Source organism: Sphaerisporangium krabiense, assembly GCF_014200435.1.
In the GTDB taxonomy this organism is placed as follows: Bacteria; Actinomycetota; Actinomycetes; order Streptosporangiales; family Streptosporangiaceae; genus Sphaerisporangium; species Sphaerisporangium krabiense.
On record NZ_JACHBR010000001.1, the window covers coordinates 1,838,789 to 1,950,393 of the forward strand.

Annotated in this window: 114 protein-coding genes (2 of these 114 running past the window's edge); 68 read left to right on the top strand and 46 right to left on the bottom strand. The window is 71.7% G+C overall.

Features of this window, described 5'->3' with window-relative positions; genetic code table 11:
* Together BJ981_RS07925 and BJ981_RS07930 are read left to right on the top strand one after the other, a co-directional pair.
* Positions 1–667: the end of a branched-chain amino acid ABC transporter ATP-binding protein/permease gene (locus tag BJ981_RS07925; RefSeq protein ID WP_184609412.1), read on the top strand. 1,187 nt of this gene lie to the left of the window's left edge; only the last 667 of its 1,854 coding nucleotides appear in the window; the start codon falls outside the window, past its left edge; its stop codon occupies positions 665–667.
* Positions 660–1,385 (top strand): ABC transporter ATP-binding protein, encoded by a 726-nt coding sequence (locus BJ981_RS07930; protein WP_184609414.1) that lies wholly within the window; start codon positions 660–662, stop codon positions 1,383–1,385. Before BJ981_RS07925 ends, BJ981_RS07930 begins: the two co-directional genes overlap by 8 nt.
* A gap of 108 nt (positions 1,386–1,493) precedes the next feature.
* On the opposite strand, the gene BJ981_RS07935 is transcribed toward BJ981_RS07930, so the two are convergent.
* Positions 1,494–2,291, bottom strand: coding sequence for a carboxymuconolactone decarboxylase family protein (locus BJ981_RS07935; RefSeq protein WP_184609416.1), 798 nt, complete (start codon positions 2,289–2,291; stop codon positions 1,494–1,496).
* Between the two features lie 98 nt (positions 2,292–2,389).
* Between BJ981_RS07935 and BJ981_RS07940 the strand changes: the two genes are divergently transcribed.
* Positions 2,390–3,205, top strand: coding sequence for an SDR family NAD(P)-dependent oxidoreductase (locus tag BJ981_RS07940; RefSeq protein WP_184609417.1), 816 nt, complete (start codon positions 2,390–2,392; stop codon positions 3,203–3,205).
* Positions 3,202–4,038 carry an LLM class F420-dependent oxidoreductase gene (locus BJ981_RS07945; RefSeq protein ID WP_184609419.1) on the top strand — a complete coding sequence of 279 codons (837 nt, stop codon included), beginning with the start codon at positions 3,202–3,204 and terminating at the stop codon, positions 4,036–4,038. The genes BJ981_RS07940 and BJ981_RS07945 overlap by 4 nt, the downstream gene beginning before the upstream one ends.
* A 128-nt stretch (positions 4,039–4,166) precedes the next feature.
* Here the strand turns inward: BJ981_RS07945 and BJ981_RS07950 are convergent, their stop codons facing one another.
* Positions 4,167–5,339, bottom strand: coding sequence for an acyl-CoA dehydrogenase family protein (locus BJ981_RS07950; protein WP_184609422.1), 1,173 nt, complete (start codon positions 5,337–5,339; stop codon positions 4,167–4,169).
* Between the two features lie 122 nt (positions 5,340–5,461).
* On the opposite strand from BJ981_RS07950, the gene BJ981_RS07955 reads away from it, so the two are divergent.
* Entirely contained in the window at positions 5,462–6,076 is a 615-nt protein-coding gene (locus tag BJ981_RS07955; protein ID WP_184609425.1) for a TetR/AcrR family transcriptional regulator, read from the top strand.
* Positions 6,077–6,099: 23 nt separating this feature from the next.
* On the opposite strand, the gene BJ981_RS07960 is transcribed toward BJ981_RS07955, so the two are convergent.
* Genes BJ981_RS07960 through BJ981_RS07970 form a run of 3 tightly spaced genes read right to left on the bottom strand, consistent with a single transcriptional unit; the run spans position 6,100 to position 7,573 of the window.
* Positions 6,100–6,720, bottom strand: coding sequence for a dihydrofolate reductase family protein (locus BJ981_RS07960; RefSeq protein WP_184609427.1), 621 nt, complete (start codon positions 6,718–6,720; stop codon positions 6,100–6,102).
* The gene (locus BJ981_RS07965; protein ID WP_184609429.1) at positions 6,720–7,226 is read right to left on the bottom strand and encodes an SRPBCC family protein; all 507 of its coding nucleotides are present in this window, start codon (positions 7,224–7,226) and stop codon (positions 6,720–6,722) included. The genes BJ981_RS07960 and BJ981_RS07965 overlap by 1 nt, the downstream gene beginning before the upstream one ends.
* Complete coding sequence (locus BJ981_RS07970) at positions 7,223–7,573, bottom strand: ArsR/SmtB family transcription factor (RefSeq protein WP_184609431.1); 351 nt, start codon at positions 7,571–7,573, stop codon at positions 7,223–7,225. Before BJ981_RS07970 ends, BJ981_RS07965 begins: the two co-directional genes overlap by 4 nt.
* Positions 7,574–7,724: 151 nt before the next feature.
* Between BJ981_RS07970 and BJ981_RS07975 the strand changes: the two genes are divergently transcribed.
* Together BJ981_RS07975 and BJ981_RS07980 are read left to right on the top strand one after the other, a co-directional pair.
* On the top strand, positions 7,725–8,603 hold the full coding sequence (locus tag BJ981_RS07975; RefSeq protein WP_184609433.1) for an SDR family oxidoreductase: 879 nt from the start codon (positions 7,725–7,727) through the stop codon (positions 8,601–8,603).
* A gap of 19 nt (positions 8,604–8,622) precedes the next feature.
* Positions 8,623–9,105 (top strand): MarR family transcriptional regulator, encoded by a 483-nt coding sequence (locus tag BJ981_RS07980; protein WP_184609435.1) that lies wholly within the window; start codon positions 8,623–8,625, stop codon positions 9,103–9,105.
* A 77-nt stretch (positions 9,106–9,182) separates the two neighbouring features.
* On the opposite strand, the gene BJ981_RS07985 is transcribed toward BJ981_RS07980, so the two are convergent.
* Both BJ981_RS07985 and BJ981_RS07990 read right to left on the bottom strand, forming a co-directional pair.
* Positions 9,183–10,061, bottom strand: a complete 879-nt coding sequence (locus BJ981_RS07985) for a DMT family transporter (RefSeq protein ID WP_184609437.1) — start codon at positions 10,059–10,061, stop codon at positions 9,183–9,185.
* Positions 10,062–10,354: 293 nt separating this feature from the next.
* Complete coding sequence (locus BJ981_RS07990; protein WP_239139531.1) at positions 10,355–11,788, bottom strand: SulP family inorganic anion transporter; 1,434 nt, start codon at positions 11,786–11,788, stop codon at positions 10,355–10,357.
* A 489-nt stretch (positions 11,789–12,277) separates the two neighbouring features.
* On the opposite strand from BJ981_RS07990, the gene BJ981_RS07995 reads away from it, so the two are divergent.
* The 7 genes from BJ981_RS07995 (at position 12,278) to BJ981_RS08025 (ending at position 19,066) form a co-directional block, all read left to right on the top strand.
* Positions 12,278–12,742, top strand: coding sequence for a MerR family transcriptional regulator (locus BJ981_RS07995; protein ID WP_184609441.1), 465 nt, complete (start codon positions 12,278–12,280; stop codon positions 12,740–12,742).
* Between the two features lie 362 nt (positions 12,743–13,104).
* Positions 13,105–14,208, top strand: a complete 1,104-nt coding sequence (locus tag BJ981_RS08000; RefSeq protein ID WP_184609442.1) for a serine hydrolase domain-containing protein — start codon at positions 13,105–13,107, stop codon at positions 14,206–14,208.
* 97 nt (positions 14,209–14,305) lie between these two features.
* Positions 14,306–14,809 (top strand): NUDIX domain-containing protein, encoded by a 504-nt coding sequence (locus tag BJ981_RS08005; RefSeq protein WP_184609444.1) that lies wholly within the window; start codon positions 14,306–14,308, stop codon positions 14,807–14,809.
* Between the two features lie 422 nt (positions 14,810–15,231).
* Positions 15,232–16,692 (top strand): WD40 repeat domain-containing protein, encoded by a 1,461-nt coding sequence (locus BJ981_RS08010; RefSeq protein ID WP_184609446.1) that lies wholly within the window; start codon positions 15,232–15,234, stop codon positions 16,690–16,692.
* A 199-nt stretch (positions 16,693–16,891) separates the two neighbouring features.
* A complete protein-coding gene (locus tag BJ981_RS08015; protein WP_184609447.1) occupies positions 16,892–17,512 on the top strand; it encodes an LGFP repeat-containing protein in 621 nt (206 codons plus the stop codon).
* Between the two features lie 124 nt (positions 17,513–17,636).
* Positions 17,637–18,485, top strand: coding sequence for a hypothetical protein (locus BJ981_RS08020; RefSeq protein WP_184609449.1), 849 nt, complete (start codon positions 17,637–17,639; stop codon positions 18,483–18,485).
* Positions 18,486–18,676: 191 nt separating this feature from the next.
* A complete protein-coding gene (locus tag BJ981_RS08025) occupies positions 18,677–19,066 on the top strand; it encodes a nuclear transport factor 2 family protein (RefSeq protein ID WP_184609451.1) in 390 nt (129 codons plus the stop codon).
* A gap of 13 nt (positions 19,067–19,079) precedes the next feature.
* Here BJ981_RS08025 and BJ981_RS08030 read toward each other — a convergent pair whose 3' ends face one another.
* Positions 19,080–20,030: an AraC-like ligand-binding domain-containing protein gene (locus BJ981_RS08030; RefSeq protein WP_184609453.1), complete on the bottom strand. Its 951-nt coding sequence runs from the start codon at positions 20,028–20,030 to the stop codon at positions 19,080–19,082.
* A 517-nt stretch (positions 20,031–20,547) separates the two neighbouring features.
* Here BJ981_RS08030 and BJ981_RS08035 point away from each other — a divergent pair.
* Together BJ981_RS08035 and BJ981_RS08040 are read left to right on the top strand one after the other, a co-directional pair.
* Entirely contained in the window at positions 20,548–21,990 is a 1,443-nt protein-coding gene (locus tag BJ981_RS08035; RefSeq protein ID WP_184609454.1) for an aldehyde dehydrogenase family protein, read from the top strand.
* Between the two features lie 170 nt (positions 21,991–22,160).
* Positions 22,161–22,631, top strand: coding sequence for a cupin domain-containing protein (locus BJ981_RS08040; protein ID WP_184609456.1), 471 nt, complete (start codon positions 22,161–22,163; stop codon positions 22,629–22,631).
* 167 nt (positions 22,632–22,798) lie between these two features.
* Here BJ981_RS08040 and BJ981_RS08045 read toward each other — a convergent pair whose 3' ends face one another.
* Positions 22,799–24,277, bottom strand: coding sequence for an ABC transporter substrate-binding protein (locus BJ981_RS08045; RefSeq protein ID WP_184609457.1), 1,479 nt, complete (start codon positions 24,275–24,277; stop codon positions 22,799–22,801).
* A 457-nt stretch (positions 24,278–24,734) separates the two neighbouring features.
* Between BJ981_RS08045 and BJ981_RS08050 the strand changes: the two genes are divergently transcribed.
* The 6 genes from BJ981_RS08050 to BJ981_RS08075 all read left to right on the top strand — a co-directional run bounded on the left by BJ981_RS08050 (position 24,735) and on the right by BJ981_RS08075 (position 30,615).
* A complete protein-coding gene (locus BJ981_RS08050) occupies positions 24,735–25,655 on the top strand; it encodes an ABC transporter permease (protein ID WP_221314671.1) in 921 nt (306 codons plus the stop codon).
* On the top strand, positions 25,652–26,557 hold the full coding sequence (locus tag BJ981_RS08055) for an ABC transporter permease (protein ID WP_239139532.1): 906 nt from the start codon (positions 25,652–25,654) through the stop codon (positions 26,555–26,557). Before BJ981_RS08050 ends, BJ981_RS08055 begins: the two co-directional genes overlap by 4 nt.
* Positions 26,558–28,324 carry a dipeptide ABC transporter ATP-binding protein gene (locus tag BJ981_RS08060; protein WP_184609461.1) on the top strand — a complete coding sequence of 589 codons (1,767 nt, stop codon included), beginning with the start codon at positions 26,558–26,560 and terminating at the stop codon, positions 28,322–28,324.
* 57 nt (positions 28,325–28,381) lie between these two features.
* Positions 28,382–29,269, top strand: coding sequence for a helix-turn-helix domain-containing protein (locus BJ981_RS08065; RefSeq protein ID WP_184609462.1), 888 nt, complete (start codon positions 28,382–28,384; stop codon positions 29,267–29,269).
* 118 nt (positions 29,270–29,387) lie between these two features.
* A complete protein-coding gene (locus BJ981_RS08070) occupies positions 29,388–29,837 on the top strand; it encodes a cupin domain-containing protein (protein ID WP_184609464.1) in 450 nt (149 codons plus the stop codon).
* A 127-nt stretch (positions 29,838–29,964) separates the two neighbouring features.
* Positions 29,965–30,615, top strand: coding sequence for a GntR family transcriptional regulator (locus BJ981_RS08075; RefSeq protein WP_184609466.1), 651 nt, complete (start codon positions 29,965–29,967; stop codon positions 30,613–30,615).
* Between the two features lie 61 nt (positions 30,616–30,676).
* On the opposite strand, the gene BJ981_RS08080 is transcribed toward BJ981_RS08075, so the two are convergent.
* The 5 genes from BJ981_RS08080 to BJ981_RS08100 all read right to left on the bottom strand — a co-directional run bounded on the left by BJ981_RS08080 (position 30,677) and on the right by BJ981_RS08100 (position 35,601).
* Positions 30,677–31,786 (bottom strand): hypothetical protein, encoded by a 1,110-nt coding sequence (locus BJ981_RS08080; protein WP_184609467.1) that lies wholly within the window; start codon positions 31,784–31,786, stop codon positions 30,677–30,679.
* A complete protein-coding gene (locus BJ981_RS08085; protein WP_184609469.1) occupies positions 31,783–32,301 on the bottom strand; it encodes a SigE family RNA polymerase sigma factor in 519 nt (172 codons plus the stop codon). The genes BJ981_RS08080 and BJ981_RS08085 overlap by 4 nt, the downstream gene beginning before the upstream one ends.
* Before the next feature lie 89 nt (positions 32,302–32,390).
* The gene (locus BJ981_RS08090; RefSeq protein WP_184609471.1) at positions 32,391–33,140 is read right to left on the bottom strand and encodes an ABC transporter permease subunit; all 750 of its coding nucleotides are present in this window, start codon (positions 33,138–33,140) and stop codon (positions 32,391–32,393) included.
* Positions 33,137–34,657 carry an ABC transporter permease subunit gene (locus BJ981_RS08095; protein WP_184609473.1) on the bottom strand — a complete coding sequence of 507 codons (1,521 nt, stop codon included), beginning with the start codon at positions 34,655–34,657 and terminating at the stop codon, positions 33,137–33,139. The genes BJ981_RS08090 and BJ981_RS08095 overlap by 4 nt, the downstream gene beginning before the upstream one ends.
* An 8-nt stretch (positions 34,658–34,665) precedes the next feature.
* Complete coding sequence (locus BJ981_RS08100) at positions 34,666–35,601, bottom strand: ATP-binding cassette domain-containing protein (RefSeq protein WP_184609479.1); 936 nt, start codon at positions 35,599–35,601, stop codon at positions 34,666–34,668.
* A 181-nt stretch (positions 35,602–35,782) separates the two neighbouring features.
* Between BJ981_RS08100 and BJ981_RS08105 the strand changes: the two genes are divergently transcribed.
* Both BJ981_RS08105 and BJ981_RS08110 read left to right on the top strand, forming a co-directional pair.
* A complete protein-coding gene (locus BJ981_RS08105) occupies positions 35,783–36,445 on the top strand; it encodes a response regulator transcription factor (RefSeq protein WP_184609481.1) in 663 nt (220 codons plus the stop codon).
* Positions 36,442–37,554: a sensor histidine kinase gene (locus BJ981_RS08110; protein ID WP_184609483.1), complete on the top strand. Its 1,113-nt coding sequence runs from the start codon at positions 36,442–36,444 to the stop codon at positions 37,552–37,554. The genes BJ981_RS08105 and BJ981_RS08110 overlap by 4 nt, the downstream gene beginning before the upstream one ends.
* Here BJ981_RS08110 and BJ981_RS08115 read toward each other — a convergent pair.
* The 9 genes from BJ981_RS08115 to BJ981_RS08155 are packed head-to-tail and all read right to left on the bottom strand — an operon-like array spanning position 37,532 to position 47,081.
* A complete protein-coding gene (locus tag BJ981_RS08115; RefSeq protein WP_184609485.1) occupies positions 37,532–38,950 on the bottom strand; it encodes an NADH-quinone oxidoreductase subunit N in 1,419 nt (472 codons plus the stop codon). The two genes, BJ981_RS08110 and BJ981_RS08115, sit on opposite strands and share 23 nt — an antisense overlap.
* On the bottom strand, positions 38,947–40,446 hold the full coding sequence (locus tag BJ981_RS08120) for a complex I subunit 4 family protein (RefSeq protein ID WP_184609487.1): 1,500 nt from the start codon (positions 40,444–40,446) through the stop codon (positions 38,947–38,949). Before BJ981_RS08120 ends, BJ981_RS08115 begins: the two co-directional genes overlap by 4 nt.
* A gap of 3 nt (positions 40,447–40,449) precedes the next feature.
* Positions 40,450–42,321 carry a proton-conducting transporter transmembrane domain-containing protein gene (locus BJ981_RS08125; protein WP_184609489.1) on the bottom strand — a complete coding sequence of 624 codons (1,872 nt, stop codon included), beginning with the start codon at positions 42,319–42,321 and terminating at the stop codon, positions 40,450–40,452.
* Complete coding sequence (locus BJ981_RS08130) at positions 42,318–42,623, bottom strand: NADH-quinone oxidoreductase subunit NuoK (protein WP_184609491.1); 306 nt, start codon at positions 42,621–42,623, stop codon at positions 42,318–42,320. The genes BJ981_RS08125 and BJ981_RS08130 overlap by 4 nt, the downstream gene beginning before the upstream one ends.
* Positions 42,620–43,180: an NADH-quinone oxidoreductase subunit J family protein gene (locus tag BJ981_RS08135; RefSeq protein WP_239139533.1), complete on the bottom strand. Its 561-nt coding sequence runs from the start codon at positions 43,178–43,180 to the stop codon at positions 42,620–42,622. The genes BJ981_RS08130 and BJ981_RS08135 overlap by 4 nt, the downstream gene beginning before the upstream one ends.
* 9 nt (positions 43,181–43,189) lie before the next feature.
* Positions 43,190–44,116: a complex I subunit 1 family protein gene (locus BJ981_RS08140; protein ID WP_184609492.1), complete on the bottom strand. Its 927-nt coding sequence runs from the start codon at positions 44,114–44,116 to the stop codon at positions 43,190–43,192.
* Complete coding sequence (locus BJ981_RS08145; protein WP_184609494.1) at positions 44,109–45,299, bottom strand: hypothetical protein; 1,191 nt, start codon at positions 45,297–45,299, stop codon at positions 44,109–44,111. The genes BJ981_RS08140 and BJ981_RS08145 overlap by 8 nt, the downstream gene beginning before the upstream one ends.
* The gene (locus tag BJ981_RS08150) at positions 45,290–45,640 is read right to left on the bottom strand and encodes an NADH-quinone oxidoreductase subunit A (protein ID WP_239139534.1); all 351 of its coding nucleotides are present in this window, start codon (positions 45,638–45,640) and stop codon (positions 45,290–45,292) included. The genes BJ981_RS08145 and BJ981_RS08150 overlap by 10 nt, the downstream gene beginning before the upstream one ends.
* Before the next feature lie 16 nt (positions 45,641–45,656).
* Complete coding sequence (locus tag BJ981_RS08155) at positions 45,657–47,081, bottom strand: Ig-like domain-containing protein (protein ID WP_184609496.1); 1,425 nt, start codon at positions 47,079–47,081, stop codon at positions 45,657–45,659.
* Positions 47,082–47,354: 273 nt separating this feature from the next.
* Between BJ981_RS08155 and BJ981_RS08160 the strand changes: the two genes are divergently transcribed.
* The 5 genes from BJ981_RS08160 (at position 47,355) to BJ981_RS08180 (ending at position 51,299) form a co-directional block, all read left to right on the top strand.
* Positions 47,355–47,873, top strand: a complete 519-nt coding sequence (locus tag BJ981_RS08160; RefSeq protein ID WP_239139535.1) for an RNA polymerase sigma factor — start codon at positions 47,355–47,357, stop codon at positions 47,871–47,873.
* Complete coding sequence (locus BJ981_RS08165) at positions 47,870–48,832, top strand: hypothetical protein (protein WP_184609500.1); 963 nt, start codon at positions 47,870–47,872, stop codon at positions 48,830–48,832. Before BJ981_RS08160 ends, BJ981_RS08165 begins: the two co-directional genes overlap by 4 nt.
* A 196-nt stretch (positions 48,833–49,028) precedes the next feature.
* On the top strand, positions 49,029–49,424 hold the full coding sequence (locus tag BJ981_RS08170) for an ArsR/SmtB family transcription factor (RefSeq protein ID WP_184609502.1): 396 nt from the start codon (positions 49,029–49,031) through the stop codon (positions 49,422–49,424).
* Positions 49,425–49,722: 298 nt separating this feature from the next.
* Positions 49,723–50,487: a DivIVA domain-containing protein gene (locus BJ981_RS08175; RefSeq protein ID WP_184609504.1), complete on the top strand. Its 765-nt coding sequence runs from the start codon at positions 49,723–49,725 to the stop codon at positions 50,485–50,487.
* An 83-nt stretch (positions 50,488–50,570) separates the two neighbouring features.
* Complete coding sequence (locus BJ981_RS08180; RefSeq protein ID WP_184609505.1) at positions 50,571–51,299, top strand: ZIP family metal transporter; 729 nt, start codon at positions 50,571–50,573, stop codon at positions 51,297–51,299.
* 155 nt (positions 51,300–51,454) lie between these two features.
* Here BJ981_RS08180 and BJ981_RS08185 read toward each other — a convergent pair whose 3' ends face one another.
* From BJ981_RS08185 to BJ981_RS08200, 4 genes are all read right to left on the bottom strand, one after another.
* On the bottom strand, positions 51,455–52,249 hold the full coding sequence (locus BJ981_RS08185) for an amino acid ABC transporter ATP-binding protein (protein WP_184609507.1): 795 nt from the start codon (positions 52,247–52,249) through the stop codon (positions 51,455–51,457).
* Positions 52,246–52,893 (bottom strand): amino acid ABC transporter permease, encoded by a 648-nt coding sequence (locus BJ981_RS08190; RefSeq protein ID WP_184609508.1) that lies wholly within the window; start codon positions 52,891–52,893, stop codon positions 52,246–52,248. The genes BJ981_RS08185 and BJ981_RS08190 overlap by 4 nt, the downstream gene beginning before the upstream one ends.
* Positions 52,893–53,738: a transporter substrate-binding domain-containing protein gene (locus BJ981_RS08195; protein ID WP_204070513.1), complete on the bottom strand. Its 846-nt coding sequence runs from the start codon at positions 53,736–53,738 to the stop codon at positions 52,893–52,895. Before BJ981_RS08195 ends, BJ981_RS08190 begins: the two co-directional genes overlap by 1 nt.
* Positions 53,739–53,860: 122 nt before the next feature.
* A complete protein-coding gene (locus tag BJ981_RS08200; protein WP_184609512.1) occupies positions 53,861–54,976 on the bottom strand; it encodes a cation diffusion facilitator family transporter in 1,116 nt (371 codons plus the stop codon).
* 376 nt (positions 54,977–55,352) lie between these two features.
* Here BJ981_RS08200 and BJ981_RS08205 point away from each other — a divergent pair, with 376 nt between their 5' ends.
* From BJ981_RS08205 to BJ981_RS08220, 4 genes are all read left to right on the top strand, one after another.
* The gene (locus tag BJ981_RS08205) at positions 55,353–55,715 is read left to right on the top strand and encodes a BlaI/MecI/CopY family transcriptional regulator (RefSeq protein ID WP_184609514.1); all 363 of its coding nucleotides are present in this window, start codon (positions 55,353–55,355) and stop codon (positions 55,713–55,715) included.
* Positions 55,712–56,650, top strand: a complete 939-nt coding sequence (locus tag BJ981_RS08210; RefSeq protein WP_184609516.1) for a M56 family metallopeptidase — start codon at positions 55,712–55,714, stop codon at positions 56,648–56,650. Before BJ981_RS08205 ends, BJ981_RS08210 begins: the two co-directional genes overlap by 4 nt.
* Before the next feature lie 91 nt (positions 56,651–56,741).
* The gene (locus BJ981_RS08215; RefSeq protein ID WP_184609517.1) at positions 56,742–57,359 is read left to right on the top strand and encodes a thioredoxin-like domain-containing protein; all 618 of its coding nucleotides are present in this window, start codon (positions 56,742–56,744) and stop codon (positions 57,357–57,359) included.
* A 178-nt stretch (positions 57,360–57,537) separates the two neighbouring features.
* Positions 57,538–57,900: a hypothetical protein gene (locus tag BJ981_RS08220; protein ID WP_184609519.1), complete on the top strand. Its 363-nt coding sequence runs from the start codon at positions 57,538–57,540 to the stop codon at positions 57,898–57,900.
* Here the strand turns inward: BJ981_RS08220 and BJ981_RS08225 are convergent.
* Positions 57,873–58,358, bottom strand: coding sequence for a MarR family winged helix-turn-helix transcriptional regulator (locus tag BJ981_RS08225; RefSeq protein WP_184609521.1), 486 nt, complete (start codon positions 58,356–58,358; stop codon positions 57,873–57,875). The genes BJ981_RS08220 and BJ981_RS08225 overlap by 28 nt on opposite strands.
* A 157-nt stretch (positions 58,359–58,515) precedes the next feature.
* Entirely contained in the window at positions 58,516–59,970 is a 1,455-nt protein-coding gene (locus BJ981_RS08230; RefSeq protein ID WP_221314672.1) for an APC family permease, read from the bottom strand.
* Positions 59,971–60,084: 114 nt separating this feature from the next.
* On the opposite strand from BJ981_RS08230, the gene BJ981_RS08235 reads away from it, so the two are divergent.
* The gene (locus tag BJ981_RS08235; RefSeq protein ID WP_184609523.1) at positions 60,085–60,690 is read left to right on the top strand and encodes a TetR/AcrR family transcriptional regulator; all 606 of its coding nucleotides are present in this window, start codon (positions 60,085–60,087) and stop codon (positions 60,688–60,690) included.
* Positions 60,690–61,769, top strand: a complete 1,080-nt coding sequence (locus BJ981_RS08240) for a DmpA family aminopeptidase (RefSeq protein WP_184609525.1) — start codon at positions 60,690–60,692, stop codon at positions 61,767–61,769. The genes BJ981_RS08235 and BJ981_RS08240 overlap by 1 nt, the downstream gene beginning before the upstream one ends.
* Here BJ981_RS08240 and BJ981_RS08245 read toward each other — a convergent pair.
* Positions 61,753–62,751 (bottom strand): hypothetical protein, encoded by a 999-nt coding sequence (locus BJ981_RS08245; protein WP_184609527.1) that lies wholly within the window; start codon positions 62,749–62,751, stop codon positions 61,753–61,755. The two genes, BJ981_RS08240 and BJ981_RS08245, sit on opposite strands and share 17 nt — an antisense overlap.
* An 85-nt stretch (positions 62,752–62,836) precedes the next feature.
* Positions 62,837–64,039 carry a hypothetical protein gene (locus tag BJ981_RS08250; RefSeq protein ID WP_184609529.1) on the bottom strand — a complete coding sequence of 401 codons (1,203 nt, stop codon included), beginning with the start codon at positions 64,037–64,039 and terminating at the stop codon, positions 62,837–62,839.
* 192 nt (positions 64,040–64,231) lie between these two features.
* Between BJ981_RS08250 and BJ981_RS08255 the strand changes: the two genes are divergently transcribed.
* Complete coding sequence (locus tag BJ981_RS08255; RefSeq protein ID WP_184609531.1) at positions 64,232–64,819, top strand: hemerythrin domain-containing protein; 588 nt, start codon at positions 64,232–64,234, stop codon at positions 64,817–64,819.
* A 447-nt stretch (positions 64,820–65,266) separates the two neighbouring features.
* Positions 65,267–65,467 (top strand): hypothetical protein, encoded by a 201-nt coding sequence (locus BJ981_RS08260; RefSeq protein WP_184609533.1) that lies wholly within the window; start codon positions 65,267–65,269, stop codon positions 65,465–65,467.
* Positions 65,468–66,252: 785 nt separating this feature from the next.
* Here the strand turns inward: BJ981_RS08260 and BJ981_RS08265 are convergent.
* The 3 genes from BJ981_RS08265 to cobF all read right to left on the bottom strand — a co-directional run bounded on the left by BJ981_RS08265 (position 66,253) and on the right by cobF (position 68,683).
* Entirely contained in the window at positions 66,253–66,510 is a 258-nt protein-coding gene (locus tag BJ981_RS08265) for a hypothetical protein (protein WP_184609535.1), read from the bottom strand.
* A gap of 27 nt (positions 66,511–66,537) precedes the next feature.
* On the bottom strand, positions 66,538–67,437 hold the full coding sequence (locus BJ981_RS08270) for a manganese catalase (protein WP_184609537.1): 900 nt from the start codon (positions 67,435–67,437) through the stop codon (positions 66,538–66,540).
* 496 nt (positions 67,438–67,933) lie between these two features.
* A complete protein-coding gene (gene cobF, locus BJ981_RS08275) occupies positions 67,934–68,683 on the bottom strand; it encodes a precorrin-6A synthase (deacetylating) (protein WP_204070514.1) in 750 nt (249 codons plus the stop codon).
* 193 nt (positions 68,684–68,876) lie between these two features.
* On the opposite strand from cobF, the gene BJ981_RS08280 reads away from it, so the two are divergent.
* The 10 genes from BJ981_RS08280 (at position 68,877) to BJ981_RS08325 (ending at position 77,073) form a co-directional block, all read left to right on the top strand.
* Positions 68,877–69,935 (top strand): sensor histidine kinase, encoded by a 1,059-nt coding sequence (locus BJ981_RS08280; protein WP_204070515.1) that lies wholly within the window; start codon positions 68,877–68,879, stop codon positions 69,933–69,935.
* 122 nt (positions 69,936–70,057) lie between these two features.
* The gene (locus tag BJ981_RS08285; RefSeq protein ID WP_184609540.1) at positions 70,058–70,591 is read left to right on the top strand and encodes a toxin-antitoxin system HicB family antitoxin; all 534 of its coding nucleotides are present in this window, start codon (positions 70,058–70,060) and stop codon (positions 70,589–70,591) included.
* Entirely contained in the window at positions 70,591–71,529 is a 939-nt protein-coding gene (locus tag BJ981_RS08290) for a DUF4097 family beta strand repeat-containing protein (protein ID WP_184609542.1), read from the top strand. Before BJ981_RS08285 ends, BJ981_RS08290 begins: the two co-directional genes overlap by 1 nt.
* An 18-nt stretch (positions 71,530–71,547) precedes the next feature.
* Complete coding sequence (locus BJ981_RS08295) at positions 71,548–72,513, top strand: ATP-binding cassette domain-containing protein (RefSeq protein ID WP_184609549.1); 966 nt, start codon at positions 71,548–71,550, stop codon at positions 72,511–72,513.
* Positions 72,510–73,313 (top strand): ABC transporter permease, encoded by an 804-nt coding sequence (locus BJ981_RS08300; protein ID WP_184609550.1) that lies wholly within the window; start codon positions 72,510–72,512, stop codon positions 73,311–73,313. Before BJ981_RS08295 ends, BJ981_RS08300 begins: the two co-directional genes overlap by 4 nt.
* Positions 73,310–73,861, top strand: a complete 552-nt coding sequence (locus BJ981_RS08305) for a DUF1707 SHOCT-like domain-containing protein (protein ID WP_184609552.1) — start codon at positions 73,310–73,312, stop codon at positions 73,859–73,861. Before BJ981_RS08300 ends, BJ981_RS08305 begins: the two co-directional genes overlap by 4 nt.
* Before the next feature lie 114 nt (positions 73,862–73,975).
* The gene (locus BJ981_RS08310) at positions 73,976–74,386 is read left to right on the top strand and encodes a TOBE domain-containing protein (RefSeq protein WP_184609553.1); all 411 of its coding nucleotides are present in this window, start codon (positions 73,976–73,978) and stop codon (positions 74,384–74,386) included.
* A gap of 25 nt (positions 74,387–74,411) precedes the next feature.
* Positions 74,412–75,197 (top strand): molybdate ABC transporter substrate-binding protein, encoded by a 786-nt coding sequence (modA, locus tag BJ981_RS08315; protein ID WP_184609554.1) that lies wholly within the window; start codon positions 74,412–74,414, stop codon positions 75,195–75,197.
* Positions 75,198–75,202: 5 nt separating this feature from the next.
* A complete protein-coding gene (gene modB, locus BJ981_RS08320; protein ID WP_184609562.1) occupies positions 75,203–76,045 on the top strand; it encodes a molybdate ABC transporter permease subunit in 843 nt (280 codons plus the stop codon).
* Entirely contained in the window at positions 76,042–77,073 is a 1,032-nt protein-coding gene (locus BJ981_RS08325) for an ABC transporter ATP-binding protein (RefSeq protein WP_184609564.1), read from the top strand. Before modB ends, BJ981_RS08325 begins: the two co-directional genes overlap by 4 nt.
* A gap of 25 nt (positions 77,074–77,098) precedes the next feature.
* On the opposite strand, the gene BJ981_RS37440 is transcribed toward BJ981_RS08325, so the two are convergent.
* Positions 77,099–79,546, bottom strand: a complete 2,448-nt coding sequence (locus BJ981_RS37440) for an ArnT family glycosyltransferase (protein WP_204070516.1) — start codon at positions 79,544–79,546, stop codon at positions 77,099–77,101.
* Between the two features lie 10 nt (positions 79,547–79,556).
* A complete protein-coding gene (locus BJ981_RS08335) occupies positions 79,557–80,813 on the bottom strand; it encodes a bifunctional glycosyltransferase family 2/GtrA family protein (RefSeq protein ID WP_204070517.1) in 1,257 nt (418 codons plus the stop codon).
* A gap of 180 nt (positions 80,814–80,993) precedes the next feature.
* Between BJ981_RS08335 and BJ981_RS08340 the strand changes: the two genes are divergently transcribed.
* On the top strand, positions 80,994–81,710 hold the full coding sequence (locus BJ981_RS08340) for a response regulator transcription factor (protein ID WP_184609566.1): 717 nt from the start codon (positions 80,994–80,996) through the stop codon (positions 81,708–81,710).
* A gap of 66 nt (positions 81,711–81,776) precedes the next feature.
* On the opposite strand, the gene BJ981_RS08345 is transcribed toward BJ981_RS08340, so the two are convergent.
* The 5 genes from BJ981_RS08345 to BJ981_RS08365 form a co-directional block, all read right to left on the bottom strand.
* Positions 81,777–83,393: a CotH kinase family protein gene (locus BJ981_RS08345; protein ID WP_184609573.1), complete on the bottom strand. Its 1,617-nt coding sequence runs from the start codon at positions 83,391–83,393 to the stop codon at positions 81,777–81,779.
* A gap of 6 nt (positions 83,394–83,399) precedes the next feature.
* Entirely contained in the window at positions 83,400–84,077 is a 678-nt protein-coding gene (locus tag BJ981_RS08350) for a DUF4956 domain-containing protein (protein ID WP_184609574.1), read from the bottom strand.
* Between the two features lie 5 nt (positions 84,078–84,082).
* Positions 84,083–85,024, bottom strand: coding sequence for a polyphosphate polymerase domain-containing protein (locus BJ981_RS08355; RefSeq protein WP_184609576.1), 942 nt, complete (start codon positions 85,022–85,024; stop codon positions 84,083–84,085).
* Between the two features lie 90 nt (positions 85,025–85,114).
* A complete protein-coding gene (locus BJ981_RS08360; protein ID WP_204070518.1) occupies positions 85,115–86,587 on the bottom strand; it encodes a HAMP domain-containing sensor histidine kinase in 1,473 nt (490 codons plus the stop codon).
* Entirely contained in the window at positions 86,584–87,273 is a 690-nt protein-coding gene (locus tag BJ981_RS08365) for a response regulator transcription factor (protein ID WP_311745343.1), read from the bottom strand. The genes BJ981_RS08360 and BJ981_RS08365 overlap by 4 nt, the downstream gene beginning before the upstream one ends.
* A gap of 401 nt (positions 87,274–87,674) precedes the next feature.
* Between BJ981_RS08365 and BJ981_RS08370 the strand changes: the two genes are divergently transcribed.
* On the top strand, positions 87,675–89,138 hold the full coding sequence (locus tag BJ981_RS08370) for an MDR family MFS transporter (RefSeq protein WP_239139536.1): 1,464 nt from the start codon (positions 87,675–87,677) through the stop codon (positions 89,136–89,138).
* 58 nt (positions 89,139–89,196) lie between these two features.
* Here BJ981_RS08370 and sigJ read toward each other — a convergent pair whose 3' ends face one another.
* On the bottom strand, positions 89,197–90,150 hold the full coding sequence (sigJ, locus tag BJ981_RS08375; RefSeq protein WP_184609583.1) for an RNA polymerase sigma factor SigJ: 954 nt from the start codon (positions 90,148–90,150) through the stop codon (positions 89,197–89,199).
* A 195-nt stretch (positions 90,151–90,345) separates the two neighbouring features.
* Here sigJ and BJ981_RS08380 point away from each other — a divergent pair, with 195 nt between their 5' ends.
* The 12 genes from BJ981_RS08380 (at position 90,346) to BJ981_RS08435 (ending at position 104,351) form a co-directional block, all read left to right on the top strand.
* Positions 90,346–90,855, top strand: coding sequence for a carboxymuconolactone decarboxylase family protein (locus BJ981_RS08380; protein ID WP_184609585.1), 510 nt, complete (start codon positions 90,346–90,348; stop codon positions 90,853–90,855).
* A 280-nt stretch (positions 90,856–91,135) separates the two neighbouring features.
* On the top strand, positions 91,136–92,266 hold the full coding sequence (locus BJ981_RS08385) for a zinc-dependent alcohol dehydrogenase (RefSeq protein WP_184609587.1): 1,131 nt from the start codon (positions 91,136–91,138) through the stop codon (positions 92,264–92,266).
* A 102-nt stretch (positions 92,267–92,368) separates the two neighbouring features.
* Entirely contained in the window at positions 92,369–93,727 is a 1,359-nt protein-coding gene (locus tag BJ981_RS08390; protein ID WP_184609589.1) for an ABC transporter substrate-binding protein, read from the top strand.
* A gap of 119 nt (positions 93,728–93,846) precedes the next feature.
* Positions 93,847–94,686, top strand: coding sequence for a carbohydrate ABC transporter permease (locus tag BJ981_RS08395; RefSeq protein WP_184609591.1), 840 nt, complete (start codon positions 93,847–93,849; stop codon positions 94,684–94,686).
* On the top strand, positions 94,680–95,513 hold the full coding sequence (locus tag BJ981_RS08400; protein ID WP_184609593.1) for a carbohydrate ABC transporter permease: 834 nt from the start codon (positions 94,680–94,682) through the stop codon (positions 95,511–95,513). Before BJ981_RS08395 ends, BJ981_RS08400 begins: the two co-directional genes overlap by 7 nt.
* A complete protein-coding gene (locus BJ981_RS08405) occupies positions 95,510–96,670 on the top strand; it encodes a mandelate racemase/muconate lactonizing enzyme family protein (protein WP_184609594.1) in 1,161 nt (386 codons plus the stop codon). The genes BJ981_RS08400 and BJ981_RS08405 overlap by 4 nt, the downstream gene beginning before the upstream one ends.
* A 15-nt stretch (positions 96,671–96,685) precedes the next feature.
* Positions 96,686–97,366 carry a GntR family transcriptional regulator gene (locus BJ981_RS08410; protein WP_184609596.1) on the top strand — a complete coding sequence of 227 codons (681 nt, stop codon included), beginning with the start codon at positions 96,686–96,688 and terminating at the stop codon, positions 97,364–97,366.
* Positions 97,363–98,832 carry an NAD-dependent succinate-semialdehyde dehydrogenase gene (locus BJ981_RS08415; RefSeq protein ID WP_184609598.1) on the top strand — a complete coding sequence of 490 codons (1,470 nt, stop codon included), beginning with the start codon at positions 97,363–97,365 and terminating at the stop codon, positions 98,830–98,832. Before BJ981_RS08410 ends, BJ981_RS08415 begins: the two co-directional genes overlap by 4 nt.
* Positions 98,829–99,896, top strand: a complete 1,068-nt coding sequence (locus BJ981_RS08420; protein ID WP_204070520.1) for a DUF2804 domain-containing protein — start codon at positions 98,829–98,831, stop codon at positions 99,894–99,896. Before BJ981_RS08415 ends, BJ981_RS08420 begins: the two co-directional genes overlap by 4 nt.
* 11 nt (positions 99,897–99,907) lie before the next feature.
* The gene (locus BJ981_RS08425; RefSeq protein ID WP_184609600.1) at positions 99,908–101,680 is read left to right on the top strand and encodes a glycerol-3-phosphate dehydrogenase/oxidase; all 1,773 of its coding nucleotides are present in this window, start codon (positions 99,908–99,910) and stop codon (positions 101,678–101,680) included.
* Positions 101,677–103,155 carry an FGGY family carbohydrate kinase gene (locus BJ981_RS08430; RefSeq protein WP_184609602.1) on the top strand — a complete coding sequence of 493 codons (1,479 nt, stop codon included), beginning with the start codon at positions 101,677–101,679 and terminating at the stop codon, positions 103,153–103,155. The genes BJ981_RS08425 and BJ981_RS08430 overlap by 4 nt, the downstream gene beginning before the upstream one ends.
* Entirely contained in the window at positions 103,152–104,351 is a 1,200-nt protein-coding gene (locus BJ981_RS08435; RefSeq protein ID WP_184609603.1) for a CaiB/BaiF CoA transferase family protein, read from the top strand. The genes BJ981_RS08430 and BJ981_RS08435 overlap by 4 nt, the downstream gene beginning before the upstream one ends.
* Positions 104,352–104,505: 154 nt before the next feature.
* On the opposite strand, the gene BJ981_RS08440 is transcribed toward BJ981_RS08435, so the two are convergent.
* From BJ981_RS08440 to BJ981_RS08450, 3 genes are all read right to left on the bottom strand, one after another.
* On the bottom strand, positions 104,506–104,865 hold the full coding sequence (locus BJ981_RS08440; RefSeq protein WP_184609605.1) for a hypothetical protein: 360 nt from the start codon (positions 104,863–104,865) through the stop codon (positions 104,506–104,508).
* Between the two features lie 58 nt (positions 104,866–104,923).
* Positions 104,924–105,235 carry a hypothetical protein gene (locus BJ981_RS08445; protein WP_184609607.1) on the bottom strand — a complete coding sequence of 104 codons (312 nt, stop codon included), beginning with the start codon at positions 105,233–105,235 and terminating at the stop codon, positions 104,924–104,926.
* A 106-nt stretch (positions 105,236–105,341) separates the two neighbouring features.
* The gene (locus tag BJ981_RS08450; protein ID WP_184609609.1) at positions 105,342–105,779 is read right to left on the bottom strand and encodes a (2Fe-2S) ferredoxin domain-containing protein; all 438 of its coding nucleotides are present in this window, start codon (positions 105,777–105,779) and stop codon (positions 105,342–105,344) included.
* A gap of 271 nt (positions 105,780–106,050) precedes the next feature.
* Here BJ981_RS08450 and BJ981_RS08455 point away from each other — a divergent pair, with 271 nt between their 5' ends.
* The 4 genes from BJ981_RS08455 to BJ981_RS08470 are packed head-to-tail and all read left to right on the top strand — an operon-like array spanning position 106,051 to position 107,826.
* Positions 106,051–106,476 (top strand): SH3-like domain-containing protein, encoded by a 426-nt coding sequence (locus tag BJ981_RS08455; protein ID WP_184609610.1) that lies wholly within the window; start codon positions 106,051–106,053, stop codon positions 106,474–106,476.
* Complete coding sequence (locus BJ981_RS08460) at positions 106,476–106,778, top strand: SH3-like domain-containing protein (RefSeq protein WP_184609612.1); 303 nt, start codon at positions 106,476–106,478, stop codon at positions 106,776–106,778. Before BJ981_RS08455 ends, BJ981_RS08460 begins: the two co-directional genes overlap by 1 nt.
* On the top strand, positions 106,778–107,491 hold the full coding sequence (gene scnC, locus BJ981_RS08465; protein ID WP_239139537.1) for a thiocyanate hydrolase subunit gamma: 714 nt from the start codon (positions 106,778–106,780) through the stop codon (positions 107,489–107,491). Before BJ981_RS08460 ends, scnC begins: the two co-directional genes overlap by 1 nt.
* Positions 107,488–107,826, top strand: a complete 339-nt coding sequence (locus tag BJ981_RS08470) for a ScnB (protein WP_184609614.1) — start codon at positions 107,488–107,490, stop codon at positions 107,824–107,826. Before scnC ends, BJ981_RS08470 begins: the two co-directional genes overlap by 4 nt.
* A gap of 13 nt (positions 107,827–107,839) precedes the next feature.
* Here the strand turns inward: BJ981_RS08470 and BJ981_RS08475 are convergent, their stop codons facing one another.
* Entirely contained in the window at positions 107,840–108,553 is a 714-nt protein-coding gene (locus BJ981_RS08475) for a YoaK family protein (protein ID WP_184609616.1), read from the bottom strand.
* Positions 108,554–108,960: 407 nt separating this feature from the next.
* On the opposite strand from BJ981_RS08475, the gene BJ981_RS08480 reads away from it, so the two are divergent.
* The 3 genes in view from BJ981_RS08480 to BJ981_RS08490 are tightly spaced (at most 23 nt apart) and all read left to right on the top strand, a layout consistent with a single transcriptional unit that may run on beyond the window.
* On the top strand, positions 108,961–110,595 hold the full coding sequence (locus tag BJ981_RS08480) for an AMP-binding protein (RefSeq protein ID WP_184609618.1): 1,635 nt from the start codon (positions 108,961–108,963) through the stop codon (positions 110,593–110,595).
* A 12-nt stretch (positions 110,596–110,607) separates the two neighbouring features.
* On the top strand, positions 110,608–110,910 hold the full coding sequence (locus BJ981_RS08485; protein WP_184609620.1) for an acyl carrier protein: 303 nt from the start codon (positions 110,608–110,610) through the stop codon (positions 110,908–110,910).
* Positions 110,911–110,933: 23 nt separating this feature from the next.
* A protein-coding gene (locus BJ981_RS08490; RefSeq protein WP_184609622.1) for a non-ribosomal peptide synthetase crosses the window boundary here: on the top strand, positions 110,934–111,605 show its 5' portion. Its footprint extends 6,273 nt past the window's final position; 672 of the gene's 6,945 nt are visible here — the first part of the coding sequence; it begins with the start codon at positions 110,934–110,936; its stop codon lies off the right edge, out of view.

The window sequence follows — 111,605 nt, forward strand, 5'->3', positions numbered from 1 at the left end:
GCTCACCGCTCGCGAAGGCGAGATCATCGGCGTCATCGGCCCCAACGGAGCGGGCAAGAGCACCCTGTTCGGCCTGATCTCCGGCGTGGTCGGAGGGTGGACGGGAAGCGCCAGCTTCGCCGGGCAGGATCTGCAGAAGCTGCCGGTGCACGAGCGGGCGCGGCTCGGCATCGGCCGCACGTTCCAGACCAACCGGCTGCTCGCCGACGAGACGGTGCTGCAGAACCTCATCACGGCGGGTTACCTGCACCGTCCCACGCGGAAGTCCCGGACCACGGATCCGGACGACGGCTTCCTGGACACGATCCTCGACCTCACCGGCCTCCGCGCGAAGGCGGGCGAGGTGGTGAGCGGCCTGTCCATCGAGGAGCAGAAGCTGGTCGGCGTCGGCATGGCACTGGCCGTGCGCCCGCGGATGCTGCTCCTGGACGAACCGTTCGCCGGGCTTCGCGAGTCGGAGACGCCCCGGCTGATGCGGCTGCTCGAGTGGCTTCGCGACCAGGGCATGGTGATCCTGCTGGTCGAGCACAAGATGCGAGTCCTGATGTCTCTGTGCAGCCACGTGTACGTACTGGACTCGGGACAGTTGATCGCCGAGGGCTCACCGAACCAGATCGTCAACGATCCGCGGGTGATCTCGGCCTACTTGGGGACCAAGAATGCTTGAGGTCTGTGACATCACGGCAGGTTACGGCAACAGCACCGTGCTGACAGGCGTGTCCTTGTCCATCGAGCAGGGCGAGGCGGTCACGGTGCTGGGCGCCAACGGGGCCGGCAAGTCCACGCTGATCCAGGCCATCGCCGGCCTCACCCCGATACGAGGCGGGGAGATCCGGTTCGAGGGTGAACGGATCGACGGGTTGTCGGCCGCCAAGATCGTGCGCCGCGGGCTGGTGCTCTGCCCGGAGGGCCGGCACCTGTTCCCGCAGATGAGCGTGCGCGAGAACCTGCTGCTCGGAGCGTATCCCCGCAAGCTCGGCCGCTCGGCCGTCGCCACGCAGATCGACGAGGTCCTCGAGATCTTCCCGGCCCTCAAGAAGAAGCGGACGGTGTACGCCGGATCGCTCAGCGGCGGTGAGCAGCAGATGGTGGCGATCGGCCGGGCTCTGATGGCCAAGCCCCGGCTGCTGCTGCTCGACGAGCCGTCGCTGGGCCTGGCTCCGCTGTTGGTGCAGACGGTGATGCGGGTGGTCGGAGAGATCAACGAGCGGGGTATCGCCATCGGGCTGGTCGAGCAGAACGCGGCCGCCGCGCTGGAGTTGGTCTCCCGGGGCTACGTGCTGGAGTCGGGCTCGGTGGTCATCCAGGGTTCGGCGCACGAGTTGTCCACCGACGACCGGGTCAGGGCCGCCTACCTAGGCGTCACGGAACAGACCGTGGAGTAGCCCCCGCCTGGAACACGTCGGCGACACGCAGTGAGGGATACGGGGATCTCTTCCGCGGTCTCGGTCCAGACGAGCCGCTGGAGATCCTCGTCCCGTCGAGCCGTCCGGTCACGGATGTCCCGCGGCGTTCAGCAGCGGTACCCCGAGCAGGCACGACTCGACCCCCATGAGGCTGAGCAGCTCGAACACCTGGACGATCTCGGCGAGCGTCGCTCCGTGGGCGCGCGCGTTGCGCACGTGGATGCGGATACCGGGCGCGTACAGATGCGTGCCGGCCGCGTCGATCGCGATCAGGACCAGCTCGCGGGTCTTGGCGTCCAGCACACCGTGCCGCCCGGACGCCGCACTGAAGTCGATGTACCGGTCGAGGAAGCCCGGCAGATGGGCGAGCACGGGCTGCCATCCGGCGTCCCAGTAACCTCGCAGGCGCTCGAATCGCTCCCGGACACGCGCCTGGGCGGCGGGCGGCGCCTCGGGACTCTCCCCGTCCGCGTACTCCTCCAGCGCGATCGACAGGCCGACGTTCAGGGCGTGTACGCCGAGCACGCTGACCAGTTCCAGGACCTCGAGCACTCCTTCCGGCGGGACGCCGGCGTCGAGCGCGCCCTGGATCCGGGCGGGCAGGGACTCGCGGTTGCGGTACGTCATCGCGGCATCGCAGGCCAGCAGCACCAGCGTCTTGGCTTGGGCGCTGAGCGGACCGGCCGCCGCTTCCTCGGCCAGGGCGACGAAGGCGCCGGCGTAACCGGGGTCTCGCTCGATGACCGGATCGAGTCGCTCGTCCCACGAGCCGAGCGCCGCACGGCAACGTGATCGAAGGCCCTCGGCCGCCCCGCCGGCCATGGATTCCGGGTGAACGGGTCCACCCGCGGCGTCGTCGTTCTCGATCCCAGTCGACTCGCTCACGTCAAGATCCACCATCTGATTTCACTGTACAGTATTTACATTTCGTAGCATGATATCGATGCCCATATAGGGTGACAAGACCACGAGAGGGGCGTGCGATGAGGTTCCTTGATCGCATTGCGATCGTGACCGGCGGCGGAGGCCACGGCCTCGGCGGCGCCATAGCCCGCGGCCTGGCGGGGGAAGGCGCTCGCGTCGCGGTGGCCGACCGAGATCGTGACACGGCGGAGTCCGTCGCCGCCGAGATCACCGCCGCCGGAGGAGAAGCGCTGGCGGTCGCCGTCGACGTGCGGCGACCGGATCAGGTCGAGGCCATGGTCGAGACGGTGTCCAAGGCCTTCGGCGGGCCGGACATCCTCGTCAACAACGCGTTCACCTCGTGCCCGGACACGATCCTGGACGCCGACCTGGACGACTGGATGCGCGACGTCGACGTCATCCTCAAAGGCGCCTTCCTCTGCGCGCGGGCCGTCCTGCCGTCGATGCTGGAACGACGGCGCGGCGCGATCGTCAGCCTCTCCACGGTCAACGCCCATACGTACGTGGGCGCTTCGGCGTACAGCGCGGCCAAGGCCGGCCTGGAGTCGTTGAGCCGCAGCATCGCCGTCGAGTACGCGCCGCACGGCGTCCGATCGAACGTGGTGGTCCCGGGGACGTTCGCCACCGAGGCCTGGGAGCTGCGACGGCGACGCCACCCGGACATCCTGGAACGGCTCGCGCACTGGTATCCGACCGGCCGCATCGGCCGGGTCGAGGAGATAGCCGCCGCGGTCCTGTTCCTGGCCTCGGACGAAGCCGGGTGGATCACCGGCGCCACGCTGCCGGTCGACGGCGGTCTCCTGGCGGGCAATCCGTGGTTCGCGCGGGACGCCCACCCCGACGAACAGCCCGTTCCCGGCGGGAGGGCACAGTGAGATTCGGCATCGACACCTTCATCACCGATCAGACCATGCATCCCGCGGCACTGGCCCGCGCCGTCGAGGAGCGTGGACTCGACACGCTGATGGTCACCGAGCACTCGCACATCCCCGTCCGCCGGGAGACGCCGTGGGCAGGAGGGCCGGAGCTCCCGCCGCACTACTACCGGACCTACGACCCCTTCGTCGGCCTGGCCGCCGCGGCGACGGCGACATCCCGGCTGCGACTCGGCACCGCGATCGCGCTCGCCGCGCAACGGGACGTCATCCACTTGGCGAAAGAGGTGGCCACGCTCGACCGGGTCAGTGACGGCCGGGTGATTCTCGGCGTCGGCGTCGGGTGGAACAAGGAAGAGACGCGGAACCACGGGATTCCACCGGGCCGGCGGGGCGCGGCGCTCGACGAGAAGCTCGCGGCGCTGAAGGAGATCTGGACCCACGACGAGGCGGAGTTCCACGGCGAGTTCGTCGACTTCGATCCGATCTTCTCCTGGCCGAAGCCCCTGCAGCGCCCGCACCCGCCGATCCTCATCGGCGGCGAGAGCCGCCCGGCCGTACAACGACTGCTCCGGTTCGGCGACGGGTGGCTGCCGCGGGTCAAGACCGCTCCCGAGGAGATCGCCCGCACCCGGGCATGGCTCGCCGATCAGGGCCGAGCCGTCACCGTCACCGTCTGCGGCCTTCGGGCTGACCCGGCCGAGATCGAGCGCTTCGCCGCGATCGACGTCGACGCTGTCACGTTCAGCCTCGCCCCGTTCCCGGAAGCCTCGCCGGACGCCTCGCGGTTCCTGGACCAGGTCACGGACGCGGTAGCGCGGTTCACGAACTAGCGCGGCCGACGGCGGGAGGTATCGCCCCGCGCGGGGATGATCTGGATCGCCCAGATCGAGATCCCCCGGCAAGCGGTACCTCCCGATGCGAGCACGAGCCTCCGGTCAGGCCGGTCCGTGCGCCCGCTTCATCGAAAGGCGGCGTGGCCGGTGAGCGCCTGGCCGATGACGAGCTGGTGGACCTCCGAGGTGCCCTCGTAGGTGAGCACTGATTCGAGGTTGTTCGCGTGCCGCATGACCGGGTACTCCAGGGTGATGCCGGCCGCGGCGAGGATCGTGCGGCACTCCCGGGCGATGGCGATGGCCTCGCGCACGTTGTTCAACTTGCCGAGGCTGACCTGTTCCGGCTGGAGGAGTCCGGCGTCCTTGAGCCGGCCGAGGTGAAGAGCGAGGAGCATCCCCTTGCCGAGTTCGAGGGCCATGTCCGCCAGCTTGGCCTGGGTCAGCTGGTACGAGGCGAGCTTGCGGTCGAAGATCTCCCGCTCCCGCGCGTAGGCGATCGCCGTCTCAAGGCAGTCACGGGCGGCGCCGATGGCGCCGAACACGATGCCGTAGCGGGCCTCGTTCAGGCACGACAACGGTCCGGACAGCCCGCGGGCCTCGGGCAGCATCGCCGAACCGGGAAGTCGCACGTCGTCCAGTACCAGCTCACTGGTCACCGAGGCGCGCAGGGACAGCTTCTTCTTGATGTCCGGAGCCGAGAAGCCGGGAGTGCCGGCCGGGACCAGGAAGCCCCGCACCTTGTCGTCCGTCTGCGCCCACACCACGGCCACGTCGGCGACGGAGCCGTTCGTGATCCACATCTTGTTGCCGTTCAGCACCCAGTCGCCGCCGGCACGGGTGGCCCGGGTCCGCATTCCGGCCGGGTTGGAACCGAAGTCCGGCTCGGTCAGCCCGAAGCATCCGATGGCGTCCCCGGCGGCCATCCTCGGCAGCCACTCCTGCTTCTGCTCCTCCGATCCCCAGCGGTGGATGGCGTACATCGCCAGCGAGCCCTGGACGCTGACCAGCGAACGCAGCCCGGAATCACCGGCCTCCAGCTCCAGGCACGCCAGCCCGTACGCCGTGGCGGACGTGCCCGCACAGCCGTAACCCTCCAGGTGCATGCCGAGCACCCCGAGCTCGCCCAGTTCACGGGCCAGCTCACGGGCGGGGATCGATCCGGACTCGTACCACTCGGCCAGCTCGGGCCGGATCTTCTCCTGGACGAAGCGATGGACCGTGTCGCGTATCGCGCGGTCCTCCTCGCCGATGAGCGAATCGGTCTCGAACAGGCCCAACGGGCTGCGGGCAGTGGCCATGGGGTGGTCACTCCTATCGTTTACCTAACGCCGTTAGGTAAACGATAAACTGGGCCCGCAAGGATCGCAATTCCGGCCGCCCGCAGGCGTGCGGCCTGACGGACTTCGAGAGGCAGGACCGAATGGCGCGACCGGCGCAGCCGCTGCTGAATCGCGATCTCATCCGGGACACCGCGCTGGCGATCATCGACCACCACGGACTGGCCGGGCTGACCATGCGCAAGCTGGCCGACCAACTCGGAGTCCAGGCGGCGTCGCTGTACACGCACTACCCCACCAAGGAGGACGTGCTGGACGCGGTGGCCAACCTGCTGGTGGCGCAGGTCGACACCTCAGGCTTCGAGCACGGCTGGCGCGAGGGTCTGCGCACGTGGGGGCGCTCCTACCTGGCCGCCCTGGCCGCCCATCCGAACGCGGTACCGCTGATCGCCTCGGGCACCGGGCGCCGCGACACGTTCCTGACGATGGCCAACGCGGTCCACGGCGGACTCGTCGGCGCCGGTTGGCCCCCCCGGGTGGCCACGACGATCTCCGGAGCCGTGAAGTACCTGGTGATCGGCGCGGCCTCCACCCCCTTCGCCAGCGGCTTCGCCGACGACGTCCAGGTCTACCTGGACCGCTACCCCCACCTGACCCAGGCCCACCGCCTCCGCTCCGACGCCGAACGCATCGACCAGGAGAGCTTCGAACTCGGCCTGTCGTGCCTGATCCGCGGCCTCGAACCGGGACCGGGGTGACACAGCTTCTGAGGTCGAGACGGTTACCGCTCCCGGACCGCGTAGGTCAGGTGGGTCACCCGCTGCGCCGGCTCCGCGCCGACCTGCTCCAGGGCCACGCGGCCCGCGTCCACGCCCTCGAACAGGCGGATTCCGGAGCCGAACAGCACGGGTGAGAGCGCGATCGAGAACTCGTCGACCAGGCCGGCGTTGACGTACTCCAGGATCGTCGCGCCGCCGCCCGCGATGCGGACGTCGCGGTCACCGGCGGCCTCGCGGGCCTGGTCGAGCGCGGTCTCGATGCCGTCGTTGACGAAGTGGAAGGTGGTCCCACCCGGCCGCTCCCAGGGGTCGCGCTTCTCGTGCGTCACGACGAACACCGGCGTGTGGAACGGCGCCTCCTCCGGCCACATCCGCTCGCCGGCGTCGAACATGCGCTTGCCCATCACGCTCGCGCCCGTGCGCTCGAACGTCTCCCGCACGATGTCGTTGTCGCGCCCCTCCTCGCCGCCCTCGCCGAGCTTCAGGTTCTCCCGGAAGAACCGCTGCGGGAAGATCCACCGCTGCAGTTCCATCCACTGCCGCCCCATCAGTTCCCCGAGGGACTCGGGTGCGATGAAACCGTCCAGCGACATCGACACGCTGAAGAACACCTTCCCGGCCATCAGCCCTCGGCTCCCTTCCGAACGTTCTCGGTGACGTAGGCGGCCAGGTTGTTAAGCGTCTGCCGGCCGGCCTCGATCGCGTGGTATTTCTCGACCGCTTCGTCGCGCAGCTCCTTGGTGGGGAACACCGTGCGCATCTCGATCCGGGTCGCCGCCCCGTCGGGCTCGAACACGAGGACCGACTGGAAGGCGTTCGGGTCGCCGCGGTATTCGCCGTGCAGCATCGCGATTCCCTCCGGCGGGACGATCTCGGTCCAGGTGATCCACTCCTGGTAGTCCGTCCCGTCCGGCCCGTGCATCACGAAGTCCCACACCCCGTCGACGCGGAACTCGAAGGACCGCGTCGTGGTGGTGAACCCCTCCGGCCCCCACCACCGCGACAGGTGCCGCACCTCGGTGAACGCCTCGAACACCAGCTCCCGCGGGGCGTCGATGACCCGCGAGATCACGACCTCGCGGTCGGCCGTCGCGGACCGCGCCGGCGCTCCTTGTCCCGTCTCGCTCATCGGTTACTTCCTTCCTGACTTGCCTGCTTGAGGTCCTGCACGTAGGCGTCCAGCCGGTCGAAGGTCTCGTTCCAGAACCGCTCGAACCCGCCGGTCCACTCGTGGATCGGTCGCAGCCCGCGGGCGTCCAGACCGTACAGGCGCTGCTTGCCCGCCTTGCGGTCCCGCACCAGCCCGACCTCCCGGAGCACCCGCAGGTGTTTGGACGCCCGCGGCTGGGTCATCCCCAGCTCCTCGGCCAGCTCGGTCACCGGCCGCTCACCCGCCCGCAGCAGCACCAGGATCTCCCGGCGCTGCGGCTCGGCGATCGCGTTGAAGACGTCCGACGTCGTCGCTGCTCGTGCCATGACCCCATCATATGCCGATATCGGCATGCGTCGACCCGGGGTATTCGGCGGGTCTTGTCAGATGACGATCACGAAAGGCCGCGGTTGACGCGCCCAATGCGGGTACCTTAACGTCAAGTATTCCAATTTTTGGAGTAATGGAGGAGCGTCGATGATCGTGGTCACCGGAGCGACCGGCAGCGTCGGGCGGCACGTGACGGCCGGGCTGCTGGCCCAGGGACACAAGGTGCGCGCGCTGACCCGCGACCCCGCACGAGCGTCCATCCCCTGGCAGGCCGAGGTCGTCCGTGGCGACCTGAGCCAACCGGACGACCTCGGTGACGCGCTGCGCGGGGCCCGCGCCGTCTACCTGATGGCGATGGGCGGCGCCCCGCGGCGCTTCGCCGAACTCGCCGAGCGGTGCGGGGTGGAGCGCATCGTCGTCCTGTCCACCAGCGACGTGCTCGACGACGTCGAACGCCGGCCGGACGCCGTCGCCGAGGCGCACGCGGCGTTCGAGCACGCCGTGGCGCGCACCGGCATGCGGTGGACGTTCCTGCGCCCCAACGAGTTCGCCGGCAACAGCCTGCACTGGGCGCCGCAGATCATGGCCGGCGACGTGGTACGCGCGCCGTACCCGCTGGCCCGTACCGCGCCGATCCACGAGCGAGACATCGCCGCGGTCGCGGTCCTGGCACTCACCCAGGACGGCCACCACGGCGCCAAGTACGTCCTGACCGGCCCGCGAGCCATCACCCACGCCGACCAGCTCGACCTCATCGGCGCCGCGATCGGGCGCACCCTGCGCATGGAAGAGATCCCCGCCGACCAAGCCCGCGAGCAGATGACCCGATACGCGCCCCCCGCCATCGTCGAAGCCGTGCTGGGCCGGCTCGCCGCCGTGGTGCACCAGCCGTCGACCCCGACCGACACCGTCGAACGGGTCACCGGCCGTCCGCCGTACTCCTTCGCGGACTGGGCCCGCGAGCACGCCGCCGACTTCCGCTCCTCGCCCGCTACCCTGGCCTCCACCTCACCTGTCGATACCTGACGAACCCCGGGGGTTGGCGTTGTCCGGCGACACCACGCAAGGCGGCACCCAAGAGCAGCTGGTCGCCGGACTCATCCGAGCCCTCACCGAACTGCAGACCGCCTCCGACCAGGTCGACCAAGCCGCCGGCACCGCCCTCGGGCTCAACCGCACCGACGCCCGCTGCCTGTCGTGCCTCATCACCCACGGCCCGATGGCCGCGGGCGACCTCGCCGCCGCCGCCGGCATCGCCGCCACCGCGCTCACCTTCGTCATCGACCGGCTCACCCGAGCCGGCTACGCACAACGGCGACGCGACCCCGCCGACCGAAGACGCGTCCTCATCACCGCCAGCGACGAAGCGCGGCGCCTGGCGGAACAGATGTGGAGCCAGACCATCGCGGACACCCGGCACCAGCTGTCGAAGTACACCCCCCAGCAGCTCGAACTGCTGACCGACTTCATCACCGACCAGGTCCGGCTCCAGCGACGCCAAGCACAGCGGATCACCGAGGACACCTGAGCACACTCCTCCGCGATCCCGGCCTACATCCACGACAACCGCGAGTGAAGGCCGGGCAGTGAGCTCGCCGGCCGGGTTCACGTCGACGAGGGCCGCGCGGGAGGGGCGTCTCTCATCCGCTGGATCGCGGGTGACCTGGCGAGCAGGACGCTGCCGTACAGCATCAGGGCGACGCCGACGAGTTCGGCGGCGATCCAGGGGCCTCCGCGGAGTCGTTCGTGGAAGAGCGTGGTGCCGTAGAGAACGCTGGCCACCGGGTCGCTGATGGTGATCGCCGGTTGGGCGGCGATCAGGGAACCGCTCTGGTACGCGTTCTGGAGCAGGAAGAAGCTGCATATGCCGGTGGCCACCATGGCGTACGGCTGCCAGGACGTCAGCAGGGCGGACGGGTCGCCGCGGAGCACGATCGTGCTCTTGCGCATGAACGTCGCGGTCAGGGCGAAGCCGATACCGGCGGCCACGCCGAGGGTGGCCGCCCGGCCGATCGGACCGGCCGTCCTGCTCACCAGGATCAGCCCGGCCACGGCCAGTACCGTCGCGCCGCCGGCCAGCGCCCACTCCACGCCGGAGATGGCCGCCCGGCCGCTGGTGGTGGGCGCCGCCGTGAGCAGGAACAGGACCAGTCCCCCGGTCAGCGCCGCGGTCGCCAGCCAGGACTGCCGGTCCACCGTCGCCTTGAGCACCAGCGAGATCCCGATCATCGTGAGCGGCAGCTCGACGACCAGGAGTGGCTGCACCAGCGCGAGCGCGCCGAAGGACAGGGCCGTCGCCTGGAAGACGAAGCCGGCGATGAGCGCGGCCACGCCGCCGAGCCACGCCGGGCGGTGCAGCAGGGCCCAGATCAGCGCGGGCCGGAAGGCCATGCTCTGCGGCATGGTGCGCGCCTCGCGCCGCTGCAGGATCGACGCCGTCGCGTTGCTCACGGCGCAGAGCAACGCGAAGATGACCGCGATCATACCTGGTCCATGCCGGCGCAGGACGACGCTGCGTCACCCCCGGCGGCGATCGTTGCGACCGTGTTCACGTTGCCTGGCCCCGACTTCACGCGACGTCGCCGAAACACTCATCGCCATGGCGGCGCCACCGTCGGAACGCGTGCGAGGCTTCGCCGGTGGCCGGACGAGCCTGCTGTCAGGCGTCTCAGCGTGCCATGGACCTACCCGGTCCATGATCCACGAAACGTGGCCCTGTCCTGCTCGGCCGAGGTACCCGGCCGTCGGAGCGCAGGCCCGGCGGGCGCTTCGCGGGGTCAGTGGCCGCCGGTCAGCTCACCGGACAGGGTGGTGTGCATCTTGGCGCTGGCCTCGTTGAGGCCGACGATCTCGACGGTCTTGCCCCGGGCGGCGTACTTGGTCTCCACCGCGTCCAGCGCGGCCACCGACGAAGCATCCCAGATGTGCGCGTCCGACAGGTCGATGACCACATGGCCGGGATCGCCGGCGTAGTCGAACCGGGTGACGAGGTCGTTGCTGGAGGCGAAGAACAACTGGCCGGTGACGGCGTAGATGACGTGACCGCCCTCGGGGTCGGCGGCGGAGGTGACCTCGGCCAGGTGGGCGACGCGGCGGGCGAAGACGACCATGGCGGCCAGGCTGCCGACGACCACGCCGATGGCCAGGTTGTGGGTGGCGACCACGACGGCGACGGTGACGGCCATGACGGCGGTCTCCCCGATGGGCATGCGCTTGAGGGTGGCCGGCGCGACCGAATGCCAGTCGAAGGTGCCGACCGAGACCAGGATCATCACCGCGACCAGGGCGGCCATCGGGATCTTCGAGACCAGCGGGCCGAAGACGATGCACAGGATCATCAGGAAGGCGCCGGCGCAGAAGGTGGACAGGCGGGTGCGGGCGCCGCCGGACTTCACGTTGATCATCGTCTGGCCGATCATGGCGCAGCCGCCCATGCCGCCGAAGAAGCCGGTGACGATGTTCGCGATGCCCTGGCCGATGGACTCGCGGGTCTTGGAGGAGTGGGTGTCGGTCAGGTCGTCGACCAGCTTGGCGGTCATGAGCGACTCCATCAGCCCGACCAGGGCGAAGGCCAGCGCGTAGGGGGCGATGAGCGTCAGCGTGGCCGAGGTGAAGGGCACGTCCGGCAGGCCGGGCACCGGCAGCGCCGACGGCAACGCGCCGCGGTCGCCGACCGTGGGCACGGCCAGGTGGGCCCCGATGGTCAGCGCGGTGAGCGCGACGATGGAGACCAGCGGGGCGGGGACGGCCCTGGTCAGGCGGGGCAGCGCCACCATCAGCGCGAGCGCGCCGCCGACCAGCGGGTAGACGATCCACGGCACGTCGATGAGCTCGGGCACCTGCGCCATGAAGATCAGGATCGCGAGGGCGTTGACGAAGCCGACCATGACGCCGCGCGGGACGAAGCGCATCAGCCTGGCCACGCCGAGCGCGCCGAGCAGGATCTGGATGAGGCCGCCGAGGATGACGGTGGCGACCAGGTAGCCCAGGCCGTGCTCGCGGGCCAGCGGGGCGACGACCAGGGCGATGGCGCCGGTGGCCGCGGAGATCATGGCGGGGCGGCCTCCGGCGACGGCGATGACCACGGCCATGGTGAAGGAGGCGAACAGGCCGACGCTGGGATCCACGCCGGCGATGATGGAGAACGAGATCGCCTCGGGGATGAGCGCGAGGGCCACGACCAGGCCGGACAGGATCTCGGTGCGGGCCACCGAAGGCGTCAGCCAGGCGGGGCGTCCGGGCCGCGGCCGGGTGACTGCGGACGGTCGGGCGGGCACAGATGAGCTGGGCAACAGGCGTCCTTACATGGAGCGGGCCCGCACGGGGCGGCGGGCGGCATGCCACCGGCCGTGGCAGGGAAAAGACGGCCGGGCAGAGGGCTACGGAGCGCGCCCGAGTCGAAGAGGGCGGCAGGCGGTGCTAACGCGGGCAGGTCACGGCGGGCAGCAGGCGGCGGCGATCACAGGCATGCGCGCGTCGATGTTCCTTACCTCGTGATGGGGCGGCACTCGGCCGGCACCGGTGCGTGTCGTCGGGGGGACCGGGTGTGCCAGGGTGGGGTATGTCCGGTCTTTGTCGGAGGGCGGCAGTGCGGCACCGCCATCGGCAACTCTACCCTAACGTTAGGGTAGAGATTCGGCGGGGCCGGGCATGACCGCCCGCACTGCCGTACCTGGCTGAGCAGTGAGGTCATGCGAAAGATGGACGGAACAGCGTCTTCCACCACCAACGACGAGGGTGCGCCTTCGGCGGGCAGAGATCACCTGCACATCGGGCAGGTGGCGGCACGGACCGAGCTGTCGCTGCGGACCATCCGGCACTACGACGAGGTGGGCCTGGTGCGGCCCTCGGCGCGCAGCCAGGGCGGCTTCCGGCTCTACACCGAGGCCGACGTGGCGCGGCTGATGGTGATCCGCCGGATGAAGCCGCTGGGCTTCACGCTGGACGAGATGGGCGAGTTGCTGGCCATCACCGACCGGCTCGACGCGGGCGGCACGGCAGGCATGGAGGCGGCCGAGCGCGAGCAGTTGCTGGTACGGCTCGGCCGGTTCGAGCAGGCCACCCGCGAGCGCTGCGAGGCGTTGCGCACCCAACTGAGCCGCGCCGAGGAGTTCGCCACCGACCTGCGACGACGCTCCGGCCAGTTGTCCGCCGACTCTCCTTGACCGGCGTCCTTCCGCGTCGGCCTGGATGTTCCGCAGCACTTCCCCTACGACCCGAGGACCTCGGCGCGCCGCCGGCGTGACCACACCCGCCGTACGCCTGACGGCAGGAGCCCGAACCGGCACAGAGGGCCGACACCGCCCCACTCCCAGCTCGCGCGGATAGGAATCCGTCACCTGTAGGAGCGGGCGACACCATTCCGATGTCACTCACAGCGATGATATTGATACTTGTTGTAGCCAGCCGAGATCACCCGGTCGCCACCTCACGAGAAGGACCTCTCCAGGAAGCGCACTGCTCTGCCGCTGGGGGCCGGACCACCCGTGTCCTTCGACCGTGAGCGTTGACATAAGGAGTCCATGCTGTGAAACCACGCGTCCTCGTACCGCTGGTGGTGGCTCTCCCGCTCCTGATGGCATCGGCGCCCACGCCGGCCGTCGCCGAGGCCACCCGCCGGGCGGCGGTCCAGGCCGCCCTGGACGCGATCGTCGCGGCCGGGGCCCCGGGCGCGCTGGCGGAGACCCGTGATGAGAAGGGCCGCTGGATGGGCGCCGCCGGCACCGGTGACCGCCGTACCGGTGGCCCCGTCCCGCAGAACGGGCGCTGGCGCATCGGCAGCGTCACCAAGACCTTCGTCGCCGCCCTGGTCCTCCGGCTCGCCGCGGAGAACAAGCTCGCCCTGGACGACCCGATCGGCCGGCACCTGCCCGGCCTGCTCCCGCGCGGCGACCAGATCACCGTCCGCATGCTGCTCAACCACACCAGCGGCGTCGCCGACTACGCCACCACCTTCGACGAAACCCCGGCAGGGTTGCGCCGCCTGGCCACCACCGCCTACACGCCCAAGCGACTGATCGACATCGGCGCCGGCCTGCCGCCCACCTCCGCGCCCGGCGAACGCTGGGGCTACTCCAACACCGGCTACGCCGCCCTCGGCCTGCTGATCGAGAGGGTCACCGGCCAGAGCCTGGCCCGCGCCCTGTCCACCCGGGTGTTCTCCCCCCAGAGGCTCCCCGGCACCTACCTGCCCACGACCAGCCGCGACATCGCCGGAACCCACCTCCACGGCTACATGCGCGACGAGAACAAGCGCCCCGAGGACATCACCCGCTTCGACCCCTCCAACGCCTGGGCCGCCGGAGCCGTGATCTCCACCGCCGCCGACGTCAACCGCTTCTTCGCCCTGCTGCTCCACGGCCGGCTCCTCCCCGGCGGCCTGCTCGCCCAGATGAAGCAGACCGTTCCGGTCGCGCCCGGCCTCGCCTACGGCCTCGGCCTGATGAAGCTCACCCTTTCCTGCGGCGCGACCGTCTGGGGGCACAAGGGCCACATTCCCGGCTACGCCACCTACAGCTTCCACGACGACCGGCGCGGCATCACCGTCACCGCCACCGCCCTGCCCGCCTCCGACGACAACGCCGTCGACCAAGCCATGAACCAGGCCCTGAACGCCGAGTTCTGCCCCTGAACGAACGCCGCCTCCGCGGCGAACACTCTCCAGGCGAGCGATCGGCCCGCCGCGCTCACGCGCCTTTCCGTGATCGGGCGTTGCTACGCTCACGAGCGTGGCGATCAGGAATTCGCACTGCTCCTTCTGCGGAGCGGCCTACGCGCCCGGCCTGCCCTGGCCGAGGACCTGCCGGGAGTGCGGCAACACCGGCTATCTCAACCCCCTGCCGGTCGCGGTCATGGTGCTTCCGGTGGACGACGGCGTTCTCGTGGTCCGCCGGGACGTCGAGCCGCGCCGTGGCCTGCTCGCCCTCCCCGGCGGCTTCATCGACATCGGCGAGTCCTGGCAGCAGGCCGCGGCGCGGGAGCTCCGCGAGGAGACGGGCGTCGTCGTCGACGCGGCCGGCGTGCGGCTGTTCGACGCGGTCAGCGCGCCCGACGGCACCGTGCTGATCTTCGGTCTCGGCCCGCGCACGACCGCGGACGCCCTCCCGCCGGTCGTCCGCACCGCGGAGACCAGCGAGTGGCTGGTGCTCAACGGCCCTGAGGAGCTGGCGTTCCCACTGCACACTCAGGTCGCGGCCCGCTACTTCGACTCGGGCCGGTCGTCGGAAGCGTAGAGGCCGCGGATTGATCAACGAATGCGCCGCGAGATCGCATAGCTGGATTCGCGTATTCGATCCCTCCGTTCGATATGCCTCTCCAGACCCTCTGAATACCTCGTCGGGTAATGGTGAAGCCCGGCGGGAGCGTCCGGTAACCATGCCGAGCGCAGGGCGCAGAATTCTCAGCGAAGTACCGGCCAGGTCGTTATGCTGGGATACGCCCGGAGTATTCGGAGGCGTGGGACGCCTTACCGGCGAAATTCTCGGAGGGTCGCATGGAAGAGACGACCGATCCGCGAGTGAGCTTCGCCCGCCGTTTACGGGCCCTGCAAGAGGCGACCGGTCTTTCGATCCGGCGACTGGAGGTGGAGAGCGAGCGCACGCCTCGCCGCCGTAAAGAGGAGAGGATTCGCCTCAAGCGCAGCACGATCGCCGGAATGACCAACCAGAAAAGCCCGGTTCGCCCTGGATTGGCGAATTTCGAGGTTTTTGTCGATACCTGTCTGCGTATCGCGGCGGAGAACGGCATCGCGCTCCCGCCCGGCCTCGGCGACCCGCGAGCCTGGGACGAGGCCTACCGCGACCTGCGCGAGCAGGTGGACCGCCATCCGCGCCGCGCCGTCCCCCGCCCTGGGCCCGCCCGCCCTCCCACGGCCACGGCCATCGTTCCCGGCCGCACCGACGCGGCGGACGACGGCCGCGATACGCCTGCCGCGCCCACCAGCATGACCGATGTGCCGGACGTGCCGCGTCCCGCGGAGGTGGCGGATGTGCCCGAGGCGGTGCGGGAGAACGGCCGGATCCCGCGCCGGCGCGTCCTCTTCGTCGCCGGCGCGGCGCTGGTGGCGGGCGCCGGCCTGGCCATCCCCGCCTGGTCGTACGGCCCCTGGTCCGAGGACGCCGAACCCGGTCCCGCCAAGCCCGGTCCCGCCAAGCCCGGCGCCGGTTCCTATCGTGGCACCGGCACGCTGCTCAGCCTGGCGCTCGCCGAGGAGGACCCGGTGTGGTCGGTCGCCGTCGGCGTCCACAAAGGCGAACTCGTGGCGCTCGCCGGCCGGGCCGACGGCACGGTGCAGGTCTGGGACCCGGTCAACGGCAAGGCCCGCAGCGCCCCCCTGACCGGACACGCCAAGCCCGTGTACTCGATCGCGATGCGCGCCCCTCTGGCGGTGTCGGCCGGCGTGGACGGCACGCTGCGACGCTGGGATCTCGCGGCCTACCCGCCGGCGAGCACCCGCATCGGCCGCGGCGAACCCGGCGGCGGAGTCAACGGCGTCGCCCTGGCCACCGTCGGCGGCCACACCGTGGCGGTGTCGGCCGGCGACGACCGGACGGTGCGCGTCTGGGACCCGGCGCTCCCTGGTCGCACCGGCGAGATCCTCGGCGGGAGACTCGACACCGAGGTCAAGAGCATCGCCGCCGGCACCGCCAAGGGCAGGCCGATCGCGGTGTCCGGCGGCGCGGACGGCACCGTGCGGCTCTGGGACCTGACCACCCGGCGTCCGGCCGGACTCCTCGGCGGCCATGACAGCACCGTGGGAACCGTGGCGATCGGCACGGTGAACGGCGGCACCGTCGCGGTGACCGGCAGCGAGGACGGAGTCGTCCGCGTGTGGGACCTGAGCGGAGCCGAGCCCCTGGGCAGGATGCTCGGCGACCGGATCCACAGCGCGGTGAAGTCCGTGGCCATCGGGACGCTGGACGGCGCGACCGTGGTCGTGGCGGGCAGCGACGACGCCGCCATCCGCGTGTTCGCCCTGGGCAGCGGCCACCCCTACGGCGACGGCCTGACCGGCCCGGAGACCGCCGCGGAATCCATCGCGATCGGCCGGCTCGGCGACAGGACCGTCGTCGTCTCCGGCCACTGGGACGGCACCCTCTGGGCCTGGTCCCTGTGACGCCGATCCCTGTCTCGACCTAGCCCGACCCCGGGTGTCCGACGCCGCCGGACACCGTGGAAATGCCCGGCGCACATGCTCCGACCTGCGCGTCGCCGGAGCCGCGCGGGAAATGCGTCCGGTTCGATGGCCGGACACCCGGGCCGCGCCCCATTCTCGAACGGCACTTGGGCAATCCATCGAACGGGGAAGGCATTCCATGGATCCGAACATCCACCAGATCACGCACGGCCGGCTCGACCGTCGGCGGGGGGCCGTGAGGCGGACGATGCTCGCCGCCGCCTGCGCGGCGGCCGCCGCCACGACGCTGATCACAGCGCCGCAGACGGCGTCGGCCTCGGCGTCCGGCACCCGGGCCACGGCGGCGGTCTGCCGCCTGGCCGTGGAGGGTTATGTCGAGGACCGCTGGCTGTCCTTGGGCGGCCAGGGCGGCCCCCTCGGCTGCCCGATCAACCAGCAGTACCTGATGGAGGGCGGAGGCGTCCGGCAGCACTTCCAGGGCGGCCAGATCGCGTGGTCGCCCCGGCAGGGCGACAAGATGACCGTCGTGGCCACCCAGTGGGACGGCTACCTGCGGTTCCGCTGGGGCTCCACCGCCCCGTTCCACTACGACTACTTCGTGGTCTCCTGGTACATCCCCGGCACGAGCTACCGGGGCACGTCCAAGATGGCGGGAGGCACCTCCGGCGCGTTCAAGATGCGCCGCAGCACCAACCGCCGGTACGTGTTCTCGGTCGTGGGCTGCGATACACGCTTCCTCGCCTCGGACGTGTGCCGCCAGGGCTACACCACCCAGGTCAGCACCACCGGCGACGGCTGACAACGGGACGAGCCAAGCGGCCAGGGGCGCTACGGCGAATATCCGACCGGTTGGGCATGGCTCGCCAACCAGTCCAGCGGCAAGCGCGTCTTTCTGCCGTCCCGTCCCGACGCAGGAGGAAGCGATGTCGCAGCAGTACGGCGGACCACCCCAGCAACCGCCCTATCCGCCGTACGCCCCGTATCCGCCCTATCCGCCGCCGAAGAAGAAGCGCCTCGGCGCCGTCTTCTGGATTCTCGTCGTCGGACTCCCTCTGATGCTCCTGGTCGGCTGCGTGGCGGTGGTCGCGAGCCTCTCCTCGATAGACCCCGAGAAGAGCACCACCACCACGCAGGCGGCTTCTTCGCCCGGCGCGCGCGAGGCCGAAGACCGCGGAGCCGACGAGGCCGCGGAGACCGAACCGACCGCCGAGCCGGAGTCCCCGCCCCCCAGTCCTGTGGCCAAGCCCAGGACCTACCGGGGCGTCGGCACCAGAGTCCTGAAGATCAAGCCCACCGAGGAACCGGGTCTGGCGACGATCAACCACCGTGGCGGCTCGAACTTCGTCGTGCACACCGTCACCCAGGAGGGCGAGGAACAAGACCTGCTGGTCAACACCATCGGCGACTACCGGGGTACGGTCGTCTACAACATCGACGCCGGCACGCAGACCTCCGCCTTCAAGATCACAGCCGATGGGGCATGGACGATCGTGCTCAGCCCCTTGGCGCTCGCCCGGACCTCGGCGGGCGATCGGCTGAAGGGAGCCGGGGACGACGCCGTCCACATCGACCCGGCCTACAAGGGCCTGGTCAGCGTGCGGGTGCGCCACACCGGCACCTCCAATTTCGTGGTGTACGCCTTCCACGGTGACGGCGAGGAGGAGCTGCTGATCAACGAGATCGGCCGCTATGACGGCGAAGTGCTGATGCCGGACGGAACATTCCTGCTGGTCATCAAGGCTGAAGGCGCCTGGTCGATGCGCAGGACCTGATCTGGTCGACGGGCGCGTTCACGCACCGGCGCAATCCTGAGGGTGCGGTGACTCCCCGTCCGGCTTCGCGGAGCATCAAGAGGCGTGCAGGTACAGACATGGAGGGCGGTGGGGGGCGGTCGGTACGTTGGGGGGCGCCGTGCCGGTGGTCGTGCCGGGCGGCGTACCACCTGCATGATCGGAGTGACACCGTGAAGAACACCGACATCGTCGCCGCCCACTACGCCGCCTCCGCCCGGGGCGATCTCGACGGCATGCTGGCCCCGTTCGCGCCCGGCATCCGCTGGACCGAAGCCGAGGGATCGCTCTACGCGGGCACCTACGTGGGGACGGACGCGATCGTGGCGAACGTCTTCGCGCCGATCGGCGAGCAGTTCGAGGGGTTCACCGTCGAGATCGGCGACCTGCTCGACGCCGGTGACCACGTGGTCGCGCTTGGCCACTACTCGGGAAAGCACCGGGGAACGGGCCGCGCCCTCCGGGCGCGGATGGTGCACGTCTGGCGGTTGGAGGGCGGCAAGGTGGTGGCGTTCGAGCAGATCGTGGACAACGCGCCGTTCAACGCCGCCGTGTCGGGCTGACCGCCGCCGGCGCTCAGGACGCGCGGCGCTGCCGGTAGGCGCTCGGCGAGAGGTCGAAGGCCGCCTTGAAGATGCGGCTGAAGTGGGCCGCGTCCAGGAAACCCCACCGAGCCGCCAGCGCCGCGACGGACTGGTGGCAGTGCAGCGGATCGAGAAGGTCGCGGCGGCAGCGCTCGAGCCGCCGCGACCGGATCCAGGTGGCGACCGTCGTCCCCTCGGCCCGGAACAGGTTGTGCAGGTGCCGGGTCGAGATGAAGTGGGCCGCCGCCACCTTGGCCGGACACAGGTCCGGGTCGCCGAGGTTGGCGTCGATGTAGTCGCGGATCCGGTCGACGAGCGTGTGGTTCGGGTTTCCCGTCTGGTGCGCGGTGCCGAGCTCGTCGGCGAACATCGTCGTCACCAGGTCCAGGGCGTTGTGCGCCAGTCGCAGCCCGCTGCCGCCGGAGAACTGGTCGAGGTTCTGGGCCAGGTGGACCAGGAAGGGGCTGATCATCCGGCCGAGGCCGGTGTCGCCCGGCATCCGGACGGCGGTCAGGCGGCCCACGGCGTCGACGGGCAGATCGACCAGCGTGCGCGGGAACATCACGATGAGCGAGCGGAAGTCGCCGTCGTGGGTGAGCGTGTACGGCCGGCTCGTGTCGTAGATCGCGAGGTCGCCGGGAGCGAGCACCGCCTCCCGGCCGTCCTGGATCAGCAGGCCCGTGCCGGAGAGTTGCAGGCTCAGCTTGAAGAACGCGGCGGCGTCCCTGCTGATCAGCGTCGAGGTGCGACGGACGGTGTGGCTGGACGCGGCGATCTCGCACAGGGACACGTCGGAGAGCACGCGGCGGCGGATGCGGCCGCGGAACTGCCGCGAGCCGTCTCTGGTCACCCCGAGGGAGACGAAGGACCGAGAGACGAGGTTCTGCCACTCATCGAAGGACGACGCGACGGAGACAGCGAGGTCATTGGCGGTTGAGGTCACCCTGCTCCTCCTTGCCAGAAGGTTCCACTGCGCTATAACGGCAGGCCAAGAAGCCAGGTCGTGTTACCATATATGATCGCGTGCGAAAAAGGGACCCATCGATCCCATCGGAAATACGGCCAGGTCAGCGGCCGGCGACGGCCCTGACGAATCGGCCGGGAGCCTCGGCGGCGAATCGCCGGACCGTATCCCGGACGTGGACGGTGGGCGTCTCGCACATTCTCTCCCCCGCCCCATGCCGAGCCCGTGCGGCGAACCGCGACGTCGGCGCCCTGTACGAAGCGGCGCGAAAGCGGAGAGCGCCGCCCTCGGGGCCGCGCCCGGATCGCCCGTAGGGGCTTCAGCGTCGTCGCCGTGGGCACATCCGCGCCCTGGCCACTGGTGGACGCAGCTCTTCGCGCGTGGTCAACCGTCCTACGCGCATAGTCAAGCCGATCGCGGCCGTCGGCCCTCATGCTGGCGGAAGCTCTCGCCGACGTGGGAGCGCCGAGAGTGCACTCGAGCAGGAGAGGCGGCAGTGGCGACCAACGTCTACATCGACGGGACATGGGTGCCGGCATCGGGCGGCGTCATCCCGACCTGTGACCCCGCGACGGAGGAATTACTGGAGGAGGTCGGGTTCGCCGACGCCTCCGACGTCGATGCCGCCGTCGCGGCCGCGCGGCGGGCTTTCGAGGACCGGCAGTGGCGGTCGATGCCGCCGGTCCAGCGCGCCCGTCTGCTGTTCGACCTCGCCGACCTCATCGAGGCGCACGCCGAGGAACTGGCCGTCCTGGAGACCCGGGACCAGGGCCAGCCGGTCGGCATCTCCCGCGCCGTGAGCGTCACCGGGGCCGCGGAGCACTTCCGTTACTACGCCGGCTGGGTGACCAAGATCGAGGGCGCCACCTCGCCGGTCTCCTTCCCGGACACGCTGCACTACACGCGCCGCGAGCCGGTCGGCGTGTGTGCGCTGATCACGCCGTGGAACTTCCCCCTCATGATCCTGGCGTGGAAGCTCGCCCCCGCGCTGGCCACGGGTAACACCGTGATCATCAAGCCGGCCGAGCAGACCCCGCTCACCTCCATCCGGCTGGTTCAGCTCGCCGAACGGGTGGGCTTCCCTCCCGGGGTGATCAACCTGGTCACCGGCGACGGCTCCACCGGGGCGGCGCTCGCCGAGCACCCGGACGTGGACAAGGTCTCGTTCACCGGCTCGACCGAGGTCGGCCGCTCGATCGTGCGGGCCAGCGCCGGCAACCTCAAGCGGGTGACGCTCGAACTCGGCGGCAAGGCTCCCTCGATCATCGCCGCCGACGCCGACATCGACGCCGCGGTCGCCGGGAACATCGCCGGCAGCGTGCTCAACAGCGGCCAGGTCTGCGCGGCGTACACCCGCTTCTACGTCGATCGCAAGCGTGAGGACGAGTTCGTCGCCAAGCTCGCCGACGGCGTGAGCGGCATGCGCCTCGGCCCCGGCCTGGACGAGTCCACCCAGCTCGGCCCGCTCGTCTCCGCGGAGCACCTGCGCTCGGTGGAGCAGTTGGTCGCCACGGGGCCGGCGGAGGGCGCGGAGCTCGTCACCGGCGGGCGGCGCGCGGCGGACAAGGGATGGTTCTTCCAGCCGACGGTCTTCGCCGGGGTGAAGGACGGGATGACGATCGCCACCAAGGAGATCTTCGGTCCGGTCTTGTCGGTGCTCTCCTACGACGACGAGGACGAGCTGGCCGCGGTGATCGCCCGGGCGAACCAGACCGAGTACGGCCTGGCGGCGACGGTCTGGACCAAGGACCTCACGGTGGCGAACCGGGTCGCCGAGGGCATCCGCGCGGGTGCGATCTTCATCAACATGCCGTCGATCCCCGACATGGCCGCCCCCTGGGGAGGGTTCAAGGCCAGCGGCTGGGGCCGGGAGATGGGGTCGCTCGCCATCGACGCCTACACCGAGGTCAAGGCCGTCTGGTGCCACTACGGAAGCTGAGCGCGGACGGCCGGCCGGAGCACGGGTCTTCGGCGGCCGACCACGCTCGTCCGTCGCACGCCGCCCGCGAGGAGCGGGGAAAAGGCCCACTTTTGTGGTGACGAGTGCCTCGAATGCGGAAAGTCCGTTTCCTACGGTTTCCGTAGGTCAGCTGATTGAAGGAGATCAACATGTCAAGCCCCTATGAGCGGCTCTTCGTCCGGAAGATGCAGAACTGCGCCGACGATCTCGTGAACGAGGGCGCGAGCGCGGGCGTCGCCGAGCCGGACAACATCGGCGAAGCGCTCGCACTCGTCCGCTCGCAGGACGTGCCCGAGAGCCAGATCCACATGACCTACTGCTGGATCAAGGAGTGCAGCGAGCCTGTTCACTGGGTGAACGAGCACGTGCACGACTACGACGAGGTGCTGATCTGGACGGGGAACAACCCCGACGACCCCCACGACCTGGGCGCCGAGATCTACTTCGACATCGAGGGTCACCGTCACGTCGTCACCCAGAGCGGTTCGGTCTACATTCCGGCCGGCACCCGCCACTGCCCGCTGGGCTTCAACCGGGTGGACCGGCCGTTCCGCTTCAGCGCCCTGTCGCTGGCCCCCACCTACGCCAACCGGGACTACGTCCCCACCACGTCCGAGTAGAGGAACCGGTACTCGATCACGGCGGGCGGGCGCGGAGAACGCGCCGGCCCGCCGTTCGCGTTCCCGGGGGACCGCGGCCTCCCCGAGCCGGCGCGGACGTGGAACGCGAACGGCGCCGTCCCCGGCCTGGCGGCGGGGACGGCGCCGTTCGACGGCGGCGGGTCCGGTCACCCGACCGAGACGCCGCCGTAGAGGTAGGCCGAACGGCCGAGCACGTCGGGCTGCAGGCCGCGCACCCTGGTGGTGTAGGGGGTCAGGTCCTGCGAGGTGACCGCGATGATGCTGCCGCCGCGCTCCCACTGGATCTTCTGCAGCTTCTGGATGTCGCCGCACTGCTGGTCGGCGTCACTGCTCGCGAACAGGTCGGCGGCGATCTTGTTGAACTCCGGGTCGTCGAAGTGCGCCGCGTTGTTCCCGCCCTTGGGCAGCAGGTGGTCGGTGATCGCGTTGATCATGGGCGAGCTGGTGATGTTGATGATGAACGGCCACTCCAGCCACTTGTTCAGCAGCGTCGCGACGTCCATCTTCCGCACCGTGACGGTGACCCCGGCCTCGCTGGCCTGCTGGGCGAACAACTGGGCCAGCTCCATCATCCCGGGGAACGCCCCGTCGGTCACGAGCTCGACCTTGAGGTCGCTCTGCCCCGCCTCGGCCAGCAACTGCTTGGCCTTGGCGATGTCCTGGGCGCGCTGGGCCACGTCCGGCGCGGGACAGGAGCTGCTCACCCCGTTGTAGTCGTTGGCCGGCTTGGCGAAACCACCGAACGCGTTGCTGGCGATCTGCTCCCGGTCGACGATCAGCTTCATCGCCTCGCGGACCCGGACGTCCTTGAACGGCGCGATGTCGGTGCGCATGTCCAGCGACAGCACGTTCATGCTGTCGCTCTTCAGCACCTTGACCCCGCCGGCCTCAAGGGTCTTGGCGTCGGAGAAGGGGACGGACGGCGCGACGTCGATCTGCCCGCCCCGCAGCGCGTTGGTGATCGCCGTCTGGTCCTGGAAGAAGCGCACGTTGAGCGTGCCGAACCCGGGCTTGGTGCCCCAGTACGCGTCGTACCGTTCCAGAACGGCCTGCGCCCCCGGAGAGAAGCTCTTCACGGTGAACGGCCCGGTGCCGTCCACCTTGTCCTTGGTGGAACTCGCGCCGATCATCTTGAAGGAGCTGTAGGCCCACGCGGCGGCGAACGGGCCGAACGGGCGCTTCAGGTGGAACTCGACGGTCAGGTCGTCGACCTTCTTCTGCCCGTCCGGGTCGACGAAGTCGAGGTTCGCGGCGAAGGGATAGCCCTTCTCGGTCAGCAGCGACCTGACGCTGAAGATGACGTCGTCGGCGCCGAACGTCTTACCGCTGTGCAGCTTCACGCCGGGCCGGAGCTTGACGGTCCACACGTCCAGCTTCTTGTTGGGCGTCATGGACTCGGCCAGGGCGTACTTCACCGAGCCGTCCGGGGCGTACATGGTCAGCTGGTCGAGGGTGTTCTGCCAGAGCACCTCCTCGGAGATCGTCTGCTGCGGCGCGTACGGATAGAGCATGTCCTTCGTGCCCCCGACCACTCCGAGGCTGAGCTGCCCCGAGTCGCCACCGGCCGATTCCGCCCCGGTCTTCTCCGGCGGAGAGCAGGCGACTGTTGCGGCTGCGACGAGCATCAGGGCAAGACCTGGCGCACCCACCTTCCATCGCCGGCTGCGGCGTTGCCACGTTGACAAGCGCATTTAGGTCTTCCTCCTGAGGCTCGGTGTCTGGCGGAAACCGCCACGACGTCGGTTTCCAGTTGACGGAGTCAATCGCCAGACACCGGAGGCGTCTTGTGCGGCAGCGCACGAACCCTTGTCGTCGCGAGCACTCTGTCGTCCGGGCAGGCCGGAGGGCCGGGCCGGACCCGCGGGGCGCCGCCGGCGTGCGTTGCGCAACAACCGCATTGCACGCAGGTGCAAGACGCCGTCCCACCGGTCTGCTGGGATCGACATCGCCTTCGGGCACAGGTGAGGACGACGCGAAGGAACGGGAATGGTCGCGGAACTACCCGGTGCAACCCTGTCGGCAGGCCCCCGCCGCAGTCTCGCTCGACGCCGGTCCACGACCGTGCTCGGCCGGGTCGGGTGGATGGTCGTCCAGGCGGTCCTGATGCTGTTCGTGGTGTCGACCCTGGTCTTCTTCGCCACTCAGGCCATGCCGGGCGATGTCGCCAAGGTCATGCTCGGCATGTCCGCGACGCCGGAGCGGGTCGAGGCCCTCCGGCACCAGCTCGGCCTGGACCGTTCGCTCATCAGCCAGTACTGGCACTGGCTGAGCGGCGTGCTCCACGGAGACCTCGGCACCTCGCTGACGAGCGGACGGCCGGTCTCCCAGCTGCTCGGCGAGCGGCTGGCGAACTCCGCCACGCTGAGCGTGTTCGCGATCGTGCTGATCCTGCCCCTGTCGCTGCTGGTCGGCATCCTCGCCGCGCAGTTCAGGGACAGCGTCTTCGACCGCACGTTCCTCTGGACGTCGATGGTGGCCAACGCGCTCGCCGACTTCGTCGTCGGAACCCTGCTGGTCGCGCTGTTCGGCACCACCGTGTTCCACTGGTTCCCGCCGGTGTCGCTGATCCCGGCGGGGGACATGCCGTGGTGGCACCCGCAGGCGCTGACGCTGCCGGTGGCCACCTTGGTGATCGGCGGCGTGATGTACCTGTCCCGGCTGATCCGCGTCTCCTTCATCGACGTGCTCAACAGCGAGTACGTCGAGATGGCACGGCTCAAGGGGCTCGGCCCGACCCGGATCCTGCTCACCCACGCGCTCCCGAACGCGCTCGCCCCGGCCGTGCCCGCGGCGAGCCTGGTGGCGGCCTTCACCGTCGGCGGCGTGGTGGTGGTCGAGTACCTGTTCGGCTATCCGGGCATCGGGGCGTTGCTGATCGACTCGATCACCAACCGGGACCTTCCGGTCATCCAGGCCGTCGTGCTGGTGATCGCCGCCGTCTACTACTTCTTCAACCTACTGGCCGACCTGCTGCACACCGGCAAGAGCGGAGAGCGGAGGTGAGCACCGTGTCGGAGACCGTGGACGCGGTCGACCTGAGTCCGAGCACCCCGGATACCTCCGCGCCACGGCGGAACCGGCCCGGCGCGCTGCGGATCCTTCGCTCGGGGCAGGTGCGGCTCGGATGCGCGCTCGTCCTGCTGACCATGGCGTTCGCCCTGATCGGGCCGCTGCTGACGCCGCACGACCCGGCCAAGAGCATCGCGCTGCCCTACGCGGTGCCGGGCGACGGGCTGCCACTCGGCGCGGACCAGCTGGGACGCGACGTGTTGTCCCGCGTGCTGGCCGGTGGCTTCCACCTGGCGTGGATGGCGCCGACGGCGGCGATCGCCGCGGTGGCCCTCGGCGCGCTGGTGGGCATCGCGGCCGCCTTCTACGGCGGTATGACCGACATCGTGCTGATGCGGATCATGGACGTGCTGCTCGCGTTCCCGGCCCTGCTGTTCACGCTGCTCTTCGTCTCCGTGATCGGCCCCAAGCCGTGGCTGCTGGTGGTGCTGACGGCGGTCGGCATGACGCCCGGCGTCGCGCGGGTGATCCGCGGCGCGGCGCGACCGCTCAACGACCGCGAGTACGTCATGTGGTCCCGTACCGCCGGGATCCCCTCCCGGACCATCCTGCTGCGCTGCTTCCTGCCCAACGTGTCCTCTCCCTTGCTGGTGGAGCTCGGGATGAGGCTGATGTGGTCGATCGGGATCCTCGCCGCGATCAGCTTCCTCGGCTACGGCATCCAGCCGCCGGCCGCGGACTGGGGCCTGATGATCAGCGAGAACCGCACCGGGCTGGCGAACATGCCGTGGGCCGTGCTGGCCCCGGTCACCTGCATCGTGTTGTTCACGATCGGCGGCAACCTGATCGCCGAGGGCGCCGCCCGGGTGATCGCTCGTACCGAGGGGCGTGGCTGAATGAGTGCGATCGAGGTCCGCGGCCTGACCATCGCGTTGCGCGACGGAAGCCCCATCGTCAAGGACGCCTCGTTCGACCTGGAACCGGGTCAGGTCCTCGGCGTCGTCGGCGAGTCGGGCTCGGGCAAGAGCACCATGTCGCTGGCGATGCTCGGCTACGCCCGGCACGGCGCCCGGATCACCGCCGGTCAGGTGCGGGTCGACGGGACCGACGTGCTCTCGCTCGGGCCGCGCGCGCTGCGCCGGTTCCGCGGCAACGTGGTGGCCTACGTCCCGCAGGATCCCGCGACGGCGCTGAACCCGGCGCTGCGGATCGGCGTCCAGCTGGCGGAGGGGCTCGAAGGGGACGCCAAGGAGGTCGACGCGCGGATCCGCGAGGTGCTCGCCGCGGTCGGGCTGCCGTCGGACGACGCCTTCCTGCACCGCCGCCCCCGCGAGTTGTCCGGCGGCCAGCAGCAGCGGGTGGCGCTGGCGATGGCGGTCGCGCCACGTCCACGGCTCACCGTGCTGGACGAGCCGACGACGGGCCTGGACGTCACCACCCAGGCGCGGGTGCTCTCCCTGGTGGCCCGGCTCTGCGCCGACAACCAGATGGCGGCCATCTACGTCTCCCACGACCTCGCCGTGATCGGGGAGGTCGCCGACCGGGTCGCCGTGATGTACGGCGGCATGATCGTGGAGGAGGGTCCCACCCGGGAGGTCGTGGCCCGGCCCGCGCACCCGTACACCCGGGCGCTGCTCGCCGCCGTGCCCTCGGCCCGGGAGCGGATGCGGCTCACGTCGATCCCCGGCCGCGCTCCCGGAGTCCACGACAGGCACCCTGGGTGCGTTTTCGCCCCGCGCTGCGCCTTCGCGGTGGAGGAGTGCACCACGAGCGTGCCGTCGCTGATCGACCTGACGCCGGGCCACGCGGCGCGGTGCATCCGCGCCGAAGAGATGCCCGAACGTCCACGTCAGAACGCCGCCGCCCCCGCCTCCGCGGTGCAGGACGCCGCGCCGGGCGAGGCCCCGCTGCTGCGGGTACGGGACCTGACCGCCGGCTACCGCGACCGTCAGGTGCTCTTCGACGTCTCCTTCGACGTGGTCGAGGGAGAGTGCCTGGCCGTCGTCGGCGAGTCCGGCAGCGGCAAGACGACCATGTCCCGCAGCCTGATCGGGCTGCAGGAACGCTGGGGCGGCTCGGTCGAGCTCGGCGGGACGGCCCTCGCGCCGACCGCCGGCCGGCGCACCCAGGACCAGCGCCGGGCCATGCAGTACATCTTCCAGAACCCGTACGGCTCGCTCAATCCGCGGGGCACGGTCGGGGACAGCGTGGCCGAGCCGCTACGGCACTTCTTCGGGCTCGGCGCCAAGGCGGCACGGCTGCGGGTGGCGGAGCTGCTGGAGCGGGTGGAGCTTCCCGGCCACCTGGCCTCCCGGTACCCCGCGGAGCTGTCCGGCGGGCAACGCCAGCGGGTCGCCATCGCCCGGGCCCTCGCCTGTGAGCCGACCGTGCTGATCTGCGACGAGGTCACCTCGGCGCTGGACGTGTCGGTGCAGGCGGCGATCGTCGAGTTGCTGCGGAGCCTGCTCCACGACGGGCTCGGCATGGTGTTCGTCACCCACAACCTCGCCGTGGTCCGCAGCCTCGCCGACAGCGTGATCGTGCTGAGCGGGGGGCACGTCGTCGAGCACGGCGACACCGGCGCGGTTCTCACCGAACCGCGGCACGCCTACACCCAGGCCCTGCTCGCGGACACCCTGGAGGTGTCCGCGGCCGCCGGTTGACGACGCGCGGGGGAACGCGGCCATGCGTTCCCGCGCCCGCACGAAAGGACGAGGACCATGACCAGAGCCTCGCGCTCGCCGCTTCCCGTCCACGTGATCGAGGGAGGAGGGGTCCGGGACGCGCCGCAGTTCGAGATCGGCCCGGTGCTCAGCCACGGACCCCGGGAGACCGCGGCGATCCCTCACCGGCACGAGTTCCTGGAGATCCTCTACGTCCGCGAGGGACGGGGGACGCACGTCATCGACGGCACGGCGTACCCGATCGCGGCGAACCGGCTGTACCTGGTTCGCCGGGGGCAGGTGCACGCCTGGGTGACTCCGGAACCCCTGGACGGAACCGTGGTGGTCTTCGACGAGCCCTTCCTCGCGGGGCCGGGAGCGCCCGCCTCCGTCGACTTCAACCATTACCCGAACATGCTCTGCCCCGGCGCCGGGCAGATCCCGAGGCTCGAAGGGCTGCTCGCGGCCATGGCCGACGAGGACGCCGAGGGCGACGACCGCGCGGACCTCATCGTGCGGCACCTGCTTTCCGCGCTGCTCCTGCTGTGCCAGCGGTTCGACGGTTTCACCGCGCCCGAGGGATCGCGTGCCGGTCTCTCGACGGAACTCAGCGTGGAATTCACGAAACTCGTCGCGGAGCGGTCGTCCGCGACGCTCACGGTGCGGTCGGCCGCCATGCGCCTGGGGGTCACCTCGGGATATCTGCGTGAGGTGGTCGTCGCGCAGACCGGGCGGACACCGGGACAGATCATCCGCTCGGCGGTGCTGACCGAGGCGCAGCGCCTCCTCGCGAACACGGACATGACCTGCGCGCAGGTGGCGGATCGGCTCGGCTTCGAGGACGCCTCGTACTTCTCGCGGTTCTTCCGGCGCGAGGCCGGCGCGCCGCCGTCGGCGTACCGCAAACAGGCCCGCGAAAAGTACCAGGCTTGCCTCGGTGCATGAATGGGATCGGATATGAAGAAATTCGTACTATTGGCCTGACCCGCTGAGGATAGTGCGATTTCTGCGGATCCATGAACAAAGCCGAAACGCGGCAATGGCGCGATGAAGGGAATAGGAAATGAGCGGCAAGTACGACCACCTGTTCGTCACCAACTTCAAAGAGTGCGCGTCCGACATGGTCTACGAAGGTGACGTCGCCGGTCAGCGGCTGCCGCCGAACCTGAGCGAGCCGCTGGCCGCCATGCGCGCGGCCGACGTGGCCTCGGCGTCCACCTACATCACGACCAGCTGGGTGTCGCAGATCGACCACGAGGTCGAATGGGTGCGCGAGCACGAGCACATCTACGACGAGGTGCTGATGTTCGTCGGCAACGACCCGAACAACCAGAACGACCTCGGCGGCGAGGTGTACATGACGATCGAGGGCGAGAAGCACGTGTTCACCACGACGACCTCGGTCTTCATCCCCGCCGGCACCAAGCACTGCCCGCTCGGGTTCCACAAGGTCGATCGCCCGTTCCTGTTCTTCGCGGTCGCGCTCAGCGGCACCGGGAACTACATGCCCTAGTTGCAGGCCCGGACGGCCGGCGCACGTCGCCGGCCGGGGCCGGACGAGCGCGCCGGCCCCGGCCGACGACATCGCCCGGCGGAACGCGCCGAACCGGCCGTCATGAGAGCCGGTATGAGGAGGGAAAATGGCGAGAACGGCGCGTTCGTCGAAGGTCGATCAAGCCTACGAGATCATAAAGAATCGCATCACGGACGACACCTACGGCCCCGGAACCCGTCTCGTGTTCGACCAATTGGCGCGCGACCTGGATATCAGCGCGGTTCCGGTCCGTGAGGCGGTCCGCCGGCTGGAGGCCGAAGGGTGGGTGACCTACCAGCTCAACGTCGGCGCCCAGGTGGCCACCTTCGACGTCGAACAGTACCGCGCCGCCATGGAGGCCCTCGCGCTCCTGGAGGGCTACGCCACCGCCACGGCCGTCCCGCACATCGACGACCAGACCCTGCGCAAGGCCCGCGCCCTCAACGACCAGATGCGCAACGCCCTCCCCCGCTTCGACCCCCTCGCCTTCACCCGGCTCAACCACGCCTTCCATGCGCTCCTGTGCGAGAAGTCCCCGAACCTCCACGTGCGCGGCCTGCTCGAACGAGAATGGCAACGCCTCGACCTGCTCCGCCGCACCAGCTTCAGCATGGTCCCCCGCCGCGCCGGCGAGTCGGTACACGAGCACGACACCTTGCTCCACCTGATCGCGGCCAGTGCCGACCGGACGACGATCGAGATCTTCAGCCGCCGGCACAAGCTGAACACCCTGCGCGCGGTGGCGCAGCAACCCTGACCGGGCATGGAGTCCGGAACGGCCGGGCGGAGCGCTCCCTCCCATCCGTGCCGATCTCCGCTCAGCTGCTCGCGATCCCCGGCAGGACCAGGTCCGTCGTGTTCGGGTAGTCGGCCAGCCGGCGTGCCTTCCCGGTGCCGACGTCGACTCCGTAGGCGCGCGTGCGCTTCTCGTCCGTCACCATGACCGTGAGCTCCGATCCACTGCGCCAGAGACCCGTGACCAGGACGGGCTGACCCTCGGGAAGGCCGTGGATCGGCACCTTGCGCAGCTTGCGCCCGGTTCTCGTGTCGAGCAGGGTGAGCGTGCGCAGCTCTTGGACCCACTTCTTGTAGTCGCGTCTCTCGAAGGCGGCGACCGTGCGTCCGTCCGGAGCGAGTTCGCTGAAGCCCATGAACTCGCCGTCGAAGCGCACCGGCTCGCCTCCGCCGGTGACGGGCATCAGCCACAGGTCGGTCTTGAGGTACCGGACGAGTTCGGCGACGCCGTTCCTCACCCCGATCGCCTCGTACGCGCCGGGCACCCGCACCGTCGTGCCGGTTCGCACGTCGATCAGCAGCCCGGGCTCCTTGCTCCCCTCGCGCGGGTCGAACACCACGTAGCGGCCGTCGTCGGAGAGCACGAGCATGGAGCCCGCACCGATGCGTGCCTCCTTCACCGTGACAGGGGACGTCACCCGCGCGCCGCTCATCAGGTCGCGCACCACGTGCGCCTGGGCCTGCCGGCTGTAGTAGGCGAGCTTGCGCCCGTCCCGGCTGATCGCGACGGGCACGCGACGGTTCCCGGCGGTCATGGCGAGCGCCTGCGGCAGCCGGTAGGTCCTGCCGTCGTGGGTGACCACTCGCCACTCCACGGCGCCGCAGTCGAAGCCCTTGCGCCCCTTGCCGGTCTTGCAGGGCGTCTCGTACGCGTATTCGAGCGGTCCCACCTCGCCCTCGGGCAGGTCGCGCACCGCCTGCGCCTGTCCCGGCACGGCCGCTTCGTAGGGTTTGGACGGCATCACGGCGGCCGTCACCACCGCCACCGCCGCGACCGTGGCCACCGTCGCGGCGGCGGACAGCATGGCGGTCGCGCGCCGCCGGCGCCGGTGGCCCGCGAGCACCAGGTCGGCCAGGTCCACCGCGGGCGCCTCCTCGGCGATGCCGCTCAGCGCTCTGCGCAGCCTTGTCATCGTGTCACCTCCTGGAACTCGGAAAGGGAACGCGGCTCGGCCAACTCGGGCGCGAGCGCGCGCAAGCGGGCCAGCGCGCGATGGGTCTGGCTCTTGACGTTGCCGACCGAGCAGCCGAGCGCCTCGGCCGTCTGCGCCTCGGTGAGGTCCTCCCAGAAGCGCAGCACGATCACGGCGCGCTGCTTGCGCGTCAGCCGGGCCAGCGCCTGGCGCAGCATGATCCGGTCGACCGTCTCCTCGTCGTAGGAGGCGCCGTGCTCGGGCGGAGAGGCGCTCGGCCACTCCACCTGCAGCCGGCGCCGCCACGAGATGTACTGGTTCACCAGCGCCTTGCGCGTGTACGCCTCGGGGTTGCCGTTCACGGACAGCTTGGGCCACTGTCCGACGACCTTGATCAGCACGCTCTGCAGCAGGTCCTCGGCGAGGTGGGCGTCTCCCGTGAGCAGGTACGCCGTCCGCATCAGCGTCTGCTGGCGGGCGAGCACGAACTCGCGGAAGCCGTCGTGACGATCCAATGTGACCTCCTCTCGCCCGTTCCCAACGCGACCCACCGGGCGAAAGGTTGCAGGCGGCGGTGATCCCACGCCGGCGATGCCGTCGCGTGTCAGGCGTCACGCAGGCGCAGCGACAGCGCTCCGGCCAGGAGCGCGGCCGCGGACCAGATGGCGAGGACGCCGAGGCCCGCCCAGGGGGCGATGGGCAGGTCACGGAGATCGGTGGTGGCCTGGACGGCCAGGCCGGCCGTCATGGGGCCGATCCGCTCGAGCAGGCGCTGCCCGTGCGGATCGCCGATCGCCTGGGAGAGGACGGGGAAGAGGTAGAGCATGCCGAGGACGATCCCGATGCCGGTCGCGGAGTCCCGGACGGCGGTGGCGACGCCGAGGCTGAGCAAAGCCACCAGAACCAGGTAGAGGACCGACCCGGCCGCCGCGCGCAACGTGGGCCCGTCGGCCAGGGTCGGGGCCGGGTGGCCGCGGCCGGGGAGGATGAGCCGCGCCGCCAGCAGCGACCCGAGAACCGCGACGGTCCCGGCCGCGGCCACGACGCCGGTGAGGGTGACGGCCTTCGCCGTGAGGACGGCGCCCCGACGCGGTGTCGCCGCCAGGGTGGCACGGATCGTGCCCGAGCCGTACTCACCGCTGATGGCCAGCACGGCCAGGACGGCGACCAGCGCCTGGCCCAGCGCGACTCCGGTGAGGCTGAGCCTGGTCACGTCCACGCGGCCGCCGCGGTTCATCACCGACGTCACCACGACGCTCACGGCCACGGTCAGCGCGACGGCGCCGAGCAGCAGCCACAGGGAGCCGGCGAGGGTCCGCGTCTTCGTCCACTCCGCGTGCAGGGCCGCTCTCATGCGTCCCTCCTGCGGAGAACCACGGCCGCCAGGACGAGGCCGGCCACCGCGTAGCCGGCCAGGACGGCGTACCCGGCCCACGGCGCCAGCGGGTAGTAGCCGTCGTACGGCGTGTAGATGCTCGTGACCTGGTGATACGGCACAAGCGTCTGCTGGACGGCGAAGGCCGCGGCCGGCGTCACCCGAGCCAGCCGGTTCGACACGTCGGCGGGCAGGAACGGGACTTGGGCGACCAGGAGGTAGGGCAGCACGAGGACCGCGACGACGCCGGTCACCGCCGCGGCACCGCGCCGGAACACGGCGCCGGCGGCGAGAGCCAGGATCGCGGCGGTCGCGAGCAGGGCCGCGGTCCCGAACGCGATCCGCGAGTGGGCCGCGAACGTCACCGGGAACAGGTACACGCCGTGCGCCCGCGCGAGCCTCTCGCCGAGCGGAACCGCGACGACCGCTCCCACCAGCCCGGCGACGAAGGTGACGGCCCCGAGGACGACGGCCTTGGCCGCCAGCACCCGGCCCCGCCTCGGGACGGCGGCCAGGGTCGTGCAGATCGTGCCGTCCCGGTATTCGGCGGTGACGAACTGCGCGCCCACGACGATCACGGCGATGAGCGCGGCGAACGTGCCGGTGAGGATGTCCGCGAGGGTGCCGCCGGTCGGCAGGGTCTGGCGGAGGGCGGGGGCGATGTCGCCGGCGCCGGTCACGGTGAAGCGGCCGTCGGACCACGTGAACGAACCCGACGTGTTCCGCGGGTAGCCGGAGAAGCTGGGGGATTCGGCTCCCACCTGGTCGCCTGTCCAGTCGCCACCGGCCCAGCCCCCCTGGACACGGAGGTCCCCGAAGTCGGCCGTGGACACGCTGGGGACCGTGCCCATGCCCTCCACGGAAGGCGGAGACGCGACGAACGGCCCGCCCTGCGCGGTCGGCCCGAGTCCGTCCACGTGCACGGTGCCCATCTTGGTCCAGTGCGTGCCGTCGGCGGAGGCGTAGCCGGTGATCGCGTCGCCCGAGCGGTCCAGACGCAGCCGGCGGGGAGAGGCGGCGGAGACGGGGCCGGGGATGCCGGCCGTGCCGCCGACGTAGCCGTGCTGCATCCGCACGCCGTGGCCGCCGGTGACCATGATCGCCGCGTAGGGGGATCCCTGACGGGTGCTCTCCTTGATGATGAGCCCCGCCTTCGCCCACGGCACGCTGCCGGGCCGCAGGTCCGCGGGACCCGTGGGGACGGCGCTCCTGAGTGCGGAGACGGAGACGGTGATGCCGCCGTCTCCGGTCAGCGGCCGGTGCACGAAGTAGAAGCTGTCGGTCACCGGCGCACCACCGGGTCCCACCGGAACGGCCGGCGCGCCACGCTGGTCGCTGCTGACCCCGGCGAGCAGGGCGACCAGCACCACCATCGGCGCCACGGCCACCATCGCGAGCACCCACCCCCGGACGGAGCGGAACTTGGTCCACTCGGCGTGCAGCACCTGGAGAAAGCCGTCCCGCCCGGCCCGCTGGGCCGATCGGTACCGCGTCATGACGGGGGTCACCGCGGCGGCTCCGCGGGCGTCGCGGCGTGGAACTCGACCGCGTCGCGGGTGAGCTCCAGGTAGGCCTCCTCCAGAGTGGCGCGGTACGCCGACACCTCGGCGAACGGGACCGCGCTCGCGCGCAGCAGCGTCACGACACGCTCCGAAGGCAGGCCGGAGACGGTCAGGGCGTCCCGGCCGGTGGCCGTCACGGTGGTGCCGGCACGCGCGAGCACCGTCGTCGCGTCCGGACCGGCCGTGGTACGCAGGGCCACCCGGTTGCCGGACGCGGCCGCGATCAGGCCGGCCACACTCGTGTCGGCGATGGCCCGGCCGCGCCCGGCCACGACGAGATGGTCGGCCGTGTCCTGCAACTCGCTCATCAGATGGCTGGACACCAGCACGGCACGGCCCTGCGCGGCCAGCGACCGCAGGAACCCGCGCATCCAGACGATGCCTTCCGGGTCCATGCCGTTGAACGGCTCGTCGAGCATGACGATCGGCGGGTCGCCCAGCAGGGCCGCGGCGATCCCGAGCCGTTGCCGCATGCCGAGCGAGTAGCCCCCGGCCCTGCGCCGGGCCGCCGGGCTCAGGCCGACCTGCTCGATCACCTGGTCGACCCGCCGCGCCGCCAGGCCCTGGGAATGCGCCAGCCAGAGCAGGTGATCGCGACCGCTCCGGCTCGGGTGCAGCGCCGCCGGGTCCAGCAGCGAACCGACATGGGCGAGCGGGCGCCGAAGGCCGCGGTACGGCTTCCCCTCGATCAGCGCGGTGCCCTCGTCCACCGCGACCAGCCCCAGGATCACGCGCATCGTGGTGGACTTCCCTGCCCCGTTCGGCCCCACGAAGCCGGTCACCAGCCCGGGATGGACGGAGAAGGACATGCCGTCGAGGGCCTGGGCCGCCCCGTACCGCTTGCGCAGCCCGGCGACGACGATCCCTGGGGCGCTCATCGGGGTGAGCAGCCGACTCGATGTGGTCTCATGCGGGTAGATGTACATGGCGCCTGGTTCCCGCCCGGTCTCGGCCGCCGCGACCCGGTTGGAACCCGCGAGCTGGCATCGTTGGGTACGTGACACGCCGAACCGGCGGCCCGTCCCGCCGCCCTCCTCGCCCGTCCGGTGGTGGTCCCCGGTGAGAGTCCTGGTGGTCGAGGACTTCGAGGTGCTGGCCCGCTCCATCGGCACCGGACTGCGCCGCGAGGGGATGGCCGTCGATGTCGTGCTGGACGGGACCGACGCCGTCGACCGCCTGGCCGTCAACCGCTACGACGTGGTCGTCCTCGACCGGGATCTGCCCGGCGTCGGCGGTGACGACATCTGCCGGCGACTGGCCGGCGACCGCTCCGGCACCCGCGTGTTGATGCTCACCGCGGCCGACACGATCGAGGACCGCGTCGAAGGGCTCGGCCTCGGCGCGGACGACTACCTGCCCAAGCCGTTCGCCTTCGCCGAACTGGTGGCCCGTGTCCGCGCCCTGGCCCGGCGGGCCACCCCACCGCTTCCTCCCACTCTGTCCTGCGGGGACGTCACCCTCGACCCGGCCCGCCGGGCGGCGTTCCGCGCCGGCCGGCGCCTCGAACTCAGTCCGAAGGAGTTCGCCCTGCTCGAATGCCTGCTCGCCTCGGCGGGCCTGGTCCTGCCCGCCGAGGAACTTCTGGCACGGGTCTGGGACGAGGCGGCCGACCCCTTCACGTCCGCGGTCAAGCACACCGTGCACCGGCTGCGCGCCAAACTCGGCGACCCCCCGGTGATCGAGACCATCCGTGAAGGCGGCTACCGGATCGGGCCGGCGTGACGGCCCGCCCACTCCCTCGGCGGTCCTTGCAGGCCCGGCTCACGTTCTTCTACGCCACGGGCCTCTTCGTCGCCGGGGTCGTCGTGCTCCTGATCGTCGAGGTCCCGCTCGCCGGCGTCGAGTCGGTGACGCGCGTCGGCGGTCCGCCTTCTGGTGCGATCACCGGCACCGGGGACGGGATCGGCCCGCACCGGCTCCTCGCCGTCTCCGCCGTCGCGCTCGCCGCCCTCATTCCCATCGCCCTCGCCGGCGGCTGGTTCGTCGCCGGTCGCTTCCTCAGGCCGCTGCGGGCCATCACCGCCACCGCCACGGCCATCTCCGCGGGAAACCTCCACCGGCGCCTCGGCCTCGGCGAGCCCGCCGACGAGCTGACCGAGCTGGGCCACATCCTCGACGACCTGTTCGCCCGCCTCGAAGCCTCCTTCGACGCCCAGCGGCACTTCGTCGCCAACGCCTCCCACGAGCTGCGCACTCCCCTCGCCGGTCTGCGGACCCTCCTCGAGGTGACGCTCGCCGATCCCGGCGCGGACGCCGGCACCCTCCGCTCGGCCTGCGAGGAGGCCCTCGCTCTCGGCGGACACCAGGAGCGACTCGTCCGGGCGCTGCTCGCCCTGGCCGTCAGCGAGCGCGGCGTCACCCGCAGGGACACCCTCGACCTGGCGCACGTCGTCGCGGGAGTACTCGCCTCCCGCCGCGACCAGGCGGCACGGAAGGGCATCGACGTCGCCGAACGTCTGACGACCGCGGTGACGTCCGGGGACCTGGGGCTGATCGAAAGCCTCGTCGCCAACCTCGTCGACAACGCCGTCCGTCACAACCACCCGGACGGGCATGTCCAGATCACCACGCGGGCCTCCGGCACGGAGGTGACCCTCACGGTCGCCAACAGCGGGCCGGTCGTTCCCGAGGATCAGATCGAGCGGCTCTTCCAACCCTTCCAAAGGTTGGCCGCCGACCGGGACGGCCGCCGCGAGGGCTACGGTCTCGGCCTCGCCATCGTCAACGCGGTCGCCCAAGCTCACCAGGCCGCCCTCACCGCCGGCCCGCGCCCTCACGGTGGCCTGACGGTCACCGTCCGGTTTCCGGTCAGGGCGACGGCGCGCCGGTGAAGAGGGGCAGGACGGCTCCTCCGGCGATGCCCAGGGCGAGGGAGGAGGCGGCGGCGAGGTAGGCGGTCGTGGCGGACCAGCGGCCGGCGGGGGCGTGGACGTCGGCGGGGACGCCGGGCGTTCGGAAGAGAGGGGTCAGCCAGCGGAGGTAGTAGAAGAGGCTGGCGACGGTGTTGGCCACGGCCAGGGCGGCCAGCCAGGTGTAGTCGCCGTTGACGGCGGCGGCGAAGACTTCGAGTTTGCCGAGGAAGACGCCGGTGGGCGGGGTGCCTACCAGGCCGAGCAGGCAGACGACGAGGACGGCGGCCAGGCCGGGGTGGCGGTGGGCCAGGCCGCGGTAGTCGTCGAGGGTGCGGGCGCTCGGGAGTTCGGTCACGACGGCGAACGCGCCGAGGTTGGTGACGGCGTAGGCGGCGAGGTAGAACAGCAGGGCCGGCTGGGCGAGGTCGCTGCGGGTGGCGACGGCCACGGCCATGAGCAGGTAGCCGACCTGGCTGATGGTGGAGTAGGCGAGCAGCCGCTTGACCGAGGTCTGGAAGAACGCGGCCAGGTTGCCGAGCGTCATGGACAGGGCGGCGAGCACGGCGAGCAGCAGCGGCCAGTTGACCTCGCTCGCGGGGAACGCCTGGTGGAGGAGCCGGAAGGCGGCGATCAGGCCGCCGATCTTGGGGAGGGTGGTGACGTACGCGGCGACGGGCGCCATGGCGCCGTCGGTCACGTCGGGCACCCAGTAGTGGGCCGGCACGCCGCCGATCTTGAACAGCAGCCCGGCCAGCACCGCGACGAGGCCGACGGCGACCAGCCCGTACGGGGCGGAGGGCAGCGCCGGGCGCAGCTCTCCGTACAGGGTGGCGTGGCCTGCGGCGTAGAGCACGCTCACCCCGGCGAGCATGACGACACCCGTCAGAGCTCCCATCAGGTAGTACTTCAGGGCGGCTTCGGTGCTGGTGGCGTCCTTGGCGAAACCGGCCAGCGCATAGGCGGGGACGCTGGCGAGAAGGTAGCCCGCGAAGAGCATCAGCAGGTCATTGGCGCCGATCATGGCGAGGGTCCCCCCGCCCGTCAGGAGCAGCAGCACGTAGTACTCGGCCTCGCGCTGGTTCCCGCGCAGCCACTCCACCGACATCGCGCCCACCGGCACCAGGGCGCCGAGCACGATCAGCCGTCCCGCGCCGGTGGCGGTGTCGACCGCGAAGGCGCCGGAGAAGACCAGTTGGTCTCGCCCGCCGGCCATCGTGACCGCGGTGACGACGACGCCGGCCACGCAGGCCGCGGCGGCCAGGGCCGCGACGACCCACTGGCGGCGGCGGGGCAGCCACGATCCGGCGAGCAGCCCGGCGACGGCGGCGACGAGCAGCGCCGTCTCGGGGACGAGGGCGGCGAGGTTCTCGTTCACCGGGCGACCAGGCCCACCAGGGTGCGGCCGGCCGGTTCGATGACGTCCAGCAGGAAGCGCGGCGCGACGCCGATGACCAGCCCGAGCGTCAGCAGCGGCGCGATGGAGAACGTCTCCGCGGCGACCATGTCGCCGAAGCCGCCGGCGCCGGTGGAGGAGGGCAGGCGCAGGGAGCCCATGAACATGCCGCGCAGCGCCCTCAGGAACAGCGCGGCGGTGATGAGGATGCCGGTCAGGGCGATGGCGGTGGCGACCGCCTGGGAGGCGAGGCTGCCGGTGAAGATCTGGAACTCCGCGATGAATCCGGAGAAGCCGGGGATGCCCAGGCTCGCGAACGCCGCGACACCGGTCGCGGTGGCCAGCTTAGGCGAAGGCGCGGCCAGTCCGGAGTACCGGTCCATCTCGTAGGTGCCGCCGCGGTCGTAGAGCACGCCGGAGAGCAGGAAGAGCGCGGCGGTGAGCAGACCGTGGCTGACCATCTGGGTGACGGCCCCGGTGACGGCGAGCGTACGGGCTTGCACGTCGGTGCCGGCGAGCACGCCCGCCGCGCCGACCGCGAGGACGATGTAGCCCATGTGGTTGACGGACGTGTAGGCGATCATGCGTTTGAAGTGCGTCTGGCCGAGGGCCACCAGCGCTCCGTACACGGCGGAGACCGCGCCGACGACGATGAACACCATGGCGTATTCGCGCCAGGTGCCGGGGAGCAGCGGCATCGCGATGCGGACGAAGCCGTAGGCGCCCATCTTCAGCAGGATGCCGGCGAGGATGGCGGACCCGGCCGCGGGCGCGTCGGTGTGCGCCGGGGGCAGCCAGGTGTGGAAGGGGACGGTCGGGGTCTTGACGGCCAGGCCGGCGCCGATCGCCAGCAGGACCAGCGCGGCGTACGCGCCCCGGCCTGCCAGGGGGTTCGCCCGGGTCAGGTCGAGCATGTCGAAGGTGTGCGGCGTGGCCGCCAGGTACAGGCCGATGAAGCCGAGCAGCAGGGCGAGCGAGCCGATGAAGGTGTACAGGAAGAACTTCAGCGCCGCCGCGCGCCCCTGCTCGCCGTGCCCCCAGCCGGCGATGACGAAGAACATGCCGACGATCGACAGGTCGAAGAAGACGAAGAACACGATGAGGTCCAGCGCGACGAACAACCCCAGGCACACCGTCTGCAGGAAGAGGAACAGGCACGTGTAGGCGCGGACCCTGCGGGTCTCGCGCAGCGAGTACACGGCGACGGCGAGGAAGAGCAGGCAGGTGAGCGCCACCAGCGGCAGGGACAGGCCGTCCACGCCCACGTGGTAGCTCACTCCTGCGCTCGGGATCCAGCGCACCCGCTGCTCGTACCGCAGGCCGCCGCCGGCGCCGAAGTTCGCCCACAAGGCGATGACGAGCGCCAGGTCCGCCGCGGCGGTGGCGATCCACACCCATACACAGGCACGGCCGGGAAGCCTGCGCGCCACCAGGACGGCGCACGCCAGCAGCGGCAGGAAGGTGACGACGGTCAGCACGGGTCACCTCACCAGCAGCAGGAGGAGGAGCAGCACCCCGAAGCCGATCGCGGCCTGGACGTAGTACTGGTGCAGCAGGCCGGTCTGCGGACGCCGCGCCCACCGGCCCAGGCGGCGTGCCCCGGCCGCGACCGCGCCGACCGACGCGTCGATCCCGTGGTCGTCGAAGCGAGCCGCGAGCCGGGCGGCGGACATGCCCGTGCGCCCGACGCCCCGGACGGCGGCGTCGAGGACACGGTCGTCGAAGGCGGCCAGCAGCCGGGCCAGCGCCATCACGGGACGGGCCACCAGCGCGTGCGCGCCGTGCTCCAGCCCCAGCCAGCGGACCGCCCATCGGCCGCGCTCCACCGGCGTCACGACGGGGCGGGTCCTGCTCCACCAGGCGAACGCGGCGGCGGCGAGCGCGACGGCCGCGGACAGGCCCAGCTCCCACCCTTGGGGCGAGGGCTCACCGGCACCGCCGACGGCCGCGCGCAGCCACGCGGAGAGCCCGGGAAGCCCGAACACTCCCAGCGTGGCGGCGGCGAACGCGAGCGCCACCAGCGGCGGCTTCATCGGCCAGGTGACGCGCCGGGTGCCCTGTCGCTCGGTGTCGTAGCCGTCCTCGGCGTCGGCAGGCAGCGGTCGCCACACGTACCACAGTGCCTTGACGCTGTAGAGCGCCGAGACGGCGGCCGCCGCGAGGCCGGCGCCGTACGGCCAGAGACCGCGCTCGACGGCCGCGGCCAGGATCTCGTCCTTGGCGACCCACAACGACAGCGGCGGGAGTCCCGCCAGGGTCAGCGCCCCGGTGGTGAAGACGGCGCCGGTCACGGGATAGGTCCGGGCCGCGCCGCGCAGCGCGGGGAGCTGTTTGGTGCCGAGGGCGGTCAGCCAGGCCCCGGCGGCCAGGAACAGCCCGGCCTTGGTCGCGGCGTGGGCCATGAGCTGCGTGGCGCCGCCGGCGACGGCGCCGCTTCCGGCGGCGAGCACCATGAAACCCACCTGGGCGGCGGTGGAGGCCGCGAGCAGTTGCTTGAGATCGGTCTGCGCGACCGCGACGAGCCCCAGGAGCAGCGCGGTGAGGGCGCCGGCCCAGGCGACGAACGGCCCGGCCCAGCCGGTGGCGGCCGCCAGCGGCACCAGCCGCAGCAGGAGGTAGGCGCCGGCGGCGACCATGGTGGCCGAGTGCAGCAGCGCGGAGACCGGGCTCGGGCCCTGCATCGCCCGCGAGAGCCAGAAGGAGAAGGGCAGTTGTGCGGATTTGCCCAGCGCGGCGCACACGACCCCGGCGGTGACCACGTGCAGCCAGGGCGACGCGACGGCCGGCAGCGCGTTCAGGCTCAGCGTGCCGGCGCCGCCGGCCAGGGCCGCGCCGGCGGCGACGTAGAGCCCGAGATCGGCGGTCCTGGTGGTGAGGAACGCGATGTCGGCGGCGCGCACCCGGCCTGGCCGGCGCCACCAGTACCCGATCAGCGCCCAGCTCATGGCCCCCATCACCTCCCACGCCATGAGGAGCGACGCGAGCGTGGTGGCCGTGACGGTGACGAGCATGGCGCCGGCGAAGATCAGCATGAGGCCGAAGAACCGTCCCCGGTTCTCGCCGGGGCCGAACTCGCCCGCGGAGAAGACGAGCACGGCGACGGTCACCGCGGCGACCGTGACCACCATGACGGCGGACAGGCCGTCCACCGCCAGCCCGGCGCGGATCCCGGCGAGGAGCGGCGCGCTCGCCCGGGGCCGCAGCGCCGCCGCGGCGACGGCCAGGGCGAGCGTCGTCCCGGCCGCGGCGACGCCCAGCGCGGGGACGTACCGGTCGAGCAGGTGCCCGGCGAGCGCGAGCCACGCGCCGGCCCCGAGCGGCACGGCGATGAGCGCCCACAGTAGCGCGCTCATCCTTCGAGGTCCTTGGCCATGTCCGCCATGTCGATCCGACGGGTCCTGAAGATGGCGGTGGTGACCGCGAAGCCCATGGCCATCTCGACGGCCATCGCCACGACCGCGGCCACGACGATGACCTGCCCGCTCCCCACGGCGGGCGCGAGGAAGCGCCAGAACGCGGCGGCGCCGACGATGACGCCGCCGATCATCAGCTCGATGCCCATCATGATCATCACGATGGACTGCTGGGCCAGCGCGCCGAAGAGGCCGATCGCGAAGAGCCCCGCGGCCAGCAGGAGGAACAGGTGCAGGGTCATCGGCCCACACCTCCCCCCGCGGGATCACGCGGCGGGCGCCGGTCGAGGTCGTCGCCGAACCGGTCGTAGCGCCCGCGGCGGGTGGCCAGCACGATCGCCCCCACGATCGTGGCCAGCAGGACGAACCCGAGCACGATCATCGTCAGCATCTGCGCTCCCATGAGGGACTCCCCCACCTGGAACGTCGTGTCCGCGGGCGGCGAGCCGGTCCGCCGCGGCCAGGGCACCAGGAAGATCCCGGCGGCCAGCGCCACGAAGACGGCGGCGCTGACGGCCAGAGAGCCGCGCTTGTTGTGCAGCATCGACATCGGCATCAGGCCCGCCGGGTTCATCATGTAGGCGATCATGAACACCGCCATGAGGGCCATCTCCATGACCATCATCAGGATGGTGACGACCCCCAGATACGGCAGTCCGAGCAGCACCACCTCACCGCCCACGCAGATCAGCGACGTCAGCAGCGCGAACGTCGCCCTGGCCATGGAGTCGAAGCGGAACACCATCCCGCCACTGACCAGAGCCAGCACTCCGAGGATCCAGAACGCCGCCACCTCCACCAGTGCCCCCTAACGGCCGTTCAGGACGACCAGCGCCGGGACGAACGCCTGGAGGATGGACAGAGGGAGGACGACGACCCAGGCGAACTCCACATAGCGGTCGGCCCGGACCAGCGGGAGCCGTCGTCGTCCCCAGACCAGCAGGGCGAGCACGGCCAAGGTCTTGATCACCGACCAGGTCCAGGCCGGCAGGACGGGGCCGGCGCCGCCGCCGAGGAACAGCGGGACGGCCATGGCCGATCCCGCCGCCAGCAGCAGCCACCGGCCCGCCGAGAGCAGCAGCCGGTCGACTCCGGACGTCTCGCCGAACACGCCCCCGGCGATGTCCCGGCCGGCCGGGTAGGCGAAGCAGCCGAGGAAGCCGAACGCCAGCACACCCGCGAGGTACACCACGAACGCCAGCGGCATCCACACCACGAACCACAGACCGCCCTGCGCGGCGGCGATGTCGCCGACCCGCAGCGACTCCGCCCGGATGGCGGGCGTCATGAGCGCGAACATCAACGGAAGTTCGTAGGCCAGCCCCTGCGCGAGGAAGCGGTACCCGCCGATGAGGCTGAACACGGAGTTCGGCCCCCAGCCGGCCAGCCACAGCCCGGCCCACGTCAGCACCTCCATCGCGTTGAACCACACGACGCCCACCGACAGGTCGGCGACCACCACGTCCCCGACGGGGACGACCAGGACGGCCAGCACCGCCGCGACGGGCACCGTGATCACACCGAGCCGCCACAGCGGCACGTCGGACGCGGGCAGCCGGCGGGGCTGCGCCACGAGCAGGCGCGGCACTTCCAGGAGGGGGCGGGCCGACATGGTGATCGGCCGTCCCGCGTCCCGCGCGGACAGGGCCGCGTCGTAGACCACCGCGCTCAGCGCGAAGGCCACCAGAAGCGCGGGGACCGCGAACAGGCTCCACCACGGCGTGACCTCACCCATGGGCGGCTTCCGCGGGCCGCGCCGCCAGTTCGTCCGGGTCGGGATCGAGGCTGGCCACGATCAGCCGGGCCGCGGCCATCTCGGCGCCCTCCAGCAGCGCGGGCAGCACTCCGGCCAGGGCCGCCGACGGCGAGCGCGGGCCGCGCGCCGGGCCGCGCGGGCCCTCGTCCCGCGCGGGATCGAGCGGGCCCGGTTCCGCCAGCCGGTCCAGGTCCTCCAGCACCGTGGCGAGCCACAGCCGGTAGCGGGCCGTCACGTCGCCGTCCGCACGCGCCGCCGGCCCGCCGACGCCCGCGGCCGCCGCCTCGCTCGCCGAGAGCGGGCCCAGCCCGCGGGTCATCCAGGACAGCGTGCGCGACCGGCCGACCCGCCGCGCGAAACGCCGCACGCCCGGCCCGGCCGTCGCGGGCGCCGCGCCGTGCAGAAGCTCGTCGCGCAGCCGCCGCGCGGTCGTGGCCGCCGCGGGCCATCCCGCCACGGACAGCAACCTCCCCATGCTGTCGAGGTGCGCCGCCGCCCGCCGCCGGCTCGCCTCCCCGACGGTGACGTGCTCTCCCGCGGCGGCACGAGCCCACGGCTCGGTCCAGAAGGGCGCCGCGGACGGCGCGTGGCCCGGCGCCGGCGCCACGAGCACGGCCCGCTGGACGACGTCGCCCTGCACGGTGAGGCGCAGGATCAGGCCGCCCGGCCAGTCGGCGAGGAACGGCCCGAGCGCGACGTGCAGCCGGTCCAGCGTCAGCCCGTCCCGGTCGGGGCCCTGCTCGGCCATCGGCAGCCCGGCGGGCATCTCCGTCTCGCCGTCGCCGTGCCCGCCCGCGTCGTCCGCCTGGCCCAGGTCTCCGCCGGAGAGGGAGACCGGGGCGGTCGCCGATGTCCGGTCGGCCAGGTGAGAGCGGGCCGCTTCGAGGGCCCCGGCGACCTCGCCGGCGTCGTCCACCTGGGTCCGGAAGCGCGGGGCGGGCATGTCCCGCCACAACCGTTCGAGCGCCGGCTCCAGATCAGGGCCGCAGGGACCCGTGATGAGCAGGATGTCGGCGTCCGCCGGTGTGAGCGCGAGCGGGAGGTCGCGCAGGCGCAGTTCCCGCTCCGCCGCCAGCCGTACCCGCGTGCCGCCGGGCGGCGTGGCCGGCAGCACGTGCGGACGGGCGGCCACGGCCCGCAGCGGCACGGCGGTCAGGTCCATCGCAGCGCGCCCTCCCGCCAGGCGTAGGCGACACCGGCGAGGAGGATCGCCAGGAAGACGAACATCTCGATCACGGCGCCGACGCCGACGGCGGAGATGACCCGCACCCACGGGTACATGAACACCATCTCCATGTCGAAGGCCAAGAACAGCATCGTCACCGGATACCAGCGCACGTGGAACCTGCTCACCGCGTGCTGGGCCGGTTCCAGCCCCGACTCGAAGGGGCGGGCGACCACCGGGACGGCGGTCACCCGCACCCACCAGGCCGCGCCGTAGAGCACCGCCACCATGAGCGAGGCGAAGCCCAGCAGTGCGACGGCGGCGGCCGATCCGCTCACAGGTCCGGCGCCGTCACTACGGGCAGCGCGGGGTCTCGAAGACGACGCCGTCCAGGAGGTTGCCGGTCGCCGGGTTGCCGCCCGCGGTCGACACCGACCGGAAGGAGAACCGGGTGACGGTCTGTCCCGGCGGGACGACGTAGGTGCCGGTGTAGCGGCGCCAGGCGGTGTTGCCGTCGGTGATGTCGGGCGAGGAGGCCCCGGCGGGGGTCTGCGCCACGGTCGCGCCGGGCGCGCCGATGAGCACGTGCATCGTGTCGGCGCCGGCGACGCCCCGGTGGTACAGCGACCACGTCATGACGGTTCCGGGAACGGTGGGCAGGTCCTGGTACAGCGTGGAGAACATGTTGGCGTTGAGCTCGGCGAACTGCTGCCCGTCGGCCGCCGGGACCCCGCCGTAGCCGGTGCGCCAGAACTCCACCAGCTTGTCGGTGGCGGTGGTGTGCCAGCCGATGGCCGGGTTGGTCGAGGCGTCGGGCAACATCTGGTATCCGGTCACCGGTGGCGCCTCGAAGCCGCCGTTGGCCAGGGTGACGGGCGTGTCGGTGCAGGGGACGGCGACGGTCACCTTGGCGGTGGCGGTGCCGCAGTCGGTGGTGATCGTGTAGGTGAAGGTGTCGGTGCCGACGAAGCCGGGGGCGGGGGTGTAGACGACGGCGTTGCCGGAGACGGTCGCGGTGCCGTGGCCGGGGGCGGTGACGCCGCTGATCACCGGGGCGGTGGCGGTGTCGTTGGCCAGGACGGGCACGGTGACGGGCCTGCCCTGTGCGGTGGCGGTGTCGTCGGCGGCCGAGGTGGGCGAGATCGACTGACCGTTGACGATCTGGATCGGCGGGGCGGGGGTGTTGTTCCCGAGCTGGCCCGGGAAGGCGATGACGCTGCTGATCCCGCTCGGCCGGATGGTCATGCCGCGTCCGGCGGTGCCCTGGCGGACCCGGAAGGTGATGACCTTGGCGGACGGGTCGGTCTTGGAGCCGGGCGAAGTGATCGACAACGTGGTGCCGTTGATCGCGCCGGTGCCCGACTGGCCGATGACGTCGGCGCCGGCCAGCAGGGACGACAGGTCCCAGGTGGTGGTGTAGGTGCGCACGAGCAGCGGCCACTGGCTCGTGCGGTGGGTCAGGGTGACGGTGAAGGTGCTCCCCGGCGCGATCTGCCCGCCCCAGAGGGACGGAGAGGTGACGACCGAGACCGACCCGCCGCCGAGCCGCATGCCCAGCACGTTCTTCCAGTAATAGTCGACGGGGTAGTTCGCCTGCCCCTGCCGGACACAAGGCCCGGCCGCGGCGTGTGTGACGGTCCGCGCGGCGGGCTGCCGCGTCGTGGCGCCGGCCGGCGCCGGCGTTCCCGGCGTCATCAGCAGTGCCGTCACGGCGCAGGCCAGTACGGCGAGCGCGGACCTCGGGCGTTGTGACATCACCATGGAACTCCGATCGGTCATGAGGAACACATCCAAGATCAAATCCACAGTGATGTTACCGAGAGTGATGTGATCGTCGCCGCTTGTGCCGTCGCGAAGATTCCGTGTCGTACCCGCGTCCCCGGCGACGAGTGATCACGGAAGTCTCCGCGTCCTGACGCGAAATGATGGCCCGGCTCCCGACATAGGCCTAGGTGTCCGTACATCGCGACATGAAGGAGGCGGCCATGGGGATGCCGACGACATCGGGGACGGGACCGGCCCGTGGCTGAGGAGCCGGCCAGGTTCGAGTCCGTGTACCGAGCGACATACGGCCAGATCACGGCCTACGCGGCCCGCCGCTGTGACTCGCCGCAGGATGCGGCGGACGTCGTCGCGGAGACCTTCGCCATCGCCTGGCGGCGGATCGCCGAAGTGCCGGAGGGAGAGCAGGCCACGCTGTGGCTGTACGGCGTGGCACGGAAGGTGCTGGCCAACCACTATCGGGGCGAGGTGCGCCGCCAGGCCCGCAGCGTGGAGCTCGACGCCGAGATGGCCGACCTGTACGAGGCCGCGCCCGACAGCGGGGTCGAGCTGACGGCGATCGCGCAGATCTTCCGCACCCTGCCGGACGCCGATCGGGAACTGCTGTCCCTGGTCGCCTGGGAGGGGCTGGACCGGCAGCAGATCGCCACCGTGCTCGGCCTGTCCCGCAACGCCGTGCGCATCAGACTCCACCGCGCCCGCAGGCGCTTCGCCCGCGCGCTCGCCGAGGCGGACGTGCACTTCGCACTGGAAGGCCGGTTGACCCCGGCCGAGGGACGGTTCTCATGAAGGACATCGACGACATCGACGTGATCACACGGAAGCTGGCCCGGGTGGAACCGGGCAGGCCGGGCGGGCACGCGGCCGGCCCCGGGGCGCGCGAGCTGCTGACCGCGATCACCGCCGAGCGGCCGGAACCGTCCGCCCCCCGGCCCCGGCGCCACTCCGCCCGGCGGCTGACCGTGGGGCTGGTGGGCGCGGGGCTGCTCGCCGGGGGCATCGTCGTGGGGCCGAGCCTGCTGCTGAAGGACGGCGGCACCTCCTCCTACGCGGTCACCAAGGACTCTGACGGCGTCGTGTACGTCCAGGTCCGGAACTTCCGCGACAAGGCAGGACTGGCGAAGCGGCTGGAAGAGCTCAACGTCCCGGCCATCGTCGACTACGCGCCGCCGGGCATGTGGTGCGAGGAGCCGCGCGGCGCCTATGCCGAGGACGTTCCGCGCGGCCTGTACTCGGTGCCGGAGAACATTCCCGGGGAGGAGGGCGGCGAGGGCTGGCAGATGCGGATCGACACCAAGCTGTTCAAGCCGGGCCAGACGTTCGTCTGGACGATCAGCGACCGCTCGACCAGCACGATCCTCATGAGCGGCCCGGTCGCCCCGTGCGTCCTGGTGCCCGACGCGTCCCGCGAGGTGAGGGTGATCGAGCCCGACTATCGGCCGGCGACCACGAAGGGCGGCTCGCTCTCCGGCTTCCGGGTGGACGAGAAGACGGTCGGAGAGGTGCGGCCCGAACTCGAGAGGCGCGGGTTGAAGGTCACCTATCTGATCATGGCGGTCGCGCCGGACAATCCGGGCGGCTTCGGCGAGGTGCGCACGCAGAGCCGGCCCGTCGGCGACGACTGGATCGTCTGGGAGGCGGAGCAGTCCATCCGCCGGCCGGGGCTGATCCGCCTGCTCGTCACGGAAAAGCGCTTCGACAGGAACCCTGTTTACGGCGGTCCGCGCGACGACGTCATCAAGGAATAGCCGCGCCGCCAGAAGGCGCGTACGTCACCGGAGCCGAAAGTGTGAACGGAACGGAGACGGCATCGGCGCGGACCACCGAATAGCTCACCAACGCCATCCCCGCGCCAATGCCGTCTTCGCTTCGCCGATATACCGGCGGTAACATCACACCGTGGACGCTTGACACCACTCCTTCAGTGCCTACGGAGGTCGGCGGTTGCATCGATGCGCGGAGCAGGGACCGGATGAAAGCAGGCTGACGGGGACGCGTGACCGGCTTCTCAGGGCCGAGGAGGCGGCGCGGCTGGCCGATCTCTTTCGCCTGCTCGGTGATCCCACCCGCGCGCAACTCCTGTACGCGCTTCTCGAATCCGGCGAGTTGTGCGTCTGTGATCTGGCATCGGTCGTCGCCGTGACGGACACCGCCGTTTCGCATGCTCTCCGCCTGCTCCGCACCGCAGGTATCGTGACAAGTCGCCGCGCCGGGCGGATGATCTACTACCGGCTCGCCGACGTGCACGTGCGCATGCTGCTGGATCTCAGTCGTGAGCATCTGCGCCACGAGCTTCCCCGCCAGGACCAATTCACGGCATATCCCGTCGAAGGCGCATGAAGGCTGAATGCAGAGCGGGCCGAGAACCGGCCGATAATGGGTACATTTCCACCATAATGCGCTCTTCCTGCATTCATAGCGGAAAGCTCCCACCATGGCGTCAACCACCAAGCCCTGACGCCCGCTTGGGGTTCCAGCTACATCTGAACAATTAATCAGAGGTTGCAGTATCAGCGTTTCCCGGCCGATGGCGCAGGGTAATCATCCAGTCGCGGACCGTTATTAGGCTGGAAAAGGGGCATTCGCGGGATGTGCACCGCACGCTCCGAAACGCCTGAAGGGCTTGGTGAGGCAGGCCATGTCAGACGAACACCGGGACCACGACCCGCATCATCGAGACCACGTACCGGAGCACGTCGTCACCGGGACCTCGATGCCGGCGGTCACTTCGAACCACCGTGACGGCGGCGGGGTGACCCCGGCCGACGTCCACCACAAAGTGTTCTCCACCGTCCGCTTCCGCGAGGGATACGACATGGCGGAAGTGGACGGCTTCCTCGCGCAGGTCGAGGCCACGCTGACCGGCCTCCTGCACGAGAGAGCCGTCCTGACCGCCCGGCTCGGCGCGCTCCCCCGTTCCGGCGACCCGTCCCAGACCTCGGCCGGCGAGAACGTGGCGCGCATCGTCGCCGTCGCGCAGCAGGCCGCCGATCAGGTGATCCGCGACGCTCACGAGCAGGCGGCCGAGATCATCACCCAGGCGCACGCCCGCGCGGACGCCGTCGAGGACGCCGCGGCCGCCGCGGCCGCCGTGCGCGAGCGCGACGCCGCGACCCGGCACCGCGCGGCCATGGCGGAGCTGGACGGCCTGCGCTCGACCCGTGAGCGCCGGATCCACGAGCTGTACGCCCTGACGCGTGACTACGGCGCCCGCTTCACCGGCAGCATGGAAAGCCAGGCCCGGCAGATCCACGCGCTCGTCCGGGACCTGGAACGTCAGGCGGACGCGTTGTTGCGCGAGCTGGACCCCTCCTCGGCGCATGCCGCCGCGACGGAGCAGCCCGCGGCGGAGGACGCCGGGCCGCTCGGCCGGACCCCACAAGCCGCCGGACCATCGAAGTGACGGCGATCATGCTGAACCATTGGTCACAGGCCGGAGGGCCCGTACTGAACGGACAGGCGCCCCGTGGCGGGGCATGGATCGCCGTGATCCTCGTGTCCCTGTCCACGCTCGCGGGATCGTGGCTCGTCAGAGCCAACTCCCGGCGCCTGGCGGGCTGGCTGGCGGCCGCCTCCGCGGTGATGCTCATCACCGCGGTGACCGACATGCTCCCCGACGCCTGGAGGGACGCGCGGGAGGAAGGCGTCGCCCTCTGGGTGATCGGGATCGCCATGGCCGTGGGCTTCCTGGTCATCACCTACTTCACCCGCAAAGGATGCGGCCACGACCACTCGGGGAGCCGGCCGGCGGGAGCTCACGCGCCCGGCCGGCATCGGCCGATCAAGCAGGTCATCGACGCCGCGCTGTTCGGCGGAATGGGCACGGCGACGGCGCTGACCGCGCACCGGGCCATCGAGGGGGCGACGCTGGCGCTCACCGGGTCGGTGGTCGTCGTCCTGGCGCTGATGGTGCACTCCGCCAGCGAAGGGCTCGCGCTCACGGCCCTGCTGGACATCGCCGGGCAACGCGTGGCGCCATGGATGGTCGCCGCCTGCGTGAGCCCGGCCGTCGGGGTCGTCACCGCCTTCGTCAGCCCGATCCCGGGCGGAGCCGTTCCGGTGCTGCTGGCGATGGTCACCGGCGTGATGCTCCGGACGGCGTTCGTGGGGCTGAAGCTCGCCACCCGGGAGCGGGGCGGGCTGTCGCCCTGGCAGGTGACGGTGGCCGCGGCCGCCGCGGTCGGCATCGGCGCCCTGCTGCTGCTCGCGCACTGACCGGTCACGACTCCGGCGAGAGAGCCGTACGGCTCTCTCGCCGGAGTTCTCGCGCGGGTCAGGGCCTAATCGGCCGTCGGGTGGTCATGGTCGTCGTGGCACGCCTCCGCGTGACTCCGGTGGCCGGCCGGGTGTCGCGGGAGGAGGGATCGGGATCAGCTGGTGTTCTCCAGCGCCGGGGGAGGGGTGTCGGCGTCGGGCATCAGCCGCAGGAACGACTTGGCGCGGGGCGTGGAGGGGTTGCTGAAGAAGACGCGTGGCGGGTGGTCTTCGAGGATGTAGCCGGAGTCCATGAAGACGACGCGGTCGGCGATCCGCCCGGCGAAGGCGACGTCATGGGTGACCAGCACCATCGCGATGCCACGCGCCGCGAGGCCGCGCATCGTGCCGAGCAGGGCGTCGCCGAGCTCGGGGTCGAGCGCGGAGGTCGGCTCGTCGAAGAGGATGACCTCCGGGTCCATGGCCATGGCCCGGGCGATGGCCACGCGTTGCCGCTGTCCGCCCGAGAGCCTCGCCGGATGCCGATCCCGCGTGTCGTCGATCCCCAGGCGCGCGAGCAGGCGCTCGCCGACCTCGATGGCGTAGGAGCGGGGCAGACCCCGCACCGATATCGGCCCTTCGATGACGTTCTCCAGGACCGTGAGGTGAGGGAAGAGGTGGAACTCCTGGAACACCATCGCGGTGCGGATCCGGATGTCGCGGATCGCGCGCCGCTGACGCCGGTCCGGCGGCGAGGAGCAGTTCACCGTGTGCCCCTGGACGCGGATCGTTCCCGCCTCCGGCCGTTCCAGCATGTTCAGGCAACGGATCAGGGTGGTCTTGCCGGCCCCCGAGGGCCCCATGACGGCCACGACCTCACCGGTGCGGACGGTCAGGTCGACGCTCTTGAGCACCTGCCGTTCACCGAAGTGCTTGTGCAGTCCCCGCGCCTCGATGGCCACCGCGTTCATGCGTAGGCCCTCGCCATCCGCCGCTCCAGGATCTCCTGTCCCGCCGACAGCGCGCTGTTGACCAGCCAGTAGACGACACCGGCGATCACGAACGCCTCCACGTACCGGAAGGAGGAGGATCCGACGCTCTCCGCGACCCGGGTGAGCTCGACGACGGTGATCACCGAGGCCAGCGACGTGTCCTTCATCAACGCGATGAAGCGGCTTCCGATGGCCGGGGTCGCCACCCGCAGCGCCTGCGGGAAGACGATCCGGCTCATGATCCGGTGATAGGGCATCCCGAGGGAGCCCGCGGCCTCCCACTGGCCGCCGTGGACGGCCAGGATGCCGCCGCGGAAGTTCTCGCTCAGATAGGCGGCGGAGTAGAGCGTGAAGGCGAGGATCGCCGAAGGGATGGGCGGGATGCGCACGCCGAGCTGCGGAAGCCCGAAGTAGACGAGCATGAGCTGGATCAGCAGCGGAGTACCGCGGAACACCGAGACGTAGGCGATCGCGGCGACCTTGAGCACGCCGAACCGGGAGATCCTCGCCAGCGCGACCAGACCGCCGATCAGGAAGCCCAGGGCGAACGACACACCCCCCAGGACGACGGTGATCGCCAGCCCGCTCAGCAGGCTGGGCAGCGACGCGGTGATCAGGTCCATCACTCCTCCTTTCCAGTCGTTTGCGTGCCTGTCCCGCCGAGCTTCGGCGCGAGCCCGCGCAACTCGGCCGCCATGTCGAGGCCGTCGAACCAGCGGCGCGAGATGGACGACAGCGTGCCGTCGGCGATCATGCCGCCGACGGCCCCGTCGACCTCCCGCTTGAACGCCGTGGACTCCTTGCGGAACGACATGCCGAGCGCGTCGGTGCGCAGGATCGGCCCGGCGGGCCGGATGGCCAGCCCCTTCTCGGCGGTCAGGTGGAGACCGAGGAACCGGGACACCAGGGCGGCGTCCGCGCGCCCCCAGGACAGGTCGGTGAGGCCGAGCGTGGCGTTCTTGTAGATCCTCAGATCGGCGCCGGGGACGCGGGCGCGGGCGAACTCGGCCTCGACGGTGCCCTCCGACACCGCTATCCGCTTGCCCGCCAGATCGCTCAGGCCGTGGATCGCGGTATCGCCCCGCCGCACGAAGATCGACACGGCGTTGACGGCGTAGGGCCGGGAGAAGCCGACCTGTTCGCCGCGCCGTGCCGTGATCGTCTGGCCGGAGATCACGATGTCGAAGCGGTCGGCCCGGATGCCGCCGATGAAGCTCGCGTAGTCGGATCCGACGAACTCCACCCGCGCGGCCTTCACGCGCCGTGCCACCTCGCGGGCGACGTCCACGTCGTACCCGGCGGGCCGGCCGTCGCGGTCGAGGAAGTTCCACGGCGGGTTGGCCTGGGTGAGCGCCACCCGCAGGACCCCGGCCGCGCGCACGCGTTCCAGCGTGTCCTCGCCCGTCCCGCCGGAGCACGCGACGCCGGTCAGGCAGGCCATCATGATCACTGTGAGGGCGGCGGACACAGGAAGCCGGTGCCCGCCGCCTGTCATCGCCGGTTCCGCGAGCCGTCGCGCACGGCCGCGGATGGGTGGGAGGTTCGGCCGGGGGACCATCGGAGCGCCCTCCTGCTGCCACGGTGGGGTGGTCAGTTCCGGGGAGACCGGTAGTGCGGCCCGTGCGGATCGGCGCAGTGGAACACGTCGACGCACGTCCCCGCGGCCGCGCCGGCGCCGTCGCCGAGCGGGACCGGATCGACCTGCAGAGTGGTGTGCGTGATGCCGTAGGCCGTGACGAGCACCTCCTGCAGGTGGCGTCGCAGCGCGCCGCAGTCGCTGCCGGGGCCGGCGAACACATGCGCGGACACCGAGGCGTAGCCGGAGGTGAGTTCCCAGACGTGCAGGTCGTGCACCTCGGCGACCCCCGGCTGGCCCGCGAGCCGCGCCCCCATCTCGGCGGGGACCAGTCCGGACGGCGCGGCCTGGAGAAAGATCCGGGACGTGTCGCGGACCAGGCCGTACCCGGCCTTCAGCATCAGCGCGGCGACGATCAGGGTCGCGATGGCGTCGCACCGCACGAACCCGGTGAGCATGACCACGACTCCCGACACGGCCGTGGCGATGAACGCGAACAGGTCGTTCAGGATGTGCTGGTAGGCGCCCTCGACGTTGAGGCTGGACCGGTCGGCCTTGCTCAACAGCCAGGTGGCCGCGATGTTCACCGCGATCCCGATCAGCGCGGTGACCAGGACCAGGCCGCCTTCGACCTGCGGAGGCGCCAGCAGCCGCCGCACCGCCTCGTAGAAGAACAGTCCCGCCAGCACCAGCAGGGTGGCGCCGTTGAGCTGCGCCGACAGGATCTCGGCGCGCTTGAGGCCGTAGGTGAACCCGCCGCGAGGAGGACGCAGCGCCAGGCGCATCGCCACCAGGGCGAACAGGATCGAGGCCGTGTCGGTGAGCATGTGCCCGGCGTCGGAGATCAGCGCCAGCGACCGCGCGACGAGCCCGGCGATCACCTCGCCCACCATGAACAGCAGCAGCAGGGCGAGCGCGGCGATCAGGTACCGCCGATCCGCGTCCGCCGAGACGGCATGCCCGTGCCCGTGCCCATGCCCATGCCCGTGCCCGTGCCCGTGGGCGTGAGCGTCCCGGACGGCCGGCTTGGGATGCGGCGTGCCTGTACGAGCGGGGGGCGACGCCTGCCCGTGCCCGTGTCCTTTCTCGTGGCCGTGCCGGTCGAAGTGATGTCGCGCCGGTCCCGTCATGGAGAGACTCCTTCACGACCGCGCATCGCACCGCGCAACGATGCCTGAACCTCTGCTCATATGTAAAAGCGTAGGAAATATATTTCCCGTCCACCAGCGTTCCCGCGAATCTGATTGCGCGCGATCGCCATCACATCCGCAGCTCAGCGGCACCTATCATCACTTATTCGGATTTAATGGAGGCGCGCGTCAGCGCACGCCACCGACCTCCACCGGTCCATACAGTACGAAATAGAGAAACATATGGAATTACGCACACTTATGCTTAGTTTTCGCACGCCGCACGCGCGCGACGGGGTCCGCCGTCCCGTGGCGTCCACGGCGCTCAGTATTCTTCTCCTCTCGGCAGGGCCCTGGAGCGGGCGGAGGTCGGCGGGTGCGACTGGGGAACCTCGAACGATCGGTCATGGAAGCGTTGTGGGATCGGCCGGACGGGATGTTCGCGCAGGAGGTGGCCGACGCCCTCGATCCGCGGCCCGCGGTGACGACGGTGCTGACCGTGTTGGTCCGGTTGTCGCGCAAGGGGATGGTCGCGCGGGAACGGCGTGGCCGCGCTCACGTCTATCGGGCCGCCGGCGACAGGGACGCCTTCGTCGCCCAGGCCATGCAGGCGGCGCTCGACGAGGCGGGCGACGTGGCAGCCGCGGTGAGCCACTTCGTCGGGACGGTGTCGCCGGAGGTGGCGGCCGCCCTGCGTGAGGCGCTGAACGGCCGCGGCGACGACGAGGACGGCGCATGACCGGCTGGATGCTCGCCACGGGAGCCGCGCTGCTGCCCGTCCTGCTCAACGGCCGGATGCTGGACCGGCTGGCGATGGCCCGGTGGACGCACCTGCGCCCCCGCGCGGCTCTGGCGCTGTGGCAGGCGATCGGCCTCGGCGCCGGGCTGGGCGCGGTGGGACTGGGGCTGGTGGCCGCCGTCGCGCCGCTGGCGGCGGCGTTCCCGCACGGGATGCACACCCTCGGCCGGCAGATCGTGCAGGGGCAGGGACTGCAGGGGCTCGGACCAGGACATATCGCCGGACTGGTCTGGTCGGCGGCCCTGATCGCCTGGCTCGTCACGCACACGGCCTGGGTCTGCGGCGCCACGCTCGCCGAGCAGAGACGTCTCCGCCTGCTGCTGGACGTCGTCGCCGACCCGAGCCACACGCACGATTTCTCCGTGATCCCCAGCCCCACGCCGATCGCCTACTGCATCCCCGGCCGGCGCTCCCGGGTGGTGGTGAGCTCGGGCACCTTCGCCGTCCTCGACGATCAGCACATCGAGGCTCTGCTCGGCCATGAGCGGACGCACCTGAAAGGACGTCACGACCTGCTCCTGCTGCCGTTCATCGCCCTGGCCCGGGCTTTCCCCTGGCTCCCGGCGGCGCGGACGGCCCGTCAGGTGGTTCCCCTGCTCCTGGAGATGCTCGCCGACGACCGGGCGCGGCGGGTCCACGGGGACGCGGTGCTCGCGCAGGCTCTTTACCGGATGGCGACGGCGGGTGCGGTGACGCCGACGCGGGCCCAGGCGTTCGCCGACACCGGTGTGGTGCACCGCGTGCGGCGGCTGACCGGTAAGGGGGAGCACGACCGGCAGCGGTGGGCGCCGTCGGTGGCGTACGCGAGCGCGGGCGTCCTGCTGAGCGGGCCGGTCGCCGTGCTGCTCGCCCCCTTGGCCTGCGTCACCGTCTGACGCCTCGCAAGGGAGGCGGCTTTATGGCCGCCGTATGGCTCATGCCCTAGAACTTCTACGACTTGTAGAAGTTGTGAGGGATCGGAGCCACATGACCGACAGCGCGCACCAGACCCCCAGCAGGAAGGAGCGGCTCTCCGGCCTGCGGGCACGCCAGCACAAGGCCGAACGCCTGCGCCGGACCGTCGTGGTCGCGGGCTCCGCCGCCGCCGTCGGCGTCATCGCCACCACGGTCGTGGTGCTGGTCGCCGGCGAACGCGCGAAAGGCGCCCTGACGGAGGTACGGACGCTGAACATCTCGGCGCGCAAGCACACCACCGCGACGGTGACGTATCCCCACTCCCCTCCGGCCGGCGGAGACCACGACCCGCGGTGGCTCAACTGCGGGGTGTACCCGGAGCCGGTGCGCGACGAGAACGCGGTGCACGCGCAGGAGCACGGCGCGGTATGGGTCACCTACCGGCCCGACCTGCCGCAGGCGGACGTCGCCCGGCTGCGCGCCCTGGTACAGGCCCAGCCGTACGCCATCCTCTCCCCCTACCAGGGCCTGACCTCCCCGGTGACCGCCAGCGCCTGGGGTAGGCAGTTGGCCCTGCGCGGCCCCGACGACGCCCGCCTCCCGGCGTTCCTCCAGAAGTACGCCCAGAGCATCGACGCCCCCGAGCCCGGCGCTCCCTGCACAGGAGGCACGGGAGACCCCGTCGCGTGAACGGCGAGGCATCATTGCAGGGTGCAACTTTTGCATAGGACAGTGGTTTGCTAAGGTCGGGAAGCGGTGTGCCGGGAAGTCTGGTCGGCGAGGTCATCACCGCTGCCCGGAGAAGATCATGTACCCGCCGTCCTCGCCGTCTCACGGCCCCGACCCCGGTGCGGCGGGGGAACTTCTGGTGACCTCGATGGTCGTGAGCTCACGATTCGTCGTGATCGGCCTTCGCGGACACCTCGGGCCGTCGACCTATAGCGCGCTCAAGGAGCGCCTGGCGTGGGCGCTGGCCCTCATGCTGCCGCCGCGGATCATCGTCGACGTCAGCGAACTGGCCTCGGCGCGGACCGAGGGCGTGACGGTCCTGCGCAACGGGACCGACCACGCCCGCGCGGCCGGGGGCCTGCTCCTGGTCTGCGGGAACGCGGCCGTGCTGGGATCGGCGGAGGAGGGCGGGCCGTTGGACGTCCGCTCCACCATGGGAGAGGCGATCCGGGAGATCGCGCTCCATGGCGGCGATCAGGGCTCCGGCCAGCCCAGCGGGTAGTCGCCCTCGACGGGGACCTCACCGCCGGCCTCGTTGAAGCCGTTCATGGCCTCGACCAGAGCGCGCCGCTGCCCGGAGGTCATCCGGGCGACGATCTGCGTGATCTCGGCGCGCCGGCGGGAGGTGACCTCGTCGACGATGTGCCGGCCCTCCGGGGTCAGGGTGATGACGGCCTCGCGGCGGTTGTCCGGGTTGATCTGGCGGGCGACGAAACCGGCGGCGGTGAGACGGTCCACCATCCGCATGGCGGTGGACGGGTTGACGTTCAGCCGTTCGGCCAGCGTGACCAGCTTGGTGCCGCCGTGCCCCGCCAGGACCACCAGCATCCGGAACTGGGGCAAGGTGATCTTGTCTTCCACCGCGGCCAGGGAGCGGGCGGCGATGGCCACCAGCAGCCGGGATCCGGTCAGGACGGCCGACACCACCGCCTCGGGATCATCTCGCCTGGACTCGGTCATGCGATAGTTCTACCGAATCCGGCGGGCCGCTCCGCGACATTCGAGGACGCCGCACCGCCGGCGCCGGGCTCCCGGCGGCGGGATCCGCGTGGAGCGGGCCCGCCCGGGCGGCGGAAGGGCCGCCCAGGCGGAATCGCGCGAAGCGGGGGCGCGGGCGTCAGCGCGCCGCGGTCTCCGGCGCGGTCGTGTCCTCCTCTTCCGGGCCGCGCAGCACCCACTTGTCGCGCCCGCGCAGCACCAGCGCGTAGTAGAGGGCCGCGACGGCGCAGACGCCCACCGTGATCAGCAGGCTGGTGCGCCCGGCCTCGGGGTCCATCGCGTTCTGCCAGATGACATAGGCCAGCGCCGCCAGGGCGAGCACCGGCGCGAGCGGGAACCACGGCATCCGGTAGGCGGCGTGCGCGGTGGTGCCGTTGCGCCGTCCGTTGATCGCGGCCAGGCACAGCGCCGCGTAGACCACGATGAGAGAGGTTCCGGTGACGACGAGCAGGAGCTTCTCGTCGGCGAAGCACAGGATGGTGGCGAACCCGCCGGTGACCAGCGTGGCGATCCACGGGGTGCCGGTGCGGGGGTGGATGGCGGCCAGCGCCCGGCTGACCGCGCCCGGCCACGCCGTGTCCCTGCCGGTGCTGAACACCATGCGCGAGGAGATGAGGATGATCGCCAGGACGGCGTTGATGATGGCCAGCGCGATGGCGAGGCTGATCACCGTGTTCACGGTCTCGCCCGCCTGCGTGGAGACGAAGAGCCCCATCATGTTGTCGGAGGCGAACAGCTCCTCCAGCGACGGCGCGCCGAGCAGCACGGCGGTGATCGGGACCAGCTCGGCCACGACCGTGATCGCCAGCGCCCATAGGATGGCGCGCGCGATGCCGCGGTGGGCGTCCGTGGTCTCCTCGCCGAAGTAGACGGCCGAGCCGTAGCCGTTGTAGGCGAAGATGGCCACGGCCGCCGCGCCGACGATCAACCCGACCGAGACGGGGGCGACGCCGCCGTCCACGGCCGCGACGGGCGAGGTGAGCAGTTCGCCGAGCGATCGCGCCGGGTCGAAGAACCCGAGGGCGCTCACCACGATCAGCGCGATCATCTCGATCGCCAGGAAGACACCGGTGATCCAGGCGTTGAGCTTGATGTCGAACACGGCGAGCACGGTCGCCGCCGCCGTCGTCACCGCGGCCACGACGGGTCCCGGCACGCCGGGGAACAGCACCGCCAGGTAGGTGCCGACGCCCAGCGCGATGACCGCGATGATCAGCAGCTGCGTGACCACCAGAAGGCCGAGGATGACGAAACCGGGCAGTTTGCCCAGGGTGCGGCCGACGATGGCGTACTCGCCGCCGCTGACCGGATAGGCCGAGGCCAGCTCGGCGTAGACGAAGGCCATGAAGATGCCCACGACCGCCGCCATCACGAAGCTCCAGAACGCGCCGCTGCCCGCCTGGCCCACCACGCCCGGCGCGATGATGAACACAGAGGACGCGGGCGTGATGGCCGAGAGCGTGATGAGCAGCGTGCCGAGCACCTTGAGACCTCGGCGCAGGGGCGGGCTGGAGGATGACGACGACGGATCCGACATGGCGGCCTCCTCGGTCGTGGTTCTTTGACTGGTCATCAAAGAACTCGATCCCTGCCGACGTCAATAGCATGGTTGAGCACGACTGAGTCACGATAGGTCACGATCTGGCCGCTCTTGCGTTCTTCGAAGATCGGTTGAAGAATGGCCGGCATGCCACGACCAAGCCGAGCACATCACCGGCGCGGCGAGCTCGTCGCCGCCGCTCGCCAGGCCGTCCTCGACCGGGGCGTGCTCGGTCTGCGACTGCGCGACGTCGCCGACAAGGCCGACATGTCCCCCGGCTCGGTCCTGTACTACTTCCCGACGCTCGACGACCTGCTGTACGAGGTGCAGCGCGACGCCGTCGAACGGTTCTGCGTGGACCGCGAGGAGGCGGCGCGCCATGAGACCGACCCGCGCCGCAAGCTCGTGCGCACCATCAAGGCGGGCCTGCCCAGTGGTAAGGACGACGAGCTGTGCGTCCTGCTCTACGAGCTCGGCGCGTACGCCCGCCGCACCCCCGCCTACGCCGCCGAGCACATCCGGCTGTACGAACGCCAGGCCGGCCTCTACACCGCGATCCTCGAAACGGGCGCGGCGACCGGGGTGTTCGCCCTGACCCGCGACGCCGCCACCATCGCGCGCGGCCTCGTCGCCCTGGAGGACGGCCTCGGGCTGCACATCACCCAGGCCGTGCCCACCTTCACCCCATCGGCGGCCGAGGCGATGCTCATCGCCTACGCGGCCGACGCCACCCGCTGCGAACTGGATGTCTGATGCGTGCCCGTGACCTCGGCCTGCCCCTGACCGGAGAAACCGGGCCGCTCAACGCGATCACCGACGTGCCCGGCGTCGAAGTCGGCTACACCACCCTGATCGAGGGCGACGCGGTCCGCACCGGCGTCACCGCGATCCTGCCGCGCCCCCGCGAGGACGTCCACCTGCCGTGCGCGGCCGGCCGGTTCTCGCTGAACGGCAACGGCGAGATGACCGGCACGGTGCTGCTCGACGAGACCGGCGCGCTGCGGCTGCCCGTGCTGATCACCAACACGCACGCCGTGGGGCCGTGCCACCGGGGCGTGATCGACTGGACGGCGCGGGAGAAGCCGCGCGTCGCCGACGAGTGGCTGCTGCCCGTCGTCGCCGAGACCTGGGACGGCTATCTCAACGACATCAACGGCCCGCACGTCCGGCCCGAGCACGCCGTCGCCGCGATCGACGCCGCGGCCGGCGGGCCGGTCGCCGAGGGATCGGTCGGCGGCGGCACCGGGATGAACTGCTACGCCTTCAAGGGCGGCAGCGGCACCTCGTCCCGGGTGGTGCCCTACGGCGCCGACACCTACACGGTCGGCGTGTTCGTGCAGGCCAACTTCGGGTCCCGCAGGGAGCTCACGGTGTGCGGCGTGCCGGTCGGGACGCTGCTGGCCGACGACAACCCCATGGAGGACGGCGACTGGCAGCACCCGCCCGGCGCGGGATCGGTGATCGCCGTCGTCGCCACCGACGCGCCCCTGCTGCCCGGACAGTGCTCGGCGCTGGCCCGGCGGGTGCCGCTCGGCCTGGCGCGCACCGGCACCACGGGCTCGCACTTCTCCGGCGACATCTTCCTGGCGTTCTCCACCGGCAACGTGCTCACCCCGTCGGAGTTCCCGCGGGGCGAGCCGGGTTACGACCGGCTTCGTCACATCCCGTGGAACCGGCTCGACGACTTCTTCGCCGCCGTGGTGCTCTCCGTCGAGGAGGCGGTGCTCAACGCCCTGGTCGCGGCCACCACCATGACCGGACGGTCCGGCCGCCGCTCCCCCGGAATCCCCGTGGACCGCCTGGTGGACGCGGTGCTCACCTCCCGTCGCTGACGCCCGTCCTCCCGGACCGGGTGAGGAGGGTCTCGCGGACCCGCCGGAGGCGCGGTAGTCCGGCCAGTGCCGCCCGGGCCCGGTGCCGCATCGTCTCCGGGGTGCCCACGCCGAGGTCGTCCAGCAGCTCTTCGAGGGCGGCGGCGCCGTGCGGGGCGAAGGTCAGGCAGCGTGCGAAGGTGACGACGATCCACCAGGTCGCCTCGCGGTGCAGGCCCTGGTCGACGAGCTCGCGGGTGCCGTCGATGGAGATGTGCCGGGCCTCGGGGGTGAGGTCGCTGCCGTACGGCCGCGCCGGGTCGTAGGGCACGCGGTCGTAGACGTCGGCCAGCCGCTCCAGATGCGCGGCGACCCGCGACCTGGAGAGGTTCTCGCACCCGAGCCAGGCGAGCAACTCCTCGTGGAACCCGGCTCGGCCGTGGCTCGCGAGCACCTCCCGGGCCGCCACGTAGCGGCGGCGAACGGTCGGGTTGACGCCGGCGGCCGTCAGGACCACCAGCGTCGGCAGGCTCGCCGGGAACGCCCAGGCGAGCGCCCGCGCGGCGAGCGGCCGGCCGGTGTCGAGGCCGGCCAGGGTCTCGATGCGGGCCTCCAGCGCCGCGCATCGCGCGCGAACCCAGCGCGGGTGGGCGAAATCCCGTGCCACGGCGGCGTGCAGGGCCGCGAGCGATCCGTCCGGATCGGACACGAGGACGCCTCTGCTCAACCCGGGCGCCAAGGCCGGTGAGGCCAGCACCTGCTCCGCCGGCTGCGACGGCGCGTAGCTCACCTCGAGCAGCAGGCCCTCGTGCCGGAACTTGCCCAGCTTGGGCGGGACCTCGCCGCGCACCACGATCACCACGTCGACGTCGGAGGTGGCCGGGAGTTCCGCGTCCACCGGCGCCCAGGCGACCGAGCCGCTGATGTAGGCGCCCGCGAAGCCCGGAACCCGGTGGCCCGCCACCCAGCGCGCCGCCACCGCCCGCGCCTCCCCGATCTTCACGGTCCGACTCTAGGGAGACGCCGCGCGCCGCCACAACGGGTCAGAACCTTCTCTCCACGGGCCGGCCGCCGGCCAGGGTGTGCGGTCAGCGGTGCAGCCGGAGGCTGGGCACGGGGTGCGGACCGTCGGTCTCCAGGCGGTACTCCTCACCGGACTTGTGCTGGTTGTCCTCGATGACCTGCTCGGACGGCGGCCGTTCACCGCCCATGACGGCCTCCTGCATGCGCTGGAAGCGTTCGTGGGCGTCCTGGACGTATCCGGTGCCGAGCGTGGTGTAGTCGATCTGGGTGGCGAGCAGGTCGCGCAGGAACCCCTTGTTCGGCTCGAACGTCACCGGGGCGGGCAGCTCCGGCGCGAGCACCTGCTCGGGGTCGCGGCCGTCGTGCTTCTTGAACAGTTCCGCGGCCAGGCGCAGGTGTTCCAGCTCCATGTTCAGGTGCAGTTCCCAGATGCTCTTCACCTTGGGGTCGGACTCGGTCTCCATGAACGAGTGGTACAGGTAGCACTCGTTGTACTCGTGGTTGAGCAGCATCTCCCACCAGCTCTCGCCCGGGTCCACCAGCGACTCGTAGTGGGTGACGTGCTCCTCCTCCACCATTCCGATCTCCTGGTAGAGCTGCCGGGCGATGGGCTCCATGTAGGTGGGGCCGACGTTCATGTAGAAGTTCATCGTCTGCTGCTCGGCCGACATGATCGTCAACGCGTGCAGCTTGGAGATCGGCGCCGCGCTGTTCCTGTCGTACGGCTCCCGGACGTTGTCCATCGGGTCGCGGTGGTGCAGGTAGGTGGGCCTGCCGGGCATGACCTCGGTCAGGGCGTCGACGATCTTCTCGGCCTTGCGGTGCTCGATCATCTCGTACAGGTTGGCGTACCGGTACAGGTGATCGAAGTCCTCCAGCACGCCGAACTCGTACGCCTGCCGCAGGTAGGGGTCGGGCTCCATCCGCGCCACCCACGCGGTCAGGTCCACCGCCACCTGCTCGTAGGCGATCGTCGTCTCCAGCACCGAGGCCAGGCCCGGCAGCAGCCAGTTCACCGCCTTCTGCTGCTGCGCCTCGATGTACCGCACCCGCGCGAGCTGCTGCTTGAGCTCCACGCTCGGGCAGTGCCGCGCCAGCTGGTGTCCGAAGAAGATGGCCTCGACCTCGATGCCGTTCATCGTGATGATCCGGCACCGGGTGTAGGGATCGGAGTGGTCCGGATCGATGGGCATGACGTTGAGCTCACGCCAGTCGCGCACCTGCTTGTCGAGCGGGATGCCACGCTCCCGCAACGGGTTGAAGGCCATCCCCGAACTCCCTCACGCTGGGTGGCTGCGGCGGGCCGATCGGTGACGGCCCGCTGTCGGCGGACGTACCCGAGGGCCGGCCGAGCGATGCCCCCGGTCGCCACTGGAGACGGCGCGTACTTGGTAAGGCAGGGGGTGAGCTGGGGAAACGCGGGGTAGGCCGTGGGCCGTGCACGAGAGGAGACGCATCACATGACGGACACGCGGACCCAGGCCCCCGAGACGACGGGCGAGGACGACGTCATCGACCTGCTGGTGGCCCAGCACGGGATGATCAGGGACCTGTTCGACGAGGTCGAGCAGGCGTCCGACGCCGACAGGTGGGAGACCTTCACCCGGCTGGTGCGCCTGCTGGCCGTCCACGAGACCGCCGAGGAGGAGATCGTCCATCCGTACGCCCGCCGCAAGCTGGACGGCGGCGACGCCATCGTGGACGATCGCCTGGCCGAGGAGAACGAGGCCAAGGAACTGCTCATGCGGATGGACCAGGCCGGTCCCGACGCGCCGGACTTCGCGGAGAACCTGGCCCTGCTGCGCGTCGCCGTGGAGGCGCACGCCCGCAGCGAGGAGCGCTACGAGTTCACCAAGCTGCGCGGCCACACCAGCGAGACCGAACGGCGGGCGCTGGCGGCGGGGGTGCGGGCCGCCGAGGCGATGGCGCCGACCCATCCCCATCCCGGCATCGAGTCGGCCACCAAGAACATCCTCGTCGGCACCCCGGTGGCGATGATGGACCGCGTCCGCGACGTGATCCGCCAGGTCACCGGCAAAGGCGACTGACCCGCGGACGTGGTCGAACAGCGGTTCCGCGTCATCTCGGCGCGCGACTCGTCGATCCGGTGGCGGGTCTCCTCCGGTTCGCGAGAGCTTGAGAGCCTCGACGATCCCCGCGGGCGCCGGGGAGTCCGGTGCTCTGGACACACCGGACTTTCGGCTGCGGGAACACGGCCCTCGGCCGGTCCGCGGGGATCGCGAGGCCGTCGGAGGCGGCCCACCGGCCGGCCCCACCGGTCACTCCGGTGAAGGGGCCGCCCGCGCCCAGGCCGGCGCCGCGACGTGGTTCCGTCGAACTCCCATGTCGGACGTTCGTGATGCGTCATCAGCGTGCTGTCGTGCTACTGAGCCCGTCCCGTACCCCTGTACGGGGCCTCTAACCTTTCGCACGGCCGTCATGAAGGCCGTCCGGCACCCGGCGACCTCCTACGGCGCCGGGGAGATGGAGGGAAGATGTCGAAGAACGCGCGCCCCGACGACGAGGACGTGCCCTTGGCCGACCGCCGTGCGGGGCAGGAGGACCAGCACGACGTGCCCGACTTCGCCGAGGAGTCCACCGCCTCCCCGACCGACCCGGCCGGGCAGCCGCACACCGACCCCGACCGGGACGTCTACGGAGACGACGAGGGCTACGAGGAGCCCACCCGGGCCTGACCGGCGCACGGCTTCGCTCGCGCGGGCGCCGACCGAACCCGCCGGGCTGACGGGGGACGCTCGCCGGTGGTCGCGGCGGACGACCCGCCTGCCGAGCCGTGCCCGTGGTGAGTTGAACGCCGCTCGCGGCGTGGCTGGCCGCACAGGCGCGTCCCGCGGCGGCCCCGCGGACGGGGCGGGCTGCGCTCGGGCTGCGCGTGCTCCAGGCGGCGGCGTGCGGATCCTGCCACACCGTCCGCGGCACCACGGCGGCCGGGCGCATCGGCCCGGACCTCACCCACGTGGGCGGCCGGAAGTTCCTGGCGGCCGGGACGGTGCCGAACAACCGCGGCTTCCTGGCGGCGGGATTTCCAACTTCCGGACGTTCGAACCGGGCAACAAGATGCCGCCCCAGCCGTTGCCGTCCGGCCAGTCGCAGGCGCTCATCGCCTACCTCGAGACCCTGCGTTAGGCGGCGGGCTCGGGCATCCGGGACGCGACGCAGGCGCTCGACGTGGCGCAGGAGGCGGCGGGCGAGCGGGTCGCGCGCGAGTGGCAGGAGGAGCACGGACTGCGCGGCTGGGTCACCTCGGTCGACCACAAGCACATCGGCCGCCGCTACATGGTGACCGGGACGGTCTTCTTCACGCTGGCCGGCCTGGAGGCGCTCGCCATGCGCACCCGGCTGGCCGTCCCGAACCCCCGGGTGCTCACGCCCGGCACCTACAACCAGCTCTTCTCGACGAGCCGCCGAAGCCGTACGCGAGCAGCGTCGTGTGACGCGACCCGCGTCACGCGCCGGCCGGTCACCGGAGCACGGCCCTGGTCAGCGCCGGGCGTCCCGGGAGTACCAGGTGGACCAGCATCGACGCCTCCGGGGCGTGCTCCGAGTTCTCCGGGGGGCGGTGTGACGGCCAGTCGACGACGAGGCTGCCCGGAGTGGCGCAGATGATCAGCGTGCCGAGCGCCCGGCGCGCCGCCGCCCGGGCGGGCGGATCGCCGGCCGGGCACGGCAGCCGTTCCAGACGGCCGTCCCAGTCCCGGTCACGGACGAACCTCGGCACCGCCGCCCCCTGTGCGGCGCGGCGCTCTCAGGTGAGCTTGTCCTTGAGTTTGCCGAGCGGCCCGGTCTCGGTGCCCAGGGCCGGGCCCTTGGGCTCGCCGAGGCTGCCGTCGTAGGTGTCGTACAGCTTGGGGTCGGGCGGCGGCGCCATGCCCACGTCGCCCAGCGGCCGCGGATCCATCAGGTAGACGAACTCGTGCCGCCCGTCGGGCTGCGGACCCGAGGCCCAGCCGCCGAGGGTGCCCTCGGTGCCCTCCGACAGGTCCCAGATGGTCTGGGCGTGCTCGGCGTACTCCTCGTCCAACAGCGCGTTGGGGGCCACGGTGTCCTCCAGGCCGTCGGCCTTGAGCTCCTCGATCGCCTTGAGCCACAGGTTCTGGTGCAGCGTGTCCCGGGCCAGGTTGAACTTCAGCATGTCCTTGACCCCGGGGTCGTCGGTCATGTTGTACAGCCGCGCGGTCTGCAACCGCCCCTGCGCCTCGGCGGCCACGTTCGCCCGGAAGTCGGCCAGCAGGTTGCCGCTCGCGACGATGTACCGGCCGTTCCAGGGGTAGCCGTTGCTGTCGGCCGGCAGCGGCCCGCCCCCGCCGACGATGGCCTGCTGCGGGTCCATGCCGCCCAGCACCGCGCCCACCACCGGGTCGGTCATGGCCATCTTCGTCACCGCCGTGGCCGGAGCGCCCTCCAGCAGGCGGGCGACCATCGTGGCCAGCATCTCCACGTGACCGATCTCCTCGGTCGCGATGTCCATGATGAGGTCCTTGTACTTGCCGGGCATCCGGCAGTTCCACCCCTGGAAGAGATATTGCATGGTGACGGTCATCTCACCCCAGGCCCCGCCGATCAGTTCCTGGAGCTTGCGGGCGTAAACGGGGTCGGGCTTGTCGGGCTTCGCCTCGAACTGCAGCCGCTTGGTGTGCATGAACACGGGACCGCTCCTTCATCGCTGACGGGGAAGACCATGGGAACCGGCCGGCGCCGATCGCCACGGCGGGACGCCTTCCCCATGCGATCACGCACGGCGACGTCTCCCTGATCGGGACACGACCCCCGATACCGATTCATGCCACGACGTTGCATTCGATAAGGCAGGTAGCCTGTTTATTACGCTTTCCAGGTCGGGCGGCGGCAATTCGCTGGACCATTGCCATGCGGCGGTTCGACGGCGCTCATCAGGTGATTTCGCCACATATAAGCGGGTATGCCGGAGTCATGGCTGGTGCGCGGGAAAGCTGGCATCCCGGTATGAAAGCGCCGCGGAGCGGAATCTACGAATGCGACGGTCCCTGTGGACACCTGTGGTCCACCGAGGTCTCAGGCCACCGATTCCCGCCCCTCCCGGCCGAGTGCGACGGCCTCAGATGGCGCCTGATCACCGCGAGGCCGCCCGCGTGACCTCCGCCGGGCGGCGCGCCGCCCGGCCCCTATGGGCGGCGTCGCAGCAGGTAGGTGTCCATGATCCAGCCCTTGCGGCGGCGGGCCTGGTCGCGTAGCTCGCGGATGCGGCCGGCGACCTCGGCGACCGGGCCGTCCACCAGGATCTCGTCGGGAGTGCCCACATAGGCGCCCCAGTAGATGTGGAAGTCGCCGTCCAGGTCGCCGAAGGCGGTGTGCGCGTCCAGCATGACGACCAGGTCGTCGGCCGTGGCGCCGCCCTCGGCCAGGCGGCGGCCCGTCGTGACGTGCAGCGGACGGCCCACCCGGGTCAGGCTCACCCGGTGGCGCGCGGCCAGCGCGGACACGCTGCTGATCCCCGGGATGACCTCGTGGTCGAAACGGACGTCGCCCCGGGCGAGGATCTCCTCGACGATGGCGAGCGTGCTGTCGTACAGGCCCGGATCGCCCCACACCAGGAACGCGCCGGTCTGCCCGTCGGCGAGCTCGTCCCGGATGAGCCGTTCGCAGATCCGCGCGCGGCGGGACCGCCAGTCCTCCACCGCCGCGCCGTAGGCGGCGGAGGTCCGGTCGCGCTCGGGGTCACCGGCCTCCACCACGCGGTACGCGCCCTCGGCGTGCGCCTCGATGAGCTCCCGCCGCAGCCGGGTCAGGTCGTCCTTGACCTCGCCCTTGTCCAGGACGAAGAACACGTCGGCGCGGGCCATCGCCTTGACCGCCTGCAGGGTCAGGTGATCGGGGTCCCCGGCGCCGATGCCGATGATGAGGATGCGCTTCACCCGCACGAGTCTGCCCTCCCCGCCCGACGGGGCCACCGCCCGGGGTACGGGGAGATCGTGACCGCGGGCGCCGCGGCAGGAGGGCCGCCCCCGGGTACATCCAGAGCATGGCCGGGATGACGGGGCGGACGCGTCCCGGGTCCGGGGGGTTGATTTGCTGGACCTGTACCAGTCGATCCCGGGGCGTCGCAGGATGACCAGTCGGAGAGCGTGGCGGCACCGCTCCATCAGGACCCGCGTGACCACCGTGGCGAGCACCGTCACGGCGCTGGTCTGCCTCGCCTCGGCCCTGGCGCTGTCGCTCGCCGCCCCGCAGCCTCGGCTCTACGGCAGCCCGGCCGTGCTGGCCGGGCTCGTCGGCGGTTCCCTTCTGCTGATCACGGCCACCGCGCTCGGGACGTACTGGATGATGGGCAGGACCCTGCGGCCGGTGCGGGCCATCAGCAGGAAGCTCGCCACGATCCGGCCCTCCGACCTGGGCGAGCGGGTTCCGCTGCCGAGCCATGACGACGAGTTCAAGGAGCTGGCGCAGGCGACCAACCAGACGCTGGAGCGTGCGCACGCGGCGATCCAGGGCCAGTTGAGGTTCGCCTCGGAGACCTCCCACGACCTGCGCAACCCCCTCGCGGCCATGCGCACCGAGATCGAGGACGCGCTCATGGGCGGGGAGGAGACCGACTGGACGCAGACCGCCGGCAGGCTGCTGGAGTCCGTCGAGCGATTGCAGGGCCTGGTGACCGACCTGCTGGAGATCTCCCGGCTCGACGCGGGCGTCATCGGCCACCACGACCTCCTCAACCTCGCCGTCCTGGTGGACGGCGAGCTCGACCACCGGCAGAGCAAGGTCAGGGTGGTCAGGAGGTTCAGCAGCGGCGTGATGGTCTACGGAGAGCGGGTCGGGCTGACCCGGCTGCTGCACAACCTCATGGACAACGCCGAACGCCACGCCCACTCCATGGTCAAGGTCACCGTCGAGCACCGGGGCGACGCGGCGGTGCTGGAGGTGTACGACGACGGGAGCGGGGTGCCGCCCGAGCAGCGGGAGGTCATCTTCGAGCGCTTCACCCGGCTGCAGGAGGCGCGCGCCAAGGACAGCGGCGGCACCGGCCTCGGCCTGCCGATCGCCCGGCAGATCACCGAGGAGCACGGCGGCACCCTCGTCGTCGAGGACAGCCCGTCCGGGGCGCGCTTCGTCGCCCGCTTTCCCCGGCCGGGCGCGCCGGGCGGGGGCTTCACGCTCGTCCCGGAATGACCGCGCCAGGGGACGGCACGGCGTCGGCCGCACGGACACGGTGAAGCGAGCGGCGTCGCCACGACGTCACACCGAGGGAATCCCGGGTTGATATGACGCCACTATGATGTCATTATGGCGTCATGGACCTTGCGCCTTATGTCGATCGCCTCCGGCGTGAACTCGCGATCACCGCCGGGGCGGGCGGAGAGGAGGCTCGCGCGCTGGCCGAGCGCCTCGCCGCGACGCTCGAATCGGCCACCCGGCTCGCGCTGCTGGAGGCGCTGTCGGCCGCCACCGACGAGATCACCCAGGACCTCGCGCCCGGCTCGGTCGAGGTGCGGCTGCGCGGGCGCGACCCCGATTTCGTCGTGACGCCACCACCGCCGCCACCGGGCGCCCGCCCGCCGGCCGAGAGTGACACCGGGCAGGCCGCGGGACCGCCCGCCCCGCCGCCGCCCCCGGAGGCCGACGAGGGGGGGACGTCACGGATCTCGCTGCGGATCCCCGAGCACCTCAAGCCGCGCATCGAGGAGGCGGCCGCACGTGAGGGGCTGTCGGTCAACGCGTGGCTGGTCCGCGCCGTCGCCGCCGCGCTCGACCCCGGCGCGGGCCGCCGCCCCGCCCCGCGCCCGGCGCAGCAGGCCGGCAACCGCTACACCGGGTGGGTGAGCTGATGACCACGCCCGCCGACGACGAAGCCGGAACGCCGGCCTTCGACACCCCGGAGCCCATCCTCGCCGTCCTCGACCTGGCGACCGCCACCGTCAGGATCACCGCGAGCGACCGCGCCGACACCGTCGTCGAGATCCGCCCGAGCGACGGACTCAACGACGCCGACGTGCAGGTCGCCCGGCACACCTGGGCCGACTACGCCGACGGCAGGCTCCTGGTGCGGACCGACAAGGAGCACGCGGGCTCGGGCTCCGGCTGGGGCCTCTCGCTGGGCAAGCTCGTCGAGTCGCCCGCGACCTGGGCGCGTTCGCTGCTGCAGGGCCCCGGCTCGGTCGACGTGACGATCGACCTGCCGTCCGGCTCCCGCCTCGACGCCAGGACGGCGGGAAGCGTCCTGTGCCGGGGACGCCTCGGCGAGGTGACCGTCACCACCACCCACGGCGCCATCCGCGTCGAGCAGGCCGGCGGCCGTATACGGGTGAAGAGCACCTACGGCGACATCTCGGTCGGCCACGTCTCCGGGCACGCCGAGGTGACCACGACCCACGGCGGCATCCACATCGGCGAGATCGACGGCACCGCCGCGGTCAAGACGTCCCACGGCGACGTCCGCATCCGTCAGGTGACCGGCGAACTGCGGCTGAACAGCGCCCACGGCGACATCTCCGTCGGCCGCGCCCTGGCCGGCGTCGACGCCAGGACCGCGTACGCCGGCGTGGAGATCGGCGAGGTGGTGTCCGGCTCGATAGGCCTGACCACCACCGGCGGCGGCCTCGACCTCGGGATCCGGGAGGGCACCGCCGCCTGGCTGGACGTGAGCTCCACGTACGGCACCGTGGACGTCTCCCTCGACCCCGGCGGCGACCCCGGCCGGACGGACCGGATCGTCGAGGTGCGGGCGCACACCACCCACGGCGACATCCTCATCCACCGTTCCTGACCACCGAAGGAGACGCTCATGTCCGACGCGATCGTGGCCGAGGGCCTGGTCAAGAAGTACGGCGAGGTGGCCGCCCTCGACGGGATGGAGCTGACCGTCCCCGAGGGGACGGTGTTCGGGCTGCTCGGCCCGAACGGCGCCGGCAAGACCACCACGGTGCGAATCCTCACCACCCTGCTCAGGCCGGACGCCGGCCGCGCCACGGTCGCCGGGTTCGACGTCGTCCGTGACGCCCACCGGCTGCGCGCGCGCATCGGCGCCTCCGGCCAGTACGCCGCCGTGGACGACCACCTCACCGGCGCCGAGAACCTGGAGATGGTGGGCCGCCTCTACCACCTCGGCACCGGGCCCAGCAGGCGGCGCGCCCGCGAGCTGCTGGAGCGCTTCGACCTGACCGACGCCGCCGACCGTCCCGTGCGGGGCTACTCCGGCGGCATGCGACGCCGGCTGGACCTGGCCGGCGCGCTGGTCGCGAACCCTCCCGTGCTGTTCCTCGACGAGCCCACCACCGGCCTGGACCCCCGGGCCAGGATCGGGCTCTGGGACGTCATCGCCGAGCTGGTCGCGCAGGGCACGACCGTGCTGCTCACCACCCAGTACCTGGAGGAGGCCGACCGGCTCGCCGACCGCGTGGCCGTGGTGGACCACGGGCGCGTGATCGCGCTCGGCACGGCCGACGAGCTGAAGGACCAGGTCGGCGGCGACCGCATCCAGCTGTCGGTGACTAGCGCGGCGAACCTGGAGAGCGCCGCCAGGACGCTGGCGCCCCTGGCCGCCGGGGACATGCAGGTCGACGCCGCCGGCCTGCGGGTGACGATCCCGGTCACCGGTGGCGCGGCCACCCTGACCACGGCGCTCGGCCACCTGGCCGCCGAGCGGATCACCGTACGCGACGCCGGACTGCGCCGGCCGACCCTGGACGACGTGTTCCTGAGCCTCACGGGACGCGAGACCGACGAGAAGATCGAGGAGAGCGCCCGATGAACTCCCTGCGGCTCGCCGTCGCCGACGGCGTGACGATCGCCAAGCGCAACGCCCTGAAGATCCGGAGGGCCCCCGACCTGCTGGGCGGCGTGGTCATGCTCCCGACCGTGTTCGTGCTGCTGTTCACCTACGTCTTCGGCAGCATGATCGACCTGCCGGGCATCTCGTACGCCGAGTACCTGCTGCCCGGGATCTTCGTCCTGACGATCGTCTCCAGCGCGCAGATCACCGGCTACACGTTGACGCAGGACCTCCAGAAGGGCGTCTTCGACCGGTTCCGCACCTTGCCGATGTCGCCTTCCGCGGTGCTCACCGGCCAGACCTTCAGCGACGTGATCATGAATGTGACCAGCATCGTCACCATGGCGCTCGTCGGGCTGGCCGTCGGATGGCGCGTCCACGGCTCGCCGTTCGAGGCCGCACTCGGGTTCTTGATGCTGCTGCTGTTCGCGTACGCCTTCTCCTGGGTGACGGCCACGGTCGCGCTGGCCCTGCGCACGCCCGAGGTCTTCAACAACGTCGCCACCATCATGACGTTCCCGCTGGTCTTCCTGTCCAACGCTTTCGTCGACAGCGCGCGGCTGCCCGGGCCGCTGAAGCCGGTCGCCGAATGGAACCCGGTCTCCACGCTCGTCCAGGCCGCGCGCGACCTGTTCGGCAACACCAGCCCGGCCCTGCCCGTGCCCGGCGCCTGGCCGCTGCGGCACGCGGTGCCGGTGTCGCTGATGTGGTCGGTCCTGCTCCTGGTGGTGTTCGTGCCGCTGGCCACGCGGCTGTACAAGAGAGCCGTCAGCCGATGAGCGACGCACGCGTCTCGGAACCGGAGCGCGACAGGGTGGTGGAGCTGGTCCAGCGGGCGTACGCGGACGGCAGGCTCGGCCCCGCCGAGCTGGAGCGGCGGCTCGAACGGGCGCTCACCGCCACCTCCTCCCGCGACCTGGAGCCGGTCGTCGCCGACCTGCCGGGCCGGGAACCCGACGACCCCGACGACCCTGACGACCCTGACGACATGGTCCACATCGCCTGCGCCGGCGGGCGCGTCACCCGGACGGGCGACTGGCACGTCCCTCGCCGGCTGCGCGTCGACTCCGAGTACGGCAGAGTACGGCTCGACCTGTCCGTTGCCCACGTCCCGCATCCGCGGATCGACATCGAGCTCTGGCTCGGGTACGGCAGCGCCACGATCATCCTGCCCGCCGGCGCGAGCGCGAACGCCGACGGGGTGCGCACCGAATGGGGCAGAGTGACCTGCAAGGCGGCGGGCCGCCAGATCCCCGGCAGGCTGCACGTCCAGGTCACCGGTGAGCTCCCCTACGGCCGCCTGACCATCCGCACCGCGCGCAGGTGAAGGGGCCCTGCGGGTCCGCAGCCGTGGATGCCATGGACAGGCCGTAGATCGGCTCGCTGTTGCGGTCGTCGAATGGTATTCAGGCTGGAATGTGCGAAGGGTATGGTGAGGCGTGTGGCGACGTTCAGGATCAGCGAGGCCGCCGCGCTGCTCGGGGTCAGCGCGGACACCGTCCGCCGGTGGGTGGACGCCGGGCGGCTGGCCGCCGAGCGTGACGAGCACGGCCACCGGCAGGTGAACGGCGCCGATCTGGCCGCGTTCGCCCGCGCCCAGGTCGGGACGACCGGCGACGGCGGGTGCTCCTCGGCGCGCAACCGTTTCCGCGGGATCGTCACCGAGGTCCGCAAGGACGCGGTGATGGCCCAGGTGGAGATCGCCGCCGGGCCGTTCCGCGTGGTGTCCCTGATGAGCCGCCAGGCCGCCGACGAGCTCGGCCTGGAGGCGGGCGTGGTCGCCGTCGCGGTGATCAAGTCGACCAACGTCGTCGTGGAGATCCCCGACCACGTGCGCGTGGCCAGCCCCTGAGGAGCCCCCCTTGGTGTTCAGCCGCATGTCCCGATGGACCGTGACCCTCCCCCTCGCCCTCGCGCTGGCGGCCCTGACCGGCTGCGGGTCCGGCACGCCCGCGTCCTCCCCGGCAGCGGCCTCCTCCGGCGGCGGCGAGGCCACGACGCTGACGGTGTTCGCCGCGGCGTCGCTGACCGGCGCCTTCACCGAACTCGGCACGAGGTTCGAGGCCGCGCACCCGGGCACGTCGGTGAGGTTCAACTTCGGCTCCAGCGCCACGCTGGCCCAGCAGATCACCCAGGGCGCGCCCGCCGACGTCTTCGCCGCCGCCAGCCCCGCCACGATGAAGACCGTCACCGACGCGTCCCTCGCCGCCGCCCCGGCGACGTTCGTGCGCAACAGGCTCGAGATCGCCGTCCCGGCCGGCGACCCGGCCAAGGTCGACGATCTCAAGGATCTGGCCGACCCGAAGGTCAAGGTCGCGCTGTGCGCCCCGCAGGTGCCGTGCGGCGCCGCGGCGCTCAAGGCGCTGGACGCCGCGGGCCTGAAGGTCACCCCGGTCACCCTGGAACAGGACGTCAAGGCCACCCTCACCAAGGTCCGGCTCGGCGAGGTCGACGCCGCCCTGGTCTACAGGACCGACGTGCTCGCGGCAGGCGGCGAGGTCAAGGGCATCGACTTCCCCGAGGCCGGCAAGGCGATCAACGACTACCCGATCGCGGCCCTGACCGCCGCCCCCGCCCCCGGCCTGGCCGAGCAGTTCGTCGACCTGGTGCTCTCCCCGCAGGGCAAGGACGTGCTGGCCAAGGCGGGCTTCGAGACGCCCTGACCCGCATGAGCTCCACGAGGACCGCCCCTGGACGGGGCTCTGACCGCGGCCGCGAGGCCCGCGCGGTCACGGGCCGCCTGCCGTGGACGCTGGTGACGCCCGCCCTGGCCGGCCTGGCGTTCCTGGTGCTGCCCCTGGCGGGGCTGCTGATCCGCGCGCCCTGGGCCACGCTCCCGCGGCGGCTGACCGAGCCGCACGTGCTGCAGGCGCTGCGGCTGTCGCTGCTGACCGCCACCCTGGCCACGGCCGCCTGCCTGCTGCTGGGCGTGCCGCTGGCCTGGCTGCTGGCCAGGGTGTCCTTCCCCGGCCGGCGGCTGGTCCGCGCCCTGGTGACCGTCCCCCTCGTGCTGCCGCCGGTGGTCGGCGGCGTCGCCCTGCTGCTCGTGCTCGGGCGGCGCGGCCTGGCCGGGCGGTGGCTGGAGGAGTCCTTCGGCGTCACGCTGCCCTTCACCACCGCAGGTGTCGTGATCGCCGAGGCGTTCGTGGCGATGCCGTTCCTGGTCATCAGCGTCGAGGGCGCGCTGCGCGCCGCAGACCAGCGGTTCGAGGAGGCCGCCGCCACGCTGGGCGCCTCCCGCTGGACCGTCTTCCGGCGGGTCACCCTGCCCCTGGTGTCCCCCGGTGTCGTCGCCGGGGCCGTGCTGTGCTGGGCCAGGGCACTCGGCGAGTTCGGGGCCACCATCACGTTCGCCGGGAACTTCCCCGGCACCACCCAGACCATGCCGCTGGCCGTCTACCTGGCGCTGGAGACCGAGCCGGAGGCCGCCATCGTGCTCAGCCTCGTCCTGCTCGCCGTCTCGGTGCTCGTCCTGGCCGGCCTGCGGGACCGGTGGGTGACCGGCCCATGACCCTCGACGCCCGGCTGGTCGTCACCAGGCCCGCCTTCACGCTCGACATCTCCCTGCGGGTGGCGCCCGGCGAGGTGGTCGCCCTGCTCGGCCCGAACGGCGCCGGCAAGACCACGGCCCTGCGCGCCCTGGCCGGGCTCACCGGCGTCTCCGGCGGGCACATCACCCTGGACGGCGCGCCCCTGCACGACCTGCCGGCCGAGGCCCGTCCCATCGGCATGGTCTTCCAGGACTACCTGCTGTTCCCGCACCTGTCCGCCCTCGACAACGTCGCCTTCGGGCCGCGCTGCCGCGGCGCCGGCAAGGCGGAGGCCCGCCGTACCGCCGCCGACCTGCTGGAACGCGTCGGCCTTGCGGAGCACGCCGCCGCCAAGCCCCGGCGGTTGTCCGGCGGGCAGGCCCAGCGCGTCGCCCTGGCCCGGGCGCTGGCCGTACGGCCGCGCCTGCTGCTGCTCGACGAACCCCTGGCCGCGCTCGACGCGCACACCCGGCTGGAGATCCGCTCGCGGCTGCGCCGGCACCTGGCCGACTTCGACGGCGCGACCGTCCTGGTGACGCACGACCCCCTGGACGCGATGGTGCTCGGCGACCGGCTGATCGTCATCGAGGACGGCGCGATCGTCCAGGAGGGCGCGCCGGCCGAGGTGGCCCGCCGTCCGCGCACCGACTATGTCGCCCGTCTGGTCGGCCTCAACCTGTACCGCGGGGTCGCCGAGGGTTCCCGGGTCAAGGTGGGCGAGCTGCTGATCAGCACCGCCGGCCACCTGGAGGGACCGGCGTTCGTCGCGTTCGCGCCCGCGGCCGTGGCCCTGTACCGCTCGCGGCCGGACGGCAGCCCGCGCAACGTGTGGCAGGCCCGCGTCGAGGGCGTCGAACGCCACGGCGACAACGTCCGCGTCCACCTCGACGGCCCCCTCGCCGCCTTCGCCGACATCACCCCCGCCGCCGTGGCCGACCTCGACCTGACGCCCGGCCAGGAGGTGTGGGCGTCGGTGAAGGCCACCGAGACCCACACCTACCCGGCGTGAGGGGCATCTCCTGTCGAGAAGGGCGTCACCCGCAGCGGTAGAGGATGGGCTGTGCGGAGAAGGGGCCGGGCGCGGGGTTCGCCGGGGCGGCGGCGCCGCCGTACTCGGCGGGGGGCACGGGGGTGCAGTTCCGGCCGATCCATTGGGTCCGTCCGGTCGAAGCGCCCATGCGTGGTGGCCAGGCGTCACCGGCGGAGAGGGCGAGCACGTAGCGCAGTTCGCCCGAGCGCAGCCATCGATCCAGGTGGGCGAGGGACGGCGCGGGGTCGCCGCCCATGAAGCCGCCCATGCCGATCACGGTCTCGCGGGTGTTCATGATGTACGGCGCGGCCATGATCGCCCCGCCTTCGATGGCGAGCTTGATCCGCGCCCCGCCCGAATGGCGCACGGCGTAGTCCAGGACGCGGCGCTGCTCAGGACCCAGCTCGCCGCCACCGAAAGGACCGGGAAGACCGCCCCGCCGGGCCACGGGCCCGTTGGGCGTGGCAGGGCTCGGCGGATCGGGCGGCGGCGTGCGGCCGGGCGCGGGGGTCTGGACGGGGCCTGATGGATCGGAAGGCGGCGGGAAGCCGGGCATGAAGGCCTGGGCCGGGCCCGCGGCCGGGATCACGGCGCTGACGGGCGGGCCGAAGGCGGTCGCGACCGACCACACCGCGGGGGCGGCCAGCATCGGGACCAGCGCCGCCGTGAGCACGACCCGCCGGTCGCGGGCGGCGAGGAGGACGGCGATGCCGGCGACGGCCGCGGCCGGGATGGCGATCCGCAGCCATCCGTGCCAGCCCGGCTCGCGGGACAGCAGCACCCAGGCCCAGGCGGTGGTCAGCGCGACCGCGCCCGGGAGCACGAGCCGTCGCGTCAGGCCGCCGCCTCGGCGCCGTTCCGTACGGCCGCCGCTACGGCCCCCTTCTGTCAGGCCGCTGGTTCGATGCCGTTCCGCCGGACCCCCGCTTCGGTGCCATCGTGCCGCCGCCGCGACTCCCGCGCCGGTCAGGGCCGCGATCGGCGGAACCAGCATGATGGTGTAATACGGGTGGAAGATCCCCTGGGCGAGGCTGAAGACCAGGCCGTTCGTCAGCAGCCAGCCGCCCCAGAGGATCCACCCGGCCCGCCGGGCGCGCCTGCCCTGCTCTGTCGCACCGGCTTCCCGGACGCCCGCGCCGGCTTCCCGTACGCTGCTCCGCTCCGCGACACCGGCCGCCTGGACGGTGAGCTCCGCCGCCGCGTCGGCCGGGTGTTCCCTGGTCCCCTCCGCCGCGCCGCTTCCCGGGATGGGCTCCGGCGTTCGCCGCGACCGGGACCGTATCGCGGCCACCAGAGCGCCGCCGAGGACGGCCAGGGCGAGAGGGAGCAGCCAGGTCGCCTGGCCGCCGACCGCAGGGCCGAACATGCGCGTGATCCCCGGCGGGTCCCCGAACCCCGCCGCGCCTCCTGGCCCCGGGAAGGGGAACCGGCCCCCGGGCCCGTCGCCCGGCCTGTCCGGTCCCCCGAGCCCTCCAGGGCCACCGGAACCACCGAGATCGCCGGGACCGCCGGTGGGCCAGGCCGGTGGCCGGCCGCCGGGGGGTGAACCCTGCGGGACGCCTCCTGACGGCGGAGCCTGGGGGAAGCCGCCCCGTGGGGGACCCTGGGGGAAACCTCCGGAGCCGCCGAGGACGCGGCCGAGGCCGTTGTAGCCGATCACCAGGTCGCGGGCGGTGCCGTCCGCGCTGCCGCCGATGTACGGGCGCTCGCCGGGCCACAGGTCGGCGGCGGCGACCCACCACAGCGAGCCGGCCGCCAGGACGACGGCGGCCATGGCGAGGTCCAGGGGCCACCGCCGGGGCCGGGTCGCCACCAGGTAGGCGAGCAGGAAGGCGGGCAGGCCGACCCAGGCGGCCAGCATCTTGGTGATGAACCCGCAGCCGATGAGCAAGGCGGCGAGCAGCAGCCAGCCGGTGGCGGCGCGCCGGGACGTCATCGGCGCGACGGACCTGGTGAGCGCGTAGGCGGCGGCGACCATGAGCAGGACGAGCAGGGTGTCGGGAAGGTTGTCCCTGTTGATGACGACGGTGACCGGTGTGAGGGCCAGGACGAGGCTCGCGACGAGGGCGGCGGTCTCCCCGGCCCACCTGCGTACGGTCCGGTGGAGCAGGACCACCGTGGCGACGCCCTCGACCGCCTGCGGGAGCAGCAGCGCCCAGCCGTGGTAGCCGAAGATCCACGTCGAGATCACCTGCGGCCACAGCGCCATGGGGGGCTTGTCGACGGTGACGACCCCGGCGGGGTCGAACGAGCCGAACAGGAAGTTCGTGAAGCTCTCCGACATGGATCTGACGGCGGCGCTGTAGTACGCGTTGCCCCAGCCCCACGGCGCCCAGGCGTACAGCACGGCGGCGAGCAGGCAGACCGCCGCCAGGGCGACGGCGGGTGCGCGCGGACGGTCGCGGGCGGCCGGCTCGCCGGTGGGGATGGCGGGGGATTGGACGGTCACCATTGGAGGATCCTTACTTTCCGGCCGGATGGAGCATCCAGCGGCGCAGCACCAGGAAGCGGCCCACGGTGCCCAGGGCGCAGGCGCCGACCAGGACCGCGAGCTCCAGCCCGGAAGGAGGGTCCGGGACCACGGCGTGCAGTGTCAGCAGGGCGCCCGAGGTGAGGGCGTAGTACAGACCGAAGGCGGCCATGGCGAGCACGTGGATGCGCAGCGGCGAGCGCGGCGCCCGACCGTTCGGGGCGGGGAACGTGAGACGCCGGTTGGCCTCGGTGTTGAGCACCGTCGCGATCGACAGCGCGATCAGGTTCGCGGGGAGCACGGGCACCGCGAGCCGCAGCGCCGCGTACAGGCCGAGGTGGGCGACCGTGGACAGGGCGCCGACCACCGCGAACGAGGCGACATGCCAGCGCAGCGCGCCGTCCGCCGCCAGCACGGCGTCGGGATGCGCCGGCCGCAGCGCCGGCCTGCGGGGCAGGCCGGGGACCCGCGCGCGTCCCGTGACCTTGGCCCGGGCCACCCTGACCAGGCCGCGCAGATCGTCGAGCACGGTGCGGACCAGGTGGACCCGGCTGTCCACGTCCTCCACCCAGTCCACGGGGACCTCGTGGACGCGCAGGCCGTTGTACGCGGCCAGGAGCAGCAGCTCGGTGTCGAAGAACCAGGCGTCGTCCTCGACCCGCGCCAGGAGCGGCCGGATCACGTCGGTCCGCGCGGCCTTGAACCCGCACTGCGCGTCGCTGAACCGCACGCCGTGCGTGAGCCGGATCAGCGCGTTGTAGCAACGGGAGATCAGTTCCCTGCGCGGCCCGCGGACGACCCGCGCCCCGGGGGCCAGGCGCGAGCCCACGGAGATGTCGGAATGGCCGTTGACCAGCGGCACCACGAGGGGTAGCAGCGCGTCGAGCCCGGTGGACAGGTCCACGTCCATGTACACCACGACGTCGGCCGCGCTGCGCGTCCAGGCGGTGCGCAGGGCCAGGCCCCGGCCCTTGCGCGGGAGGCTCAGCAGCCGCACGCCGGGCAGCCGCGCGGCGAGGCCGGCGGCGATGTCCGGCGTCCCGTCGGTGCTCGCGTTGTCGACGATGGTGATGCTCCAGGCGAAGGGGAAGGCCCGGGCCAGGTGGTCGCGGAGCACGTCCACGCAGCCGGCGAGCGCCCGCTCCTCGTTGTGGACGGGGACCACGATCTCCACCGTCGCGGTCCGGCCCGGAGGCGCGGACGAGCCGGAGCCCCAGGCCGCCTGGCCCGCACTCGGATGATTCGTCACGGTGTCCGGTATGACGGGGGAATGTGAGAGCCCGCTGGGAGCGCACGGCGGCGGCCCCCGTGCCGTCACACCGGCACGGGCGTGACCTGCGTGTTCGCCTTCATACGCCGCATACCCTGACAAAAAGGTATGCCGTTCCCTTCTTGTGAACAGTCAGGGAATACCCGTACAACGGCGGCCATGACCACGGACGAACGCGCACGGGTCCTGGTGGTGGACGACGAGCCGAACATCCGGGAACTGCTCTCCACCGCGCTGCGGATGAGCGGGTTCACCGTGTTCCTGGCCGCGGGCGGCGGCCAGGCCCTCGCGCGGGCCGAGCGGGACCGGCCCGACATCGTGCTCCTCGACGTGATGCTGCCCGACCTCAACGGCTTCACCGTGGCCCGCAGGCTCCGCCACCGGGACGGCAACCTGCCGGTGCTGTTCCTCACCGCCCGCGACGCCCACGCCGACCGCATCGCCGGTCTGACGGCGGGCGGCGACGACTACGTCACCAAGCCCTTCGACCTGGACGAGGTCGTGCTGCGGCTGCGCGCCGTCCTGCGGCGCAGCCGCCCGCGGCCCGCGCCGAGCGTGCTGCGCTGCGCCGACCTGGAGGTGGACGCCGAGACCCGCGCCGTACGCCGCGGCGACCGCGCGATCCACCTGTCGCCGACCGAGTTCAACCTGCTCCGGTACCTGCTGGCCAACACCGGGCGCGTGGTCGGCAAGACACAGATCCTCGACCAGGTGTGGGGCGACGACTTCGGCGGCGACGCGAGGATCGTGGAGTCGTACATGAGCTACCTGCGCCGGAAGATCGACGCCACGGCGCCGCCGCTGCTCCACACCCTGCGCGGCGTCGGCTACTGCCTCCGCCCCCCGATCGACCAGCAGGAACGGGAGACGCGCTGACCCGAAGGCCGGGCGCGCCGGCGGCCTCCGGGTCAGGCAAGGACACATGTCTCCACGCCTCTCGGCTCACCTCCCGCTGATCGCCTTGTCGGCCGCGAGTGCTTCCGTCCTGGTCTTCAGCGTGGCCCGCAGGGCGGCGGCCTCGGCGTCGGCCTTGGCCGCGTCCGCGCGGTCGTTGAGCTTGTACGAGCGCACCAGGCCGTCGAGCAGCTTCGCCGCCGTGCCGCCGGCCAGGATCCGCTGGTAAAGGTCGCGGTACTGCTCCTGGTAGAGCGCCTTGAAGGCGGGCGTCTTGAGGAACCTCTCCTTGAGCGCATGGCCCATACGCGGACCACCGGCCCCACCGGGACCGGCGGCCCCGCCCGGACCGCCTTGGCCGCTTGGGCCGCCGGGCGGCATGGCCTGCTGCCCGGGTCCCTGGGGCCGTCCCTGGGGCTGCGCTCCCTGCTGCTGTGCTCCCTGGGGCCGTTGAGGCCCGCCCCGGCCGAAGGCCATGCCGATCGTGTCGTTCACGCCGGCCTTGGCGTCGCCGTTGAACGCGAAGTTGAGGTCCCAGGTGACGACCGTGAACTTCTTGCTGCCCAGGTCGTACCACAAGTAGTAGTTGCGCCCCGGCCCGCTCATGTCGTCGAAGTTGATGAGAAGGTTCTGCAGGGCGAGGTAGCGGGCGAACGACCGCACCTCCACGCGGTCGGCGAGTCCCGCGGCGAACTCCGCGTCGGAGGACTTCTCCACCCACCGGACCAGGTCGATGACGGGTTGCAGGTCCCTCCCGCCGATCTTGTTGACCTGCTTGAAATCGGTGGTGTACGAGGTCTGGTCCTCCCCCTTGTAGGTGAAGGTGCTGCTGGCCAGCGACTTGTACAGGACGCCGTCGCCGAGCTCCTCGGCGTAGCCCTCGTCGAGGTACTCCACCAGCAGGCGCGGCGCCGAGGCGCGGCCGTTGACCGTGAAGGAGCCGTAGGCGGCCCGTTGCGTGGGCTCGCCGGCCGCCCCGACGACCGCGATGGCGAGGGCCTCGTTCAGCAGGGTGGTGGACCCCATGGCCGCCGGCCGCACCGCGAGCTGGGTGCGGCCCTGGTAGCGCCGGCCCTCGACGAACTCGTCGAAGCTGATCAGCCAGGGCAGCTTCTCCGGCTCCTCGGCCTTCATCGCGGCACCGGGCATCCCGCCGGGGGGCCGTCCACCGGCTCCCTCCTGCCGGCCCTGCCCCTGTCCTGGCGGCTGGGGCATCCCCGCGGGCGGCCGGAACCCTCCGGGAGGACCTCCGCCGGGGAACGCGCCGGACGACCGGGTCTTGCCCTTCCAGGTCAGGCCCATCAGGGTGGAGTTGCCCTTGAGCCGGACGCCGACGCCGCGCACGGTGGTGCCGTCGATCGTCAGGTCGGCTTCGAGGTACTTCTTGTCACCGTCCTTGAAGTACTCGGTGAGCATGTCCTGGTACGCCTCGTCCCGGAAGGTGATCTTCACGTCGTGCGGGACCGAGGCGTCGAACAGGTCCTTGGTCCCGGTCAGGTCCTGGGTGACGACGCGGGCCGAGGTGGATCCGGTGGTGATGACGTACGGACGGATCATGTCGCCGCCGAAGACGCCCACGCAGACGGCGAGGAACGCCGCGCAGGCCGCGACGAGCCTCCAGTTCTGCCGGAGCCGGACCGGGATCCGCTGCCTGAAGCGCGCCATGGCCGCCTACAGGTCCGTCTGGTCGTATCCGGTGAGGACGGTGACCGCCTGCCCGTGGTTGCGCTCGCCCAGGGCGCTGATCACGTCGGCCGGCTCCTTCCCCTTCTTGATCTTGACGGTGTACATCAGCTCGATCAGCGCGCCCCCTCGGATGGACTCCATGCTGACCAGCTCGAACTCGTCGGTGTGCCGGACGAGCACGTCCTGGATCGCCTCGGTGTAGTCGCCGTCCGGCGGGACCTGCACCTTGACCACCTGGCGCCGCACGTTCAGGGCGAACCAGTCGAACCTGTGCATGACCAGGATGATCAGCGAGATGGCCACCGCGGCCACGACCGCGAGCACGTAGAAGCGGGTGCCGACGGCCATGCCGACGCCCATGACCAGGAAGATGAAGCCGACGTCGCGCGTCTCCTTGATGGCGTTGCGGAAGCGGACCACCGACAGGGCGCCGACCAGGGCGAAGGCGCGGGCGATGTTCGAGCCGACCACCAGCATGATCAGCGCGATGAGCATGCCGAGGATGACGAGCGTCTGCACGTACGACTGGCTGTAGGACACGTTGCGGTGCGTGGCCCGGTAGACCCAGCCGATCACCACGCTGAGGACGAAGGACAGCGACATGGCGATGGCGATGTCCGCCACGCTGAAGGTGCCGGAAAGGTCCTGGAAGGAGAAGTCCATAAGGGTCAGACCTCCGAAGGGACGATCGGCCGCACGGGCGGGTGGCCGCTGACGTCATGGTCGTCGTGGTTCTCGGGCGCCTCATGGGGGTCGAGGTCGCCGCCGGGGACGTGGAAGACGGAGCGCGGGGCCAGCCCGTAGGCCTCGACGCTCTGGCAGTACTTGGACACGCGCATCACTTCGAGCTCGCGCGCGGCGGTCAGGTCGGTGAGCCAGTACGGGACGCGCTCGTTGGCCTTCACCTCGATGATCGTCTTGCCCGGCGGGACGATGAACCGGTTCTCGACGTCGGCGCCCAGGTGGAAGTCCCTGTCGCGGCCCCGTACGCGCCGGTCGAAGGTGACCCGCAGCCCGAGGTCGGCGTCCGTGCCCATGAAAGCGTGGCGCTGGTACCCGGTCATGGTCGTGGCCCGTAGATCGAGCCGGCAGACCAGGTCCAGGACCTCTTCGAGGAAGGCCCGCTGCGCCGGGTCGTGATCCACCATCACGCGCTCGTCGCACAGGCGCAGCGCGTCGCGGTACGGCAGGCGCACCCGGCGCTTCTGCGTGACGCGGTTGACGCGCTGCTTGATCTCCACGAAGACGGGCGTGCCGGCGTCCACCACGGAGCGGTCGCCGTAGTGCCGGACGCGCAGCTTCCTGCGGAACTTCAGACCTTCGATCTTCTCCCAGTAGAACCGCAGGTTCCGGGTGTCGTAGTAGACGCTCCAGACGCCGTACCCGCGGTCGCCGCTGTGGCCGTCGCGCACGAGCCGCCCCTCGATGTCGCGCATGAGCTCCGTGGCCCTGGCGTTGTCGGCGACGTACTTGATCTCGAAGCGGTTGAAGGCGTGCAGCGTGCTGGGCGCCCGCAGCCGGTGCCCCGCGTCGCCGTTCGCCTCGGCCGACGACGGCCGTTCGGCACCGTCCTGACCTGCGCGGATTTCCCTCTTACGGAATCTGAGCATGTCCCTCCTCCCGCGTCAGGGCATATCCGACAGGAGAAAGCTGGGAACAATGTGTGAACGAAAACGAACAGAAGATGAACGACAAATCGCTCAGTCGAGACAAAACGGGCGCGCGAGCGGGAGCAAAACGAGGAAAGCCGTGCCCTTGCCGGGAGCGCTCACGACCTCGATCCGGCCGCCGTGCGCCTGGACGAGCGCCGCGGCGATGGCCAGCCCCAGGCCCGTGCCCCCGTGGCCGCGGGAACGGCCGGGATCGGCCCGGTAGAAGCGGTCGAACACCTGCGGGAGGTGCCCGGCCTCGATGCCCTGCCCGTCGTCGCGCACCTCGATCAGCGCCGCCTCGGCGCCGGGATCGGGCCCCGTGCCGATATGGACGACGTCCGCCCCGGGGATCCCGGCCGCGGCACGCCTGCCCACCTCGACCCGCACCGGCGTCCCCGCGGCCGTGTGCCGCAGGGCGTTGCCGACCAGGTTGGCGATGACCTGGTGCAGCCGGTGCTCGTCGCCGAGCACGCACACCGGCTCCGCGGACACGACGAGGTGCACCGACCGATCCCGGTCCGTGGCCCGGGCGGCGTGCACGACGTCGCCCGCCAGCACGCGCAGGTCGACCTCGCTCCGCTCCAGGGTGGGCTCCTGGTCGAGGCGGGCGAGCAGCAGCATGTCCTCCACCAGCACGCCCATGCGCTCGGCCTCGCTCTCGATGCGCCTGAGCATGCGCTCGGCGGCCGGGTCCCGCGCGGCCTGGCCGTGCCGGTAGAGCTGGGCGAAGCCGCGGATGGACGTCAACGGCGTGCGCAGTTCGTGCGAGGCGTCGGCGACGAACCGCCGCAGCCGCCGCTCGGAACGCTCGCGCTCGCGCAGCGCGCGGGCCAGGCGCTCCAGCATCGTGTTCAGCGCCCGGCCGAGCCGCCCGGTCTCGGTCCGCGGATCGTCGTCCTCGACGCGGCGGTCGATGGCGCCGCCGGCGATCACGCAGGCCGTGGCCTCCATCCGGGTCAGCGGGCGCAGGCCGACCCGTACCAGCACCAGGGCGACGCCGCCCAGCAGCACCAGGACCAGCAGGCCCGCGGCCACCTCGATGACCAGCATCTGCCGTACGGTCTCCCGGTTGGACTCCAGCGACATCGACACCGCGGCGCGCCCGCCCTCCGGCAGGGCCACCACCCGCACCCGCCACTCCGGGGCGTTCTCGCCCCTGCCCGGAAGGGTCACCGGCCCGGCCGGCGGCACGGCGATCATCCGGGCGGGCACGACCGGCCCGTCGCCCACCTCGGCGGGCATCTCCCGCAGTAACGCCCCGGTGGGACCGTAGAGGGAGAGCCTGAACTGCGTCGGCAACTCCGGGTCCCGCCCCTCGGCGGGAGGCGGCGGCGGTGGCGGGGGGTGGTCCATGGTCGCCGCGATCTCGGTGAGCTGGACGTCCACCCGCGACAGCAACGACCGGTCCAGCAGCAGCACACCCGCCACGGCGAAGGCCGCCAGGCCCGCCGCGCACAAGCCGACCAGGGCCATCAGCAGACGGTGCCGGAGCGGCCAGGCGCGCCGCGCCGTGAGCCTCACGGGCCGGCCTGCAACCGGTAGCCCACCCCGCGCAGGGTGTGGATGAGCGGGGGCCCGCTGCCGTCGATCTTGCGGCGCAGGTAGCTGATGTAGGACTCCACGATCCTGCTGTCGCCGTCGAAGTCGTAGTCCCACACCCGGTCGAGGATCTGCGTCCTGCTCACCACCTGCCCGGCGTTGATCATCAGATAGCGCAGCAGGCTGAACTCCGTCGGCGACAGATGGATCAGCCGGCCCGCCCGCCGCACCGTATGGGCCTCCTCGTCCAGTTCGAGGTCCGCGCAGCGCAGCACGCCGTCGCCCGCCTGCTCCCCGGGCGGGCGGATCCTGCGCAGGATCGCCCGGATCCGCAGGAGCACCTCGTCCAGGCTGAACGGCTTGGTGACGTAGTCGTCCCCACCCGCCGTCAGCCCGGCTATCCGGTCGGCCACCGCGTCCTTGGCGGTCAGGAAGAGCATCAACGGCCCGTCGTCCCCGCGCAGCCGCCGGGCGACCGTGAACCCGTCGAGGTCGGGCAGCATCACGTCGAGCACCACGAGATCGGGCCGCTCGCGCGCCACGGCCTCCAGCGCCAGCGTGCCGTTCGCCGCCGTCCGCACCTCGAAGCCGTTGAGTTCCAGCGCCTCGGACAGCAGATCGCGGATGCTCGGCTCGTCGTCGACGACCAGCACCTTCGCGGGCCCCATCCGGTACATGGGCCCTTTCTACGGGGGTTAGATGAAAATCCGCTGAGTGTCCCGCCGGATCCCGAGCCGCTCACCTCGCCGGACGCGGAGTTATCCACAGTTTCCACAGAGTCGTACACAGGTTCGAATGGACACCCGGCGTCTCACCCATCGGACGCGCCGGATGGTGCCGGAATCGGGCAGGCCACCCGAGAAAGCCCAGGTAGACGGGTCGCCGGGACGAGGCGGCCGGGTGAAAACCGGGTGAAACTTCACGGCATTTGCCGCAATGTTAGGTGAGGCCGACGAGTTTTGTCGGTGGCGTCGGTCAGTCTGTGCATGTGACCACGACCGCTTGTGAGACCGAGGGCTGCGACGCCAGCCATGACCACGTTATGTCCGACGATCTTGATCGAGGTACCGTGCCAAGCCCCAAGCTCGACGCGCCTGCCAGATCCGCGCCCGCCGCCTCCGGTCGCACTCCCCCGGTGATCCGGCTGCTGGTGCTCGCCACATTCGTGGTCATCCTCAATGAGACCATCATGATCAACGCGATCCCGCCGTTGATGACCGCGCTGCACATCACCGAGCAGACCGCGCAGTGGCTTTCGACCGCCTTCATGCTGACCATGGCCGCGGTCATTCCGATCACCGGGTGGTTCCTGCAGCGGGTCTCCACCCGCCAGGCGTACACCGTCGCGATGGGGTTGTTCCTGCTCGGCACGGCGTTGGCCGCCATCGCGCCGACGTTCACGGTGCTGCTGGGCGCCCGGATCATCCAGGCGTCCGGGACGGCCGTGATGATGCCGCTGTTGATGACCACGCTGATGCAGGTCGTGCCCGAGTCGGACCGTGGCCGGGTGATGGGCAACGTCACGCTGGCGATCTCGGTGGCGCCGGCGATGGGCCCGGCGATCTCCGGGGTGATCCTGCAGTTCGGGTCCTGGCGCCTGCTGTTCGCCGTGGTGCTCCCCATCGCCGCCGTGATCACCTGGAGCGGCCTGCGGCAGCTCAAGAACGTCGGCGAGCCGCGGTCCAGCACGATCGACTGGTTCAGCGTGGTGACCGCCGCGGCCGGCTTCGGCGGCCTCATCTACGGGCTCAGCCGTTTCGAGAGCGGTGACGTCCGCGTGGCGGGCGGCATCGCGGGGGCCGGCCTGCTCCTCGTCGCGATCTTCGTCCTCCGCCAGCTGTCGTTGCAGAAGCGCGACGCGCCGCTGATGGACCTGCGCGCCTTCCGCCACCGCACCTACACGGTCGCGCTGATCATGATGGCGGTCGCCTTCATGGCGATGCTCGGCTCGATGATCCTGCTGCCGCTGTACCTGCAGAACATCCGCGGGCTCAGCGCCCTGCAGACCGGGCTGCTCGTGATGCCGGGCGGTCTCGCGATGGGCCTGCTCGGCCCGGTCGTCGGCCGCCTCTTCGACCGGTTCGGCGGCCGGGTCCTGGTCGTCCCCGGCTCGATCGGCATCACGCTCGCGCTCATCGGCTTCACCCAGGTGACGTTGACCATGCCGTACTGGCAGCTCCTCGGTCTGCACGCGCTGCTGATGGTGAGCCTGGCCGCGACGTTCACCCCGGTGTTCACCCTCGGTCTCGGAGCGCTCCCCCCGCGGCTCTACTCGCACGGCAGCTCGATCCTGAGCACGCTGCAGCAGGTCGCCGCGGCCTTCGGCACCGCGCTCGCCATCACGGTCATGAGCGCGCGGGCCGACGCGCTGAAGTCCGCCGGGGTCGGCGAGACGCTCGCCAACCTGCACGGCATGCGGCTGGCCTTCATCATCGGCGCGGCGCTGTCCGCGGCCGTGGTCATCACCGCCCTCCTCCTCCCCGCCCGGGCGCAGAAGTCCGACGAACACGCGGAAAGCGTGCCGATTCATTAGGTGTGACGGCGGCGACCCGGACACCGCCCGCCCGCCCGCCTGGCGGCGCGGCGGGCGCCTACGGCTGGAGCTCCTCCGTCCACGGGCGGAGCTTCTCCGGGTTGCGTACCGCCCAGATGTGCTTGACGCGGTCGCCCACGACGTCGAACGCCATCACCCCCGTGACGACGCCGTCATGCTGGACCACCAGCCCGGGCCTGCCGTTGACCGTGCGCTCCAGGAACGTCAGGCCGGACGCCCTGCCGACGAGGTCGACGGCGTAGCGCGCGATCCGCTCGCCGCCCTCGATCGGGTCGAGCACGGCGCTGACCCGGCCGCCGCCGTCGCCGACGAGCGTGGCGCCGGGGTCGAGCAGGCCGATGAGGGCGTCGATGTCCTTGGCCTCCCATGCCTGCTTGAAGTCCCTGACGACGCCGGCGTGCCGGGCCGCCGGAGCCGCGGACGCCCGCGAGGCGCGGACGCGGCGGCGGGCCGAGGACGCGAGCTGGCGGCATGCCGCCGGCGTACGGCCGACGATCTCCGCCACCTCGGCGAACGAGTGGCAGAAGACGTCGTGCAGGATGAACGCGACCCGCTCGGCCGGGGTCATCGATTCGAGCACGACGAGGAAGGCCATGTTGACCGACTCGTCGAGCGTGACGCGGTCGGCGGGATCGGCCGGGTCGGCCGCGGTGGCGCGTGACGACCCGTTGACCCACTCGGTGCGGTCGGGCAGCGGCTCGGGGATCCATTCGCCCACATAGCGCTCCCGCCGCACCCGCGCCGAGGCGAGCAGGTCCAGGCAGATGCGGCCGGCGACCTTCGTCAGCCAGGCGCCGGGCACTCGCACGGCCTCCTGCCGCCGCGGGGACATGGCGTACCAGCGGGCGTAGGTCTCCTGGACGACGTCCTCGGCGTCCGCCAGCGACCCGAGGAGCCGGTACGCGAGGTCGGTCAGGTGACGCCGCTCGCTCATGATCGCGGTCAGGCCCGGATCGAGCCGGCCGCGTCCTGGCTCTGCTGGGATGGTCATGGTGTCGCCGGCCCCCTCGGTCTCGTCCGCTCTCTCATCACTTCCGACGAGACGATCTCCCGAATTGTGAGGCCGGCGCCGCACCTCACATTCCCGGCCGCTGTGTCGTCGGACTACTGAGGCACCGACCTGAGGCACCGGCCTGACCGGCGGGACGCCTCGGACCACGCTCAGATACCTAAGGGAGATTTCGCCATGTCCACTTCTTCCACGACGACCACGCGGGACGACGTCCGGTCTCGGCTGCCCGACCCGCTCCAGTTCTTCCCCGAGATCGCGACGATGGCCGGCACCATGAGCAAGGCCGTCGGCAACGGTTCGATCCCGCGGAGCACCGTCCAGCTCGTGCAGTACCGGGCGGGGCAGATCGTCGGCAGCTCCTACCACACGGTCCGGCAGGTCGCCGACCTGCGCGAGTCCGGGGAGGCGGAGGAGCGCATCAGCGCCGTGGTGTCCTGGCGGGACGCCCCCTACTTCACCGACGCCGAGCGGGTCGCGCTCGAACTCGTGGAGGCCGTCCTCACCCACAACCCGTCCGGGGCCCGCGTCCCCGACGAGCTGTACGCCAGGGTGTCCGCCCACTACGACGACAAGGCGCTCTGGACGCTCGTCCTGGCCATCAGCCAGATGTTCTTCTTCATCCCCGTCGCCCTCATCGCCAGGCCGATCCCGGGCAAGCCCTTCGGCGAGAACTACAACAAGTAACCCCCGGGGACCCAGGGTGAGGCCGCACGACCGCGCCTCACCCTGGGCACGGCCGGGCCGGACGGGGGCGCCGGCCCGGCGCCGGCCGGGCAAGGGTCGGCACGCTCACCGGGCCGCGCGCGTCGAACACGCGCTCGACCTGCGCCTTTGCTCGGTGCGGTGGTCAGGGCCCGAGTAGGAAACATCCCGGTAACGGAGCTCACGAACCTCTTGACCTGCTCGTGCACGCTTCTTATTGTTCCCTCTACATTCTATAGAATCCAGAATATGGAGGAACCGGATGAGCGCAGCGGCGCGGGCAGCGGTCGTCGTGGACGCCGCGGGTGCGGTGGAGATCCGGTCCTATGACGTGCCCGAGCCCGGCCCCGGGGAGTTCGTGCTGAAGCTGGAGCTGTGCGGGGTCTGCGGCACCGACGCGCACATCTACCAGGGGCGTCTGGCCTCCATCACCTTTCCCGCGCTGCTCGGACACGAGATCGTCGGCACGCTGGCCGCGCTCGGCGAGGGAGTCACCGCCGACCACGCGGGGCACCCGGTGGCCGTCGGCGACCGCGTCGGCGTCTTCCCCGCGCTGAGCTGCGGACGCTGCTACCAGTGCCAGGTGCGCCGCAGGCCCGGGAACTGCCCGCAGCGGCGCCCCTCCTACGGCTTCGCCTCGCCGGTGACCGACCCGCCGCACCTCACCGGCGGCTTCGCCGAGTACCTCTACGCCGCCAAGGCGGGCACCGTGTTCTACCGCACCGGCCTGCCCGCCGAGGTCGCCGTCCTGCAGGAGCCGATGTCGGTGGCGCTGCACGGCATCGAGCGCGGCGCGGTGGGCGTCGGCTCGACGGTGATCGTGCAGGGCGTGGGCGCGATCGGCCTGATGGCCGTGGTCGCGGCCCGCGCCGCGGGCGCGCACCGGATCGTCGCCGTCGGCGCCCCCGACGCGCGGCTGGAGCTGGCGGCGGCCCTCGGCGCCGACGCCACCGTGAGCATCCAGGAGCTGACCGACGTGGCCGGACGGCGCCGCGCCGTCTTCGACGCCCTCGGCGCGCCCGGGGCCGACTGCGTGATCGGCGCCAGCGGCTCCCCGCACGCCTTCATGGAGGCCATCGACCTGGTCGCCGACGGAGGCGTGCTCGCCGAGCTCGGCAACTTCACCGATCGGGGGACGGTGCCCTTCAACCCCTTCAGCGACCTGCTGAAGCGTGACATCACCATCGCCGGCGTGTACGGCGCGGGTCCCGACATGCTGCGCCGCTACCACCACGCGCTGCGGATCCTGGAGCGCGGCGGCTGGCCCTACGACCGTGTGGTCAGCCACCGGGTGCCCCTGGAGCGGGTGCGCGAGGGCCTCACCGCCCTCGGATCCGGCTCCCCCCTCGACGGCCGGGACATCGTCAAGCTCGCGATCGATCCCACCGCCTGACCCGCAATCCCCGAGGACGACACACCCCGAGACCCGGGGTCCCTGCGAAACCCCCCACGACCAACCCCTGAGATATCACCCCCCTTGAGAGGAGAACCTGCCATGCGCCGATTCCTCCGGCTTGGCGCGGTCGCCGCCGCGTTCGGCCTGACGCTGGCGGGCTGCGGCTCGTCGGCCACCGAGGCCCCCGCGGACGGCGGCGGCCTGGGCACGGCCGAGAAGCCCGTGTCGATCAGAGTCATCGCCAACGACGCCTTCGCCAAGCAGTGGCAAGACCAACTGGTCCCCGAGTTCAGCAAGAAATACCCGAACATCAAGGTCACCGTGGACGGCGTGCCGTACAACGACCAGCTCGCCAAGTCGATGCTGGAGCTGACCAGCCCGACGGCGACCTACGACGTGATCCTCGGTGACGACCCGTGGTTCCCGCAGCTGGCCAAGACCGGCGGCCTGGTGGACCTCAAGACCGACCTGTCGAAGTTCACCGACGCGAACTACGACTGGGGCGACTTCAACCCGTCGCCGCTGGCCGCCGGGGAGTGGCAGGGCCACCAGTACGGCGTGCCGGTCCGCTCCAACCTGCTGCTGATGTTCTACAACCGGTCGCTGTACAAGAAGGCCAAGGTCGCCGAGCCGTCCAAGGAGACGACCTGGGAGCAGTACTTCGCCGACGCCCCCAAGCTGGTGCAGGACACCGACGGCGACGGCAAGAAGGACGCGTGGGCGGTGGGCACCTACTTCACCAAGGACCCGCTGACGCCGACGATCTGGCAGACCGTGCTCAACTCCAACGGCGGCAAGCTGCTCGACGACAAGCTCAAGGTGAGCTTCGACGACGAGAACGGGGTCAAGGCGCTGCAGACGCACGTGGACCTGCTGAAGTACGCGCCGCCCGGGGCGAGCACCTACCAGTTCAACGAGCCGCTGGAGGCGTTCCGCCAGGGCAAGGTCGCCACGATGTTCATGTGGGGCAGCGTCTACAAGGGCACCGCGATCGACAAGGCGACGACCACCCTGTCGGAGGACCAGGTCGGCATCACCACGCTGCCCGCGGGCAGTGCGGGTCCCGGCGCGCACCGCGGCATCTGGTCGGCGGGCATCGCCAAGAAGTCGGCCCACCAGGCCGCCGCGTGGACGTTCCTGCAGTGGGTGACCTCCAAGGAGGGCGAGCAGTGGGTCGGCGCCAACCTCGGCACCTTCCCTGCGCGTAACTCCACGCTGCAGGGCACGCCGCCCGCTCCCTGGCTGAAGCCGGTCTACACCGCCATCACCGACGGCTACGCGGCCATCGCCCAGGGCCAGATGTGGCGGCCCAGGCTCCCCGAGTCGGACGCGGTGCAGCAGATCCTCGCGCTGCAGACCAGCCGGGCGATGTCCGGGCAGGCCACGGCCAAGGACGCGATCCATCAGGCGGCCGTCGACATCGCGGCCCTGCTGAAGTCCAAGGGCTACGCGCAGTGAGTGCGCTCCGCACCCGATCACCCCGGGCGGGGGCGGCCTCCGCCCCCGCCCGGGGGGCCGGTGGTTCCCCGCGCCCACGCCGCATCCGGCTGGGCGAGCCCGGGACGGCGTGGATCTTCATGGGTCCGGCGCTGGTGCTGCTGGCGGGCATGCTGCTCTACCCGATCATCTACACCGTCTGGGTGAGCCTGTCCGACTTCGACCTGGCCACCTTCCAGCCCAGCGGCTGGGTCGGGCTGCGGAACTACCAGGCCGTGCTGGCCGATCCCGGCTTCCTGCAGTCGCTCAAGGTGACCGGCGTCTACCTGGTGATCGCCCTGCCGCTGCAGATGGTCCTCGGCTTCGCGCTGGCCTTCCTGCTCAACGTGGAGTGGCGCGGACGCGGGCTGCTGCGGGCGCTGTTCCTCATCCCGATGGTGGTCGCGCCCGTCGTCGCGGGCGGCGTGTGGCGCATGCTGCTCGACCCGCTGTGGGGCGTGGTCAACTACGCGCTCGGCCTGGTCGGGGTGGGGCCGGTCGAGTGGATCGGCGACCCCACGCTCGCCATGGTCAGCCTCATCCTCATCGACACCTGGCGCTGGACGCCGTTCGTGGTGCTGATCGCCTCGGCGGGCATCCTGGCGCTGCCCACCGACGTCTACGAGGCGGCCCGCGCCGACGGCGCGGGCCGGTGGCGGATCCTGCGGCACATCACGATCCCGCTGCTGGTGCCCGTGGTCGCCGCGGCGTTCGTCGTCCGCTGGCTGGGCGCGGTCAAGATGTTCGACATCGCGCTGGCCGCGACCAAGGGCGGCCCCGGGCAGGCGACCGACGTGGTCAACCTCTATATCTACGAGAAGGGCTTCCGCGGCCTGGAGTTCGGCTCGGCGTCCTCGATGGCGACCGTCGTCCTGCTGATCACCATGATCATCACCTATTTCCTGTTCCGCCTCACCCGTCGTCTGGAGAACCGATGGTGAGCACCGGCCGCCTTGGCCGCGCCGCGGCGATCGGCGGCGCGATCCTGGCCACTCTCGTCTTCCTCTTCCCCGTGCTCTACATGCTGAGCATCTCGTTCAAGGTGCCGCGCGACATCTTCACGGTGCCGCCGCGCTGGTTCAGCGAACTGACCCTGGACAACTACACCAGCTACTTCAACCAGGCGCGGATCCTGCCGCGCATGCTGAACACCGTGATCGTGGCGGCCGGTTCGGCGATCATCTCGATGGTCGCGGGCGCGATGGCCGGGTACGCGCTGTCCCGGATGCGGATGCGCGGGGCGGGCGTCGTCGCCGGGCTCATCCTGGCCTCCCGGGCGGTGCCGCCGATCGCGCTGGTCGTCCCCATGTTCCTGGTGGCGCGCAGGCTCGGCCTGACCGACCAGTACATCACCGTGATCCTCGCCTACGTGACGTTCCTGGTGCCGTACGTGGTGTGGCTGATGCGCGCGTTCTTCCGGAGCCTGCCGCCCGAGCTGGAGGAGGCCGCCATGATCGACGGCTGCAACCGGTTCGGCGCGTTCTTCCGGATCATCGTGCCGTGCAGCCTGCCCGGCCTGGTGTCCACGTTGATCTACTGCATCATCCTGGCGTGGGAGGAGCTGCTGTTCGCGCTGATCCTCACCAACGACAAGGCCGTCACGATCCCGGTGGCCATCGCCGGCATCGCGGCCGACACCGAGCACGGCGGGCTGTGGGGCCCGCTGGCGGCGGTCGGCGTGCTGACCGTCCTGCCCGTGGTGATCTTCGCGCTCGCCGTGCAGAAATACCTCGTCAAGGGCCTCGCGGACGGAGCGACCAAGGGATGAGAATCCGAGATGTCCGGGCACGCCTCATCGAGCTGCCCTACCCCCGCCCGTTCGTCCCCTCGTGGGCTCCGGAGGGCGCCCACCGCTCCATGTCCGCCGTGATCGTCGAGGTCGAGACCGACGAGGGCGTCGTCGGCGTGGCCGGCGGCGACATGGGGCACTCGACCGGGCCGCTGCTGCTGGAGACCATCCGCGGGTGGATCAGGCCGAGGCTCGTGGGGATGGACCTGTTCGCCACCGGGCACATCGCCAACCACCTGCGCTACGTGGCCGAGTACGTCTTCCCCCGCCCGTGGGTGGTCGGCGTCGCGGTGTGGGACGCGGTCGGCAAGGCGTGCGGGCGTCCGCTGTACCAGTTGTGGGGCGGGCACTCGCGGAAGGTCCGCGCCTACGCCAGCTTCGGCGAGGTCCGCTCCCCCGGCCAGCGGGTCGAGGACGCGCTGCGCGTGGTCTCCGAGGGGTTCACCGGCCTGAAGCTGCGCGTGCACGCCGACACGGTCGCCGAGGACGTCGCCCAGGTGGCGGCGGTCCGCGAGGCCGTCGGCCCGGACGTCGCCATCATGGTGGACGCCAACCAGGCCGCGGCGCGCTGGCGCTACCGTCCCGACGGCACCCGCGTGCTGTGGGACTTCGACCGGGCGCTGACCACCGCCAAGGAGTTCGCCGGCCTCGGCGTGGCCTGGCTGGAGGAGCCGCTTCCCCGCCACGACTACCGCGCGCTGCGCGAGCTGACCGCGGCCTCGCCGGTCCCGATCGCGGGGGGCGAGCACAACCGGGGCATCGGCCAGCTCGTGCGGATGCTGGAGGACGACTGCTTCAGCATCTACCAGCCGGACGCCAACGAGAGCGAGGACATCTCGGCGCTGCGCGACTTCGGCGCCATGGCCGCGGCCAGGCATCGCAGGGTCATCCCGCACGCCTGGGCCACCGGGCTCGGGGTGGCGGGCAACCTGCAACTCTGCGCCGCGCTGCCCAACTGCGACTGGCTGGAGTACCCCTACGACCCGCCGGTGATCGTCCCCGAGGCCTTCCACGTCATGCTGGCCGAGCCGCTTCTTCCTGATTCCTCTGGGCTTGTCGCTGTTCCCGACCTCCCCGGTCTGGGTGTAGAGCTGGACCGCGCGGCGATCGAGCCGCTGACCGTCCAACAGGTCTGAAGGGTGTCCGCAGCGATGACAGAGACGTTCCCCGCGCAGGGCGTTGCCCAGCAGTTCCGCACCAAGGCGGAGCTGGCGGCCGAACACATCAAGCAGATGATCATGTCGGGCCAGGCGCCCCCCGGGACGAAGATCGTCACCAGGGTGGTCGCCCAGGCCGTCGGCATCAGCGACACCCCGGTGCGCGAGGCCATCAAGCAGCTGGTCTCCGAGGAGTGGCTGGTCGAGCGCCCGCACATCGGCGCGGTCGTCGCCGACTTCACCGTGCAGAACGTGCGCGAGCTGTACGGCATACGGGCCGCGCTGACCTCCCTGGCCCTGCAACTGCACCAGGCCCCGCTCAGCGGAGCCCGGCTGGCGGCGGTGGACGAGGTGCTGGCCGGCTCCACCGTGGCCATCGCCGCGGGCGACGTCGCCGCGTTCGCCGCGCTCAACCGGCGCTTCCACTCGTTGTTATGCGACACCGAGCAGTCCCGGCTCGTGCACCGGATGCTCGTGGGCCTGTGGTCGAAGACCGAGACGGCGCAGCGCGGTTTCCGGCTCGTGCCGTGGCGGCTGCCGCAGTCCCACGCCGAGCACGTCGCGATCAGGGACGCGCTGGCGGAGGGGGACATCGCCCGCGCGAGCGAGCTGCAGCACGCGCACGAGATGGCGGCGATGAACGCGTTGATCCAAGCGATGGACGGTGAACCATGAGGACAGGACGGGCCCTCGTCGGAGGGCAGTGGCGGGAGACGGCGGAACGCTTCGCGGTGACCGACCCCGCGACCGGCGAGACGGTCGCCGAGGTCGCCGAGTGCGGCGCGGACCTGGCCGTCGAGGCCGTCGACGCCGCGTCGGCGGCCCTGCCGGGCTGGCGGGCCATGCCGGCGCACGAACGGGCGGCGATCATGCGGCAGGCCGCCGCGCTGCTCGCCGCCCGCGCGCAGGAGATCGGCGCCATCATGACGGCCGAGCAGGGCAAACCACTGGCCGAGGCCGCGGGCGAGGTGGTCGCGGGAGCCGACCACCTCCTCTGGGCCGCGGAGGAGACCCGCCGCGTGTACGGCGAGACCATCCCGTCGACCGGCGCCGACACCCGCATGTGGCTGCTGCCCGAGCCGGTCGGCGTCGTCGCGGGCATCACCCCGTGGAACTTCCCGGTCTCGATGATCACCAGGAAGCTGGGCCCGGCGCTGGCCGCGGGCTGCACGGTGGTGCTCAAGCCGTCCGAGCTGACCCCCATGTCGGCGATCGCGGTCGCCGAGTGCCTGACCGAGGCGGGCTTCCCGCCGGGGGTCTTCAACCTGGTCACCACGACCAGGCCCGAGGAGTTCGCCGGGGCCGTCATGGCCGACTCCCGGGTGCGGAAGGTGTCCTTCACCGGCTCGACGGCGGTCGGCAGGGAGCTGATCCGGCGCAGCGCGGACGACGTCAAGCGGCTCAGCGTCGAGCTGGGCGGCCACGCCCCCGTGCTCGTCTTCCCCGACGCCGACGTGGCGGCCGCCGCGGCCGGCGTGGCCAGGAGCAAGTTCATGAACGCCGGCCAGGCGTGCACGTCACCCAACCGGATCTACGTGCACGAGTCCGTCGCGGCGGAGTTCGTGGACGAGCTGGTCAAGCTCGCCGAGGCGGTCGCCGTGGGCAACGGCGCCGAGCCCGGCGTCACGATGGGCCCGCTCATCGACGACCGCGCGGTGGCCAAGGTCGGGCGGCACGTCGAGGACGCCCTCGCCCGCGGCGCCCGCCTGGCGACGACCCGGCGGGAGGGGCCGGGCAGGTTCGTCCCGCCCATGGTGCTGACCGGCGTCACCGACGACATGCTCGTGTGCCGGGAGGAGACCTTCGGCCCCGTCGCGCCGGTCCTGACGTTCGGCGCGGACCCCGGGGACGAAGCCGGCGGCGAGGGCGTGCGGGACGCGGACGTCGCGGGCGCGCTGGCCAGGGCGAACGCCACGCCGTACGGCCTGGCCGCGTACGTGTGGACGCGCGACCTGGCCCGGACGATGCGGGTCTGCGAGGAGCTGCAGTTCGGCATCGTCTCGGTCAACGGGGCCCCGCTGGCCCCGCCCCAGGGACCGTTCGGCGGGATCAAGGGCAGCGGGTACGGCCGCGAGGGCGGCCACCACGGCGTGGAGGACTTCGTGGAGTACAAGTACGTGAGCGTGGGGCTGGGACGATGACCGGGCAGACGAACGGCGGCACGGGGGACGGCGCGCCCCGCGAGAACGCGCAGGCCAAGGACGGCTCGCGCCGGGTCGTGGAGCGCGAGATCACCAGCAGGGTGGACCTGTGCCGTCCCGACGGGCGGCTCAACCCCGCGGCGGTCGGCTGGAGCCGCACTCCCCTGCACCGGGCGAACATCCGCGGCTGGGGGCGCACGATGCGCTGGGAGTACTGGTGCCTGACCACCCCCGAGCACGTCTTCGCCTTCAGCGCCTCCAGCCTGGACTACCTGGCCAGCGAGTCCGCCTGGTACCTCGACAGGACCACCGGCAGGGACGTCTCCAGCCGCAGCCTCATCGTGCCGAGCCGGGGCACCTCCTTCTCCGAGCGCAGCGGCGAGGGCAGCGTCAGGATCGGCAAGGGCACGCTCAGGATCGCCGTGGACGAGACGGCCGACGGCACCCGGCTCAGGCTCAGGTCGCCGGAGTTCGAGGCCGACCTGCTGGTCCACCGGATCGAGGGCCGCGACAGCCTGGCGGTCGTCGTGCCCTGGTCGTCGCGGCGCTTCCAGTACACCGTCAAGGACCTCGGGCGGCCCGCGGAGGGCTCGCTGACCGTCAACGGGCGCCGCATCCGGCTGTCGGCCGACGACACCCTCGCCACCCTGGACCACGGGCGCGGGCGCTGGCCCGGCAAGGTCCTGTGGAACTGGGGCGCGGCGTCGGGACGCTCCGGCGGGCGCGAGGTCGGCGTCCAGATCGGCGGCAAGTGGACCGACGGCACCGGCAGCGTCGAGAACGGCCTGTTCCTCGACGGGCGGCTGCACAAGATCAGTGAAGAGCTGGTGTGGCGCTACGACACCTCCGACTGGATGGCGCCGTGGCGGATCACCGGCGAGCGGGTCGACCTGGAGTTCGTCCCCGAGCACGTCCGCTCGGCCGACGTCACCCGGCTCTACCTGCACAGCCGGGAGGACCAGGCCTTCGGCCACTACCGGGGCACCGTGGTCGCCGACGACGGCACCGTCGTCGAGATCGACGACCTGTTCGGCTGGGCCGAGGAAGTGTGCAGGCGCTGGTGAAGGAGGGACAGATGACATCCGTCCAGGGCACGGCCTGGAACGAACCCCTGGGCCCCGAGCCGTTCGCGGCGGGGCTGCCCTTCGGGGCGGGCTCCGTCCTCGACCCGCTGCGCCGTGACGACGACCTGGCCGAGCTGACCCGCGACCTGCTCGACGTCCTGGTGGTCGGCGGCGGCGCGACTGGCGCGGGCGCGGCGCTCGACGCCGCCTCGCGCGGCCTGACGACCGCGCTGCTCGAAGGCGGCGACCTGGCCTCCGGCACGTCGAGCAACTCCAGCCGCCTGCTGCACGGCGGCGTGCGCTACCTGGAGCAGCTCGAGTTCGGCCTGGTCCGCGAGGCGCTGCACGAGCGCGGCCTGCTGCAGGAGCTGGCGCCGCACCTGGTCCAGCGCATGTCGTTCCTGTACCCGCTCACCCACCGGGTGTGGGAGCGCGGGTACGTCGGCGCGGGGCTGACCCTCTACGACGCCCTCGCCGGGCTCGGCGACCGGCACGGCTTCCGCCGCCACCGCCACCTCACCCGCAAGGCCCTGCTCCGGCAGGCCCCGCAGTTGCGCGGGGACGCGGCGGTCGGCGCGCTGTCCTACGACGACGGGCACGTGGACGACGCCCGGCTGGTGCTGGCCCTGGCCCGTACCGCGGCGCGCGAGGGCGCGACCGTGCTGAGCCGGGTCCGCGTCACCGGGCTGGCCACCCGCCCGGGGCACACCGTGGCCACCTGCGTCGACACCCTCAGCGGCGAGCGGTTCACCGTCCGCGCCCGCCGGGTGGTGCTGGCCACCGGCCCCTGGTCGGGGCTCACGCAGAAGATGCTCGGCACCGGCCCGGTGCGCGTGCGCGCCTCCAAGGGCGTGCACCTGGTCCTGCCGCGCGAGCGGCTGCCGATGGACAGCGCCCTGATCGCGCGCACGCCCAGCTCGGTGCTGTTCATCATCCCCACCGGCGACGTGGTGCTGCTCGGCACGACGGACACGCCGTGGGACAACGGCCCGGGGCCCGTGCTGCCGACCGGGGCCGACGTGCGCTACCTGCTCGACCAGGCCAACCAGTGGCTGCGCGAGCCCCTGACGCCCGACGACGTGCTCGGCGTCTACGCGGGCCTGCGCCCCCTGGTCGACCAGCCCGACCGGGAGCGGACGCAGGCCATCAGCAGGGAGCACGTGGTGCGGGAGGTCGCGCCGGGCTGCGTGGTCGTGGCGGGCGGCAAGCTCACCACCTACCGGGTGATGGCCCGCGACGCGGTGGACGCCGCCGTCGCCGGGCTGCCCGCGGTCAGGCCGTCGGCGACCGAGCACCTGCCGCTGTCCGGCGCGAGCGGCTTCCACCAGGCGTGGGCCCGGCGCGATTCGGCCGCCGCCGCGGCGGGGCTGCCCGCGGCGACCGTCGAACGGCTGGCGCGCCGCTACGGCGCGGAGTACCCGCTGCTGCTGGCCATGGGACGCCGGGACCCCGCGCTGCTCGAACCCGTGCCGGGTGCGCCCTCGCTGCTGGCCGGCGAGGTCCTCTACGCCGCGCGGCACGAGGCCGCGATGACCGTGGACGACGTGCTGCGCCGCCGCACCAGGACCGGCCTCGAGACGGCCGACGGGGGCGCGGGCGCGGCGCCGCACGTGGCCGCCCTGCTGGCCACTGCCCTCGGCCGCGACGAGAGCTGGGCGGCCGAGCAGGCCGCGAGCTACACGCGGGCGGCCGAGGTGACCCGCGCGGCGCTGGACACCTCGGACGACACCGAGCTGGCCCCGCTGCTGGCCGACCTCGCCGGCCGCTGGAGCGGTGCCGCATGAGCGTGCTGGCCGTCGACGCCGGGACCACCGGCGTCACCGCGCTGGTGGTCTCCGAGCAGGGCCGGGTGGTCGCCAAGGGGCACCAGGAGTTCCCCCAGCACTTCCCCGCGCCCGGCCTCGTCGAGCACGACCCGGACGAGATCTGGACCGCCGTGCTGGGCGCCTGTTCCGCGGCGCTCGGCGCGGCGGAGCAGGCGGGCGCCACGCCGGTGTCGTGTCTCGGGCTGACCAACCAGCGCGAGACCGTCGTGCTGTGGGACCGCGTGACGATGCGCCCGGCGACGAGGGCGATCGTCTGGCAGGACCGCCGTTCGGCCGGGGAGTGCGACCGGCTGCGGGAGCACGAGCCCCGGATCCGCGCGCTGACCGGCCTGCCGCTGGACCCGTACTTCTCGGCCACCAAGCTGTCCTGGCTGCGCGCCAACGCCCCCGGGACGTGGGAGGGCGTGCGGGCGGGCCGTGTCGCGGCCGGCACCGTCGACTCCTACCTGCTGGCGAGGCTCACCGGCGGGCGGCTGCACGCGACCGACCCGTCGAACGCCTCACGGACGCTGCTGTTCGACCTGGCCGCCGCGCGGTGGTCGGCGGAGCTGACCGAGCTGTTCGGCGTGCCAGAGTCGGCGCTGCCGGAGATCGTCCCGTCGAGCGCGCCGGTCGGCCGCACGGCCCCCGAGCACTTCCTCGGCCTGGACGTGCCGATCTGCGGGATCGCCGGAGACCAGCAGGCCGCGCTGTTCGGGCACGCGGCCTTCACCCCGGGCGACATGAAGTGCACCTACGGCACCGGCAGCTTCCTGCTGGTCAACACCGGTGACCGCATCGCGGACGGCGGCGGCGCGCTGCTGTCCACCGTCGCGTGGCAACTCGGCGACGAGCCGGTGCGGTACGCCCTCGAAGGGTCGGTCTTCGTCACCGGGGCGGCGGTGCAGTGGCTGCGCGACGGGCTCGGCCTGATCGGCGACTCGGCCGGCAGCGAGCGGCTGGCCGCCTCGGTGGCCGGCAGCGAGGGGCTGGTCTTCGTGCCCGCCCTCACCGGCATCGGCTCCCCGCACTGGGACCCGGCGGCCAGGGGCGCCCTGCTGGGCATCACCCGGGGCACGACCGCCGCCCACCTCGCCCGCGCCGTCCTGGAGGGCATCGCCTACCAGATCCGCGACGTCGTCGAGGCGGTGGCCGGCACGGCCGGCATCCCCGTCTCCCGGCTGGCGGTCGACGGCGGGGCCTCGGCCAACGACCTGCTCTGCCAGATCCAGGCCGACCTGCTGGGCCGGCCCGTGGCGCGCCCGGAGACCACCGAGACCACCGGCCTCGGCGCCGCCTTCCTCGCGGGCCTGGCGGGCGGCGTGTGGAGCGGCCCCGGCGAGATCGCCGCGGCGCGCGGCGACGTCCGGGTCTTCTCGCCGCGCGAGGTGGCGGAGGACGGCTACCGCCGCTGGCTCGACGCGGTGGACGCGGTCCGGCGGTTCGGCTCGTGACCGGGCCGGAGAGCCCCGCGCCTGGGCCGCTCGCCGGCATCAGGGTCGCCGACTTCTCGCGCGTCCTGGCCGGGCCGTACGCCACCATGATCCTCGCCGAGCTCGGCGCGGACGTGGTCAAGGTCGAGCATCCCGGGCACGGCGACGACACCCGGGCGTGGGGCCCGCCGTACGCGGGCGGCGAGGCCGCCTACTACCTCGCGCTGAACCGCGGCAAGCGCAGCATCGCGCTCGACGTGAAGCACCCCTCGGGCGGGGAGATCGCCCGGCGGCTGTGCGCCGAGGCGGACGTGGTGATCGAGAACTTCCGGCCGGGCGTCGCCGAGCGCCTGGGCCTCGGCTACGAGGCGGTGCGCGGCGGCAACCCGGACGTCGTGTACTGCTCGATCAGCGGCTTCCCCGGCGAGGACCGTCCCGGCTTCGACGCGACGATCCAGGCGGAGAGCGGCTACATGCACATCACCGGCGACTCCCCGAGCAAGGTGGGGGTGGCGATCACCGACGTGCTCGCCGGGCTCAACGCGGCCGTGGCGATCCTGGGCGCGCTGCACCGGCGCGCGAGCGGAGGCCCCGGCGGGCGGGTGGAGGTCTCCCTTCTCGGCTCGGCCCTGTCCGGGCTGGTCAACGTCGCGCAGAGCGCGCTGGTCTCCGGCGAGGAGGCGGTCGCCTACGGCAACGCGCACCCGGCGGTCGTGCCGTACCAGACCTTCCACGCCGCCGACGGCGGCTTCGTGGTCGCCGCGGGCAACGACCGCCTCTTCCGCGCGCTGTGCGGGGCGATCGGCCGTGACGACCTGGCCGCCGACCCGCGGTACGGCACCAACGCCGGCCGTGTCCGCCACCGCGAGGCGCTGATCGCCGAGCTGGAGGCGGTCTTCGCCACGCGCGGGGCCGAGGAGTGGACCGGGCTGCTCGACGCCGCCGGGGTGCCGACCGGCAAGATCCGGGGCGTCCTGGAGGCGCTCAGGGCGGCACCCGGCTCGACCTTCCAGGTCGCGCATCCGACGGCGGGCCCGCTGGAACTGGTCCGCGCCGGGTTCACCGTGGGCGACGCCCGGCACGGCGCCACGCCGCCACCGCTGCTCGGCCAGCACACCTTCGAGCTGCTCACCGAGCTGGGCGTCACCGAGGAGCACGCCGCCCGTCTGGCGCACGAGGGCGTCGTCCGCCAGGCGCCTGCCCCGCCCGCCCGGTGACCGACCGCTCGCCCTCGCTCGTTCCCTGTCTTCCCCGTCCTCTCTTCCCCCCGCCGAGGGCATCAAGGGCCCGCCGACCTGCCTGTCGGAGGCACGGTTCGGCATCGTGCGGGGCAGCCAGGAGCTACCGTCGCGGGGGTCACCCCCGGGACCATCACCAGCGGTGCCAGAGCTTCTGACGTATGACGCAGACGCGTCTCTTCACGCACTTGGCCACCTGGGTCGGGGAGTTGCCGTTCACGATCGTGTTGGACACCTGCTGCACGCCGCGCATGGTGGTGGGGTTCTGGCCGGCGTAGATCTTGTTGTAGCTGCCGTTCCCGATGCGCGAACGGGCGATGCCGTTCCTGCCGTCACCGGTGGCCGCCGCGCTGCCGACCCCGTCGGACGTCATGGCGTACGCGTCCGGCGGGGCCGACGCCACGGCGCCGAGGACCCCGGCGAGCAGGACGGTCAGCGCCAGCCGCAGGGCGACGGCCGTCCGGTGCGGCGGATTCTCCGTGTGAAGGGTCATTGCTTCGCACACCTGCCCTCGTGGACTCGGATTGGCCCGGGGGGAGGGTTTCGCGTGCTCACCGGTCCCGGAAGCAGGCGATGTGGAAGGAACGGGGGGCCGGGGTGCCGTCCGGCGCGTAGGTGCGCACGACCATCTGGTGCGGGTCGTCGTCCAGGCCCACCGTGATCAGGCCCGGCTCCACGGGCTCGGTCAGCGCGCTGCCGACGGTGCCCGCGAAGTTCGTCTTGGCCTCACCCTGGAGCGGGACCTCCCAGCGGATGACGTATTCGTTCGTCCCGTCGAACCGGCAGCCGGAGATCAGATATCCGCGATTGACGGACCCGTCGGCCTCGATCACACAGGCCAGCCTTTTCTCGAACTCCGCCATTCTGGTTCCGTTTCCGTGACGCAAAGGCGAATTCTCTTCGCCGCCCGTTCCTACAGCGCTTTTCTTTCCAGTCCTGCCCTTCGATAATCCGGGGAGTCGCGGACGCTCACGCCTGGCCGGGCGCCGGCGCGGAGCCGCCGGGAGCGATCCGCGGCGCCGCGGCGGCACCGTGCGCCCGGCGCGGCGGGGTGAACGTGTGGAGGCTCAGCACGGCGGGCAGGTCGGCGAGGCCGGGCCCTCCGGCGTTCACCCAGGCGACGATGTCATCGATGATCTGCTCGTCCAACACGAATCCGAGCCACACGGGACGCCCGCCCGCGGCGCGCCCCTCCCGCGACGGGCTGACGGTGACGACGTTGGAGTAGGCGCACGGCCCCAGGCATTCCCGCACCACCCGGACCCGGAACGGCTGGACCAGGCCCCGCCGCAGCCGCCTCGGCTGTTCCTGGTGGCCGACGCCGGGGTGCTTCCTGGCGGTACCGCAGCAGCACCCCCGGCACACGGTCACCAGGCATCCGAGCGCCCGGCCCGCTCTGGACGCCACCCCGCTCACCGCGCCGACCCCGGCACCCGCGGTTCCGTCCCCACCATGACCGCCCCCCGAAAAAAGCGCCAGACGATTTCGATCGATCATCGCCCGCGAGGTGTTCCCTGTACCGCAGTGTGACGCCTCCAAGTCATCGGAAAACGTCGTTCAAGAGTTTCTCATGCGCACAGGTAAACATTGTTTGACCCTCTTTTCCACTTGATGCTCCACGGTCTGCGGTATCGCTGGGTATGGTGTCAGACGACGTTCTCGCAGAACGGGGAGAACAATGCCGGGACTCACATACGACCAGCTTCAGAAAAAGGCCAAGGATCTGGCCCCCGAAGAGCGCGAGATTTTGGATTCGCCGTACACCATCTCGAACGAGGCGTACGCCGCGCTGCGGTGGGTGCTCCACGACGTCGGAGGTCAGGTCGACACTCCCGCGCCCTACCTGGAGAAGGGCGAGGAGCCGTGGGAGATGAACACCTATCTCACGTGCGAATGCCTGGGCTGGCGCGGCGCGTGGAATTCCGAGGAGCGGCGCAGGCGCGAGAACGACCTCGGTGGCACCCAGTACTTCGGGCTGCCGTACTACGCCCGCTGGATCACGGTGGCGACGAAGTCGCTCGTCGACAAGGGATACATCACGGTCGACGAGCTCGGCGCCAAGATCGACGAGATCCGGGAGCGGTACGAGAAGGGGAAGAAGTGATGGCCAAGCCGAAGTTCGACATCGGCGACGAGGTGCGCGTACGGAACCAGACATCGCTGTTCCACACGCGCACGCAGAAGTACACGCGTGGCCATGTCGGCGTCGTCAGCGATCACCGTCCGGAGTGGGTGATCCCGGAGGACGAGGCGTTCGGCCGCGTCGAGGACGGCAGGAAGGAGCCCTTCTACGTCGTCCGCTTCAAGCAGACCGACCTGTGGCCGGACTACACGGGGTTCGAGCGCGACACCTTGGAATCGGAGTTCTCGGAGCGCTGGCTGGAGCCGGCGCGCAAGGAGAAGTGATGAGCGGAAGCCACCACCGCCACGATGGCCACGACGGCCATGACGGCCACCCCACCTTCCCGGTGGCCTCGCGGGTCAGCGAGTTCGAGATCCTCGAACTCGCCGTGCGGGAACTGGCCATCGAGAAGGGCATCTTCTCGGCCGAGGACCATCGCCGCTTCGCCGAGTGGGCGGACGGTGTGGGCCCGCACGGAGGCTCGAAGCTCGTCGCCAAGGCGTGGAACGACCCCGAGTTCAAACGCCGCCTTCTGGAGAACGGCACGGAGGCGTGCAAGGAGGTGGGCATCGACTGGCTCAAGCCCACGGGCACCGGGACGCCCAGCGACTACACCTTCTTCTACGTGCTGGAGAACACCCCTGAGGTACATAACGTCATCGTCTGCACGCTGTGCTCCTGTTATCCGCGGCCCGTCCTCGGCATGTCGCCCGACTGGTACCGGACGCCGAGCTACCGGCGGCGCATGGTCCGGCGGCCCCGCGAGGTCCTCGCCGAGTTCGGCCTGCACCTGCCGCCGGAGGTCGAGGTCCGCGTGCACGACTCCAACCAGAAGTCGCGGTTCATGGTGATGCCCATGCGCCCGGAGGGCACGGAAGGCTGGAGCGACGAGCAGCTCGCGGAGATCGTCACCCGCGACACCATGATCGGGGTGGCGCTGCCGAAGGCCGGCCGCACCTCGGACGAGGACGTGCAGGCGAAGGCGGCGTGGCGGTGAGCGCCGGGACGCGCACGTACGGCGTGCTCATGGAGACGCTCGACGACATCGGCGAGCGCACCGACACCAACCTGGCCTGCCTGGAGGGCGAGCCGGAGCCGTGGGAGTCGCGGATGCAGGTGACCTGCGAATGCCTGTCGAAGGCGGGCGCCCTCGACAACCTGGAGCGCAGGCACGAGGAGGACCGGCTGGGCGAGACGATCTACGTCAGGTTCCCGGTCCGCACGCGCTCGGCCCTCACGGTCGCGCACGCCCTCATGGACAGGAACGTCTTCAGCGAGGCGGACCTGCGGCGGAAGATGGCGGAGGTGCGGACACGCCTCACCGAGGAGTGACCGCCGCCCGGGCTCAGTCCGGGCCGCCGCCTCCCTCCTCCGGCCCGCCGCTGCGGGCGACGTACCCGAGCGTCACGAGCACGCTGACGCCGGCGATCACCGTGAGCGCCACGGGCAGCCCGAACCTGAGCAGGATCACGGTGCCGACCGCCGCGCCGATCACCAGCGCGACGATCTGGCCCTCCCTGCGGCCCATCCGCACCCGCGTGCCGGTGCCGATGACGGAGTCCGCCGCCACGTTGGTCAGCGTTCCCGTGACCACCGTCGTGACGATGTCGGGCACCTTGAGGCGGCGTATGACGGTGTTGCGCATCCCCATGGCGAGGCCCAGGATGACGATCAGCGGGTAACGCCCGGACGGGGTGGCGAGGGACAGCACGAGAAACGCCGCGAGGGCGGCGGCCACGTGCAGGACCGTCTCCACGACCAGGCCCAGGACCAGCCGGCGGCGCGGATCCGGCGTCGCGGCGGTCAGCCGGCCGCCGAACGCGGCGCCGACGAAGAAGCTCACCAGCGAGATGAGCGTCGCGACCACGGAGAACTGGGCGGCGCCGCCGGCCGCGAAGCCCATCATGAGCAGGTTCCCCGTCATGTTGCTCGTGAAGACCTGGCTGAGCGCCGTGAAGCTGACCGCGTCGACCATTCCCGAGATGACGGTGAGAGAGCCCCAGACCGGCCAGCCGAACCCACGGAGCTCGTCCGGCCGAGCCGTCTTCCCGCTCCCCATGGTCCGACCTCTTCTCGTCCCTCCCCACGCGGCCGGTCATGCCGAGCCGTCTTCCCGCTCCCCACGGTCCGACCTCTTCTCGTCCCTCCCCACGCGGCCGGTCATGCCGAGCCGTCTTCCCGCTCCCCACGGTCCGACCTCTTCTCGTCCCTCCCCAGGCGACCGGTCATCGGCATGCGCTCACCGAAGCTAGGCGACCGGGGAGCGGCGTCCGATGCCGCCCTGTCGTGTTTTGACAAGCCTTTCCCCCTCGGCCCCGGGCGCATGGGTATGGCTTTTCCCGGTGAGTTCGCCGAGACTGAGAAGGCACGCGACGACGCACGACACGGCCCGATCACGATGATCGCCGTTCGCTCCCGTCCCCGGCGCCCCTCGTGGCCGGGCCTCTCCGCGCGGAGGCGGCAGCATTGCGCCATTTCCCCTCACCCGAGCCGTGCGGCGCCGGGTGCCGTGCCCACGGACGGGGAGGCCCGCTCACCCTTCCCACGCTGGTCGAGGAGGCCGCCGCACGCGCACCGACGGCGATCGCGGTCATCGGCGAGCGCACGACCAACGGCGGGCGCGCGACCACCTACGGCGAGCTGACGCGCGCGATGCGGGCGGTCGCCGCGCGGCTGGCCTCCCACGGCGTGAAGCCCGGCGACGTGGTCGCGCTCGCCGCGGCGCGGTCGGCGCGCGCACCGGCCCTGGCCCTCGGCATCATGCGCGCGGGCGCGGTCTACCTGCCCCTGGACCCCCTGTACCCGGCCCCGCTGCTCGCCCGCATGCTGTCCGCGGCCCCGGTACGCGCCGTCATCACCGACCCGACCACGGGACCGCCGCCGCCGAAGGCACACGCGGACCTGGACGCCAGAGAGCTGCTCGCACCGACAGGCGCGGAGCCGCCACCGCCCCCCGTGCCGTGCGGACCGGCCTACGTCATGTTCACCTCCGGCTCCACGGGCACGCCCAAGGGGGTGCTGCTGGGCCACGCGGGCCTCGCCGAGTACGCGCGGGCGCTGCCGGACGGCCTCGGGCTGGGCGGCACGGACCGCTGTCTCGGCGTGTCGCCGCTCGGCTTCTCCTCCTCGATCCGGGAGCTGCTGCTGCCGCTCGCCCGGGGCGCGACGGTCGTCGTGCCGAGCGAGGAGGAGGTGCGCCTGCCCTGGGGCGTGCCGGAGCTGGTCCGCGCCACCGGGGTGACGCACCTGGACCTGACCCCGTCGTACTGGCGGGCCGTGACGGACGCGATGCCCGCCGGCGAGCTGCGGACCGCCCTGGCCACGGTACGCGGCGTACTGTTCGCCAGCGAACCCCTCGACGCCGGTCTCGCGCACCGGACGCGGGCGCTGCTGCCCGGCGCCCGGGTGTGGAACATGTACGGCTGCACCGAGACCACAGGTATCGTCGCCGCGCACGAGGTCGACGGAACCGAGCCGGCCGACGCCCTGGTGCCGATCGGCACACCCCTGCGCCACGCGGAGGTCGACCTGTGTCCCCGCGCCGGGGATCCCCCCGGAACAGGACAGGTCGTCGTCACGGGCCGTTGCGTCGCCCTCGGCCACCTCGACGGGTCCGACCTATCCGACGGGTCTAGCCTGTCTGGCGGGACCGACCTGTCCAGCGGGACCGGCCTATCCGGCGGGTCCGGGCACGGCCGCGCGTGCGCCGTCCGCCGGTGGGAGACCGGCGACCTGGCCGTGACCGTGAGGGACGCGACGGTCTGGACGGGCCGCGTCGATCGCATGCGCAAGGTGCGGGGGATGCGGGTGGCCCCCGAGACGGTGGAACACCATCTGCTGGCCTGCCCCGGGGTCCGGCACGCCGCCGTGGTCGGCGTCACCGAACGCGGGGTGACGTGCGTCGTCGCCGGCACGCCCGGCGGCACTCCCCCGGACGTGGCCGCGCTCATGGCGTTCATGCGCGAACGGCTGCCGGCGCACATGGCGCCCGTCGCCGTCACCGTCGTCGCGGACTGGCCGCTGCTGCCCAACGGCAAGTCCGATCTCCGCCTGCTGACCTCCCGCCATGGGCCGCACGCCCGGGGAGCCGCCGCCACCTGACGAGGGAGTGAGATGTCATCCATCGACGACGCCGGGAGCACGACCCGTCACGTGGTCCGCGACCTGTGGTCGCGTCTGCTGCCCGAAGGACACGGCACCTTCACCGAGTGCGGCGGCGACTCCCTCACCGCGCTCCGCCTCATCGGCGCGGTCTACGGAACCTACGGCGTCCGCATGACCCTGGCCGACCTCGGCACGGCGACCGACGCCGACGACTTCGGCGACCGCGTCGCCCACGCACTCGCCCGCACGTCGTCCCCCGCAGGTGAGGGGCCCGCAGGTGAGGGGCCCACAGGTGAGGGGCCCGCGCGATGACGCCCGGCCGGAACCCCCACGCGATGCCTCCCGGACCAAACCCCCACCCACCCACCCCTGGACCAGACGCCCGGCCGCTGACTCCCGAGGAGGCGGCGCTGTGGCGGCATCAGCGGCGGCACCCGCTCTCCTCGTCCTACAACATCTGCGTGGCGCTGGAGATCGAGGGTCCGGTCGACACGGCGGCGCTCGCCGCGTCGGTCGCGGCGCTCGTCCGGCGGCATCCGTCGCTGCGTTCGGCCCCGGACGACGACGGCCGTCACTGGCGGGACGCCGACCCTCCTGTCTGGCGTGCCGCGCGGGTCGCGGCGGCCGATCCCGCCTCCTGGGTCGGAGGGGAGGGGGCGCAAGCCGTGCGCGAGGAGGCGCGGCGGCCCTTCTTCCCCGGCCGGGCGCTGCTGCGGACGCTGTACTGGGACCTCGGACCCGTGGGCGGGGTTCTCCAGCTCACCTTCCACCACTGCGTCTGCGACGGGCTCAGCGTGCGGCTGGCGGTCCGCCAGATCATCGGCGGCTACCGGGACCTGGTGGAGGGCAGGACGGAGCCCGACGCCGAGCCGCCGCCCCTGCCGTACCGGCCGCTCGTCACCCCCGAGGAGGCCGGGCGGTTCTGGGCGCCGCGTCTGGCGCTGGCCAGGGACGTGCCGGCGCTCGGCCCCGCCGACCCCCGGGCCACCGCGGACACCGGCGTGCTG

Coding starts and splice junctions, on each gene's coding strand:
- BJ981_RS08145 (WP_184609494.1), bottom strand. CDS start 45,299: ATGGACCTGACCGCCGTGCCGCTGCGGGCCGTGGCCGCCCGTCCGCAC.
- BJ981_RS08385 (WP_184609587.1), top strand. CDS start 91,136: ATGAGCGCAGCGGCGCGGGCAGCGGTCGTCGTGGACGCCGCGGGTGCG.
- BJ981_RS08165 (WP_184609500.1), top strand. CDS start 47,870: ATGAAGGACATCGACGACATCGACGTGATCACACGGAAGCTGGCCCGG.
- BJ981_RS08250 (WP_184609529.1), bottom strand. CDS start 64,039: ATGGCCTTCAACCCGTTGCGGGAGCGTGGCATCCCGCTCGACAAGCAG.
- BJ981_RS07930 (WP_184609414.1), top strand. CDS start 660: ATGCTTGAGGTCTGTGACATCACGGCAGGTTACGGCAACAGCACCGTG.
- BJ981_RS07970 (WP_184609431.1), bottom strand. CDS start 7,573: ATGGCACGAGCAGCGACGACGTCGGACGTCTTCAACGCGATCGCCGAG.
- BJ981_RS08355 (WP_184609576.1), bottom strand. CDS start 85,024: ATGCTCAGATTCCGTAAGAGGGAAATCCGCGCAGGTCAGGACGGTGCC.
- BJ981_RS08090 (WP_184609471.1), bottom strand. CDS start 33,140: ATGAGAGCGGCCCTGCACGCGGAGTGGACGAAGACGCGGACCCTCGCC.
- BJ981_RS08240 (WP_184609525.1), top strand. CDS start 60,690: ATGCGTGCCCGTGACCTCGGCCTGCCCCTGACCGGAGAAACCGGGCCG.
- BJ981_RS08455 (WP_184609610.1), top strand. CDS start 106,051: ATGCCGGGACTCACATACGACCAGCTTCAGAAAAAGGCCAAGGATCTG.
- modB (WP_184609562.1), top strand. CDS start 75,203: ATGAGCTCCACGAGGACCGCCCCTGGACGGGGCTCTGACCGCGGCCGC.
- BJ981_RS07950 (WP_184609422.1), bottom strand. CDS start 5,339: ATGGCCACTGCCCGCAGCCCGTTGGGCCTGTTCGAGACCGATTCGCTC.
- BJ981_RS08425 (WP_184609600.1), top strand. CDS start 99,908: ATGACATCCGTCCAGGGCACGGCCTGGAACGAACCCCTGGGCCCCGAG.
- BJ981_RS08255 (WP_184609531.1), top strand. CDS start 64,232: ATGACGGACACGCGGACCCAGGCCCCCGAGACGACGGGCGAGGACGAC.
- BJ981_RS07985 (WP_184609437.1), bottom strand. CDS start 10,061: ATGATCGCGGTCATCTTCGCGTTGCTCTGCGCCGTGAGCAACGCGACG.
- BJ981_RS08235 (WP_184609523.1), top strand. CDS start 60,085: ATGCCACGACCAAGCCGAGCACATCACCGGCGCGGCGAGCTCGTCGCC.
- BJ981_RS08130 (WP_184609491.1), bottom strand. CDS start 42,623: ATGACCCTGCACCTGTTCCTCCTGCTGGCCGCGGGGCTCTTCGCGATC.
- BJ981_RS08290 (WP_184609542.1), top strand. CDS start 70,591: ATGACCACGCCCGCCGACGACGAAGCCGGAACGCCGGCCTTCGACACC.
- BJ981_RS08445 (WP_184609607.1), bottom strand. CDS start 105,235: ATGGCGGAGTTCGAGAAAAGGCTGGCCTGTGTGATCGAGGCCGACGGG.
- BJ981_RS08460 (WP_184609612.1), top strand. CDS start 106,476: ATGGCCAAGCCGAAGTTCGACATCGGCGACGAGGTGCGCGTACGGAAC.
- BJ981_RS08215 (WP_184609517.1), top strand. CDS start 56,742: ATGACCGACAGCGCGCACCAGACCCCCAGCAGGAAGGAGCGGCTCTCC.
- BJ981_RS08405 (WP_184609594.1), top strand. CDS start 95,510: ATGAGAATCCGAGATGTCCGGGCACGCCTCATCGAGCTGCCCTACCCC.
- BJ981_RS07960 (WP_184609427.1), bottom strand. CDS start 6,720: ATGGCCGGGAAGGTGTTCTTCAGCGTGTCGATGTCGCTGGACGGTTTC.
- sigJ (WP_184609583.1), bottom strand. CDS start 90,150: ATGACCATCCCAGCAGAGCCAGGACGCGGCCGGCTCGATCCGGGCCTG.
- BJ981_RS08065 (WP_184609462.1), top strand. CDS start 28,382: ATGACCAGAGCCTCGCGCTCGCCGCTTCCCGTCCACGTGATCGAGGGA.
- BJ981_RS08410 (WP_184609596.1), top strand. CDS start 96,686: ATGACAGAGACGTTCCCCGCGCAGGGCGTTGCCCAGCAGTTCCGCACC.
- BJ981_RS08100 (WP_184609479.1), bottom strand. CDS start 35,601: ATGAGCGCCCCAGGGATCGTCGTCGCCGGGCTGCGCAAGCGGTACGGG.
- BJ981_RS08015 (WP_184609447.1), top strand. CDS start 16,892: ATGGATCCGAACATCCACCAGATCACGCACGGCCGGCTCGACCGTCGG.
- BJ981_RS08260 (WP_184609533.1), top strand. CDS start 65,267: ATGTCGAAGAACGCGCGCCCCGACGACGAGGACGTGCCCTTGGCCGAC.
- BJ981_RS08440 (WP_184609605.1), bottom strand. CDS start 104,865: ATGACCCTTCACACGGAGAATCCGCCGCACCGGACGGCCGTCGCCCTG.
- BJ981_RS08485 (WP_184609620.1), top strand. CDS start 110,608: ATGTCATCCATCGACGACGCCGGGAGCACGACCCGTCACGTGGTCCGC.
- BJ981_RS07995 (WP_184609441.1), top strand. CDS start 12,278: ATGGACGGAACAGCGTCTTCCACCACCAACGACGAGGGTGCGCCTTCG.
- BJ981_RS08415 (WP_184609598.1), top strand. CDS start 97,363: ATGAGGACAGGACGGGCCCTCGTCGGAGGGCAGTGGCGGGAGACGGCG.
- BJ981_RS07965 (WP_184609429.1), bottom strand. CDS start 7,226: ATGAGCGAGACGGGACAAGGAGCGCCGGCGCGGTCCGCGACGGCCGAC.
- BJ981_RS08295 (WP_184609549.1), top strand. CDS start 71,548: ATGTCCGACGCGATCGTGGCCGAGGGCCTGGTCAAGAAGTACGGCGAG.
- BJ981_RS08200 (WP_184609512.1), bottom strand. CDS start 54,976: ATGACGGGACCGGCGCGACATCACTTCGACCGGCACGGCCACGAGAAA.
- BJ981_RS08050 (WP_221314671.1), top strand. CDS start 24,735: ATGGTCGTCCAGGCGGTCCTGATGCTGTTCGTGGTGTCGACCCTGGTC.
- BJ981_RS08420 (WP_204070520.1), top strand. CDS start 98,829: ATGACCGGGCAGACGAACGGCGGCACGGGGGACGGCGCGCCCCGCGAG.
- modA (WP_184609554.1), top strand. CDS start 74,412: ATGTCCCGATGGACCGTGACCCTCCCCCTCGCCCTCGCGCTGGCGGCC.
- BJ981_RS08210 (WP_184609516.1), top strand. CDS start 55,712: ATGACCGGCTGGATGCTCGCCACGGGAGCCGCGCTGCTGCCCGTCCTG.
- BJ981_RS08020 (WP_184609449.1), top strand. CDS start 17,637: ATGTCGCAGCAGTACGGCGGACCACCCCAGCAACCGCCCTATCCGCCG.
- BJ981_RS08300 (WP_184609550.1), top strand. CDS start 72,510: ATGAACTCCCTGCGGCTCGCCGTCGCCGACGGCGTGACGATCGCCAAG.
- BJ981_RS08010 (WP_184609446.1), top strand. CDS start 15,232: ATGACCAACCAGAAAAGCCCGGTTCGCCCTGGATTGGCGAATTTCGAG.
- BJ981_RS08045 (WP_184609457.1), bottom strand. CDS start 24,277: ATGCTCGTCGCAGCCGCAACAGTCGCCTGCTCTCCGCCGGAGAAGACC.
- BJ981_RS08280 (WP_204070515.1), top strand. CDS start 68,877: ATGACCAGTCGGAGAGCGTGGCGGCACCGCTCCATCAGGACCCGCGTG.
- BJ981_RS08400 (WP_184609593.1), top strand. CDS start 94,680: ATGGTGAGCACCGGCCGCCTTGGCCGCGCCGCGGCGATCGGCGGCGCG.
- BJ981_RS08350 (WP_184609574.1), bottom strand. CDS start 84,077: ATGGACTTCTCCTTCCAGGACCTTTCCGGCACCTTCAGCGTGGCGGAC.
- BJ981_RS08155 (WP_184609496.1), bottom strand. CDS start 47,081: ATGACCGATCGGAGTTCCATGGTGATGTCACAACGCCCGAGGTCCGCG.
- BJ981_RS07940 (WP_184609417.1), top strand. CDS start 2,390: ATGAGGTTCCTTGATCGCATTGCGATCGTGACCGGCGGCGGAGGCCAC.
- BJ981_RS08285 (WP_184609540.1), top strand. CDS start 70,058: ATGGACCTTGCGCCTTATGTCGATCGCCTCCGGCGTGAACTCGCGATC.
- BJ981_RS08040 (WP_184609456.1), top strand. CDS start 22,161: ATGTCAAGCCCCTATGAGCGGCTCTTCGTCCGGAAGATGCAGAACTGC.
- BJ981_RS07975 (WP_184609433.1), top strand. CDS start 7,725: ATGATCGTGGTCACCGGAGCGACCGGCAGCGTCGGGCGGCACGTGACG.
- BJ981_RS08395 (WP_184609591.1), top strand. CDS start 93,847: ATGGGTCCGGCGCTGGTGCTGCTGGCGGGCATGCTGCTCTACCCGATC.
- BJ981_RS08175 (WP_184609504.1), top strand. CDS start 49,723: ATGTCAGACGAACACCGGGACCACGACCCGCATCATCGAGACCACGTA.
- BJ981_RS08340 (WP_184609566.1), top strand. CDS start 80,994: ATGACCACGGACGAACGCGCACGGGTCCTGGTGGTGGACGACGAGCCG.
- BJ981_RS08225 (WP_184609521.1), bottom strand. CDS start 58,358: ATGACCGAGTCCAGGCGAGATGATCCCGAGGCGGTGGTGTCGGCCGTC.
- BJ981_RS08190 (WP_184609508.1), bottom strand. CDS start 52,893: ATGGACCTGATCACCGCGTCGCTGCCCAGCCTGCTGAGCGGGCTGGCG.
- BJ981_RS08305 (WP_184609552.1), top strand. CDS start 73,310: ATGAGCGACGCACGCGTCTCGGAACCGGAGCGCGACAGGGTGGTGGAG.
- BJ981_RS08070 (WP_184609464.1), top strand. CDS start 29,388: ATGAGCGGCAAGTACGACCACCTGTTCGTCACCAACTTCAAAGAGTGC.
- BJ981_RS08390 (WP_184609589.1), top strand. CDS start 92,369: ATGCGCCGATTCCTCCGGCTTGGCGCGGTCGCCGCCGCGTTCGGCCTG.
- BJ981_RS08140 (WP_184609492.1), bottom strand. CDS start 44,116: ATGGGTGAGGTCACGCCGTGGTGGAGCCTGTTCGCGGTCCCCGCGCTT.
- BJ981_RS08430 (WP_184609602.1), top strand. CDS start 101,677: ATGAGCGTGCTGGCCGTCGACGCCGGGACCACCGGCGTCACCGCGCTG.
- BJ981_RS08075 (WP_184609466.1), top strand. CDS start 29,965: ATGGCGAGAACGGCGCGTTCGTCGAAGGTCGATCAAGCCTACGAGATC.
- BJ981_RS08380 (WP_184609585.1), top strand. CDS start 90,346: ATGTCCACTTCTTCCACGACGACCACGCGGGACGACGTCCGGTCTCGG.
- BJ981_RS08095 (WP_184609473.1), bottom strand. CDS start 34,657: ATGACGCGGTACCGATCGGCCCAGCGGGCCGGGCGGGACGGCTTTCTC.
- BJ981_RS08365 (WP_311745343.1), bottom strand. CDS start 87,273: ATGGGGCCCGCGAAGGTGCTGGTCGTCGACGACGAGCCGAGCATCCGC.
- BJ981_RS08125 (WP_184609489.1), bottom strand. CDS start 42,321: ATGAGCGCGCTACTGTGGGCGCTCATCGCCGTGCCGCTCGGGGCCGGC.
- BJ981_RS08345 (WP_184609573.1), bottom strand. CDS start 83,393: ATGGCGCGCTTCAGGCAGCGGATCCCGGTCCGGCTCCGGCAGAACTGG.
- BJ981_RS08080 (WP_184609467.1), bottom strand. CDS start 31,786: ATGACAAGGCTGCGCAGAGCGCTGAGCGGCATCGCCGAGGAGGCGCCC.
- BJ981_RS37440 (WP_204070516.1), bottom strand. CDS start 79,546: ATGGTGACCGTCCAATCCCCCGCCATCCCCACCGGCGAGCCGGCCGCC.
- BJ981_RS07955 (WP_184609425.1), top strand. CDS start 5,462: ATGGCGCGACCGGCGCAGCCGCTGCTGAATCGCGATCTCATCCGGGAC.
- BJ981_RS08475 (WP_184609616.1), bottom strand. CDS start 108,553: ATGGGGAGCGGGAAGACGGCTCGGCCGGACGAGCTCCGTGGGTTCGGC.
- BJ981_RS08060 (WP_184609461.1), top strand. CDS start 26,558: ATGAGTGCGATCGAGGTCCGCGGCCTGACCATCGCGTTGCGCGACGGA.
- BJ981_RS08185 (WP_184609507.1), bottom strand. CDS start 52,249: ATGAACGCGGTGGCCATCGAGGCGCGGGGACTGCACAAGCACTTCGGT.
- scnC (WP_239139537.1), top strand. CDS start 106,778: ATGAGCGGAAGCCACCACCGCCACGATGGCCACGACGGCCATGACGGC.
- BJ981_RS08325 (WP_184609564.1), top strand. CDS start 76,042: ATGACCCTCGACGCCCGGCTGGTCGTCACCAGGCCCGCCTTCACGCTC.
- BJ981_RS08230 (WP_221314672.1), bottom strand. CDS start 59,970: ATGACCAGTCAAAGAACCACGACCGAGGAGGCCGCCATGTCGGATCCG.